Here is a 115,343-nt window from a genome sequence, read left to right as displayed (position 1 = left end):
CTCCACCCGCTGACGATACCAGGAAGGCCAGATATTCTCCTGAGTATGGTCTACGGCGCCAACGCAACCGCGGCTATCCTGCCGATGCCAGGCTAACAGCCCTTCGACAATCTGATCTTTTAGCTGTTCCCAGCGTTCCGGAGTGCGCGCCGGCGCCTCGACCGGCACACCGCGCAGTCGTTCCAGCAGCAGCACATCCGGACCAGGATGCTCTTCATGCGTCAATACGCCATAGATTACCGGCATCCTCACCGTACCGCTACGCGCCAGCATTGAGGTTTTCCATGCCAGTTGCTGCGCAACGCCGGGAGTGGTAAAACTTCGCGCCATCAGCGGCATCGGATTTCCCTGGCTGTCATATAATGACCACAATGCGGAATCCGCTTTCTCATTCACGCACTCTATACGGCTAAGTTTTTCACCCAACAAATGACTGAGTTCGGCCCGCAACTGTTCCATTCCAGATTACCCCCATTAGTGCTACTGCTTTAATAATGAGCGTCGTATGGACAGATGTCACCCGTATCAGATCAAGGGAAGAAAAGAAAAATGAGGAAAATCGTAACGGTACGAGAAAGCCGCCACTGATGAGCAGACGTGAGTATTCATCTTTGCGCTATCATACCGCGCTGTTCATGACCGTCTAAGACGATCATGAACAGGATCATGTTAACGCATTTCAGCGCGCACGCGCTCCAGGTCGTCGGCGGTGTCTACGCCCGTGCCGGGCACCGCTTTGGCGACAGCGACATGAATTTTTTCGCCGTACCACAGCACACGGAGTTGCTCCAGCATTTCAATATGTTCCAGCGGGCTGGGTTGCCAGCTCACGTAACGGCGGATAAATCCCGCGCGATAGCCATAAATGCCCAGGTGACGAAGGCAAGTATCCCCTACCGTTTCCAGACTTTTTGCAAAGCGATCGCGATCCCAGGGAATCGTCGCCCGGGAAAAGTAAAGCGCATAGCCTTCAGCATCCAGCACGACTTTTACCGCATTCGGGTTAAACGCTTCTTCGGCGCTGTGAATCGGCACCGCCAGCGTCGCCATGCCAACCTGGCGCTGCGCCAGATTTTCCGCGACCTGGCGAATAATAACCGCCGGGATCATCGGCTCATCGCCCTGAACGTTCACAATAACGGTATCGTCGCTGAATCCGCACTTCTCTACCACTTCCGCCAACCGTTCGGTGCCGGACTGGTGATCGGCGCGCGTCATGCACACTTCGCCGCCAGCCGCTTCTACCGCACGAGCCACGTCTTCATGATCGGTCGCGACAATAATGCGTTCCGCGCCAGATTCGCGCGCCCGCTCCAGGACATGAACAATCATGGGCTTACCATTAATATCCACTAATGGTTTGCCTGGCAGTCGGGTAGATGAAAAACGGGCCGGAATGATGACGACGAAACTCATGATTTACTCTCATCAGATGTCAGGGCGCGAGCTTCATTTTCCAGCAATACAGGAATGCCGTCGCGTAACGGGAAAGCGAGATTGTCCAGTTTGCAAATTAATTCTTGCTGTTCCTGGTTATACCAGAGTTTGCCGTTACATACCGGGCAGGCGATGATTTCAAGCAGACGATGATCCATAGTTCCTCCAGATGGACCGGATTGTGAATCCTTCAATATTAACATAATCGGTTAGGGTGGAGGGTCTATTTCCCAGCCATGACGCATGGCGCTAAACAGGCCTGGCGGACATTGTCCCAGCGTCACGCGCGATGCCCGTTGCCAGGCAGCAAACGCGCTAATAGCCTGCCAGATTCCTTTTTGCAGATTAACGCCAGGACGAATATCGTCCTCCAGATACAGCGAGATAACCTCAAGCACCCCCGTTTTACGATGCATTTTGGCATCCATTCGCCCGACTAAACGGCCCTGGTATAATAGCGGCAGCACAAAATAACCGTACTGGCGCTTCGCCGCAGGCGTATAACATTCCAGCCGATAGTTAAATCCGAAAAGCTGCGCTGCCCGCTTGCGATCCCATACCACAGGATCGAAAGGCGACAGTACTGCGCTATGGGTCGCCTTTAAGGCGTTATTCAGCGCCGGTTCCAGCTGCGAAAGAAGATCGGCATGAAGCCACATCCGCCCCAACGTTTCCACCTCGACCGGAATAATCTGCTGCTGTTCCGCCCGGCTCTCCCGCCATCCCTTCAGGTCAGGACGTTTCAGGCGGTAGTAATCCGCCAGCCACTGTTCACGGAAAATCCCCAGACTGCGCGCGCTATTATCCAGCATCAGGCTTTCCGCCTGCGGCTGTGACAGTCCATCGCGTTCATCATCCCAGTGCGGCATCACACGGGGCGTTAAATCATATACACGTTGAAAATTACGCCGCTCAACAACCATGACTTTTCCGGCGGTAAATAAACCCTCAAGGTGGCGTTTATGTGGTTTCCATTCCCACCAGCCGCTGACGCCTTTCTGCGCATGTTCAAAATCGGCAGAACGCACTGGACCCTGCTCCTGAATATGCCGCACTAGCTGTTCTATTTCTTCCGCGTGCTCATGCATCCATGCCGCGCGATATTTCCAGCCCATCTTTTCCGGCGACAGCATACGATGGCGGATAAGTTTAAAGTCGCGGCGTGGTAAGAAACAGGCCTCATGCGCCCAGTATTCCATTAACTCGCCGCGTCGCAGCGCCTCATCCAGCCAGGCCTGCGGGTACGAACCGAGACGGCTAAACAGCACCAGATAGGGGCTACGTGCGACAACATTGATGGTATCAATTTGCAGCAACGCCATGCGTGAGATGGCGGCAAGAACATCGCCAGGCATCGCGTTACGGCGCGGCTTTTTCAATAGCCCCTGCGCAGCAAGGTGAAGACACCGGGCCTGGGAAAGAGAAAGGTACGGCAATGACATTCATGACTCCATAAATTCATCACTGCCGCTGCATTGGGGGACGCTAGCGAACCAGCGAGGTGATATGTTCAAGCAACTTATCAGGCTGCTCACCGGACAAACGCGCATCAACCGGTAAGAACCACCAGTTATCTTCGGCAAAAGCACGGCATTTCACCGCGTCTTTTTCCGTCATTACCAGGGTCTGCCCTTCACCGACCAACGCCTGAACGTCAGCAGGGGCGAGCGTTTGATGATCGGCCAGCGGGACGCACTTTTGCGGATGCGCGCCACAGGCTTCCAGCGTGGCGAAAAAGCGCGGCGGATGACCGATGCCCGCCATCGCCACAATATTGCTCAGTTGCGCCACATCGCAACGCGCTCCCGTACGTAAGTTCACCGCCAGTCCAGGCGCTAGCTGCATGGGTATTTCACCCGCCCGGGCGACGCCGCCATTGACGATAGCGGCGTCTACGGTTTTCAGGCGACTGGCGCGTTCGCGCATAGGACCGGCAGGAAGCCACCAGCCGTTGCCAAAACGGCGCACCCCGTCAATCACCACAATTTCAATATCTCGCGCGAGCCGGTAATGCTGCAACCCATCGTCGGTGATAATAATCTGCACATTATGCGCCGCCAGAATCGCTTTCACCGCCGCGGCGCGTTCAGGCGCTACCGCGACAGGCGCGCCGGTCCGTTGATAAATCAATACCGGTTCATCTCCCGCTTCTGCGGTTGTCGTCTCCGGCGTCAGAAGTAGCGGATAAGCGGCAGCTTTCCCGCCGTAGCCGCGGGAAACGACCCCCACGCGCACGCCACGCTGTTGCAGCTTTTCCACCAGCCAAATGACTACGGGGGTTTTACCGTTACCGCCAGCCGTAAGATTCCCTACCACAACCACCGGTACTGGCGCTCGCCAGGCGCGTTTCAAACCAAGCTTATAGCTCAGACGAATCGCCCCGCTCACCAGGCCATACAGCCAGGAGAGCGGCAGCAGTAACCGCCATAGCGGGGATTCACCCGACCAGATACGCGCAATCATTGGCCAAATTGCATCTTATGTAGCTGGGCGTAAACGCCGTGTTGCGCCAGCAGCTCGCTATGAGTGCCGCGCTCAACGATAATACCGTCTTCGACTACAACGATCTCATCCGCCTGTTCGATGGTGGAGAGACGGTGCGCAATCACCAGAGAGGTACGGTTTTTCTGCAGCTCATCCAACGCTGCCTGAATCGCACGTTCAGATTCGGTATCCAGCGCGGACGTAGCTTCATCAAGGATCAGAATCGGGCTGTCGCGCAGTAAGGCGCGGGCAATCGCGATACGCTGGCGTTGACCGCCGGAAAGCAGTACGCCGTTTTCGCCGATAATGGTATCCAGGCCATTATCCATCTTGTTGATAAAGTCCATGGCATAGGCCATGCGCGCCGCCTCTTCAATCTGCTCGCGGCTATATTCTTCCGTCCGGGCATAAGCAATGTTATTGGCGACCGTGTCGTTAAACAGATGCACGTTTTGCGAAACGAGCGCCACCTGATTACGTAGAGAGGCCAGAGTGTATTCGCGTAGATCGTGACCATCCATCAGGATGTGTCCTTCATCAATATCGTAGAAACGGGTGATCAGACTGGCGATAGTTGATTTACCCGATCCGGAACGCCCCACCAGCGCCACGGTTTTCCCGGCAGGAATTTTCAAATTGATGTTACGCAATGCCGGCACTTCACGGCCCGGGTAAGTAAACGTCACATTGCGGAATTCGAGATCGCCGGTCGCGCGGTCAATGACACGTTTACCTTCATCTTTCTCCTGTTCGCTGTCCAGAATCGCAAACAACGTCTGACAAGCCGCCATCCCACGCTGGAACTGCGCGTTAACGTTTGTCAGCGATTTTAATGGACGCATCAGCGCGATCATGGAGGAGAACACCACGGTGATGGTCCCTGCCGTCAGGCTATCCATTACGCTTGGGAAGCTCGCAGCATAGAGGACAAACGCCAGCGCCAGCGAGGCAATGAGCTGAATGATAGGATCGGAAATTGACGAGGCAGAGACCATTTTCATGCCTTGCAGTCTCATCTTATTGCTGACTTTATCAAAGCGTTTAGTTTCGACTTCCTGACCGCCAAAAATCAGTACCTCTTTGTGTCCTTTCAGCATTTGTTCAGCGCTGGTAGTCACTTGTCCCATCGTGTTCTGCATATTTTTACTGATGCTGCGGAACCGCTTTGAGACAACGCGAATCGCAATCGACACAATCGGCGCTAAAACAACCAGGATGATCGACAGCTGCCAGCTGTAATAGAACATCATGATAAACAATCCGATGATCGATGCCCCTTCACGCACCACGGTAATCAGCGCGCCAGATGAAGAAGAGGCAACCTGTTCTGAATCGTATGTAATACGCGACAGCAGCGTACCGGTAGACTGTTTATCAAAGAAAGCAACGGGCATTCCCATCATATGGCCAAACAGGCGACGGCGCATGGTCATTACCACCTTGCCTGACACCCATGAAATACAGTAGCTGGAGATATAGCTAGTGATGCCTCGTAATATCATCAGCCCAATAACCACCAGCGGCATCCACAGCAACACTGAGCGATCCGTTTTACCGAAACCATCATCCAGTAATGGCTTGAGGAGCGATAGCATGAAGGTATCGCTGGCTGCGTTGAGAATTAACGCTATGCCCGCCACGATCAGACCTGCTTTAAAAGGCGCTATGGTTGGCCACAGTCGGCGGAAGGTCTGCCACGTAGAGAGATCTTTATCGTTATGCATTCAAAAAACCAGCATTTGTTGAAATAGCCGCATATTCTACCCGTTATCCTCGGACACGCCAAACCACTGATGATACCAGCGAGGTAAAATTTGATCCCGTAAGCCTTGTATGCGCCAGCCCTGCGGAGAAAACCGCAGCGAAATTTGCCCCTGGTGGGGTGTATCAAACCACTGATACGCCTGTTGCTGGTAGCGCTGTTTTACCTTGCGGGACGGCAGCCGCCATGCGTTATAGCGCGATGCGGACGCCAGCGCCGCTTCACCATGTACGCGCTGAATAAATGGTAGCGACGACGACGTATTACTACCATGATGCGGCACCTGGATAAACGTCGCCGCAAGATGTCGCCAGTAACGACTTAGCATTTTTTGTTCAGCGCCCGCTTCAATATCGCCCGTGAGCAGGATGCTATGTACGCCGTCATCCACTTTGACCACACAGGAACGGTTATTTCCTCGATCAGCACTTTCGCGTAACGGCCAGTGCGCCTGAAACGTTAACCCCTGCCATTGCCACTGCTCGCCGCGAAAACAGGGCAAATGTCCCTGCCAGCCTAACGGGCTGCGAATCCACATTGACGGCCAGACCCGCTGTAGCGAACGCAGCCCGCCCCGATGATCCAGATGCTCATGACTCAAAATAACGCCCTCCGGCGTCAGATTATGCCAGCGCAACCAGGGAATAATAACCTGTTGCCCGCTGTCGCCCTCCGGCCATGCCCGACCGGTATCGTAGAGTATTACTTTATCGCCCCTGACGATCGCTATCGCCAGCCCCTGACCGACATCCAGCATATGCACCTGCCATCCGCTGGCGTTTATCGGTCGCCAGAGTGGCCAGCTCATCAACAATAACCCGCATAAACAGACCGCCGGCCAGGTACGCCAGACGTTTAATCGCCACGCGATAAGCATTAGCCAGGGCAAAAACGTCAGCCACTGCCAACGGTTATCAATATTCACCCAGCCCTGCGGTAAAGCATTCAACAGGTAAAATAGCGCGGCTAACGCGCGATCGGTCAGGTACCATACCCACTCTTCAAGAAAAAACGGCCCGGTTAAATGCAGAATCATTCCCGCCAGGATGAGCGGAACCGTCACAAATGTGACCCAGGGTACGGCAAAAAGATTCGCCAGCATTGCGGTAACGCTTATGCCATGAAAAAGCGCCACCTGGAGAGGCAAAAGCAGAAGTGTAATGCCTGCCTGTAGGTGAAGCAGGTTAAGCAACCAACGTAAGCCCCGTGGAAAATTTCCGTTTGGCGCAGGAAACCACTGATACCAGAATAACAGGCCGGCAACCGCAAATGCTGACAGCCAAAGACTTTGTGATATAACCGCCACAGGATCGGCGAAAATAATCGCGGCCAGACAGCAGCACCAGACTTGCCAGCCGCTCCACTGTCGTCCGCTTAATTTTAATCCTCCCCAGACGCTCAGTGCCGCCACCGTGCGCAGCGCAGGCGGTTGTAAGCCGGTAAGCCAGGCATAACATATCGCGCAAAAAATGCCGCCCAGCAATGGCGTCTGCCAACGAATCCATCTGACCGGCAAAAAGAATTGTCCGCCACGGATTAATCCGGCAGCCAATAACGCGGCAAAAGCGATATGCAGGCCGGAAATCGCCATCAAATGGGCAGTCCCCGTATCGCGCATAACGGCCTTCACCTCCTGCGACACCGCTCCCCGCTCCCCCATTCCCAACGCCAGAATAACCTGCTGCCACGGATAAGGCGCAAGCGTAGCGCGAAGCGAAGCAAGATAGCGCCCACGCAAGCTACACTCAGGGTTAATCGCTTTAGCCTGTAGAAAACGCCCGGTCAACGGTTGGTGCTGCGCCAGCGCGTAACGTTGGCTATCAAAACCGCCTTCGTTAAGCTGCCCGTGTACCGCTCTGACCTTCAGCGTCATCGCCCACTGTTGCCCGGCACACACTTCCGTGGGTAAGTACTGGCCATGCAGGACAATCCCTACAGCAGGAAAGAGCGGCTTTCCACGCAAATGGGTGATTCGCCCATAATGAGTGGTCATATGATCGGTGGCAGTAATGACGACTGTCGCCTCCTGCGTCGCGGCGGGCAGGACGTTTCCCGCCCAAATGGCCTGCCTGGCGGCAAATATCCCCCACATGAAAAAGAGCAATGTTAATGCCGCGTAGCGCGCATAGTGATGGGGTATGAGGCAAAGCAAACATGCCAGACAAAACAGCACCGCGAGAATCCACGTATCAGGTAATACTGGCAATATCATGAGCGGAAGTATGCCGCATACTACGCATACGCTGACCGTCGTTATCTTCATAGACACCTCCCTGTGCGGGAAAGTGTGCAGGTTCAGGACGCCATTGTCTGGAGGGGATTTTGTGCTATACGGCGCGGATTCCAGGTTTTTTACCTGATAAATGTAAGACGCAGCAAAAAATGCGAAACGTTTTCCAGTTTTCGGTCGAATAGCGTTTGCGCCTGACGGCGTATAAATGAAAAAAGCACCCTGACGGTGCTTTTTTCGGGTTCAAGTTTTGCGTTAAAACTTAACCGTAAATATTGGCGCGATCGCGCAGTTCTTTACCCGGTTTAAAGTGAGGAACGTATTTTCCTTCCAGTTCCACTTTATCGCCGGTCTTGGGGTTACGTCCGGTACGAGGCGCGCGGTAATGCAAAGAAAAACTGCCGAAACCGCGGATTTCAATACGCTCGCCCTGCGCAAGAGTCGAGGCCATATGCTCCAGCATCTCTTTTACCGCGTCTTCAACCGCCTTAGCGGGAATGTGAGATTGCTGGGTTGCAAGTCTTTCAATCAATTCTGACTTGGTCATGATTCCTCCGGTTCCTTAAAGGCAAATTGGCTGCAGCCGTGAGATTGATTAAGGGCGGCCGTAGCCGCCCTTAGTGCTTGATTACAGGCCGAAACCTGCAATCTGTCAAGTAATCTCGTTATACTTCGGACTAAAAGACCCGAAGTTTCAGAGGATTACTCGCCTTTAGCTGCTTTGAATGCTTCAGCCATTGCGTTGTTAGAGAAGTTTGCATCTTCCTGTTTGTTAACAGTTGCGATGGCATCTTTCTCGTCAGCTTCGTCTTTCGCACGAACAGACAGGCTGATTGCGCGGTTTTTACGATCAACGCCGGTGAATTTAGCTTCAACGTCGTCGCCAACGCTCAGAACCAGAGTCGCATCTTCAACGCGGTCACGGGATGCTTCAGAAGCACGCAGGTAACCTTCAACGCCGTCAGCCAGTTCTACGGTTGCGCCTTTCGCGTCAACTGCAGTGACTTTACCGGTTACGATAGCGCCTTTCTTGTTCAGAGCAACCCAGTTGTTGAACGGATCTTCTGCGAGCTGTTTAACGCCCAGGGAGATACGTTCACGTTCTGCGTCAACCTGCAGAACAACTGCAGCGATTTCGTCGCCTTTTTTGTATTCACGAACTGCTTCTTCGCCTGCAACGTTCCAGGAGATGTCAGACAGGTGAACCAGGCCGTCGATGCCGCCGTCCAGGCCGATGAAGATACCGAAGTCAGTGATAGACTTGATTTTACCTTCAACGCGGTCGCCCTTGTTGTGGGTTTCTGCGAACTGCTGCCACGGGTTAGATTTGCACTGCTTCAACCCTAAGGAGATACGACGACGTTCTTCGTCGATATCCAGAACCATCACTTCCACTACGTCGCCAACGTTAACCACTTTGGACGGGTGGATGTTTTTGTTGGTCCAGTCCATTTCGGAAACGTGAACCAGGCCTTCAACGCCTTCTTCGATTTCAACGAAGCAGCCGTAGTCGGTCAGGTTGGTCACGCGACCGGTCAGTTTGGTACCTTCCGGATAACGTTTAGCGATAGCAACCCACGGATCTTCGCCCAGCTGTTTCAGGCCCAGAGATACACGGGTACGCTCGCGGTCGAATTTCAGCACTTTCACGTTGATTTCGTCGCCAACGTTCACGATTTCGCTCGGATGCTTAACGCGTTTCCAGGCCATATCAGTGATGTGCAGCAGGCCGTCAACGCCGCCCAGATCAACGAATGCACCGTAGTCAGTGAGGTTCTTAACGATACCTTTAACTTCCATGCCTTCCTGCAGGTTTTCCAGCAGCTGATCGCGTTCTGCGCTGTTTTCGGATTCGATAACGGCACGACGAGAAACCACAACGTTGTTACGTTTCTGGTCCAGCTTGATTACTTTGAATTCAAGCTCTTTGCCTTCCAGGTGCAGAGTGTCACGCACCGGACGAACGTCTACCAGAGAACCCGGCAGGAACGCGCGAATACCGTTCAGCTCAACAGTGAAGCCACCCTTAACTTTGCCGTTGATAACACCGGTAACAGTTTCAGCATCTTCGTAAGCTTTTTCCAGCGTGATCCATGCTTCGTGACGTTTAGCTTTCTCACGAGAGAGCAGAGTTTCACCGAAGCCGTCTTCTACTGCATCCAGAGCAACGTCAACTTCGTCACCAACCTGGATTTCCAGTTCGCCCTGGGCGTTTTTGAACTGCTCAGCCGGAATGGCAGACTCAGATTTCAGACCGGCGTCAACCAGTACTACGTCTTTGTCGATAGCAACAACAACACCACGAACGATGGAACCCGGGCGGGTTTCGATTTCTTTTAAGGATTCTTCAAAGAGTTGAGCAAAAGATTCAGTCATGTTTAATCTTCAGGTTTCATATTTAACGTCCACCTGGCTCCGTGCCGGATGGGGTTGTTTAACATACCCGCTGTCAATCCTTTGCAACGGGGGTACTACAAATTCGGTCGCATTTAAGCGAGAGCCAATTTTTGGCGCGCATATTGTAACGCTTTTTCAATCACTTGCTCAATGCTTAATCGGGTAGAATCCAAAACTAATGCATCAGCAGCAGGAACTAACGGCGCTACAGCGCGATTACGATCGCGATCGTCGCGTTCCTTGATCTCGGCCAAAAGGCGTTCAAAGTTAACACTAAAGCCATTCTCCTGCAACTGTAGCATACGTCGATGCGCACGTTCCTCCGAGGAGGCGTCAAGGAAAATTTTTACCGGCGCATCCGGGAAGACCACGGTCCCCATATCGCGTCCATCGGCGATTAAACCAGGCGCTTCGCGGAATGCACGTTGGCGGCGAAGAAGCGCTTCACGCACGCGTGGGAATGCCGCCACCTGGGATGCCGCGTTCGCGACTTCCTGCGTACGGATTTCGCCGCTAACGTCCTCGCCTTCCAGGATAACTTCCAGGTTGCCGTCCGTTGAGACGAAACGCACGTCCAGATGGGACGCCAGCGGTACCAGCGCATCTTCAGAGGCGAGATCGACATGGTGATGCAATGCCGCCAGCGCCAGTACGCGGTATATCGCGCCGGAATCCAGCAGATGCCATTGCAATGCTTCCGCCATTGCTTTGCACAAGGTGCCTTTACCTGCACCGCTTGGGCCATCAATGGTTATTACCGGGGCAATTGCCGTCATCTTTATCTCCTTAAACAGGCGTACCGTTAACGTAAACGCCGCGCATTATACGCGCCAACGCTCGCGACCGTTAACGTTGCGTGCAAAAACCAGTTTTGTCTGTAATCAGATGCGGAATAATTGCGCAATTATAGCGGGCTGGCGAGAAACCAGCCCGAAAGATGACAATGATTTACTTTTTATCTTCGGCAATTCTGTCGCGCATATGCTGCGCGCGATCGGCTGAGGCCGGGTGGGAGTCCATCAATGATTTTGCATGACCTGCGTCCATTGTGGCGAATTTATCGAATGCCGTGACTAAGCCCTGGGTGTTAATCCCACGTTTTTTCAGCAGATCGTAAGAGAAGTCATCCGCATCCGACTCCTGACTGCGAGAAAACGCCGAATTGATGACGCCTTCCGCCAGATCGCCCAATTGAGACTGGGAAAGCTGCGCTGCGACGCCGCTGGTGGCGGAAATCGCATCGCGAGCCGCCAGCGTGGCATAGGCGGTCTGCATTGCCTTGCGGGAGTGCCCTAAAGAGACATGCCCCAGTTCATGGCCCAGTACGCCTTCAATTTCATTATCGGTCATCAGATCCATCAGGCCGGAGTATACGCGAACGCAACCGTTCGCCATCGCCCATGCGTTGATATCGCTGGTCATATAGACTTTATAGCTAACCGGCGTACCGTCAATGTTGTTACCCAGCGCTTTAGCGATTTTGCTCAGACGTTTGGTGTATTTGCTTTTCGAACCTGCCAGTTGATTCTCGCTGTCCATTTGTTTACAGGCATTATTAGATAATGCTTTAACATCCGCATCGGACAGTGTGGCGGCTTTGTAGGCTGACATGCCGGAGCTGGCGATTAAATTGCCATTCACGCCATTTTTACATCCTGCCAGTAGCGTAGCGGAAATCGCCACCGCCAGTAATAATGATTTATTTTTCATACTAATCTTCCGTTGATAACTATTATAAAAAACACATAAATCAATGTGTTAAATCATCAACAAATTAGCATTAGTCATAATTATAAAAATAGTGCGAATACGGACTCGGCGCGCCAGCCCGTCGACTGGCGCAACAGAAGACTTAGGCAGGCGTACTCATTCGCGCCAGTTGTTCGAAATAATCAGGGAACGTTTTTGCGGTACATTTAGGGTCCAGGATCGTGACTGGCGTATCGGACAGTGCGACCAGTGAGAAACACATCGCCATACGGTGGTCGTTGTACGTGCCAATATCCGCGTGTTGGAGCTTCGCCGGCGGCGTGATACGAATATAGTCGTGCCCTTCTTCGACTTCAGCGCCCACTTTACGTAGCTCGGTCGCCATCGCGAACAGGCGATCGGTTTCTTTCACTCGCCAGTTATAAATATTGCGCAACGTCGTGGTTCCTTTCGCAAACAGCGCCGTGGTGGCAATCGTCATCGCCGCATCCGGAATATGGTTCATATCCATATCTATGGCGTGCAATTCGCCGCGCGTGCAGGCAATAAAATCATCGCCCCAGGTAATGGTCGCGCCCATTTTCTCCAGCACATCGGCAAAACGAATATCGCCCTGCATACTTTTGCGGCCAATCCCGGTCACTTTTACCGTGCCGCCTTTTATCGCCCCGGCGGCGAGAAAATAGGACGCTGACGAGGCATCGCCCTCGACCAGATAGCGACCTGGAGAGTGATACTTTTGACCGCCCTTCACGACAAATTGTTGGTAGTGATGGTTCGCTATCTCCACGCCAAAGGTTTTCATTAAATTTAGCGTGATATCGATGTAAGGTTTTGATACCAGTTCGCCTTTAACGCGAATAATTGTGTCTTCAGGCGCCAGCGGCGCCGTCATCAGCAGAGCGGTCAGGAACTGGCTGGAAACGCTACCATCAACCTCAATGTCGCCGCCGGTAAAACCGCCGCGCAGACGCAGGGGCGGATAGTTTTCCTGCTCCAGGTAATCAATATTCGCCCCGCCCTGACGCAGCGAATCGACCAGATGGCCTATCGGACGCTCTTTCATACGCGGTTCGCCGGTTAACACTATCTCATTTTGCCCCAGACATAGCGCTGCCGCTAACGGACGCATCGCGGTTCCGGCATTACCGAGAAACAGTTCCAGAGCGCCTGGCGCATGTAATGCGCCGCCATTACCCGTGATATCACAGCGGGTGCGATCGGCAGAAAGGGTGTAATTGATCCCCAACGCGCTCAGGGCATTGAGCATATGGCGGACGTCATCGCTATCCAGCAGATTCGTCAGAACGGTTTTACCACAAGCTAAAGCCGCCAGGAGCAAAGCACGGTTTGAAACACTTTTGGAGCCAGGTAAATTAATGGCGCCATCGACCCGCGCGATGGGTTGTAACGTCAGGGATTCCATGAAACTCAACTCTCAAAAAACAGAAATAAAAACCCCACAGACTGGCCGTGGGGATGAAAAAAGAAACGTATTAGCCGTGGCGACGCTCAAAATCGATCATGAAATCGGTTAGCGCTTTTACCCCTTCAATCGGCATGGCGTTATAGATAGAGGCGCGCATCCCGCCAACAACACGGTGCCCTTTTAAGGCGTGCAGACCGGCGGCGAAAGACTCTTCCAGAAAGACCTTGTCCAGCGCATTGTCCGCTAACTGGAACGGAACATTCATCCGCGAACGGTTGGCCTGTGCGACATCGTTACGGTAGAAATCGCTGTTATCAATCACACCGTACAGCAACTCCGCTTTTTGCTGATTGATTTTGTGCATCGCCGCCACGCCGCCCTGCGCTTTCAACCATTTGAACACCAGACCGGAAAGATACCAGGCGAAAGTCGGCGGCGTATTAAACATCGAGTCGTTATCATTCAGGACGGTGTAGTCGAGGATGGACGGGCAGCTCTCATGCGCCTTGCCTAACAGATCCTCCCGGACAATAACCAGCGTCAGTCCTGCCGGACCGATATTCTTCTGCGCGCCAGCATAAATTACGCCATAGCGAGAGACGTCCAGCGGCGCAGACAGGATGGTAGAAGAAAAATCCGCCGTGACGACCACTTCCGGGCCAAAATCCGGCGTTTCATCGATGGCGATGCCGTCAATGGTCTCATTCGGGCAATAGTGTAAATAAGCGGCGTTATCGGAAAGCTGCCACTCGCGCATCGGTTTTACGGCACGTTTGCCGTCAACGGTGATTTTGGCGTCGATAATCTGCGGCGCACAGTATTTTTTGGCTTCTTTGATGGCGCTCGCCGCCCAGTAACCGGCATCGACATAATCCGCCGTGGTTTTATCGCCCAGCAGATTGAGCGGCACGCCAGCAAACTGCCCGCGACCGCCGCCGTGACAAAATAAAACTTTATAGTTGGAGGGGATATTAAGGAGATCGCGAAAATCCTGCTCCGCCTCTTCAGCGACCTGGATAAACTCTTTGCCTCGATGGCTAATTTCCATTACCGACGTACCAAGACCGTGCCAGTCACGCAGTTCCTGTTGCGCCAGTTTAAGTACTTCCGCCGGTAGCATCGCCGGACCTGAACTAAAATTAAAGACCTGAGCCATTTCCCCTCACCACGCTGCATTGTTTCCTGCCTGACAGACATCAGGCAAACGTTATTCATGTGAATATCGGTTTTATCATTCAGTGACACGCGCCGCAATGGGTAAAACAATGCGAGGAGAAAATGCGGCATGCGTCACACAACAGAATCTTCCGGATTAACCGTATAAATCCGATATTTTCGCTGTTAAACAACGCGTTTAGCCCGGCTTGCCTTCGTCCATTCTGGATTTGCGCAGCGCGGACATAATTGCTTTTCCCCGGCGTTCATGCGTATCACTTCACTGCAACGTACGCAGGCATAGTCGCCAGCCTCCGGCGCCACGATAAAGCGTGGCGTACAGTGCTCAGGAAGAATGCTTAACCCCGGCTTAACGTCTTTATTTTCAAAGAAATAGACGCTGATTTGTCCGTTTGTCTCCAGGATGGCCAGTCTGACCTGCCCCAGTTGCTCAACGCCATTCAAGCGAAGCTCCATAAAAAATTCAAACTCCGTCATGTTCGAGCGCTGCAGTTTTTCCCACGCCAGTTCGCCGTCTTCAACAATGACCACCGACTTGCCTTCCAGCAGATCTTCCAACTTTTCACTATGCGCCATCAGCCACATGACCAGGCGATAGAGCAGCGCCAGGGTGATGAATACCACCAGAACAGGGAGCATCGGAACGTCATCATAAAACGCGACGTCGCCTGCCGCCGACCCCAATGTCAAAATGATCAGCACTTCAAAAAGCGACATTTGCCGTACGCCGCGTCGTCCTGTCACCTTTAAGAAAAGAAACACCAGAACAAAGGTGTAAAAGCTACGTAGCGCCACTTCCCCCAAAAACGCTACCGGCACGTTATCCAGCGCCATTCGTTGCAAATCAAATGCTTTCATTTTTTATGCTCTTCCTGTGAATTCCAGTGTAAAAGCATAGCCAATACTTTTATTTCCGCCGATGTCCCGGCGAGATAGCGCCCGTCACATAAAACCCGTATCATTGCGCGCTTTCCGTACGACAAAAGTGATTTTCATGACGCAAACATTTATTCCCGGCAAAGACGCCGCGCTGGAAGACTCCATCGCCCGCTTCCAGCAAAAGTTACTCGACCTCGGCTTTCACATCGAAGAGGCCTCCTGGCTGAACCCGGTGCCAAACGTCTGGTCAGTGCATATTCGCGATAAAGAGTGCGCGTTATGCTTTACCAACGGAAAAGGCGCGACCAAAAAAGCGGCGCTGGCCTCGGCGCTGGGCGAATACTTCGAGCGTCTGTCAACCAACTACTTTTTTGCTGATTTCTGGCTTGGCGAAACGATCGCCAACGGGCCATTCGTGCATTATCCGAATGAAAAGTGGTTTCCGCTGACTGAAAATGACGACGTACCGGAAGGCTTGCTTGATGCCCGTCTGCGCGCGTTTTACGATCCGGAAAATGAACTCACCGGAAGCCAGTTAATTGATCTTCAGTCCGGCAATGAAGCACGCGGCGTCTGCGGCCTGCCATTTACCCGTCAGTCCGATAACCAGACCGTGTATATTCCGATGAATATCATCGGCAACCTGTACGTCTCTAACGGAATGTCCGCCGGCAATACGCGTAATGAAGCCCGCGTTCAGGGACTGTCGGAAGTCTTCGAGCGTTATGTGAAAAACCGCATCATTGCGGAAAGTATCAGTCTGCCGGAGATTCCCGCAGAGGTGATGGCGCGTTATCCGGCGGTAATGGAGTCAATCGCCACGCTGGAAGCCGAAGGTTTCCCGATTTTCGCCTATGACGGCTCGCTGGGCGGTAAGTATCCGGTTATCTGCGTCGTGCTGTTCAACCCGGCTAACGGTACCTGCTTTGCTTCTTTTGGCGCCCATCCTGACTTTGGCGTTGCGCTGGAACGTACAGTGACCGAGCTACTCCAGGGACGCGGACTGAAAGATCTTGATGTCTTCACGCCACCAACGTTCGATGATGAAGAAGTCGCGGAGCACACTAATCTGGAGACCCACTTCATCGACTCCAGCGGCCTGATTTCCTGGGATCTGTTCAAACAGGACGCCGATTATCCGTTCACGGACTGGACTTTTTCCGGCACTACCGAAGAAGAGTTCGCCACGCTGATGGCCATCTTTGCTGCTGAAGATAAAGAAGTTTACATTGCCGATTACGAGCATCTCGGCGTATACGCCTGTCGTATTATCGTACCGGGAATGTCTGATATTTATCCTGCCGAAGATCTGTGGCTGGCCAACAACAATATGGGTAGCCATCTTCGTGAGACTCTGCTTTCGCTGCCCGGTAGCGCCTGGAATAAAGAAGATTATCTCAATCTGATTGAACAATTGGATGAAGAAGGTTTTGACGATTTCACCCGCGTGCGTGAACTGCTGGGTCTGGCGACCGGAGCGGACAATGGTTGGTATACACTGCGCGTTGGTGAATTAAAAGCAATGCTAGCGTTAGCGGGCGGCGATTTGGAGCAGGCGCTAATCTGGACAGAATGGACGATGGAGTTCAATTCGTCGGTCTTTAGTCCGGCACGCGCAAACTATTACCGTTGCCTGCAAACGCTGCTGCTCCTGTCGCAAGAAGATACGCGTCAGCCACTGCAATATCTCAATGCTTTTATAAAAATGTATGGCGCGGAGGCTGTAGAAGCCGCCAGCGCCGCGCTTAGCGGTGAAGCGGCTTTTTATGGACTACCGGCTGTCGACCACGATCTACAAGCGTTCCCGGCGCATCAGTCCTTGTTAAAAGCGTATGATAAATTACAGCGCGCGAAAGCGGCATACTGGTCAAAATAAGGCCATATGAGTGACTTAGGGTAGGTTTACCCTCTCGGCTGCGTTATATTACGGGGCGCCTTTGCGGCCCCGTTTTATTTATTTTCACTAAACGGCGAAAAATGTAATAACAAGGTTAAATATTGGTTGTTGACATTAAATTAATTGACATAGTGATGTTACTTTATTTGTTGATTACTCCATATTAATTAACCGTGCAGCAGGAGGAGCCAGGAAAAAATTCAACTCTATTTATAATTTTTAAAATTTATTTTTATTAGGATAATCAAAAAGTTACACCGTAATTGCATAAAAGCCATGCGACTTACGGGCCTATAAGCCAGGCGAGATATGATCTATATCAAATTCTCATCTATAATGCTTTGTTAGTATCTCGTCGCCGACTTAATAAAGAGAGAGTTAGTGTGAAAGCTGACAACCCTTTTGACCTTTTACTCCCTGCAGCAATGGCCAAAGTGGCTGAAGAAGCAGGCGTCTATAAAGCAACGAAACATCCGCTTAAGACTTTCTATCTGGCGATTACCGCCGGCGTATTCATTTCAATTGCCTTTGTTTTTTATATTACTGCGACAACCGGTACTGGCGCGATGCCTTATGGCATGGCGAAACTTATCGGGGGTATCTGTTTCTCTTTGGGACTGATTCTCTGTGTTATTTGCGGCGCTGATCTTTTCACCTCTACTGTTCTGATCGTTGTAGCTAAAGCTAGCGGTCGCATCACCTGGGGGCAACTGGCTAAAAACTGGTTAAACGTCTATTTTGGTAACCTGATTGGCGCTCTGCTTTTCGTGTTACTGATGTGGCTTTCCGGCGAGTATATGACTGCCAACGGTCAATGGGGACTTAACGTCCTGCAAACCGCCGACCACAAAATGCACCACACTTTTATTGAAGCTGTCTGCCTCGGTATTCTGGCGAACCTGATGGTTTGTCTGGCCGTGTGGATGAGCTACTCAGGTCGTAGCCTGATGGACAAAGCGTTCATCATGGTACTGCCCGTCGCCATGTTTGTCGCCAGCGGTTTTGAGCACAGTATCGCAAACATGTTTATGATTCCTATGGGTATTGTAATACGCGATTTTGCTACACCGGAGTTTTGGACCGCGGTTGGTTCGTCTCCGGAAAGTTTTTCTCACCTGACCGTGATGAGCTTCATCACTGATAACCTGATTCCGGTCACGATCGGTAATATTATCGGCGGCGGTTTGTTGGTCGGGTTGACATACTGGGTCATTTACCTGCGTGGTAACGAGCATCATTAATCTGTTGATGCCCATTACACGCAGTAAATAAAAAATCCACTTAAGAAGGTAGGTGTTACATGTCCGAGCTTAATGAAAAGTTAGCCACAGCCTGGGAAGGTTTTACCAAAGGTGACTGGCAGAATGAAGTAAACGTCCGTGACTTCATTCAGAAAAACTACACTCCGTATGAGGGTGACGAGTCCTTCCTGGCTGGCGCTACTGACGCGACCACCAAGCTGTGGGACAGCGTAATGGAAGGCGTTAAACAGGAAAACCGCACTCACGCGCCTGTTGACTTTGACACCTCCGTTGCTTCCACCATCACTTCTCACGACGCTGGCTACATCAACAAAGCGCTTGAGAAAATTGTTGGTCTGCAGACTGAAGCTCCGCTGAAGCGTGCGATTATCCCGTTCGGCGGTATCAAAATGGTTGAAGGTTCCTGCAAAGCGTACAATCGCGAGCTGGACCCAATGATCAAAAAAATCTTCACCGAATACCGTAAGACTCACAACCAGGGCGTGTTCGACGTTTATACTCCGGACATCCTGCGTTGCCGTAAATCCGGCGTTCTGACCGGTCTGCCGGATGCGTATGGCCGTGGCCGTATCATCGGTGACTACCGTCGCGTAGCGCTGTACGGTATCGACTACCTGATGAAAGACAAATTCGCACAGTTTACGTCTCTGCAATCCGATCTGGAAAACGGCGTAAATCTGGAAGCGACTATCCGTCTGCGTGAAGAAATCGCTGAACAGCACCGCGCTCTGGGTCAGATCAAAGAAATGGCAGCTAAATACGGCTGCGATATCTCTGGTCCGGCGACTAACGCTCAGGAAGCAATCCAGTGGACTTACTTCGGTTACCTGGCTGCGGTTAAATCTCAGAACGGCGCAGCAATGTCCTTCGGTCGTGTATCCACCTTCCTGGATGCGTACATCGAACGTGACCTGAAAGCAGGCAAAATCACCGAGCAAGACGCACAGGAAATGATTGACCACCTGGTCATGAAACTGCGTATGGTTCGCTTCCTGCGTACTCCTGAATATGATGAACTGTTCTCCGGCGACCCGATTTGGGCAACCGAATCTATCGGCGGTATGGGCGTTGATGGCCGTACTCTGGTCACCAAAAACAGCTTCCGTTTCCTGAACACCCTGTACACCATGGGGCCGTCTCCGGAGCCGAACATCACCGTTCTGTGGTCTGAAAAACTGCCGCTGAACTTCAAGAAATTCGCCGCTAAAGTCTCCATCGACACTTCTTCTCTGCAGTACGAGAACGATGACCTGATGCGTCCGGACTTCAACAACGATGACTACGCTATCGCATGCTGCGTAAGCCCGATGATCGTTGGTAAACAAATGCAGTTCTTCGGCGCGCGTGCAAACCTGGCGAAAACCATGCTGTACGCTATCAACGGCGGCGTTGATGAAAAACTGAAAATGCAGGTTGGTCCGAAATCCGAACCGATCAAAGGCGATGTTCTGAACTTCGACGAAGTGATGGATCGCATGGATCACTTCATGGACTGGCTGGCTAAACAGTATGTCACCGCGCTGAACGTTATCCACTACATGCACGACAAGTACAGCTACGAAGCCTCTCTGATGGCGTTGCACGACCGTGACGTTATCCGCACCATGGCGTGTGGTATCGCAGGTCTGTCCGTTGCGGCTGACTCCCTGTCTGCCATCAAATATGCGAAAGTTAAACCGATTCGTGACGAAGATGGTCTGGCTATCGACTTCGAAATCGAAGGCGAATACCCGCAGTTTGGTAACAACGACGCTCGTGTAGATGACATGGCGGTTGACTTGGTAGAACGTTTCATGAAGAAAATTCAGAAACTGACCACCTACCGTGGCGCTATCCCGACGCAGTCTGTTCTGACCATCACTTCTAACGTTGTGTATGGTAAGAAAACTGGTAACACCCCGGATGGTCGTCGTGCTGGCGCGCCGTTCGGACCAGGTGCTAACCCGATGCACGGTCGTGACCAGAAAGGCGCTGTCGCTTCTCTGACCTCCGTTGCTAAACTGCCGTTTGCTTACGCGAAAGATGGTATTTCTTATACCTTCTCTATCGTTCCGAACGCACTGGGTAAAGACGACGAAGTTCGTAAGACTAACCTGGCAGGTCTGATGGATGGTTACTTCCACCACGAAGCGTCCATCGAAGGCGGTCAGCACCTGAACGTCAACGTCATGAACCGTGAAATGTTGCTGGACGCGATGGAACATCCGGAAAAATATCCGCAGCTGACCATCCGTGTATCTGGTTACGCAGTACGTTTTAACTCCCTGACGAAAGAACAGCAGCAGGACGTTATTACTCGTACCTTCACGCAGACCATGTAATGGGTTTGACTGAAATTACGCCATAAAAAGCGTACAAAAAAGGCTCCATATCAGTGGGGCCTTTTTAATTTTTATAAAAGCATATTTCGACAACCAGAATTTTTACTTATAAATAAAGTGTTATTATGTGATCTATATATTCTTCTCAGAATAGCATCAATTTCTCTTTTATTATTTTGATACTCCTCATAATCCTTATTTAATGCATCAGAAAACAGCATGGTGTTAGCTTCTGTAAAATCACATGACAATGACGGTATATATCCATGTAGCAGATAGATAAGTGTTGGATGAACCATATCAAACAGGACTTCTCCCTCTAATTCCCAGTAACCTATTTTACAAAATTGGGTAGAAATCTCAAAAGACCCCATTTGAAGACAACGTAGTTTATCCATCTCATCCTCAGTAAGCGTACCATTCCATTCAACACATGCCATTTTTCGATTTTCTCCAGATCGCATAAGCTTATAAACTTCATCCCTAATTTCATCATCCTCATTAACTTTCTGCCTAAGGTCAAAAGCAAAGTTTTCTAATAATTCTGGATAGCAAGCAATTTTTTCTCCATACTTAATACATGCTTTAAAAAACAACTCTTCCTCATCTTCTTCCATCACTTTAAAAATACAGTTTTCTGAAACGTTGAGGATACGATACAAATTACATTTATCAATAACCCTGCCATCAATCTCAAATAAAACTTGTGTCTGACTCACATCAAAACGCATAACAAAGCGGTCTTGTTGAGATGGATTAGCATATTGTTTTAATTGTGCAAAGGCATATATCTTCTCCATGCCGATTGTATCAACATTAAGTTCAGCTTGATTTTCACGTTCACATCCATGGATGAGTGTGTATAATACCTCCAGCACCTCTCTTTTTTTGTGTGTTCTGAAGTAGTCCTTAAATCTATCCCATAACCCCATGTATAGCGCTTCTTCTTTATCAGGACTCATCAAACGGGCTAGCCGTGAAGCATTAACTTCATAGTTATGACGATTACCAAAACTTAACGTAACTGGCATAATAACTCCCTTGATTATTTACCGCGAAAGCAAAATTTAATCCGTTGCTCTCATTTTTTGATTAAAACCACACTCTATTTAAGAGATTGAATCAGCCTGGGTTTAGAAATGACATCAGATTTACACCTGATAACACGTTGAATGCGACGCCAGGCGCTGTACAGCGCATAACGTTCTTTGGACACATCTGAATTATGTTGAGAATTATTTTCGTTCTGACCACAACAAAACGGCGCCAACCATTCGAAAAAAGAGGCGGATCATAAACAGCAAAACCAGGACGCTATGGATGATACACTTACAGTATGTATTGCGGTTGAGGCGTTACGGGCTGATGAATGAGCCACAATTTCTGGCGGTGCGAGTTATGCAGCATAGATTTGCCGTATATTTTATACTGAATAGAGGTAAAATAGCTCCATTGCAGCACATTCTGGAACAGCCACACATTCTGTAGTCCAAAATTTACGCTCGCAGTACCGCTTTTTTACAGGATGCAACCCCCTTACCAGGGTGCCCAACATGCCCGGAATGTGTCCATAAACCCCATGTTATTTAGAGCTAGCCGAAGCGATATGAGTAACTTAACCGATTGTATTACAAATGAAAGTGTTGCAGTAACTGCTGATAAAAAGCCGGTTATTGGTCGCATTCACTCCTTTGAGTCCTGTGGCACCGTTGATGGCCCAGGCATCCGCTTTATTACCTTTTTCCAGGGCTGCCTGATGCGCTGCCTGTATTGCCATAACCGCGACACATGGGATACGCATGGCGGTAAAGAAATCACCGTTGAAGACTTAATGAAAGAGGTGGTGACCTATCGGCATTTTATGAATGCTTCTGGCGGCGGCGTGACGGCATCCGGCGGCGAGGCCATTTTGCAGGCAGAATTTGTACGCGACTGGTTTCGCGCCTGTAAAAAAGAAGGTATCCACACCTGTCTCGACACCAACGGCTTTGTGCGCCGTTATGACCCGGTGATTGATGAACTGTTGGACGTTACCGATCTGGTGATGCTCGATCTCAAGCAGATGAATGATGAGATCCACCAGAATCTGGTCGGTGTCTCTAATCACCGGACGCTGGAATTCGCGCAGTATTTATCAAAGAAAAATGTGAAGGTCTGGATCCGTTACGTTGTCGTTCCCGGCTGGTCTGACGACGATGATTCCGCGCATCGCCTGGGCGAGTTTACCCGCGATATGGGTAATGTCGAAAAAATCGAACTGTTGCCCTATCATGAGCTGGGCAAACATAAATGGGTGGCAATGGGCGAAGAATATAAACTGGATGGCGTGAAGCCGCCTAAAAAAGAGACCATGGAGCGTGTAAAGGGTATTCTTGAGCAGTATGGTCATAAAGTGATGTATTAATCGCCTGCTATCTTACCCGCTTTTAAACGGCTACCCATGGCGGTAGCCGTTTTGCTGTCTGGATAACGCTCTTACCGCTAAAATACCCGACCCCGCCATCAGACAGGCCTGGTTAACAATATTGCGCTTACCAGGTATTAAATACAGAGTCGCTTATCTGCTGCTGGGTTGAAGGTCTGACAACTATTGCTGCCCCCGGCGCCTGTTAATACCGTGGTCTCCGCCTGGAACCCAGGCACCTGTAATCTTAAAAGGCGCTCGCCCGGCAGGAGCGCCGTGGAAAAGAACGTCGTTATGTGTTTCTACGCGCCAGCAGTGGGAAAATTAATCCCAACCCGACCAGGACAAAAGGCGTCACGATGTTCAACGTCAGCTGGAATGTCCACTCCGGTGTGAACGCCTCCATTTTGGGGAAAATACCGGTAAGGCAGGCAAACGCGGTGAAGGCAAAACACCATATCCCCACAGTTAACGCCAACGCCCGGTTGCGAATAAACACATATTCGGGTTTGTACTTTTGCGCCAGTCGAATGACGGCAATAAAGGCGACAAATACCCACAGATAGCGCAGCGGCATAACAACTGAGTTGAGATTAAGCAGCCATTTGTACAGGTTGTTCATATCGCCGATGCCAAGCGTTGGCAACATAATCAAGATAGCGACCAACACTAATGTCAGCAAATAACCGTTAACTGGCGTACCTGAAGCGTTAGTACGACATAAGCGCTGCGGGATATATTTACTGTCTGCATCACCCAGTAAGACTTTCAGTGGCGCATCAATAGAAAACACCAGCGCGGCGATTTGCCCCAGAGTATTGGCAATGGCATAAATCACCATTAATGAATTACCCATATGGTAATACTCACCCAATTTCTGGAATGCATAATATTGCCCATTGGTCATTAAATCGTCAGGTATATGCCGCGAATCAAACATCATTCCCATCGCCAACGAACCGAGGATAGCGCAGACCGCAACCATGACGGCTAAAAAGAGCATCCCCTTCGGAAATTCTTTTCCTGGATTCCGCGTCTGGTTAACGTAAGGCGAGATCTTCTCTGCCCCACCAACCGCAAAGACCAACATAGAGATGGTGGTGATATAGGTAAAATCGATATGAGGAATAAATGACTGCCAGGTGATGTTAGTGGTCGCAATTTCAACGTTTGTAATTGCTGGCGCGGTCACTGCCATCACAACATATAAAATTGACATGATAAACATGGCAATTCCGGCCACAGACCCAACAACCTTTAGCGATTTCATCCCTCTGGAAGCAACCCACATAAAGAAAACAAACAATGCCAGCGTCAGCCCCTGCAAGGCAACGACGGTATATTCTTTTATCAACGAGCCGTCGCCTTTTAAAGCCCATCCCAATGCAATGAGTATCGCCTGCGGCTTTTGCGCCAGGTAGGGAATATGCACGACCCAATAGGTCCATGCCGCAAGGTAAGCCAACCCCGGCCCCATCGTATGCTTAATCCAGGTACTGACGCCCCCTTTTCCCTCTTTGAAGGTTGAGCCCAGTTGCCCCACGATTAAGGCATAAGGAATAAAATAGAGCGCAAAAATAAACACCCAGGAGAAGACAACCACTAACCCCTGGTTAGCATAGTTATTGACAACATTGCCGAATCCCCAAACGGTAATAAACGACATCAAGGCGATGTTGTACCATCGCAACTGTTTTTCCTGCACATTCGGCATAACGCGATCCTTCGTGAACACAATGCTATTACTATAAATGAAGCGGGGGATTATGCGCGGTAAAGACGAAGAGAGAAAATAGAGGAGCGCAAAATTATAACCTTCGGCACATTTTATTTTTCAGCAAAGCAAGAAAATTATGCAGGTCAATTATTTTACGTAAAACATAAACAAAGAGTATGCAAGACTCACGTCCTGCATACGATTCAGAGAACAGTTAGATGTGGGCGACAGGATTAGGCGTCTGGCCGGCGTTACGTAACAGCATCAGCAGATAAATAAACGATACGCTGGCGATCATAATAAACAGCAGATTATCTGAATAATTCTGCATTAACATCGCAGCAAAAGACGGCCCCAACAGGCTCCCTACTGTATAACTTAACAACAGTGCCTGGTTCATTGCCACAAGCTGGTGGTGTTCGACTTTTTCACAGGCCCAGGCCATTGCAACAGGATAAAGCGTAAAACCCGCCGCCCCCAGAATAAACAGAGCTGGCGCCATCGCCGCCTGGGTTAACATGGCAATACTGCCGAGTATGACAACGAATACCTGTACACGTAATACCAGCAAGCGACCAAATTTGTCCGCCAGACGTCCCATTGGCCATTGCCCCAAAATACCGGCGCTCACCAGTACCGCCATCCAGAAACCGATGCTGGCGTTAGCCATCCCCTGATGCTTCAGATATAACGGCATCAGACCATATAATGAACCAAGAACAATGCCGGAAATAATACAACCATTCACGCCAAGACGCGCCTGGCGTAGCTTCAGCATGGCGCTAATAGAAGAGGAATGACGTACCTGCGTTTGCTGATTTACAATCCGGGTAAAGAGTAGCGGCAGAATTCCCGCCAGAATCATTCCGGTCACCCAGGGAAGGACGTGCAGCAATTCACCAGACACTTTACTGACCAATAATTGTCCAAGGAAGGTCCCCATGTAATAGACCATCATATAGGCAGCAAGCAGGCGCCCGCGATTATGCGAGGTTCCGCTGCACATCAACGCGCTTTCGACAACAACCCAAATCATGGCGCAGCCGATACCGGCAATAAAACGCCAGCTCATCCAGCTCCAGAACCCCACCATCACGCCCAACCCGACACAACCCGCGGCGAAGATCAGCGAGGCAAGATAATAGCTACGGTTAAACCCAATGCGTTTAATTAAATACCCGGTAAATAACGTCCCGACCAGATTGCCGGTAAAATAAGACGAGCTGACCATCCCCACCTGCCAGGTCGGAAGGTTTGCCTGAGCAAGCCACAGCGGCACAAGCGTATTCAGTACTGCAATGGCCAGGGTCAACAAAAGTAGCCCGCACAGCAAAAGCATGACGGGACGGGTATAGGTGGACATGAATAAAAACCGTGAGGAAGTTCAAATTTCATGCGCATCATGCCATCGCCAAAAACATTGTCAATCGGCTCCGCATGGGCGATCCGCAAGTTTTGAGACTATCGATTTGATTTACTTATTCTGTACGTGAATATATTGAAAGGCTAAAAATTCATCCCCTTGTTTTTATTGATCTAACCCGCAAAATCGGCGTTTTGTTCAGTCGAAAAATTTCATGGTTCCTTTAGCTTCGTTTTCTTCTCTATGGATTTATATGCGCCTTCTCCACCCCGGTTATATTCCTTAGATTGATGGTGGCTAAAGGCGCATTCGGCCTGCACGTTCTGCAGGCCGAATGCGCGTCAACGCGTTAGCTGGCTACCGCCATGCCCACGGTCATATGCAGCCCATAGAATACGCCGCGGCCAATCAATTCCCCCGCCAGCATCAGAATGAAGGCGACAGAGAGCAACGGTACCGCAGGTTGATACCCTTTTAACTGTGGCACAATCCAGCAGCACAACGCCGCCGCAAGCAGCACCATACGCCAGGCCATCAGCGAACCATAATCCGGCACCAGAGCAGACGCCTGCTGAATGGAACTGTGAATCGTCGCCAGTTCCGCGCCCTGCATGGCCACCATAATGGCAATAACCACCAGCGCCAGCACCGAAACCGCAGGCAACAGACGCATCGCCCAACCGTTCACGCCCGCGATGCGCAGCAGCAGATAACCCAGTAGCGGGCCACCCATAAAGAGCGTCAGGAAGAAGCCCAGCGGCGTCCAGACGCTATACCAGGTCGGTACTGTATCGATGCTGTTATAGACTCGTACCATCATCCAGACGAAGACGACGCCCAGTACCATCGTGATAATCAGCCAGAGTGTGCGCAGTACCGGCGGCAGCTTTTTCAGTACCGCCAACAGCCAGCCAATCCCGCCGACCGCAAAAAACACCGAGCCGCTGGCAATTTCATTGCTCAGTGCGGAAGCACCCACGCGGTTAAGCGAGTTAAACGCGCGCATCGGCGAGCCCAGATGCAGCATCGAGGCGATAAAGCCAATCCCCATCAGCACCCACAGACCAAACATACAGGCGATCACCCGCTGCTGCGTTTCCGCGCGCAGGTCGCCCTTCATCAGCGCCAGAGCCAGAACAATAAAACCACCGGCCACGCACTGACCAAAGACCGTGAAGATCATCAACGGCCATTCATGCCATCCACTTCCCATCTTATACCTCCTTCGGATTGGCCAGATAACCGGTGGTGTCCCCGGTCGGGCGGCTGTTGGCGTTGGGTTTAATCACAATATTCGGCTTCGTGAAATGCGCGCGCGGCAACGGCGCGACGGCAGCCAGCTCACCGTGTTTTTTACGCAGCTCGTCGATAGGACCAAAGTCCAGCGCCCGCAGCGGACAGGATTCGACGCAGATCGGTTTTTTGCCTTCCGCCACCCGGTCGTAACAGCCGTCGCACTTGGTCATATGACCTTTGGCCGCGTTGTACTGCGGCGCGCCGTACGGGCAGGCCATGTGGCAGTAGCGGCAGCCGATACAGACCTCTTCGTTCACCACCACAAAACCGTCATCGCGCTTGTGCATCGCGCCGCTCGGGCAGACTTTGGTGCAGGCCGGGTCTTCGCAGTGGTTACAGGAGATGGAGAGATAGTAGGCAAAGACGTTCTGGTGCCAGACGCCGTTATCCTCCTGCCAGTCGCCGCCTGCATACTCATAAATGCGGCGGAAGCTGACATCCGGGGTCAAATCTTTGTAGTCCTTGCAGGCCAGTTCGCAGGTTTTGCAACCGGTGCAACGGCTGGAATCAATAAAAAATCCATACTGGGTTGTCATCGGTTACTCCTTACGCCTTTTCAACCTGAACGAGGTTCGTATGTGACGGGTTCCCCTTCGCCAGCGGAGAAGGACGTTGGGTCGTCAGTACGTTAATACATCCGCCCTGATCCACGCGTTTTGCATCCGGGTCATACCATGCGCCTTCTCCCAGGGCGACCACACCCGGCATCATGCGCGGCGTCACTTTAGCCTCGATATGTACTTCGCCGCGATCGTTGAAGATGCGGACTTTATCGCCATTGTTGATACCGCGTTTCTGCGCATCCATTGGGTTAATCCACATTTCCTGGCGACAGGCGGCTTTCAGTACGTCTACGTTGCCATAAGTGGAATGCACACGCGCTTTATAGTGGAAACCCGTCAACTGCAGCGGGAATTTATCCGTTAGCGGATCGTTATAGTTTTCAAAACCTGGCGTGTAGATCGGTAATGGATCGATCACGTCGCCTTCCGGCAGCTCCCAGGTGGCGGCGATATCCGCCAACGCCTGTGAATAGATTTCAATCTTGCCCGATGGCGTTGTAAGTGGATTCGCTTGCGGATCTTCGCGGAAGTCTTTATAGGCGACATGGTGGCCTTCGGGGTCACGCTGTTTGAAGATGCCTTGCTTACGGAACTCCTCAAAGGTGGGCAGATTCGGAATGGATTTACGCGACTGTTCGTACAGATGACGCATCCACTCTTCTTGCGTCCGGCCTTCGGTAAACTGTTGTTCCACGCCAAGACGTTTCGCCAGTTCGCTGGTCATCTCATAAATCGTCTTACACTCGAAGCGCGGTTTAATCGCCTGGTCAGTGAAGATAACGTAAGACATGTTCCCGCAGGAGGCATCCAGCGCAAAGTCCATCTGCTCAGAAGCAGTGCAATCAGGCAACAGAATATCGGCGTATTTTGCCGACGAGGTCATATGACAGTCGATAACGACGATCATTTCGCATTTCTTGTCATCCTGCAGGATTTCGTGGGTGCGGTTAATCTCAGAGTGCTGGTTAATCAAACAGTTGCCAGCATAGTTCCAGATCATTTTGATCGGCACGTCCAGCTTATCTTTACCCCGCACGCCATCACGCAGCGCCGTCATTTCCGGGCCGCGTTCAATGGCATCGGTCCACATAAACATGGAGATGCTGGTTTCAACCGGGTTTTCTAACGTGGGCATACGTTCAAATGGCAGGGCATAAGACCCTTCGCGCGCGCCGCTGTTACCGCCGTTAATCCCAACATTACCCGTCAGGATCGCCAGCATCGAGATGGCGCGCGTGGCGATTTCTCCATTAGCATGACGTTGTGGCCCCCACCCCTGGCAAATATAGGCGGGTTTAGCGCTGCCGATTTCTCGCGCCAGTTTAATAATGCGATCTGCCGGAATACCGGTAATTTGCGCCGCCCACTCCGGCGTCTTCGCGATACCGTCTTTACCCTGGCCCAGAATATAGGCTTTGTAGTGACCGTTTTTCGGCGCGCTGGCAGGCAAGGTTTTTTCGTCATAACCGACGCAATATTTATCCAGGAACGGCTGATCGACCATGTTCTCGGTGATTAAGACATATGCCAGACCATTAACCAGCGCCGCATCGGTACCTGGACGAATCGGAATCCACTCATCTTCGCGACCGGCGCCAGTGTCGGTGTAACGAGGATCGATAATGATCATCCGCGCGTTTGATTTCTGCCGCGCCTGTTCAAGATAATAGGTTACACCGCCCCCGCTCATGCGGGTTTCGCCAGGGTTATTACCAAACAACACCACCAGCTTACTGTTTTCAATGTCGGATGGACTATTGCCATCCGCCCAGCCGCCATAGGTGTAATTCAGACCCGCTGCGATTTGCGCGGAAGAGTAATCACCGTAGTGATTAAGATAACCGCCGCAGCAGTTCATCAGACGAGCGACCAGCGTTTTTCCTGGCGGCCATGAACGTGTCAAAGTGCCGCCCAGCGTTCCCGTGCCATAGTTCAGATAAATGGACTCGTTGCCATACTCTTTGATAAGACGCTGCATATTGGTGGCAATGATATCGTAGGCTTCGTCCCAGCTAATACGCTCAAATTTACCTTCGCCGCGCGCGCCGACGCGCTTCATCGGATACTTGAGACGATCCGGGTTATAGACGCGACGACGCATAGAACGACCGCGCAAGCAGGCGCGAACCTGGTGCAGGCCATCGTAATCATCGTTTCCGGTATTATCCGTTTCTACATATTTGATTTCGCCATCCACAACATGCATACGTAGCGGACAACGGCTGCCACAGTTTACCGTACAGGCGCTCCAGACGACTTTCTCGTCGGTTTTCGTCGGGCTTATCGCCTCTGCGGCGTTAGCGATGCGGGTAAATGGCAGGGTAAATGCGCTACTGGCCATCGCCAGGCCGCCTATCGCGGTGGTTTTGACTAAACCACGACGGCTCACCTCGGCTGCCAGCACGGCATCAGGGATCTTAGTTTTCATAAGGGCTCACTCTGCTGCTCACAATAAAAAAAACAATAAAACGATGTATAGAATTTTATATAGCGATAACGTCGCTATAAAGTCTGATATATATCGAAAAAGTAGAAAAATAGTGTTAAAAACTGACCTTCATTCGAAATCAGTATTACCCCTAATAGGGTAGGGATTATTGTCCGGTATCAAACTGGCATAAAAAAAGCGCCCGAAGGCGCTTTTTAGAAGAGGAGAAAGCGAGGATTAGCCGATATATTCCAGTCCGTTCATGTACGGACGTAATACTTCCGGCACTTCAATGCGGCCATCAGCCTGCTGATAGTTTTCCATCACGGCCACCAGGGTACGACCTACCGCCAGACCAGAACCATTCAGGGTATGGACCAGACGGGTCTTTTTGTCGGACTTGCTGCGACAGCGTGCCTGCATACGACGCGCCTGGAAGTCCCAGACGTTAGAGCAGGAAGAGATCTCGCGGTAGGTATTCTGCGCCGGAACCCAGACTTCGAGGTCATAGGTTTTGCAGGCGCCGAAGCCCATATCGCCAGTGCACAGAATGATTTTACGGTACGGCAGTCCCAGTAGCTGGAGCACTTTTTCCGCGTGGCCGGTCATCTCTTCCAACGCAGCCATAGAATCTTCCGGGCGAACGATCTGCACCATTTCCACTTTGTCAAACTGATGCATACGAATCAGGCCACGGGTATCACGACCATAAGAACCTGCTTCAGAACGGAAACAAGGCGTATGCGCCGTCATTTTAATCGGCAGCTGATCTTCGTCGATGATTTCATCGCGTACCAGATTGGTCAGCGGAACCTCCGCCGTCGGGATCAAAGCATAGTTGCTGCTGTCTGCTTCTTCTTCCAGCGGACGGGTATGGAACAAGTCGCCTGCGAATTTCGGCAGTTGACCGGTGCCATACAGCGTGTCGTGGTTAACCAGATACGGCACGTAGTTTTCGCTATAGCCGTGCTGTTCCGTATGCAGATCCAACATGAACTGCGACAATGCGCGATGCATACGCGCAATCTGTCCTTTCATCACCACAAAACGGGAGCCGGTCAGCTTAACCGCGGCGGCAAAGTCGAGGCCGGAGTGCATTTCCCCTAAGGTGACGTGATCGCGGATTTCAAAATCAAACTCACGCGGGGTACCCCAGCGGCTGACTTCAACGTTGTCGTTTTCATCTTTACCTACCGGCACTTCATCCGCAGGCAGGTTTGGGATGGTCAGCGCGATATTGCGGATCTCCGCCAGCAAGGTATCCAGCTCGGCTTTCGCCGCATCCAGCTCTTCGCCCAGTTTATTCACTTCCAGGCGTAAAGGCTCGATATCTTCCCCGCGCGCTTTCGCCTGGCCGATGGATTTCGATCGAGAATTACGCTCCGCCTGCAGGTTTTCCGTGTTGACCTGCAAAACTTTACGACGCTCTTCAAGAGCGCGCAGCTTATCTACATCCAGCTTAAAGCCCCGGCGTGCCAGTTTTTCAGCGACTGCGTCTGGCTCATTACGCAGCAGATTGGGATCGAGCATGCTTATCCTGTGCTTATCGAATAATAAAAGGAAACGCGATCAATTGATGATCGCCTCTGATTGTATTGATGAACGTAAACCGCGTTTACGTAATAGCGACGTTTTCGCCTTACCTGACCGACGACAGCAACAACGCATCCATTGCGCTATACCCGCGGACCTCATAAGCAACGTGCTATCAGGCATAACGAGATTCATCATCAACGCCATGATACCTGGAGCATCATATTTAGAGATAACCTTACCGCAACGTTTACACTAGCGGTAGCGTTTTGTGGGGCTATTTTGATCCTGTTCAGCCAGCCAGGCGAGCTTTTCGCCAATCTTGCCTTCCAGACCACGATTTGTCGGATGATAATAGCGCGTTTGCGCGATTTCCGGCGGGAAGTACACTTCACCCGCAGCATAGGCATTGGGCTCATCGTGGGCATAGCGGTACTCCTGGCCATAGCCCATCTCTTTCATCAGTTTGGTTGGCGCATTACGCAGATGGACAGGAACGTCATAATCAGGACGTTCGCGCGCGTCGGCCAGCGCAGCCTTAAAGGCGGTATAGACGGCGTTACTCTTCGGCGCGCAGGCGAGATAAACGATAGCCTGCGCGATCGCCCTTTCGCCTTCAGCCGGGCCAACGCGGGTGAAACAATCCCACGCGGCAATGGCGACCTGCATCGCGCGCGGATCGGCATTACCCACATCTTCCGAGGCAATCGCCAGGCAGCGACGCGCCACGTACAGCGGATCGCCTCCCGCGGTAATGATACGGGCATACCAATAGAGGGCGGCATCCGGCGCGCTGCCGCGCACTGATTTATGTAAGGCGGAAATAAGATCGTAGAAGCGATCGCCTTTGTTATCAAAACGCGCGCTGCGCTCGCCGGCGATCTCGGTCAACAAGGCGGGCAATAAAACGCGTTTGCCGCTGTCATCCACCTCCGCCATGTCAGCCATCATTTCCAGCGTATTTAAGGCGCGCCGCGCGTCGCCATTGACCAGCTCAGCAATCGCTCGCCGTGTCTCATCCGGTAACACGATATCCTGATCGCCGTAACCACGCGTTTTGTCCTGCATCGCCTGGTCCAGTACTTGCTCAATATCGTCAGTGGTCAACGATTTCAGCAGATAGACCCGCGCTCGCGACAATAGCGCCGAGTTCAGCTCAAAAGAGGGATTTTCCGTGGTCGCGCCGATAAAGGTGATAGTGCCATCTTCGATATGCGGTAAAAAGGCGTCCTGTTGGCTTTTGTTAAAGCGATGCACTTCATCGACAAACAGGATGGTACGGCGTCCGGCATTACGATTCTGGCGGGCGCGCTCGATAGCTTCACGAATCTCTTTTACCCCAGAAGTGACGGCGGAAATACGCTCGACATCGGCGCTGGCGTAGCGGGCGATCACTTCAGCGAGCGTGGTTTTCCCCGTCCCTGGCGGCCCCCATAAAATCATGGAGTGCAGATGCCCGGCCTCAATAGCGCGAGGCAACGGCTTACCTGCGGCCAGCAAATGCTGCTGGCCGATATACTGCGCTAAATTTTCCGGCCGCATTCGCGCGGCCAGCGGTTGAAACGTATTATCAGAAAAATCGAGCGACAGATTGCTCACTCATCGCCTCTACTTACGTTGGTCGTCTATCGTTACCCCTTGCGGCGGAGTAAACGTAAATTTTGACGGATCAACAGCGCCGTTTTGCTGGGATTTTAGCTGATAGGCGCTACGCTGATCGTCTTGTTCTACGGCGCTAAACTGGTGGATAGTCCCGTCGCGCCCCACATTGATGGTGAACTGTTTCAGATTGCCGTTGCTGGCTTTCGGCGTCAGCACAAAATTATCGCCATCCTGCTTAATATTATACTGCTGCCAGTCGCTGGCCTGGTTGCGGGCAATCAGCATAAACGGTGTATTTCCGGTGGCATCTTTCAACCACGTGGCGGTAGCCTGTTCTACAAACGGGTTATAGAACCATAACGTTTTGCCGTCAGAAACCAGAATACTCTCGTCAGGTTGCGTCATATGCCAGTTGAATAGATTTGGCCGCTTAACCCATAAATCACCCTGTCCCTCCTGCACCGCAGCACCGCTGCCATCGGTGACTTTTTGAGTAAAGGTGGCATGAAAGCTGCTCACTTTATCCAGACGGCTTTTCAGAGAGCTGGCGGCGTCAGCCCATACGCTGCTGGCTACAACGCTTGAAAGTAATGCACAGGCGATTGCCATTTTTTTCATCATTATTCCTCAGGTTTCGACACTCCCGACCAGGAGCTCCTTTTGCTTTCTATTCCAGGCCAAAAATCAGCATGAGGAAAGAAGAAAATACTGAATTTTGTTGCCGGATGGCAGCCTGCACAGCGCCATCCGGCTTACAAGTTTACTCAAAAGGCGGCGGAGCCAGCACTTCACGATTACCATTATGCCCCTGAGCGCTGACAATACCCTGCGCTTCCATCTGTTCGATAATACGCGCCGCACGGTTATAGCCGATGCGGAACTGACGCTGAACGCCGGAAATGGACGCTTTACGCTTCTGGGTGACGAAATTAACGGCCTGATCGAATAGCGCATCTAATTCTTCGCCGCCGTCAAAACCGCCACCGCCACCTTCGCTTTCGCTGTCGGAGGTAATGCCATCCACATATTGCGGACGACCGCGCGCTTTCCAGTCCTGCACCACCGCATGGACCTCCTGGTCACGCACAAACGCCCCATGGACACGTACCGGCATGGTGGAGTTTGGTCCGGAATAGAGCATGTCCCCCATTCCTAATAGCGACTCAGCGCCACCCTGATCAAGAATGGTGCGGGAGTCGATCTTGCTGGATACGGTAAAAGCGATACGGGTTGGAATGTTGGCTTTAATTAAACCAGTAATCACATCGACCGACGGACGCTGCGTCGCCAGTACCAGGTGAATCCCCGCGGCGCGCGCTTTCTGCGCCAGACGCGCGATCAGCTCTTCAACTTTTTTACCGACGGTCATCATCAGGTCGGCAAATTCATCAACCAGTACCACGATATACGGGAGTTTTTCCAGAACCGGATGCTGAACATCCATACTGTCCCCCGGCTTCCAGTACGGGTCCGGAATCGGGCGTCCCATGCGGGCCGCTTCGGCGATTTTCTCGTTATACCCAGCCAGATTACGCACGCCGAGCGCGGACATCAGCTTATAGCGACGCTCCATCTCATTGACGCTCCAGCGTAACGCGTTAGCCGCGTCTTTCATGTCGGTAACAACTTCCGTCAGCAGATGCGGTATACCTTCATAGACCGAGAGTTCTAACATTTTCGGGTCGATCATGATAAAGCGAACGTCTTCCGGCTGCGCTTTATACAGCATACTGAGGATCATGGCGTTAACCCCGACCGACTTACCGGAACCGGTCGTACCGGCCACCAGCAGGTGAGGCATTTTCGCCAGATCCGCCACTACCGGATCGCCCGCGATATCCTTACCTAACACCACGGTAAGCGGCGACGGATTCTCGCGGAATTTGGCGTTATCCAACACTTCGCGCAGATAAACGGTTTGCCGTTTCTTGTTCGGCAATTCCAACCCTACGTAAGGTTTGCCTGGAATGACTTCCACAACGCGTACGGCTACCGTTGACAATGAGCGCGCCAGATCCCGGGAAAGGTTGGAGATACGCGCTGCTTTAACGCCCGGGGCCAGATTCAGTTCAAAACGAGTAATGACCGGGCCTGGCGAATAGTTCACCACATCAGCTTTAATGCGGAAATCCGCCAGGCGCGCTTCAACCAGACGCGCCATTTGTTCCAGCGCAAAGGTATCTACCGGTTCAACTTCGCTCGGCGGCGGCGTCAGAAGATCTAACGAAGGCAGCGGCGTCGTCGGACGCTGTAATGGACGACTGTCGCCGTTACGCATCAACAGCGGGTGGATCAGGCTGTCTTGCGGCGCTGTCGGCTGTTGCGGCTGCTGATACTGCGGCTGCGGCGCTACCGGCTGTTGCGGCTGCTGATACTGCGGCTGCGGCGCTACCGGCTGCTGCGGCTGCTGATACTGCGGCTGAGGCGCTACCGGCTGCTGCGGCTGCTGATACTGCGGTTGCGGCGCTACCGGCTGTTGCGGCTGCTGGTACTGTGGCTGAGGCGCTACCGGCTGTTGCGGCTGCTGATACTGTGGCTGCGACGCTACCGGCTGCTGCGGCTGCTGATACTGTGGCTGCGGCGCTACAGGTTGCTGAACAGGCGTTGACTCGGGCATGACACCCGGCGTGAACAGCGGTTCGTGCGGACCTTCATCAACCAATACTTTCATTGGCGAGAAATCCAGATCGTCCAGTGAGAACGGCTGCGCGCCAGCGGGTTGCTCGCCGGAATAGCGCTGCTGTTGCGAAGCGGCAAACTGGCGGGCTAATTCAGCTTCCGCAGCGGTATCGTCATCTTCTGCCTGTTGCGTATCATGCTGATACGTCTCACCATAACGATGCTGCTGCGACTGCGCAAACTGACGGGCTAACTCGTCCTGATGCATTGCATCTATTTCTTCATCGGTTAGCTGCGCGCCCGTCTCGTACTGATTGCGCTCCGCCTCGCGGGCTTTTTCTTCTGCAATCCTCTGTGACGGCAGCTTAATACCGTACGATGCCAGTTCCCGTCGGGTCGGCACGCGAACGCGGTTCGGACGCGGCAGTTGCGGACCAATCCCCTCTTTCACCTGCGGACGCGGCGCGCCGCCGGTAGCCAGACTAAATGCAGGCGCAGCGGCCGCGGCGCCTGCTGCCAGGGCGCCACTCTTAATACCTGCGTCAAGCGACGCGGCGGCGGCTACCGCTTCCACTGGCGGTATGGACGGCGCGACAGATACCGTAGGTTTGACCGGCACGTTCTCTTTTACCGGCTCCGGAATCGGTTGATACCATGCCGCCAGTTGTTCGCGCTCACGGGCGCGTTTCTCTTCCACCTCTTCAAAATAGTAAAGCGGAGGACGGGCAGGTCTGGTCTCTTCTGTGTCAGGTTCAGGCTCGGTGGCAACCGGCTGTTCGATAACCGGCGGCGGCATGTGAGAAGGTTCAGCCGCTATCGGCTCCGGCTGATAAACCGGCGTCGGCTGATGGGTCGGCTCCGGCTGCCATTGCGGCTGTGTTTCCTGCGGCGCAAGAGAGTCATATTCTGCTGCGGTCGCTGGCGTCGCGGCGTATTGCGGCGCGGAAGCGACAGGCACAGGTTGCTGCCACGGCGCACTTTGCGCCTCCTGCGGTTGAGCATATTGCGGATGCGGCTGATACCCCTCCGGCGCAGGCGCGATAACCGGTTCGCCGGTTTGCGGCCCCGGTACGGGCTGCCACTCCACGGTCGGTTGCGCGACAACCGTCTCAGCCCCCGGCATGGGCGGCGTTTGCATTATGGGATCGGCGGACGCTGCCCACGTCTGGGTGACGGCAGTTGCAGCCGCAGCGGCGGCGACCGGTTCGGTGACAGAATGGCCGTTTAACAGCGGATCATATTCATCATATTCCGGCTGCGTCGCACGGTTGCCCGAAAACAGAACGTCGTCGGGATCGGCAGCGACGCCGCGCGCGCTATACTGAATGTCCTCGTCATCATCCATCCGTTTGCCGGAAAAGAGCGCGGCATCGGTCTGACGGCCCCGTGGATTGCTGAATTTTTCAGCCAGTCGCTTACGACGCGCCAACGCGCCGCGCAAAATACGCGCCCGGCGAGATTCACGCTGCACGCCGTCGGTTTCTTCATCGTATTCGTCATCATACTCTTCGTCGTCAACCCACGTATCATCACGCCGGGTACGGTTGCTGGCGAAGGTCAGTATATTAAGCAGCCAGCCGCCTAATTTTTCGGCGATACTGACCCAGGACCAGCCGGTAAAGAGCGTCAGCCCGGCAGCCCAAATACAGAGAAGCATTATCGTTCCGCCGCTACTATGCAACAACGGCTGCAGCGTGGTGCTTAACAGGCTGCCAATTACGCCGCCGGAGGCGAAATACCAGATATCGTCGGCATTAATGGCCGCCAGACCGCAGGAAGTGAGAATCAGCGCCAGCACGCCGATAAGGCGTAGCGACACAGCAAAATAGTCGATGTAATCATCCGTAGACTGATGACGCCACGCAAACCAACACCCGCCGACAATAATGACAGGGATGGTGTAGGCCATTACGCCAAAAATAAAGAACAGTGTATCGGCCAGCCACGCGCCCGGCGCGCCGCCTAAATTATGGATGGGTTCATGCCAGGCGGTTTGCGACCAACTGGGGTCCGAAGGGTTAAAGCTCAACAAGGCCGCCATCAACCAGACGGCAAAAAGGGCAATAAGTATCAACAACGCTTCCAGAAGTCGGCGCCCGCTGCTTAACTTCGTCAATGTGACGTCTTTGTCTTCAGTATATTCCTGGCTCAAAAAAGGCTCTCCAGGTTCCAGGCTTTTCCCGCCCGATGCTAAAACGGACAACAGCACCGGGTTGCCCCGGCACTGTTGCTGTATGGATTAACAGGAGTGTAATCAAACTACGGCGATTTTGCACCTGTTCCGTGTTAGCGTGTCTTAATAACCAGACGATTACTCTGTTTTACCTCTTCCATCACTACGTAAGTTCGGGTGTCGTTCACACCTGGCAAGCGCAGCAACGTCTCTCCCAATAGTTTTCGATACGCTGACATATCCGGTACACGGGTTTTCAACAGGTAGTCGAAATCGCCGGAAACCAAATGACACTCCTGAATCTCTTCAAGCTTTTGCACGGCGGCATTAAACTGTTCAAACACATCCGGCGCGCCGCGATTTAAGGTAATCTCAACGAATACCAGAAGTGACGCATCCAGATAATGCGGGTTCAACAGCGCCGTATAGCCCTGGATAAACCCCTGTCGCTCCAGCCGACGCACACGCTCAAGGCAAGGTGTCGGCGAAAGTCCTACTCGTTTAGAAAGCTCGACGTTGGAAATACGCCCATCCTTTTGCAGTTCATTAAGAATGTTACGATCGATACGGTCGAGATCTTTGCCAGGGCGCTTCTTGCTATCTACCATTATTATTGTCTCTCTGTATTCCTTCCCTACTCCTGCCTGACTCTACTCACATCACTGTTCAGAGTCGCTGCCCATCACAATAGACCGAAACCCAGAGGGATTAACGGCGCGCAATGCCTGGTCTATGGTGAGAAGACCGTTGCCTCGCGGCAGCTATCGACATCACGAGTGGCGTCTGTCCACGCCATGCGTAGATTTCACTAGCCCGGTAAACATGGTATTTACATGCATGATTATGAAGCACATACATAACACAGTTTTTTTCTTCCTCGAATGTTTTCGCAAAACAGCAGGTGATTGTCAAAGCAAAACATCGATTTTTAGTACAACATGCCAGTTATTCATTAGAGAGGGCGGTAAACTGTCATTTCGTCACCTTATAAGTTACCGATTTTAATTAAAATTTGTGATGATAACGTCGCTGTCGCGGTCGTTCATCGGTTCATGCTATTACACATATTGTTAACAAAATCGTTATGCTCTTTTTTTACGTCTGTAAATTCCCTACAATTCTGCTCATTGTCTGCCAACAACTATGGGGATCTCATGGGCACGACCAAACACAGTAAGCTGCTTATTCTGGGCTCAGGACCGGCGGGATATACCGCGGCGGTGTATGCCGCGCGCGCAAATTTACAGCCGGTACTTATTACCGGTATGGAAAAAGGCGGTCAACTGACTACCACGACGGAAGTGGAAAACTGGCCCGGCGATCCAAACGATTTGACCGGCCCGCTGCTGATGGAACGCATGCATGAACATGCGGCAAAATTTGAAACCGAGATAATCTTTGATCACATCAACAAAGTGGATCTGCAAAATCGTCCGTTCCGTCTGACAGGTGACAGCGCAGAGTACACTTGTGATGCGTTGATCATTGCGACCGGCGCTTCCGCGCGCTATCTGGGGCTGCCATCGGAAGAAGCCTTTAAAGGGCGCGGCGTTTCCGCCTGCGCAACCTGCGACGGTTTCTTCTACCGCAATCAGAAAGTGGCGGTGATCGGCGGCGGCAACACCGCGGTTGAAGAAGCGCTTTATCTGTCCAACATCGCTTCGGAAGTGCACCTTATCCATCGCCGTGACGGTTTCCGCGCTGAAAAAATCCTCATTAAGCGCCTGATGGATAAAGTCGAAAATGGCAATATCATCCTGCACACCAACCGGACGCTGGAAGAAGTGACCGGCGATCAGATGGGCGTCACCGGTCTGCGTCTTCGCGACACGCAGCAGAGCGATAATATCGAGACGCTGGACATCGCCGGACTTTTCGTAGCCATCGGTCATAGCCCAAACACGGCGCTCTTCGAAGGCCAGCTTGAGCTGGAAAATGGTTATATCAAAGTTCAGTCCGGCACCCATGGCAACGCCACACAAACCAACATCCCTGGCGTATTCGCGGCGGGTGACGTCATGGATCATATTTACCGTCAGGCGATCACCTCTGCAGGTACGGGCTGTATGGCGGCGCTGGATGCTGAACGCTATCTCGATGGTCTGGCCGACGCGAGCAAATAGTTTTTACAAATCAGTAACAAAAGTAAAAAAGGCGACTATAAGTCGCCTTTATTTTTGCGTCGTTGTAACATTGCCCCTGCCTGAAATTCTAATAACTCACCTGCTAAGCGTGCAATGAATAAAACCCGTCAAAAAGAGCTGACCCGCTGGTTAAAACAGCAAAGCGCAATCTCCCAACGGTGGTTGAATATTTCCCGCCTGTTGGGGTTCATGAGTGGCGTATTAATTGTCGCTCAGGCCTGGATCATGGCGCGTATCCTGCAACATATGATCATGGAGAACATTCCACGGGAAGCGCTGTTGCTCCCTTTTATCCTGCTGATACTGGTCTTTGTCCTCCGCGCCTGGGTGGTGTGGTTGCGCGAGCGCGTCGGTTTTCATGCCGGACAGCATATTCGCTTTGAGATCCGCCGTCAGGTGTTGGATCGTCTGCAGCAAGCTGGCCCAGCCTGGATTCAGGGCAAGCCCGCCGGTAGCTGGGCGACGCTGGTGTTGGAGCAGATTGACGATATGCATGACTATTATGCGCGCTATCTGCCGCAAATGGCGCTTGCCGTTTGCGTACCGCTCTTAATCGTGGCGGCGATTTTCCCGTCAAATTGGGCGGCGGCGCTGATTCTGCTGGGCACTGCCCCGCTCATTCCCCTATTTATGGCGATGGTGGGAATGGGCGCGGCTGACGCCAACCGCCGCAATTTCCTGGCGCTTGCCCGGCTAAGCGGCCATTTTCTTGACCGTCTGCGCGGGATGGAAACGCTGCGAATTTTCGGTCGTGGAGAAGCGGAAACCGAGAACATTCGCGCAGCATCGCAGGATTTTCGTCAGCGCACGATGGAAGTTCTGCGCCTCGCCTTTTTATCTTCCGGCGTGCTGGAGTTTTTCACCTCGCTTTCTATTGCGCTGGTCGCCGTTTATTTTGGCTTCTCTTACCTGGGCGAGCTGAACTTTGGTCATTACGGTACCGGTGTGACGCTCGCCGCCGGGTTCCTCGCCTTGATCCTCGCGCCGGAGTTTTTCCAGCCGTTACGCGACCTCGGCACGTTTTATCATGCTAAGGCGCAGGCGGTTGGCGCGGCGGATAGTCTGAAGACGTTTCTGGAAACACCCCTCGCCCACCCGGCGCGCGGCGAAGTTGAGCTGGGGGAAAACGAACCTGTAACCATTGACGCAGTCAATCTTATTATCACCTCGCCAGAAGGCAAAACGCTTGCCGGGCCGCTGAATTTCTCATTAGCGGCAGGAGAACGCGCCGTCCTGGTAGGACGCAGCGGTTCCGGTAAAAGCTCTCTGTTGAATGTATTATCCGGTTTTCTCTCCTATCAGGGATCTTTGCGTATTAACGGTGTCGAGCTTCGCGATCTCTCGCCGGAATCCTGGCGCCAGCATCTCTCCTGGGTTGGGCAAAACCCGCAATTACCTGCGGCGACGCTACGCGAAAATGTATTACTGGCGCGCCCGGACGCCAGCGAGCAGGAACTTTATGCCGCGCTTGACGCCGCATGGGTAAGCGAGTTTTTACCGCTGCTGCCGCAGGGAGTAGACACCCCGCTCGGCAATCATGCCAGCAGACTTTCCGTCGGCCAGGCACAGCGTGTAGCGGTCGCCCGCGCGCTACTTAATCCCTGTCAACTGCTACTGCTGGATGAACCGGCGGCAAGCCTGGACGCTCACAGCGAGCAACGCGTCATGCAGGCGTTAAAAGCGGCGTCAAAACGCCAGACCACATTAATGGTGACGCATCAGTTGGAAGATCTCGCCGACTGGGACGCTATCTGGGTTATGCAAGATGGCGCGATTGTCGAACAAGGCAGTTATGCCGAACTCAGCGCCGCCAACGGCGCTTTTGCGACGTTATTGGCTCACCGTCAGGAGGATATTTAAATGCGCGCGCTACTCCCTTATCTGACGCTTTATAAACGCCATAAATGGATGCTAACGCTGGGAATTGCGCTGGCAATCCTGACACTGCTTGCCAGTATCGGGCTGCTGACGCTTTCCGGCTGGTTCCTGTCCGCGTCCGCTATCGCAGGCTTCGCGGGAATTTACAGTTTTAACTATATGCTCCCGGCAGCCGGCGTGCGCGGCGCGGCCATTACCCGTACCGCCGGTCGTTATTTTGAACGTCTGGTAAGTCATGACGCCACGTTCCGCGTGCTGCAACATCTGCGTATTTATACCTTCAGCAAACTTTTACCGCTCTCCCCCGCGGGTCTGGCGCGTTATCAGCAAGGTGAACTGCTGAACCGCATCGTTGCCGACGTCGACACGCTGGACCATCTCTATTTGCGCGTCATCTCCCCGCTGGTCGGCGCTTTTGTAGTGATTATGATTGTCACCCTGGGGCTTAGCGTTCTCGACGTGACGCTGGCGATCACGCTGGGCGGCATTATGCTGTTGACGCTGTTTATTATGCCGCCGGTGTTTTATCGCGCCGGCAAAAATACCGGCCAAAATCTGACGCATCTACGAGGTCAGTATCGCCAACAGCTCACGTCATGGTTACAGGGCCAGGCGGAACTCACCATTTTTGGCGCCAGCAAACGCTATCGGGCGCAAATGGAAGCCACCGAATTACAATGGCATGAGGCCCAACGCCGACAGTCTGAACTGACCGCCTTATCGCAGGCGTTAATGCTGCTGATTGGCGCGCTGGCGGTGATGTTAATGTTGTGGATGGCCTCCGGCGGCGTTGGCGGCAATACGCAGCCCGGCGCGCTCATCGCGCTGTTTGTCTTCTGCGCGCTGGCGGCTTTCGAGGCGCTTGCGCCCGTTACCGGCGCATTCCAGCATCTGGGGCAGGTTATCGCCTCTGCGCTTCGTATCACTGAATTAACGGAGCAAAAACCGGAGGTGACCTTTCCACAGGCAGAAACTCCCGCGCCGGAAAAGGTCACACTCACCCTGCGGGACGTTTCGTTTCGTTATCCCGACCAGCCGATTAATGCGCTCAATGCCCTCTCATTACAGGCTAATCCTGGCGAGCATGTCGCTATTCTGGGGCGTACCGGCTGCGGAAAATCAACGCTGTTGCAGCTACTCACCCGCGCCTGGGACCCGCAACAAGGCGAAATTCTGCTCAACGATCTTCCGCTATCCTCGCTGAGCGAATCCGCCTTACGCCGGACTATCAGCGTGGTGCCGCAGCGTGTCCACCTGTTCAACGCCACGCTGCGTGATAATTTATTACTGGCGGCGCCCAATGCCAGCGACGAAGCCCTTTCCGACATGCTGCGTCGCGTCGGCCTCGAAAATCTGCTCGAAGATAGTGGGCTTAATAGCTGGCTCGGCGAAGGCGGTCGCCTGCTATCCGGCGGCGAACTTCGTCGTCTGGCCATCGCCCGCGCGCTGTTGCATGATGCTCCGTTAATGCTGTTGGATGAGCCCACTGAGGGGCTGGATGCGACCACCGAGAGCGAAATGCTGGAATTACTTGCCGATGTGATGCGCGAGAAAACCGTCCTGATGGTGACTCACCGTTTGCGCGGCCTGGCCCGTTTTGATCAAATCATCGTAATGGACGACGGGCGCATCATTGAGCGAGGCACTCATGCAGAATTGTTAGCCGGACAAGGGCGCTATTATCAGTTTAAACAACGTCTGTAAGCTATTATTGAACGATCCGACTTGCGTACTGGAGTTTCGCCGTCATGCGTCTGGTTCAGCTTTCCCGACATTCTATCGCCTTCCCTTCGCCGGAAGGCGCTTTACGCGAGCCTAACGGTTTACTGGCACTGGGCGGCGATCTCAGCCCTGCCCGGTTGTTAATGGCCTACCAGCACGGGATTTTCCCGTGGTTTTCGCCGGGCGACCCGATTCTGTGGTGGTCGCCCGATCCGCGCGCCGTGCTGTGGCCTGAAAAGTTTCACCTCAGTCGCAGCATGAAGCGCTTTCACAACGCATCCCCTTACCGCGTGACGCTCAATTACGCTTTCGACCGGGTCATTGATGGATGCGCCAATCACCGTGACGAAGGCACCTGGATAACGCGTGGTATTGAGGAAGCCTATCGCCGATTACATGAATTGGGCCACGCGCACTCCATTGAAGTGTGGCGCGATCGGGAACTGGTCGGCGGGATGTATGGCGTCTCGCAGGGGGCGCTATTTTGCGGCGAATCGATGTTTAGCCGCCAGGAGAATGCCTCTAAAACCGCACTGCTGGTTTTTTGCGCTGAATTTACCCGCCACGGCGGTAAACTTATTGATTGTCAGGTACTTAATAGTCATACCGCCTCGCTCGGTGCCATTGAAATTCCACGTCGTGACTACCTCGATCACCTCGCGGCCTTACGCCAACAGCCGCTGGCCTCCCGTTTTTGGGTGCCGCGGACATTATTTTTGCCCCGGAAGTGAATGTTTTCGGCACATTTTTTATTGGGGTGTTATAATTGCTGCCGCAGAATTGGTTTAGCTCATTATCCCGCAGCCCGTTGTCAGGTAACGCCCATCGTTTATTTCACCGTTCCCTTATATGTTGCGCTTATGTCGATACATCAGGCGGTAGTATCAGGGAAAAGGTGTATAACGCGGCGTTGTCGTGTGTCGCGGAATCATGTGCTAAACCTGGTTTGCTGTGTTTTAAACGCACAAATCTTTACTTATCAAAAGAAGTTCGGCATTATCTTGCCGGTTCAAATTATGGTAGTGATACCCCAGAGGATTAGATGGCCAAAGAAGACAATATTGAAATGCAAGGTACCGTTCTCGAAACGTTACCTAATACCATGTTCCGCGTAGAGTTAGAAAACGGTCACGTGGTTACTGCACACATCTCCGGTAAAATGCGTAAGAACTACATCCGCATCCTGACGGGCGACAAAGTGACCGTTGAGCTGACCCCGTACGACCTGAGCAAAGGCCGCATTGTCTTCCGTAGTCGCTAATTGTCTCCTCACGCCCTGAAGGGCGGCTGGATAAAAGGTCGGTTTAACCGGCCTTTTTTGCGTCCATTAAGTCGATGAATGACGAGCAGGTTACTCTTCCACCATCCGCGCATACTCTTCTGTCAAAAAATCGACCAACGCGCGTACGGAAGGTAATAATCCTCGCCGGGATGGGAACACAGCATGAATAACCTCCCGCCGGGGCTCCCACTCTTCCAGCACCGCGACCAGTTCACCGGCGGCCAGTTGTTCTTTCACCATTAAGACAGGTAACTGCACAAGCCCCACGCCCGCCATAGCCGCCTCGCGTAGCGCCAACATGTCTGTAGTAATCATACGCGGGGTAAAATGAACTTCCGCACGCGCGCCCTGCGGGCCGTAAAGTTCCCAGCGGTGGATATGCTTGCCGGATGCAAGACTTAGCCCTGGCCAATGGCTCAACTCCGCCGGCGCGGAAGGGATTCCCATCCGTGCGATAAGATCCGGGCTGGCAAACAGGCGATGCCCTCTGTCAGCCAGGACGCGCATCACCAGGTCGCTATCTTCAAACGGGCGCGGCCTGACGCGAATCGCCACATCCACCCCCTCCCCTACGACGTCCACCCGACGATTGGTCGCTTCAAGCTGTAGCGAAACATCAGGATAACGCGCCATAAATTTCGCCAGCATTGGGCCGATGTGTACATGCAGCAGCGTCACCGGGCAGGTCAGCTTCACGATACCGCGAGGCTCTACCTGCAATGCGGCAATGGCATCCTGCGCCGCCTGAGCTTCCACCAGCATCGCTTTACAGTGCTCATAGAATGTTTGTCCCACTTCGGTAACGTTAAACTGCCGGGTAGTTCGCTGAATCAATCGCACGCCCAGCCGTTCCTCCAGTTGCGCAATACGCCGGCTCAGTTTTGATTTTGGTTCATCAAGCGCACGCCCCGCCGCGGCAAACCCACCCTCTTCGACCACATGCACAAACCACGCAAAATCATTGAGATCCGTTTTTATCATTACATTGTCCTATTAATGGAACGGTATGAGCCATTTTAGCCACTACCGAACCTTTTGTCATGAATATAAGCTTATTCACATCAAGACAACGCCACTGAGGAGAACACCATGAAACAGATTACAGGCGTCTATACCGCACCTCGCCCGCACTGGGTTGGCGATGGATTTCCGGTTCGTTCACTCTTTTCTTATCAGTCACATGCGCAGCAGTTGAGTCCATTCCTGCTGCTGGATTATGCCGGGCCACACACATTTACGCCGGGTAATGAAAAACGCGGCGTTGGGGAGCATCCACACCGCGGTTTCGAGACCGTGACGATTGTTTATAGTGGCGAAGTCGAGCATCGGGACTCTACCGGTCGCGGCGGCGTTATCGGCCCGGGCGACGTTCAGTGGATGACCGCAGGCGCAGGCATTTTGCATGAAGAGTTCCATTCCGACGCGTTTACCCGTCGGGGCGGCGAACTGGAAATGGTGCAGTTGTGGGTTAACCTTCCCATGAAGGACAAAATGACCACCCCGGGTTATCAAAGCATTACCCACGATGTTATCCCGACCGTTACGTTGCCGGATGACGCCGGAGTCGTGCGGGTCATCGCAGGGCGTTATGAAGAGACAAAAGGCCCGGCGCACACTTTCTCGCCGCTCAATGTCTGGGATATGCGCCTGCAACGCAATCGCCAGCTTACATTGGCACAGCCGGAAGGATGGAGCACCGCGCTGGTGGTACTGAAAGGCAATATCACGGTGAACGGCACGACGCCGGTCAACGAAGCGCAACTGGTGGTATTGAGCCAGCAAGGGAAAACACTGCACCTTGAGGCCAGCAGCGACGCCAGCGTATTGCTGTTATCAGGCGAGCCGCTGAATGAACCGATTGTGGGTTACGGCCCATTTGTTATGAACACGAAACAAGAGATCGCAGAAGCAGTCCGCGATTTCAACTCCGGCCGTTTTGGCCAAATCTGAAAACATGAAGGAGAACACGATGTCAAGTCCTGCTAATTTTAATGGTTTGCGCCCGGTAATTGATGTTAACGATTCCGTGATGCTTTTAATCGATCATCAAAGCGGTCTTTTCCAGACCGTAGGCGATATGCCAATGCCGGAATTACGCGCTCGCGCCGCGGCGTTGGCGAAGATGGCGACGTTAGCGAAAATGCCGGTCATTACCACGGCATCCGTACCGCAAGGTCCGAACGGCCCGCTGATCCCGGAGATCCACGCTAATGCGCCACATGCGCAGTACATTGCGCGCAAAGGTGAAATTAACGCCTGGGATAACGAAGATTTCGTTAAGGCGGTAAAAGCGACGGGTCGTAAGACGCTGATCATTGCCGGGACGATTACCAGCGTGTGTATGGCATTCCCGGCCATTAGCGCGGTAGCGGAAGGTTATAAGGTATTTGCCGTGATCGACGCATCCGGCACCTACAGTAAGATGGCGCAGGAGATCACCCTGGCGCGTATCGTACAGGCTGGCGTCGTACCGATGGATACTGCCGCAGTCGCCTCTGAGCTGCAAGGCACCTGGAACCGTGAAGACGCCGCCGCGTGGGCCGACGTTTATACTCAGGTATTCCCGGCCTATCAACTGCTGATCGAAAGCTACAGCAAAGCGCAGGATGTGGTGAAAAACAACGAAATGTTGGATTCACAGCGTTAATTTGCCCCCCGCGCCAGTTTGGGCGGGGATTATGTCTATTGCATGAGCAAACGACAGTGAATATGTAAATTCTGCTTGACCGTTTTAGCGCAACTCCCTATAGTAGCGCCCCGTTGCCCCCCAAGCGGTCAGGCAGCAATACAATATGGTGAGGTGTCCGAGTGGCTGAAGGAGCACGCCTGGAAAGTGTGTATACGGCAACGTATCGGGGGTTCGAATCCCCCCTCACCGCCATATTTAAGTTGAGAGCCTGTACAGAAGTACGGGCTTTTTGCTTATATGTATCCCCCAAACCAAGGGGGGATGAGAACCACCGACCGGGGTTCGACAACTGGCGCAGCCAGTTGGACAGACGACGAGCTTGCGAGGAGACTGCCCGAAGGGCGAGCGCAGCGAGTCAATCCCCCCCTCACCGCCATATTTAAGTTGAGAGCCTGTACAGAAGTACGGGCTTTTTGCTTATATGTATCCCCCAAACCAAGGGGGGATGAGAACCACCGACCGGGGTTCGACAACTGGCGCAGCCAGTTGGACAGACGACGAGCTTGCGAGGAGACTGCCCGAAGGGCGAGCGCAGCGAGTCAATCCCCCCTCACCGCCATATTTAAGTTGAGAGCCTGTACAGAAGTACGGGCTTTTTGCTTATATGTATCCCCCAAACCAAGGGGGGATGAGAACCACCGACCGGGGTTCGACAACTGGCGCAGCCAGTTGGACAGACCGGGCGCACAGCGAACGGGCTGCCCCGAAGGGGCGAGCAAAGCGAGTCAATCCCCCCCTCACCGCCATATTTAAGTTGAGAGCCTGTACAGAAGTACGGGCTTTTTGCTTATATGTGACCCGTCGATTACCGGATGATGACGCAATTTACAAGCGCCTTATCCGCCTACCGCGAGCACAACACCATCAGGCTAACTATTAGCTGGCATAAAAAAACCGGGCGCTAAGGCCCGGTTTGTACGGCAGTGAAACGAAGATTAATGCGCGGCTTCCGGCTTGTGCTTTTGCGCACTCTGGAAGCCATACGTCAACGCATTTTTCTCTTTATCCAGTGCGACGGTGACCTGTCCGCCATCAACCAGCGATCCAAACAGCAACTCATTGGCCAGCGGTTTTTTCAGGTTATCCTGAATCACACGCGCCATCGGTCGTGCGCCCATCGCCCGGTCATAGCCCTTTTCCGCCAGCCAGTCGCGCGCTTCCTGACTGACTTCCAGAGAGACGCCTTTCTGATCCAACTGAGCCTGCAACTCGACGATAAACTTATCGACAACCTGATGAATCACCTCGCCAGACAGATGATCGAACCAAATAATGTTGTCGAGACGGTTACGGAACTCCGGCGTAAACACTTTCTTGATCTCGCCCATCGCATCGGTACTGTTGTCCTGATGAATAAGACCAATAGATTTACGTTCGGTTTCTCGCACGCCGGCGTTGGTGGTCATCACCAGCACCACGTTGCGGAAATCCGCCTTACGGCCATTGTTATCGGTCAGCGTACCGTTATCCATCACCTGCAGCAGCAGGTTAAAGACATCCGGGTGCGCTTTTTCGATCTCATCCAGCAGCAGCACCGCATGAGGATGCTTAATCACCGCATCCGTCAGCAGCCCGCCCTGGTCGAAACCGACGTATCCCGGAGGCGCGCCGATCAAACGGCTCACCGTATGACGCTCCATATATTCAGACATATCGAAGCGCAACAGCTCAATACCCAGCGCTTTTGAAAGCTGTACCGTAACTTCAGTTTTCCCTACGCCAGTTGGCCCGGCGAACAAGAATGAGCCGACAGGTTTATGCTCATGGCCCAGACCCGCACGACTCATCTTAATAGCTTCGGTCAGCGCCTCAATCGCGTTATCCTGGCCGAAGACCAGCATTTTCAGACGATCGCCCAGGTTCTTCAGCGTATCGCGATCGCTCTGCGAGACGCTCTTTTCAGGAATTCGCGCAATTCGCGCCACTACGGACTCAATATCCGCCACGTTGACCGTTTTCTTACGTTTGCTCACCGGCATCAGACGCGCCCGAGCGCCCGCTTCGTCAATCACGTCAATGGCTTTATCCGGCAGATGGCGGTCATTGATATATTTTACCGCCAGCTCGACCGCCGCACGCACCGCTTTCGCGGTATAACGCACGTCGTGGTGCGCTTCGTACTTAGGTTTCAAGCCGTTGATAATTTGCACCGTCTCTTCCACCGAAGGCTCGGTAATATCAATTTTCTGGAAACGGCGTGCTAATGCGCGGTCTTTCTCAAAAATATTGCTGAATTCCTGATAGGTCGTTGAGCCGATCACCCGGATCTTGCCACTGGAAAGCAGCGGTTTAATCAGATTTGCCGCATCCACCTGTCCGCCCGACGCCGCGCCAGCGCCGATAATGGTATGGATTTCATCGATAAACAGGATGCTGTTGGTATCCTGCTCAAGCTGTTTCAGCAACGCCTTAAACCGTTTTTCAAAATCGCCGCGGTATTTGGTGCCCGCCAGCAGCGAACCGATATCCAGAGAGTAAATGGTGCAATCGGCCATCACTTCCGGCACATCGCCCTGCACGATACGCCAGGCCAGCCCTTCGGCAATCGCCGTTTTGCCGACGCCGGATTCCCCTACCAGCAACGGGTTATTTTTACGGCGACGACACAAGACCTGGATCGCGCGTTCAAGTTCTTTTTCACGACCAATCAGCGGATCGATGCCGCCCACGCGAGCAAGTTGGTTAAGATTCGTCGTGAAGTTTTCCATACGTTCCTCCCCGCCAGCTTGTTCGTCGCCAGTTGGCTGATTGCCGAGATCGGAAGATTGGCTCGGTTCGTCTTTTCGCGTCCCGTGAGAAATAAAGTTCACGATATCCAGACGGCTCACTTCATGCTTACGCAGCAGATAAGCCGCCTGTGATTCCTGTTCGCTAAAGATAGCCACCAGCACATTCGCGCCAGTCACTTCACTACGCCCGGAAGACTGAACGTGGAAGACGGCACGTTGCAGGACACGCTGGAAACTTAACGTCGGCTGCGTATCACGCTCTTCTTCACTGGCAGGCAGTACGGGTGTGGTTTGTTCAATGAAGGCTTCGAGTTCCTGACGGAGCGCCACCAGATCCACGGAGCATGCTTCCAGCGCTTCGCGAGCCGATGGGTTGCTGAGCAGCGCCAGCAACAGATGCTCGACGGTCATAAACTCATGACGGTGCTCGCGCGCCCTGGCGAAAGCCATGTTTAAACTGAGTTCCAGTTCTTGATTGAGCATAGGCACCTCCCCCAATTTTTATACCTGCATTCAGGCTTTTTCCAGCGTACACAGCAACGGATGCTCGTTCTCCCTTGCATACTTGTTCACCATCGCCACTTTGGTTTCCGCCACCTCGGCGGTGAACACGCCGCAGATGGCTTTGCCTTGATAGTGAACTGCAAGCATCAATTGCGTTGCACGTTCTACATCATAAGAAAAGAATTTTTGTAACACGTCAATAACAAACTCCATCGGAGTGTAGTCATCATTGACTAATATCACTTTATACATAGATGGCGGTTTTAGCGCGTCGCGCACGCTATCTTCCACCAACTGGTCAAAATCCAGCCAATCGTTCGTCTTACCCATTGTCAGTCGTCATTATCGGTTACGGTTGTCGGCAGAAAAATCTGCCGCTGACCAGAGTCTATGCACACAATCAATCTACCTCAATTGATAGATAACTAACATCTATCAGTACCATCCGCGACATCTGTCACATTCCCGGCAATAGCGTTAACTGCTTCAAATTTTTGATTCATTTTTACCCGATCCCCCCTGCCTGATGCTTGACGCCTCGCCTGATTTCTCTAAATTGTAATGTCGAGAGTTGGTGAGGTTTTGAACAGCCCCCACTCCGTCACCGGTTCATTCCATCTTACTTATATAAGATTTACGAAGGATGTCGAAGCATGGAAACGGGTACTGTAAAGTGGTTCAACAATGCCAAAGGGTTTGGTTTCATCTGCCCTGAAGGCGGCGGCGAGGATATTTTCGCCCATTATTCCACCATTCAAATGGATGGTTACAGAACGCTTAAAGCCGGACAGTCTGTCCGGTTTGATGTACACCAGGGGCCAAAAGGCAATCACGCCAGCGTCATCGTGCCCATCGAAGCAGAGGCCGTTGCATAGCTCCTCTGTCTCATTGTGTACATCCAGGAGGCAAAATGCCAGCCCGATCGGCTGGCATTTTTATTTAACGCCAGTTCCTGATAGCAACACCGTTGCATCTTATCAGGCCGACAAATGACGTCAGCAAGATTACTCCCTTGCCAGCGCCTCCACCGGGTCCAGTCGCGCCGCGTTTCTCGCCGGTAGCCAGCCAAACAGTATCCCGGTAAACGTCGAACATAAAAACGCGCTCGCCAGCGCAGTCAGTGAAAAACCGATCTCCCAGCCGGGCAGGAAAAGCTGTAGCATAAATGCGATGAACATCGACAAGCTAATCCCCAGCGCTCCACCAACCAGGCAAACCAGCACCGCTTCAATAAGAAACTGCTGTAGCACATCGCTGGCGCGCGCGCCTACCGCCATACGGATGCCGATTTCACGCGTTCGCTCGGTGACGGAAACCAGCATAATATTCATAACGCCGATGCCGCCGACAACCAGCGAAATGACGGCCACCAGCGTCAGAAATAACTGAAGAGTATAGGTGGTTTTTTCAGCCGTTTTCAGGACGCTGTCCATATTCCAGGTGAAGAAGTCTTTTTTACCGTGGCGTAAGGTGAGCAGGCGGGTAAGCTGCTGTTCAGCCTGATCGCTATCAACGCCATCTTTCACACGAACGGTGATCGAGTTAAGCCATGACTGACCCATTATGCGATCTGACATCGTGCTATAGGGCAACCAAACTTGCAACAGATTGCTATTGCCGTACATGGACGGTTTCTCTTCCGCCACGCCAATAACAATAACCGGCATATTACCCACCAGCACCACTTCCCCTACGACATTCGCTTTATTTGGAAATAGCTGGCGTCGCGTGTTGGCATCCAGCACCACCACCTGCGCGCGATCCTGTTGTTGTACAGCATTGAAGGTGTTCCCCTCCCTAAAGGACATGCCGTAAACGTTAAAATAATCGCCACTGACGCCATTAGCATTTACGGCAATATCAATATTGCCATAGCGAAGACGTAGGCTCTTTGAAACGCTGGGCGTCGCAGAGTTAACCCACGGCTGTTTCTGAATAGCCACCAGATCGTCATATTTCAGCGCCTGTCGATACTGCGGGTTGTCGTCGCCAAAATCTTTGCCTGGATGAATATCAATCGTGTTAGTGCCCATAGCGCGGATATCCGCCAGTACCATCTGTTTTGCGGCGTCGCCGACCACCACAATCGACACCACCGACGCAATACCGATAATAATTCCCAGCATGGTCAGTAAAGTACGCATTTTGTTAGCGGCCATCGCTAACCACGCCATTGACAGCGCTTCGCGAAAGCTGCTGGCAAATTGCCGCCAGCCGGGAGCCGTATTAACTACGGCAGCGTCAACGCCCTGTTCGCGTTTCTTTTCCTGCGCGGGCGGATTATGGACAATCTTGCCATCGTGAATTTCAATAATCCGCTCCGCCTGGGCGGCAATCAGCGGATCGTGCGTCACAATGATCACCGTATGTCCGCGATCGCGCAGTTGGCGCAAAATCGCCATCACCTCTTCGCCGGAATGACTATCCAGCGCGCCGGTCGGCTCATCCGCCAGAATCACCTGTCCGCCGTTCATCAGCGCGCGGGCAATACTGACACGCTGCTGCTGTCCGCCAGAAAGCTGTGAAGGTGGGTAATCGACGCGATCGCTTAATCCCAGCCGCAAAAGCAACTCTCTGGCGCGCGCCTGGCGTTTTTTGCGTTCAATGCCGGCGTAGACGGCGGGGATTTCAACATTTTGCGCTGCCGTTAAATGCGACAACAGATGGTAGCGCTGAAAGATAAAGCCAAAATGCTCACGCCGCAGCTGCGCCAGCGCGTCCGGGTCCAGCGTCGAGACGTCCCGCCCCGCCACCCGATAAGTGCCGCTGGTCGGTTTATCCAGGCACCCGAGGATATTCATCAGCGTTGATTTTCCAGAACCGGAAACGCCGACGATCGCCACCATCTCCCCGGCGTGGATTTGCAGGGAGATATCTTTCAACACCGCCACCTGCTCTTCTCCGGAGGGGTAGCTGCGACTCACATTGCGCAGTTCAAGCAATGCCGTCATGGCGTCGCTCCTGGCCTGCTCTCACCGATGATCACCTCATCGCCCGCTTCCAGACCTTTAACCACTTCCACGTCTGTATCGTTACGCTCGCCAATGATCACTTCGCGCTCACGTTTTTCGCCGTTACGCAACAGCGCCACTTTATAACGATTGCCGCCCACCGGTTCGCCAAGCGCGGCGAGAGGAATAATCAACACATTTTTGACATCCATGAGTTGAATATAAACCTGTGCGGTCATATCAAGACGCAAGATTCTTTTGGGATTCGGCACTTCAAACCGGGCGTAATAAAAAATAGCATCGTTGATCTTTTCCGGCGTCGGCAGAATATCTTTTAAAACGCCTTCATAGCGCGTTTGCGGATCGCCTGCAATGGTGAACCATGCTTTCTGCCCCGCCCGAAGATGGATCACGTCCGCTTCCGAGACCTGCGCTTTTACCAGCATAGTGCTCATATCCGCCAGCGTCAGAATATTGGGCGCCTGCTGAGCTGCAATCACCGTTTGTCCTTGCAGGGTAGTGATTTGCGTCACTTCCCCCGCCATGGGAGCAACAATACGGGTATATTCCAGGTTGGTTTTCGCGGTGTCCAACGAGGCCCGATTACGTTTGATCTGGGCATCTATGGTGCCAATACGCGCCTGTTTAACCGCCATCTCCGTCGCCGCGGTATCCAGATCCTGTTGCGATACCGCCTGAGTCTTAGCTAACTGCTGCTGGCGCGCCAGCGTAACCCGCGCCAGCTTTAACTCAGCGGCTGCCTGCTGACGCTCTGCGTTCAGCTCCATCAGGGTGGCCTCGACCTCTTTTATCTGGTTCTCCGCCTGATCTGGGTCAATCACGCCGAGTAGCTGATCTTTTTTAACGTTATCGCCAATGGAGACCAGCAACGTTTTCAACTGGCCGCTCACCTGCGCGCCGACATCCACTTTACGCAACGCGTCCAGTTTTCCAGTCGCCAGTACACTCTGTTCAAGATCGCCTGGCCGCACGATTAATGTCTGATAAGTTGGCAGCGGCGCATTTAGCATTCGCCAGCCAGCCATCCCCCCCACTAAAAGAATTAAAATAATGACCAGATAACGCTTTTTAAATTTCTTTCCCTTAGCACGCATAGAAACCCTGACGGCAAAATTTCAACCAGAAAGTAAACCGTATCTAAACAAACCTGACACAATAAAGATAGCGTCGGCTGTATTGACGATTGGTTAATGTTTCCTGTGGTTCAATCTCGACAATCTTATGTCGCGGATTACGATCATGACACAGCTTACAGATAATACCTGGTACACTTCAGATTACATCTCTCCTTTACAATTATTTATTCGTCTGACGCGCGGGCAATTACAGCCAGGAAAATTCTGGCGTAAAGCCAGCTTTCGTCGCAAGTTTTTAATCCGCTCATTAGTCATGCCGCGTGCGACCAGCCAATTACTGACCAATCTCACCCAATGGCCGGAGTTAAATACGTTACTTGCTCGTCAGCCGCGTTTGCCTATTCGGCTACATCGTCCTTATATGGCTGTAAATATTAAACGCGATTTCGCCTTAGACGCTCTGTGTTTTCATTATCAACAGATGCGCCAACTTTTATCGCGGGAACAACAAGTTAGCTATTTAAGTCAGTATGGCCTGAATCTTGCTAAATTTGAAACTAAAACCGGCGAGTTGTTTCAACTTGATTTAGTCAGTCTGGTCTCACTGGATAAAGAAGGTGAAAGCACTATTGTTGTTCGCGACGCACAGTTACGTATTCTGGCAGAGATCACATTTACCCTGTGTCGCTTTAACCAACAACGCACACTATTTATCGGCGGATTACAGGGCGCGGCAAACGACGTCCCTCACGAAATTATCCAGCAGGCGACCAAAGCCTGCCATGGTCTTTTTCCCAAACGCATCGTGATGGAGGCTCTCTGTCAGTTTGCGCAAGTCTTTCAGGCAGAAAAGATTATAGCTGTGAGTAACGATGCGCACGTTTACCGTAGCTGGCGATACATGGATAAAAAGACGCAAATGCATGCCGACTATGACGCGTTTTGGGAATCGTTAGGCGGTGAAAGAATTAAAGGGAATTACTATACGCTACCGCTGGCGATCGCCCGAAAAAGCGAAGCGGAGATCGCCAGTAAAAAACGGGCCGAGTATCGCCGCCGCTATGCGTTACTCGATAGCGTCGTCGAACAGGTTCCGGCCACATTCAAACGTTAATCCGCCCGGCCCCGCGCCAGCCAAACCACGCGCGAGAACATCTTTCTGAACAGCGGCGGCACGGCGTCAATTCCCCGCCGCCCGGCTTCCATCGCGACTTCAATCGCCAAATCCGGCTTTGACGAGCGGTGGATAGCTTTAGTGATAATTTTCCGGGTATTCATCGGCACATTAGGCGGAAGCTGCGCAACCCGGTGAAAAACATCGGCAAAGCCCTGACGATACATAAAATGTTCCATATCCAGCGCAGGCAGCGCCGTGAGATGTTCGCGTTCTTCTTCCCGATCGTTATTAAGCAGACTGCGGACCGTCGCGGCATATTTTTTCCCCGCTTCGTCGCCATCCACCAGGACATGCCACTCGATTCCCATACGGCGGGCGAACTTCACCAGCGGTTTCAGGCCAGACTGAGCAAACTCAATGACTTTAATGCCCTCCGCATCAAAATGATGTCCACACTGACGCGCCAGCTCATTAATAACCCAGGTTTCCGTCTCGCCTTCCACCAGTAGCCAGCAACGCGCAAACAGCGACGACGCGCGATTAAAGCGGATATGAAAGGCGATGCGCCGTCCATCTTCCGCGCTTAACCCGCCCGGGCCCAGACGCCAGGCAGCGACGCGGGAAGATTCGCGCACCAGCCGTACGACATGCTCCACCGGCGTTAGCGAGAGCAATTCGCCTGAGTTGGTTGTCGCTATCCGCTGTAGCGGTAACAGATTGAGCAATTGCCAGGCGACTGAAAGCATAATGGGATGTAAACGGGTTTCCGGATCTTCCACCAGCAGTAATGGTCGCGCGTCTTTATGTAACCGCAGCGTCCCTTTCGCCTGTAACAGCGTGGAGAAAAGCCCCAGCAGGATCACCCGATGCGACCGGCTGCCCGGTTTGTCGATCATCCGATTAATAATATCCAGATAGCGCCAGCTACGTTGCTCATTTTGCGAACGCCGGCGCATGAGTCGGTGACGCGCCTGTCCTGCGCCCTGCTCTGAGAAATAGTGCTCAAGCAGTTGCACCATCGCGGACAGTCCCTGACGAATCTGCCCGTCGGTTAAATTTTGCGGCCGGGTCGCCAGCTCACGCGCCAGAAAATCCAGCTGTCGGGCCGTGACTTCAACATCCGGCACATTGGGCACCGTACCGTTGCGAATACGCCGCATAAAGCGCGCATCGCGCAAACGTAGCACTGGCATCAGACGAACCAGGTGGCGCACCTGATCGTTAATATTTTCCACCGGCAATGGCTGCCCATCGCTATTGAGAAAACTGCGCAACGTCATCACGCTGCCATCGGCGCCGCATTCGCCCTCTAGCCGATAAAAAATACGGTGAAAATCATCCTCGCAAGGCGACCAGCATGCTTCCAGCGCTCGATAACGACGTACCCGATGCCGCCCTGGCTGCGTTTCGCGAAAAGTCAGAATAATATGCAGGTGATGCTCGCGTCCTTTTATGTCGCCAGGCGGAAACCAGAAATCCTCACGGACAAAATGGTAAAGATCGAGTTCCGGCGACAATAACAGAGTCAGCGCATCCAGCAGGCTGGATTTCCCCCAGGCGTTTTCCCCAATCAGCACGTTGTTTTGCTCCAGCATCAACGACAGTCGGTTGATACCGCGAAATCCTACTATTTCAACGCGTTCGAGAATCATGCTTCCTCCAGAAAAACGTCATCACTCCATTAAATTCACCGCAGTATAACGGCAAATGCTTCCGCCTGGCGTGATATTCCCCCCCTTTGCCTGGGGCAAATGTCTGATAAATGTACGGCTGACGGTGTCGCTTTACTGATAGTCTGGAATTCGGTAGTGTCATGTACGCTATTCAAACAATAAAAAAGGGCCCGGCTGTTCATGTTTTCAGGACTTTTAATCATTCTGGTTCCACTGATTGTGGGCTATCTCATTCCACTGCGACATAAAGCCGCATTACAACTCATTAACCGGCTACTGAGCTGGATCGTGTATCTTATTCTCTTTTTTATGGGAATAAGCCTGGCGTTTTTGGATAACCTCGCCAGTAATCTGGTGGCGATTTTTCATTATTCCGCCGTCAGTATTACGATTATTTTATTGTGTAATATCGCCGCCTTATTGTGGCTGGAACGTATCCTCCCGTGGCGTCACCATCATCAGCAGGAAAAACTGCCTTCGCGTATTGCCATGGCGCTGGAGTCGCTGCAACTGTGCGGCGTAGTGGTATTGGGGTTTGTTATCGGCCTGAGCGGACTCTCTGTTTTACAGCACGCCACCGAAGCCAGTGAATATACGCTGATCTTTTTATTGTTCCTGGTGGGGATTCAGCTACGAAATAGCGGCATGACCTTAAAGCAAATTGTGCTTAACCGCCGGGGAATGATGGTCGCGGTCGTTGTCGTGGCAAGCTCATTACTGGGCGGCGTGATTAATGCGTTTATCCTGGACTTACCGCTAAAAACCGCCCTGGCGATGGCGTCAGGTTTCGGCTGGTACTCTCTTTCCGGTATTTTGCTGACGGAGTCGTTTGGACCGGTTATCGGCAGCGCGGCATTTTTTAACGATCTGGCCCGCGAGCTCTTAGCCATTATGCTTATTCCCGGTCTGGTTCGCCGCAGCCGTTCAACGGCGTTGGGCCTGTGCGGAGCGACTTCAATGGACTTTACGTTGCCGGTATTACAGCGCTCCGGCGGCGTAGAGATTGTTCCGGCGGCTATCGTACATGGCTTTATCCTCAGCCTGCTGGTCCCCCTCTTAATGGCGTTCTTCTCGGCCTGATACCTCTTTGGCGGTAGGCATCTGCCGCCAAAATTGCGCTAAATCAATCTCCTTGCACATTATGGCAGAAATCCCTTTTATCCCTTTGTTCACAGGCATAACCTTAAACATGTATATTAAATATAACTTTAAAAGGTGTGACCATGTTTTGTGTGCAATGTGAACAAACCATCCGTACACCAGCCGGAAACGGCTGCTCTTACGCGCAGGGAATGTGCGGTAAAACAGCTGAAACGTCCGATCTGCAGGATCTGCTGATTGCGGCTTTGCAAGGTTTGTCTGCCTGGGCGGTGAAGGCCCGTGAATATGGCATCATTAATCACGACGTTGATAACTTTGCGCCGCGCGCGTTTTTCTCCACGCTGACCAATGTTAACTTCGACTCTCCGCGTATCGTCGGCTACGCCCGTGAAGCGATTGCCTTGCGTGAAGCGTTGAAAGCGCAGTGCCTGAGCGTGGATGCCAATGCGCATTGCGACAATCCGATGGCCAATCTGCAACTGGTTAGCGACGATCTGGGCGAACTGCAACGTCAGGCGGCGGAATTTACCCCGAATAAAGACAAAGCCGCCATTGGCGAGAACATCCTCGGCCTGCGTCTGCTGTGCCTGTACGGTCTGAAAGGCGCGGCGGCGTATATGGAGCACGCGCACGTTCTCGGTCAATACGACAACGACATTTACGCGCAGTACCACAAAATCATGGCCTGGCTGGGCACCTGGCCTGCTGACATGAACGCGCTGCTGGAGTGCGCAATGGAAATCGGCCAGATGAACTTCAAAGTGATGAGCATTCTGGATGCCGGTGAAACCACCAAATACGGTCACCCAACGCCGACTCAGGTCAACGTCAAAGCGACTGAAGGCAAGTGCATTCTGATCTCCGGTCACGATCTGAAAGATCTCTACAACCTGCTGGAGCAGACCGAAGGCACCGGCGTTAACGTCTACACTCACGGTGAAATGCTGCCCGCACATGGCTATCCGGAACTGCGTAAATTCAAGCATCTGGTCGGTAACTACGGCAGCGGCTGGCAGAATCAGCAGGTCGAGTTCGCCCGCTTCCCTGGCCCAATCGTGATGACTTCTAACTGCATTATCGACCCGACCGTGGGCAGCTATGACGACCGTATCTGGACCCGTAGCATCGTCGGCTGGCCGGGCGTTAGCCATCTTGAAGGCGATGACTTCGGGCCGGTCATTGCCCAGGCGCAGCAAATGGCGGGCTTCCCGTATAGCGAAATTCCGCATCTCATCACCGTCGGTTTTGGCCGTCAGACCCTGCTCGGCGCTGCCGATACGCTCATCGATCTGGTCAGCCGTGAAAAACTGCGCCACATCTTCCTGGTCGGCGGCTGTGACGGCGCGCGCGGCGAGCGTAACTACTTTACCGATTTCGCCACCAGCGTACCGGATGACTGCCTGATCCTGACCCTGGCCTGCGGTAAATACCGTTTCAACAAACTGGAGTTCGGCGACATCGAAGGGCTGCCGCGTCTGGTCGATGCCGGTCAGTGTAACGATGCTTACTCCGCGATTATCCTGGCGGTGACGCTGGCGGAAAAACTGGGCTGCGGCGTCAACGATCTGCCGCTATCGCTGGTGCTCTCCTGGTTTGAGCAGAAAGCGATCGTGATTCTGCTGACGCTGCTGTCATTAGGCGTGAAAAATATTATCACCGGGCCGACCGCGCCGGGCTTCTTCACGCCGGATCTGCTGGCTATCCTCAACGAGAAGTTCGGTCTGCGTTCCGTGACCACCGTTGAAGAAGACATGAAGCAATTGCTGAGCGCGTAAGGAGGTCAATGATGACGATGCCAACCTCACAGTGTCCCTGGCGAATGCAGGTGCATCACATCCGTCAGGAGACGCCGGATGTATGGACAATTGCGCTATTATGCCATGACTACTACCCTTATCGCGCCGGGCAGTATGCGCTGGTGAGCGTGCGTAATTCAGCGGAAACGCTGCGCGCCTACACCCTTTCGTCTACGCCGGGCGTCAGTGAATATATCACGCTGACCGTTCGTCGGATTGAAGATGGCACGGGTTCACAGTGGTTGACCCATGACATCAAGCGCGGCGATTACATCTGGCTGTCTGATGCAATGGGCGATTTTACCTGTGACGATAAAACAGAAGATAAGTTTCTGCTGCTCGCCGCCGGTTGTGGCGTAACGCCAATCATGTCGATGCGTCGCTGGCTGGCGAAATACCGCCCGCAGGCCGATGTGCAGGTCATCTTTAACGTCCGTTCGCCGGATGATGTGATTTTTGCCGACGAGTGGCGACAGTATCCGGTCACGCTAGTGGCGGAAAATCATGCCACGGAAGGTTTTGTCGCGGGCCGTCTGACCACGGAATTGTTACAGCGCGTACCGGATTTGGCATCGCGCACCATCATGACCTGCGGCCCGGCGCCCTATATGGATTTCGTCGAACAGGGAGTGAAAGCGCTTGGCGTAACGCGCTTCTTTAAAGAGAAGTTCTTCACGCCGGTGGCGGAAACGGCAACCAGCGGCCTGAAATTCACCAAACTACAGCCAGCGCAGGAATTTTATGCCCCGATCGGTACAACGCTGTTGGAGGCGCTGGAGAGTAATAAAGTACCGGTTGCCGCTGCCTGTCGGGCAGGTGTTTGCGGCTGCTGTAAAACCAAAGTCGTTTCCGGCGACTATACGGTGAGCAGCACCATGACGCTGAGCGAGGCGGAGATTGCCGAAGGTTACGTACTGGCCTGCTCCTGCCATCCGCAGGGCGATCTTGTTCTCGCATAATCGGTAAACGTTCCATCGTAGGCCCGGTAAGCGTTAGCGCCACCGGGCGATTTACCACTCGCTTCATCCTTTCGCCCCTCTCTCCGCCAAAGAAAAACGTCATCGTCATCTTCAACTAAACTTGTAACCGTTATCACATTTAAGGAGATGGAGAACCATGAAACAAACCGTTGCTGCTTTCATCGCCAAAACGCTGGAACAGGCTGGCGTAAAACGAATCTGGGGCGTCACTGGCGACTCCCTGAACGGCCTGAGCGATAGTCTTAATCGTATGGGAACCATTGAATGGATGCCAACCCGCCACGAAGAGGTCGCCGCTTTCGCCGCTGGCGCACAAGCGCAGCTTACCGGCGAGCTGGCAGTGTGCGCCGGTTCATGTGGACCGGGCAACCTGCACCTGATCAATGGCCTGTTTGATTGCCACCGTAACCACGTCCCTGTTCTGGCGATCGCCGCCCATATTCCGTCCAGTGAAATCGGTAGCGGTTATTTCCAGGAGACCCACCCGCAGGAGTTGTTCCGTGAATGCAGCCACTATTGCGAGTTGGTTTCCAGCCCGGAGCAGATCCCGCAGGTACTCGCCATCGCCATGCGCAAAGCGGTGCTAAACCGCGGCGTCTCCGTGGTCGTACTTCCTGGTGACGTAGCGCTGAAACCTGCGCCTGAAAACGCCGTCACTCATTGGTACCATGCCCCGCACCCCGTCGTCACGCCGGCGGAGGAAGAGCTGAAAAAACTGGCGCAACTGCTGCGCTACTCCAGCAATATCGCATTGATGTGCGGTAGCGGCTGCGCGGGCGCGCATGAGGAGTTGGTCGCGTTGGCGGCAAAACTAAAAGCGCCAATCGTTCATGCCCTGCGCGGCAAAGAGCACGTTGAGTACGATAACCCTTATGATGTGGGAATGACCGGCCTGATTGGCTTCTCTTCTGGCTTCCACACCATGATGAACGCCGATACGCTGATCCTGCTCGGCACCCAGTTCCCCTACCGCGCCTTTTATCCGAGCGATGCCAAAATCATTCAGATTGACATCAACCCGGGCAGTATTGGCGCGCACAGCAAAGTCGACATGGCGCTGGTGGGCGATATTAAAGCCACGCTTCGCGCCCTGCTGCCGCTGGTGGAAGAAAAAAGCAATCGTAAATTCCTCGATAAAGCTCTGGAGCACTATCGGGACGCCCGTAAAGGGCTTGATGACTTAGCCAAACTCAGCGATAAAGCCATCCACCCACAATATCTGGCGCAACAAATTAGCCATTTCGCCGCTGACGACGCTATTTTTACCTGCGATGTCGGCACGCCGACCGTCTGGGCGGCCCGCTATCTAAAAATGAACGGCAAGCGCCGCCTGCTGGGCTCGTTTAACCACGGGTCAATGGCCAACGCCATGCCGCAGGCGCTCGGCGCTCAGGCCACCGCGCCGGGTCGGCAGGTTATCGCGATGTGCGGTGATGGCGGCTTCAGTATGCTGATGGGCGATTTTCTCTCGGTGGTACAGATGAAGCTGCCGATAAAAATCGTCGTCTTTAATAACAGCGTGCTGGGCTTTGTGGCGATGGAAATGAAAGCCGGCGGCTACCTTACCGACGGTACCGAACTGCACGACACCAATTTCGCGCGTATCGCCGAAGCCTGCGGCATTACCGGTATTCGCGTGGAAAAAGCCGCAGACGTGGACGGAGCGCTACAGCGCGCGTTTTCCATCGATGGCCCGGTACTGGTTGACGTGGTCGTGGCAAAAGAAGAGCTGGCGATCCCGCCGCAGATCAAACTGGAACAAGCGAAAGGCTTTAGCCTGTACATGCTGCGCGCCATTATTAGCGGCCGCGGCGATGAAGTGATCGAACTGGCGAAAACGAACTGGCTAAGGTAAAACAGTGCACATCACCTTTTAAAATCCAGGGATGTGCCATGATTGATTTACGCAGTGATACCGTTACCCGACCGGGCCGCGCCATGCTCGAGGCGATGATGACCGCCCCGGTCGGGGACGACGTATACGGCGATGACCCTACTGTTAACGCCCTTCAGCGCTACGCCGCCGACCTTTCCGGTAAAGAAGCGGCGCTTTTTTTACCCACCGGCACCCAGGCCAATCTGGTCGCGCTGCTTAGCCATTGTGAACGCGGCGAAGAGTATATCGTCGGTCAGGGCGCGCATAATTATCTCTATGAAGCTGGCGGCGCGGCGGTGCTCGGCAGCATTCAGCCGCAGCCCATCGACGCCGCCGCGGACGGTACGCTGCCGCTGGAGAACGTGGCGGCGAAGATTAAAGCGGATGACATCCACTTCGCGCGCACGCGCTTGCTCAGTCTGGAAAATACGCATAACGGGAAAGTGCTGCCGCGCGCGTATCTGAAAGACGCCTGGACATTTACCCGCGAACGTGGGCTGGCGCTGCACGTTGACGGCGCCAGAATTTTTAACGCGGTGGTTGCCTACGGCTGTGAGTTAAAAGAAATTACGCAGTATTGCGACTCTTTTACCATCTGCCTGTCAAAAGGTCTCGGAACGCCGGTCGGTTCGCTGCTGGTCGGCAACCGCGATTACATTAAACGCGCGACGCGCTGGCGTAAAATGGTCGGCGGCGGAATGCGTCAGGCCGGGATTCTGGCAGCGGCCGGACTGTATGCGCTGAAGCATAACGTGGCGCGTCTGCAAGAGGACCATGATAACGCCGCCTGGCTGGCGCAGCAGCTTCGCGAAGCGGGCGCGGATGTCATGCGCCACGAAACGAATATGCTGTTTGTTCGCGTTGGCGAAGCACAGGCCGCCGCGCTTGGCGACTATTTGCGGGAACGGAATATCCTGATTAACGCCGCGCCGATTGTGCGTCTGGTGACGCATCTGGATGTCTCTCGCGAACAGCTTGCCGATGTCGTCGCCCACTGGCGCGCCTTTTTAGCCCGCTAAGGAGAGCAACGTGGCGCAACGCATTCTGGTTCTCGGCGCCAGCGGCTATATCGGCCAGCACCTGGTCTTTGCGCTAAGTCAGCAAGGGCATCAGGTGCGGGCGGCGGCGCGGCGCGTGGAACGTCTGGAAAAACAGCGCCTCGCCAACGTCAGTTGTCATAAGGTCGATCTGCACTGGCCGGAAAATTTACCCGCGCTGCTTCGCGACATTGATACCGTTTACTATCTGGTACACGGTATGGGCGAAGGCGGCGATTTTATCGCCCATGAGCGTCAGGCGGCGCTCAACGTGCGAGACGCGCTGCGCCAGACGCCGGTTAAACAACTTATTTTCCTCAGTTCATTGCAGGCGCCGACGCATGAGCAATCCGATCACCTGCGCGCCCGCCAGCTTACGGCTGACACGCTGCGCGACGCAGGCGTGCCGGTGACGGAATTACGCGCCGGGATCATCGTCGGCGCAGGCTCCGCCGCCTTCGAAGTCATGCGTGACATGGTTTACAACCTGCCAATACTCACGCCGCCGCGCTGGGTGCGTTCGCGCACCACGCCCATCGCTCTGGAAAATTTACTCTACTACCTGGTCGGCTTGCTGGACCACCCTGCGCACGAGCATCGTATTCTGGAAGCCGCCGGGCCGCAGGTATTAAGCTATCAGCAGCAGTTTGAACGTTTTATGGCCGTCAGCGGTAAACGGCGTCCGCTGATCCCGGTGCCTTTTCCGACCCGCTGGATTTCGGTCTGGTTTTTAAACGTTATTACCTCCGTGCCGCCGACTACCGCAAAAGCCTTAATCCAGGGGTTAAGGCACGATTTGCTGGCCGATGACGCCGCGTTAAAAAAGTTGATCCCCCAAACGCTTATCACCTTTGACGACGCCGTTCGCCGCACGCTGAAAGAAGAAGAAAAACTGGTGAACTCCAGCGACTGGGGCTACGACGCGCTGGCCTTCGCCCGCTGGCGTCCCGAATACGGCTATTTTCCAAAGCAGGCGGGCTTTACCGCGCAGACCCCGGCCAGCCTATCGGCGCTATGGCAGGTCGTAAATCGGCTGGGTGGCAAAGAGGGCTATTTTTTCGGCAATATTTTGTGGCAGACGCGCGCCGCGATGGACCGTCTGGTGGGGCATAAACTGGCGAAAGGCCGCCCGTCGCATACTTTGCTCAAGCCTGGCGATACGGTAGATAGCTGGAAAGTGATCATTGTCGAACCAGAAAAACAGCTCACACTCTTGTTTGGCATGAAAGCGCCGGGCCTGGGGCGGCTTAGCTTCACGCTGCACGATAAAGGCCGCTACCGCGAAATTGACGTGCGCGCCTGGTGGCATCCACACGGAATGCCGGGCCTGATTTACTGGCTACTGATGATCCCGGCGCACCTGTTTATTTTCCGGGGAATGGCAAGGCGTATTGCCCGACTTGCAGAACAAATCACAGAAAAATGAGAAAAAGTTGCTGTATTCTTTCGTGTTTCCCATTGCATACCGACGTAATTCACGGAAGAATGCGCACGACGGTTTATTAAACACAGTGGATTGATATGAAGGTACTGGTTACCGGCGCCACCAGCGGCTTAGGTCGAAACGCGGTTGAATTTTTGCGCAATAAAGGCATCAGCGTCAGAGCGACGGGTCGCAATGAAGCGATGGGCAAGCTGCTTGAAAAAATGGGCGCGGAATTCGTCCATGCGGATTTAACCGAACTGGTCTCCTCGCAGGCCAAAGTGATGCTCGCCGGGATCGACACGTTGTGGCACTGCTCCAGCTTTACCTCGCCCTGGGGAACCCAACAAGCTTTCGATCTGGCGAATGTTCGCGCCACCCGCCGTCTGGGAGAATGGGCGGTAGCCTGGGGTGTGCGCAATTTTATTCATATATCCTCTCCCTCACTCTATTTTGATTACCACCATCACCGTGATATCAAAGAAGATTTTCGTCCGCATCGGTTTGCCAATGAGTTCGCCCGCAGTAAAGCCGCCGGTGAAGAGGTGATTAATCTGCTGGCGCAGGCTAATCCGCAAACACGTTTTACGGTGTTGCGTCCGCAAAGCCTGTTTGGCCCGCACGATAAAGTATTTATCCCACGTCTGGCGCATATGATGCACCATTACGGTAGCGTCTTATTACCGCACGGGGGCAGCGCGCTGGTCGATATGACCTACTATGAAAATGCGATCCACGCCATGTGGCTGGCCAGCCAGCCGGGCTGCGATCATCTGCCTTCTGGCCGCGCTTATAACATCACTAACGGCGAAAACCGCACCTTACGCAGCATCGTACAAAAGTTAATTGATGAACTGTCTATCGACTGCCGCATTCGCTCTGTGCCTTACCCGATGCTGGATATGATCGCCCGCAGTATGGAGCGCTTCGGCAAAAAATCCGCCAAAGAGCCCCCGCTAACGCATTACGGCGTGTCAAAACTGAATTTTGATTTTACGCTCGATACGACTCGCGCGCAGGACGAGTTGGGCTACCAGCCCATCGTCACGCTGGACGAAGGCATTGAGCGCACCGCCGCCTGGCTGCGCGATCACGGAAATTTACCGCGTTAATCCTGGCCGTACTTCTCCAGTAATGCTTCGGCAATCGCCTGCGTTTCGGCATCTGCGATACCGCTCCATTGCGCCGGACGGAAGTGCATCTGGAACGCCATAATCACCCGCTGCTGCTCGCGCGCCGTCATATCGGCTTTGACTTCATAGCCATAGCGCGAGAGTAACGCAAGCACCGTTGCGGTATCGACTGGCGTATACGGCGCGCGTCCAGCCAGATAAAACGCCACACGCTGGGCGTCAGGCCAGGCGCCAATCCCCTGCGCCGCCAGCTCGCGCCACGGGAAGCGCGGGCCGGGATCGTCTTTACGCTGCGGCGCGATATCCGCATGGGCCACCACATTCTGCGGTTTGATGTCATAGCGCGCGATAATGTCCTTCGCTAACGGAATCAATGCCTGAATTTGCGCGGATTCAAACGGCGCGAAAGATTTCACTCCGCCGGACATTCGCCAGCCGCGATTTTCCAGCTCAATGCCAATAGACGTATCATTGAGACGCGTGGCGCCTCGCCAGAAACTGACGCCCGCATGCCAGGCCTGATCCTGTTCCGGCACCAGTTGCCAGATGCGCGGTTTACCGCCATATAATGGCGGGGTTGCGGGAATCAGGTAATGCGAACTGACGTTGCGGCCCGTTAACGTCGCCAGCGAAACGTCAAAGTTTTCCGCCGTATAGTGAATCACCAGGACTTTAATGCGCGGATAGGCCGCCAGCGCCCGATGTCGGGTATCAAGCTGATATCCCTCTTTATCGATAATTCCTTTTTCGCTCGCGCAGCCTGTTAACAGCAACGCGAGACCCACCAGCCACAGTAGCGCTCTCATCGGCGCGTTTTCACCGCCGTTCCGCTGACGCTGACCATCAGCATACTGCCATCCTTACCGACAGTTTCGTAATCAATATCGATGCCTACCACCGCATCGGCGCCCAACGCTTTAGCCTGCTCGCCAAGTTCCTGAAAAGCGATTTCACGCGCTTTACGCAGCTCTTTCTCATACGCGCCGGAACGTCCGCCGACGATATCCCGAATGCCAGCGAAAAAATCGCGGAAAATATTGGCGCCTAAAATGGCTTCGCCCGTCACCACACCGCAATACTCCACGATGCTTTGTCCTTCCAGCGTTGGGGTTGTTGAAAACTGCATAGTGAATCTCCCGGGTTAGCTAAGCACACGATCTCAAACGCATTATCAAGCTGATACGCTATCATTGAAAGGATATAATTGATTATCGTAGATCGGTTTTTGCTCGATCGCCTATAAGGAAATCATCATGCGCTATTCTAAACTCTCTTTGCTCATCCCGTGCGCGCTTCTGCTTAGCGCCTGTACGACCGTCACTCCCGCCTACAAAGATAATGGCCCGCGTATCGGCGCGTGTGTGGAAGGCGGCCCGGACAGCGTGGCTCAACAATTTTACGACTACCGTATTCAACACCACAGCAATGATATCGCCGCGCTTCGCCCCTACTTGAGTGATAACCTGGCGAAATTGTTGACCGACGCCAGCCGCGATACGGAGCACCGCCAGTTGATGAGCGGCGATCTGTTCTCCAGCCGCGCTACGCTGCCGGATAGCGCCAGCGTCGCCAGCGCATCAACCATTCCGAACCGAGATGCGCGCAACATTCCTCTGCGGGTGGCGTTAAAACAGGGCGATCAAAGCTGGCAGGATGAAGTGCTTATGATTCACGAAGGCTCATGCTGGGTGATTGACGACGTTCGCTATCTGGGCGGAGATGTCCATGCCCCTGCCGGTACGCTGCGCCAGTCGATAGAAAACCGTTAACAGACAGTATTCCCCGCTTTTGCACCCATAACCCCGTAAATTGTCTGGCATTCTGCCCGGGATGCCGACAATTCTTCTTACCTACTATTCCTCCTGCTATTTTGTGCTATGTTTAGGGAAGAATGTGGGATATATTTAACTTTTAACGCATAAATATTGCATAACTATTCTGCCAAAGGTACTATCTGCGGCTTCAATAGCTATCAGACTGCCTGTATACGAGTGTCAATGAGTATTCAATTAAACGGCATTAATTGCTTTTACGGCGCGCATCAGGCGCTGTTCGATATCACGCTGGATTGCCCCGAAGGCGAAACGCTGGTGTTGCTTGGCCCAAGCGGGGCGGGTAAAAGTTCGCTGCTGCGTGTACTCAATCTGCTTGAGATGCCGCGCTCCGGCACTCTGACTATCGCCGGGAACCATTTTGACTTTACGAAAACGCCGTCCGATAAGGCGATTCGTGAGCTACGTCAAAATGTCGGAATGGTCTTTCAGCAATATAATCTTTGGCCGCATCTCACCGTTGTGCAGAATCTGATTGAAGCGCCCTGCCGCGTACTGGGTCTGACAAAAGATCAGGCGCTGGCGCGCGCAGAAAAGCTGCTGGAGCGTTTACGTCTGAAGCCATATAGCGATCGTTATCCGTTGCACCTTTCCGGCGGTCAGCAGCAGCGCGTCGCGATTGCCCGCGCGCTGATGATGGAGCCGCAGGTGCTGCTGTTTGATGAACCGACCGCCGCGCTGGACCCGGAAATTACCGCTCAAATCGTCAGCATTATTCATGAGCTGGCGGAAACGAACATTACTCAGGTGATCGTTACGCATGAAGTCGAAGTGGCGCGTAAGACCGCCAGTCGTGTGATTTATATGGAAAATGGTCACATCGTCGAGCACGGTGATGCGGGTTGCTTTGCCCACCCTCAGACCGAAGCGTTCAAAAACTATCTCTCTCACTAAGATTCGGGACAATGACAATGAAAAAAGTTCTGATTGCCGCGCTAATTGCAGGCTTTAGCCTTTCCGCTACAGCAGCCCAGACCATTCGTTTTGCGACCGAAGCGTCCTATCCGCCGTTCGAATCGATGGATGCTAATAACAAGATTGTCGGCTTTGACGTCGACCTGGCCAACGCGCTATGTAAAGAGATCGACGCCTCCTGTACCTTTACCAATCAGGCGTTCGACAGCCTGATCCCCAGCCTGAAATTCCGCCGCTTCGACGCTGTAATGGCGGGAATGGATATCACGCCGGAACGTGAAAAGCAGGTGCTGTTTACCACGCCATATTACGACAATTCCGCGCTGTTCGTGGGTCAGCAGGGCAAATACACCAGCGTCGATCAACTGAAAGGCAAGAAAGTCGGCGTACAGAACGGTACGACGCACCAGAAATTCATCATGGATAAGCATCCGGAAATCACCACCGTACCGTATGACAGCTATCAGAACGCGAAGCTGGATCTACAAAATGGCCGTATCGACGCTGTTTTCGGCGACACGGCGGTCGTGACCGAATGGCTGAAAGCCAATCCTAAGCTGGCGCCGGTCGGCGATAAAGTCACCGATAAAGATTATTTCGGCACCGGCCTGGGTATCGCGGTACGTCAGGGCAACACCGAGCTGCAGCAGAAATTCAATACTGCGCTGGAAAAAGTGAAGAAAGATGGGACTTACGAGACCATCTATAACAAATGGTTCCAGAAGTAATCTTTGATGAACGAATTTTTTCCTTTAGCAAGCGCCGCCGGGATGACCGTCGGCCTTGCCGTCTGCGCGCTGATCATTGGCCTCGCGTTAGCCATGTTCTTTGCCGTCTGGGAGTCCGTAAAATGGCGCCCGATTGCCTGGATAGGCTCCGCGCTGGTCACTATTTTGCGCGGCCTGCCGGAAATTCTGGTGGTGCTGTTTATCTATTTCGGCTCCTCGCAACTCCTGCTTACGCTGTCTGACGGGTTTACCCTCCATCTCGGCTTTACGCAGATCCCGGTGCAAATGGAGATTGAGAACTTTGACGTCAGTCCGTTCCTGTGCGGCGTGATTGCGTTGTCCCTGCTGTATGCGGCCTATGCGTCGCAGACGCTACGCGGCGCGCTGAAAGCCGTTCCGTCGGGTCAGTGGGAGTCGGGTCAGGCACTGGGATTATCAAAGACGGCGATTTTTTTCCGTCTGGTGATGCCGCAGATGTGGCGTCACGCCCTGCCAGGGCTGGGTAATCAGTGGCTGGTGTTGCTAAAAGATACGGCTCTGGTCAGCCTTATCAGCGTTAACGATCTGATGTTGCAGACCAAAAGTATTGCCACACGCACCCAGGAACCGTTTAACTGGTACATTATTGCGGCGGCTATTTACCTGGTCATTACGCTGATCAGTCAGTACATTCTCAAACGCATAGACCTGCGCGCGACACGTTTTGAGCGGAGGCCGGACTAATGCTTGAGTACTTACCTGAACTGCTAAAAGGGCTACACACCAGCCTGACGCTGACCGTGGCTTCTATTGCCGTCGCTTTGGTGCTGGCGTTAGTTTTTACCATTATCCTGACGCTAAAAACGCCGTTCGTGGTGTGGCTGGTGCGCGGCTATATCACGTTGTTTACCGGTACGCCGTTGTTGGTGCAAATTTTCCTGATCTACTACGGACCCGGTCAATTCCCGACACTGCAAGAGTATCCGCTACTCTGGCATCTACTGTCTGAACCGTGGCTGTGCGCACTGATCGCGTTGTCGCTAAACAGCGCCGCTTATACCACGCAGCTATTTTATGGCGCGATTCGCGCGATTCCGGAAGGTCAGTGGCAGTCCTGCGGCGCGCTGGGGATGAGTAAGAAAGATACGCTGGCGATTTTGTTGCCCTATGCGTTTAAACGCGCCCTCTCCTCCTATTCTAATGAGGTGGTACTGGTCTTCAAAAGTACCTCGCTGGCCTATACCATCACCTTGATGGAAGTCATGGGGTACAGTCAGTTGCTCTATGGTCGTACCTACGATGTGGTGGTATTTGGCGCGGCAGGCGTAATTTACCTGGTCGTCAACGGTCTATTGACGCTGATGATGCGTTTGATTGAGCGTAAAGCCCTGGCGTTTGAGCGGCGCAATTAACCAGGCAGGATAAGGCATTCTCGCCGCCGTTCGACAATGGTCAGATGGCGCTGCGCTTATCAGGTCTACGATGCATAATATTGAATAAATCCGACGGACAAGTGGTTAACCTGTCCGTCTTTTTTTATCCATCATAAAATATTTACTCATTTTTATTGCATACAAATTCAATTAATGGCATTGTAAATCTATGCCGCAGACACGGCGCATAATCATAAGATTACGGGAGTGACATCATGAAAAAGTTAGTTCTGGCTGCATTACTCGCCTCTTTCGCCACTGGCAGCATCGCCGCTGAAAAAATCAATTTCGGGGTTTCCGCCACCTATCCCCCGTTTGAATCCCTGGATGCGAGTAATAAAATTGTGGGCTTCGATATCGATCTGGCAACCGCATTATGCAAGCAAATGCAGGCAGAATGTACTTTTACCAATCATGCTTTCGATAGTCTTATCCCGGCGCTGAAATTCAGAAAATATGATGCCGTCATTTCCGGAATGGACATTACCCCGGAGCGCAGTAAACAGGTCGCCTTTAGCAATCCCTATTATGCGAACTCCGCGCTGGTGATTGCCAAAAAAGACACCTATAAAACCTTTACCGATCTAAAAGGTAAGCGTATCGGTATGGAAAATGGCACCACGCATCAAAAATATCTCCAGGATAAACATCCGGAGGTCAAAACCGTGGCCTACGACAGCTACCAGAATGCGATTATCGACCTGAAAAATGGCCGTATTGACGGCGTCTTTGGCGATACCGCAGTGGTCAATGAGTGGCTGAAAACGAATCCGCAACTGGGTCCGGCAACAGAGAAAGTGACCGATCCGCAATACTTCGGTACCGGACTTGGCATCGCGGTGCGCCCGGACAATAAGGCGTTGCTGGAAAAACTGAATAATGCGCTGGCCGCCATTAAAGCGGACGGCACTTATCAGAAAATCAGCGATCAGTGGTTCCCGCAGTAAAACGTATGTGATTAACCCACCGTGTTGCGAAATGGCAGTATAAATACCTTATTCAGCCCACGGGCCGCCATCGGAAACTATCCTGGCCTGATAAACGCAGCGCCATTGAGCATTCTACAGTTTGTCATCAGTCTCAAACGCCTGCATCAACAGGCGATTCGGACTAATACTTGCCGGGTGACGCTGACGCGTACCCGGCTTACAACATTGTTACGTTTTTAGATAACATCCAGACCCAGACGGCGATACTGCTCCGCCGGAGCATCATTTTCTTTCATCAAACGGATAAGTAAGTTGATCATCCTTGCTTCGATGGCCTCATCATGAATAGGATGTTGCTGCTGCGGATCGTCTCTGAGATCAAACAAGAGATGACCAAAGCTATTCACACCTTTATATTTTTCCCTGGCCGGAATACGTAATACCTGAAGCCCTTTAGTAAAGTTAAACGGAGGTGCCAGAGATAATTTTCCCAGTTCATCCACATCATAACGCGCATTCATCTTGATCGGCATTAACGTGTAGTTCGCAATGTCATGCTCACGCCCCGGCTGCGCGGCCCGCATATAAACATAGCGTCCGTCGGTAACATTAACATGTCCGCTAAACACGCCAAACAGCGCGCCTTCCCTGACGGGTTCATCACTGGCAATGACTTTCGCCAGCGGTTGGCCCTGCATATCTGCGGGAATAGGCTGCTGAAAATAATCCAGTAGCGTTGGTGCCCAGTCAATCATCTGCACCAGCGACTGCCGTCGCGCTCCGCATACCGCGCTGCGCGGGTCCCAGATAAACAGCGGGTTATTCGCCACCTCGTTATAATAGGGCATTTGATTTTTAGCCCACCAACCGTGCTCCCCCAGCAAGAAGCCGTGATCGGTACCGACAATCAGCATCGTATCGCGCCAGAGATCGTGTTCATCCATCAGATCAAGGATACGTCCCAGATTGCGGTCGCACATGGAAACCAGGGCCCGATAACGACAGCGAATATGCGCTATCGCCTCCTCACTTTCACTGACTTTGCCGCGCGGCCAGTCATAATGCGGGCCTTGCCACTCATCGTCATAGAGCGATAAATATTCCTCGGTGGTATAAAACGGCTCATGCGGATCAAACGTCTCAACCTGCAATAACCAGTTATCTTCGGCATGATTTTTATGGATAAAATCGCACCCGGCGTCAAAAACTTTCGTCTGGGGAAAATCGGCTTCCTGCTGGATGTATTCGCGGTTCGCCCAGTCATGACGCCATAGCCCGGAAACGCCGCCTCCGGTTTGTTTTTGTGGAACGCGCAGTACTTCCGGAATGGGCGGCTCGCCAACACTTGCCTTCCAGTGATCGCCCTCCTGACCGCGTACTACGTCCCAGGAGCTATAGCGGTTATGGTAGTTACCGCCGCCGTCTTCCCAGTAATGCAGATGATCGCTGATAAGATGGGTGTAGATCCCCGCTTTTTTCAATAATTCCGGCATGGAATCATCAAAGGGTTCCAGCGGCCCCCACTCACGATGCAGAAAGTTATAGCGCCCGGTGTGCAGTTCCCGACGGGCTGGCATACAGGGCATACTGCCGACATAACTATTGTCAAAGGTGGCGGCATGTGCCGCCAGGCGTTGAAAGTTAGGCGCTTTCGTTAGCAAATCACCATAGGGCGGCAAATAGTTTTTATTCAGACTGTCAAACAGCAGAATAATCGCTTTCATGACTCACCCTCATTTGTTGAGCAGGTGCGGAAAATTTTTCTCTACCACATCGTAAATCTGTTTACCTATTGATTCGCCATCCATGATATTTTCAATGGGAATGAGATATTGTCCGTGTTTAGGATCGAGGCTAACAACATCAAGCAATTTTTTCGAAATCGCATAAATATCTGCCCAGTCGGTAAATCCACCGACCTCTCCCGCTGCCGTATGCTCCATATCAAAAGAGAAGTCATATTTTGCTAACGCTTTTTTAACAACAGTCTGTAACATTACGCTACTGCCTACACCATAACCGCATACGAATAAAATATTTACAGAATCTTTCATAATAAAATCCTTTATATAAACCGAATCAATTAAATGGAATAAGGACCAAGATGGAACGTTGAAGCAATAAATTTCAGTAATTCACAAATTGCAGGCCACAGAGTCGCCCAGTCAAATATTCCCGTCCAGCCCACACCTTCTTTTGCCAGCCCGGTTAAAGGAATGGCCCATACCGTACCGAAAGTCTGAATAATCCCTAACAGGAAAGTACAAATAATAACGGAACGATATCCCCCCATTCGGTTGGCTAATACGCCGATGGGACCGCCGGAAAAGAAGAGCGGAACAAAACCAGGCAATACCATAATAGGGCTATGGATGAGCAGCAGAATGCCCATGGAAAAAATCGTGCCGAAGGTACAAAAGACAAATCCCAGCGTGGCCGCGTTCGGCGAAAAAGGTAATAAAGCAGCAACATCCACAGCCGGTATGGCGTTAGGAATAAAGCGATCCTGCCATCCTTTAAACGAACCGTTAATTTCACCTACCATCATCCGCACGCCCTGCAGCAAGATGACCATATACATAGAGAATTGCAGGCCCAGATTGATGATATAGATATACCAGGGTTTGCCTTTCGCCATTAACTGTACGTTATCGATCCCTGTCGCCAATAGAAAACCGCCAACGAAGAGCGTCATCACAATGGCGATTGCCGTCACGTTGTGGTTAAAAATGGCTAACCAACCGGGAAGTTTCAGGTTTTCGGCGTCATGCTTTTCCGGATCGCCGAATTTATGCGCGAATTTCGAGAAAAACCACAGTCCCAGCATCTGGTTATGCGCAATGGTAAAACCGGCGTTATTGGTCACTTTGGCGATGGGTTTAACAATAAGCGTAGTTGAAAACGCCCAAAAGACCCCGGTCAATACCCCGGCAATTACAATGGATTGTACCCAACCGAACCCCAGCCAGAAGACGATTAACCACAGTACTGCCTGTGAATGAGAGACCCCGGTATTACCGGTAAGAAATATACCTTTTGCGCCGGTATAACGGCCAAATAAAACTAATAACAGGTTAGTAAAAAACGCCAGTACAAAAACGTATCCTACATAGCCGAAATTATCGCCCAGCGCTATTTGCGTGGCGGCTTTCATGGCGTATGAATCCATTAAGTATCCATGCACGCCATAAGCCTTGCTGACTGCCTCTGCAACCGGTTTAAAAGTGGCTGAAAATTGAAAGCCGCCAAATAACACCATCATCAAACCGACCATCGCGCTGATCATACCGGTGATAATTTTTATAGGCGTCTTTTTATCCAGCGCATAGCCAACACCGACTAATATCCCAATTAATATTGCCGGTTCAGTTAAAAACGTTTGAATAACATCTATAAATTTGGCAAACATCGTCTGAACGCCCTCCATAAGCGTGCCTATTCGTTGTCATGATTGACCCCTTTACTGACGTTACGTATTGCTTCGCTGATGCTATTGAAAGTTACCCGATAAACCACCTTGTCTAATTTTGCCTTACACGCACTGTAATAATCAAAATTAGTCATTAAAAGATTTAAGGTGATTATTTGTGATTTGATTTGCAAAAATAGGGTAATATATAAATACAACCAATTGAATTAAATAATCAATTGATTGTATTTATTATTTTTATGAAATAGTTAATGGATAACAATAAATATTGTGAATATATTATATTGACCTGCGCAGTAACGCTAAAACCTCATAATGCGCGGTATGCGGGAACATATCGAAAAGCTGAACACGTTGAATACGGTAGTTCGGCAGATGACGAATATCCTGCGCCATCGTCTGCGCGTTACAGCTTGAATAAATAATAAAACGCGGCGCCATTTGTGCAAGGTAATCGCACAACGGCTTGCCAATGCCGCGGCGGGGAGGATTCACCAATACCAGGTCGGGCGTTTCACCTTGTGCGGTGGCGAATTGGGTGGAATCCAACGCCTGGAAATGAAGGCGGGTCAATCCCAGCTCGGCAGCGGATTGCTTCGCGCAGGCAATCGCCTCCGGCGCGATCTCAATACCGGTTAATTGCATCTGCGGCGTCGCGCAGTGCAGGCCGAATCCGCCCACTCCGCAAAAAAGATCCCACATATGGCGTACCGGCAGTTGCCCTACCCAGTCGCGCGCCGTCGCATATAATCGGCTGGCGACCGTAGGGTTGGTCTGAAAGAAACTTTGCGGACGAATCCACAGCGGCACATCGTTAAAACGTTCCGCCAGCGCCTGCTGATCCGTCAGGTAGATTTCCGTCTCCCCTTCCATAATCGCCATATGTACCGGCTGGATATTTGCGGTGATCACTCTGAGCTGCGGCAGTTGCGCGCGCAGCCACGGTAACGCCGCGCGCAGTTGCGTAAGTTTGGTTTCTGAACGCAACACGAAGCGTAGCATCATGCCGCCATCGAACTGACTTTCCGTCAGCAACAGGTATTTCAGTTCGCCGCGTTTTCGCGCCACGTTATAAGGCGTGAGTCCGGCCCGGGCAATAAAAGGTTTTAGCGCGCTGAATACGGGGGCAAAGGAGGCGGGATACAGCGGGCAGCCGCAAAGATCGACCGGCGTACCGTCGCGATGCAGCATCCCGAAGAGCGGTTTTTCTACACTACCGCTCACGACCATTTTCGCTTTGTTGCGGAAATGCTGTTCCGGGCCGCCAATCGGCGCGCACCACTGTTCAACAGGCAGCCCGGCGAGCAAACGATGTAAATCGGCTGTTTTTGCGGAAAGTTGTTCGTTAACCGACTGCGTAATCCATTGACAGGAACGGCAGCGACCCGCGTCATAGAGTGCGCACTGCATACCAAAAAACCTTCATATTATCCGGGGCGACGATTATACACATTATTGCAGCCGGAAGAACCGACGGCTGGGAGCGGGAATAAACAGCAGAAACAGAATTAAAAGATCGGGGAGTTTTTGCATGACCAGGGAATGCAGGATATCACGCTTCGATTCTCCCGCGATGCTAAACAACTCCGGATACCCGTAGCCTAACGACGCCGCCCACAGATATCCGCTCACAATAATTTGTGTCGCCAGGTACACCCAGCGCGCCCAGCTACGGCCTTTCACCAGCGAAAACGCACAATAAATTTCAACAAAGACCAGCACTAAGCTGGCCAGAAAGACCAGGGTTAAGCTCCACGTCTGCACGCTACGATGAATAAACTCGCCCATCCCGCGTATGCCGAGGGTATTCATAATCATCAGCACATCGAGACCGCGAATCAAAATAATCGCCATAGCCGCAACCTGCACCAGCGTAGGCACATTTAAACGGGCATGTGATGAGGTTGATTGCTTTATAAATCCCAATGAATGTCTTCCCTGAAAATGATGCCGCGACCCGCGCGGCAACGCATTGCCATAGTGGAAGATTTTAGTGGCTTCAGCCGCGTCTTGCACGCTGGATATCGCGAATCCGCTGTTTTTCCGCTCGCGCCATCAGGTACCAGGCAATAAATCCGACGATTCCTACCACACCGAGGATTAACGTCGCCAGCGCGTTGATTTCCGGGTTCACGCCCATGCGCACGCTGGAGAAAACCAGCATCGGTAGCGTGGTGGCGCCGGGACCGGAAACGAAGCTGGCAATCACCAGATCGTCAAGGGAAAGCGTAAAGGCCAACAGCCAGCCCGAGATCACCGCTGGCATGATCATCGGTAACGTAATGACGAAAAAGACCTTCAACGGCGCCGCGCCAAGATCCATCGCCGCCTCTTCAATCGAACGATCCAGTTCGCGTAATCGCGAAGCGATCACCACTGCCACATAGGCGGTACAGAACGTGACGTGCGCCAACCAGATGGTCAGCATCCCGCGATCGGAGGGCCAGCCGATAGCATGGCCGAGCGCGACAAACAGCAGCAGCAGCGACAGCCCGGTAATCACATCCGGCATCACCAGCGGCGCGGTGATCATAAACGCAAAGCCGTTTGCGCCGCGAAACCGTCCAAATCGCACCATCACCACCGCAGCAATGGTACCGAGCACCACCGCCATCGTCGCCGCGCAGGCGGCAATTGTCAGGCTTAGTCCCACTGCGCTCATCATGGCGGTATCCCGAAAGAGCTCGCCATACCAGCGCGTCGACCATCCCGCCCACACCGTCACCAGCTTCGAACTGTTAAACGAGTAAATCACCAACATTAACATCGGCGCATAGAGAAAAGTAAACCCCAGCACCAGAATCAGAATGCGCCAGGGCGAGCGAACGACCGGTAAGTTATTCATCCGTGCTCCCCCACACTTTTTTGCTGATGTTTATGGAACCACATGATCGGGACTATCAGCAGCAGCAACATAATAATGGCGACCGCAGAAGCCACCGGCCAGTCGCGGTTATTGAAAAACTCCTGCCACAGGACGCGACCAATCATGATACTGTCCGGCCCGCCAAGCAGTTCCGGGATCACGAACTCGCCCACCGCCGGGATAAAAACCAGCATCGAGCCGGCGATGATTCCGCCTTTGGTGAGCGGGACAATGATGCTAAAAAATGTTTTCAGCGGTCGGGCGCCGAGATCCAGCGACGCTTCCACCAGCGAATAATCAATGCGCGTCAATGCGGTATAAATGGGCAGTACCATAAACGGCAGATAAGCATAAACAATGCCGATATAGACGGCCAGGTTAGTGTGCAGGATCGTCAGCGGCTGATCGATAACCCCGAGCCACAGCAACACATTGTTCAGCACGCCGTTGTTTTTCAAAATGCCCATCCAGGCATAGACGCGTATTAAAAAAGACGTCCACGAGGGCAGGATCACCAACAGCAGCAGGATATTGCGCGTGGAGGGCTTGCTATGCGCCACCGCCCACGCCAGCGGGTAGCCCAGCAGCAGGCAGCAGATCGTGGAAATACCGGCAATTTGTAACGATTGCAGATAGGCTTCGAAATAGAGCGGATCGTCGGTCAGTTGCAAAAAATTGCCGAGGTTGAGCGTAATCGACAACTGACCGTCAGCCCATTCCAGCAGATCGGTATACGGCGGGATCGCCCGCGCCATTTCCGCCAGACTTATCTTAAAGACGATAAGAAACGGCAGTAAAAACAGAAGAATGAGCCAGATATAAGGCAAAGCAATAACCAGCTTACGCCCATGTTTCATTTGCATTCGCGCCAACCATAGCGCCGCGCCGCCAGGTTTACTGATGCGTGCCGGAGGTTCAAGTGTGCTCATGTTTACCCCTTATACCGTCAGGACCACGCAGCTATCCGCTTCCCAGCACAAACGCACTTCATCGCCCCAGGTCGGTAACCCTTTCCGGTAACGGTGCGCATTCTGCAGTTGAGCGCTGATCATCTGCCCGCTTTTTAGCCGCACATGATAAATAGACAGATCGCCGAGATACGCAATATGCGCCACTTCGCCGACGGCGAAATTATAGCCATCGGCAGGCGGCGACTCACACAGCATGATTTTTTCCGGACGTAGCGCCACATATACCGGCACATTATCAACGACAGAGGCATCTGCATCGACTTTTAACGGATGAACCAAACCGGGCGCGTCAATGACCAGACCGTCCTCTTCACGCGCTTTCAGTAAGCCCTCAAAAACATTTACCGATCCGATAAATTCGGCGCTGTAGCGGGTCGTCGGATGCTCGTAAATCTCCTCCGGTTCGCCAATTTGCACAAATTTTCCACGGTTCATGATGGCAATGCGCCCCGCCATCGTCATCGCTTCTTCCTGATCGTGCGTCACCATGACGCAGGTCACGCCGACGCGCTCAAGGATATCCACCACTTCAAGCTGCATCCGGTCGCGTAATTTTTTATCCAGCGCGCCCATCGGTTCATCCAACAAGAGCAGCTTAGGACGTTTCGCCAGGCTGCGCGCCAGGGCCACGCGCTGACGCTGACCGCCGGAAAGCTGATGCGGCTTACGTTTTGCAAACTCCTGCATGTGCACCAGACCCAGCATCTCATTGACGCGGCTGGTAATCTCCGCCTTCGGCAGTTTGTCCTGCTTCAGACCAAAAGCGATGTTCTGCTCTACCGTCATATGCGGAAATAACGCATAGGACTGAAACATCATATTAATCGGACGCTGATACGGCGGAACATGCGCCAGATCGACGCCGTCGAGCATAATTTGCCCGCTGCTCGGCGGTTCAAAACCTGCCAGCATCCGTAGCAGAGTCGATTTTCCACAACCTGACGCGCCCAGCAGGGCAAAAATCTCGCCTTTATAGATAGTCAGACTGACATCATCGACAGCATGTTGCCCGTCGAATGACTTCGTCAGGTTGCGAATTTCCAGAAGCGGCGTCAGCGCTTTACGGGTTTTCACCTGCGGGCGGTGGGGGACATCATTCACAAGGCGCTCTCCGGCATAACACAATCAAACGATACAAACGGTGGAATGCCCGATAGCGCACGCTTATCAGACCATACCGTTAATAAATTACTTACCGCTTTTCACCTTCGTCCATGCGCGGGTGCGGACGCGATCAATCTTCGGCTCCTGCACTTTCAGGGTAAACAACTTGGCCCGCACATCCGCCGGCGGATAAATTCCCGGGTTATCGCGCACCTGCTGGCTGACCAGCGCCGTCGCCTCTTTATTCGCATTGGCGTAGAAAACGTGATCGGAAATATGGGCAATCACATCAGGGCGCAGCAGATAATTAAGGAACTGGTAGGCCTCGTCTTTATTTTTGGCGTCAGCCGGCATGGCAAACACATCAAAAAACGCCATTGCCCCCTCTTTGGGGATCGAGAAAGAGATATTGACGCCATTTTTCGCCTCTTTCGCCCGGTTAGCGGCCTGCCAGACATCGCCCGCCCAGCCAATGGCTACACAGGTATCGCCATTAGCCAGATCGTTAATGTATTGCGAGGAGTGGAAATAGCGAATGTTTGGCCGTAGCTTCAACAACAGATCGGTTGCCGGGCCGGTGTAGTCATCCGCTTTGCTGCTATTCGGATCTTTACCCAGATAGTTCAGCACGGTGGCAAAAATTTCTTCAGGCGCATCAAGGAAAGAGACGCCGCAGCTTTTTAGCTTCTCCAGATTTTCCGGCTTGAGGACTAAATCCCAGCTATTCACTGGCGCATCATCTCCCAGCACCGCTTTCACTTTATCAACGTTATAGCCAATGCCCGTCGTGGCCCACATGTAGGGCATGGCGTATTTGTTGTCAGGATCGTGCTTCGCTACCAGTTTCAGCAGTTCAGGATCGAGGTTTTTCCAGCCGGGAAGTTTGCTTTTATCCAGCGGCTGAAAAACGCCCGCGGTGAGCTGGCGCTCAAGAAAACTGGCCGATGGCACCACCAGATCGAACCCGGTGCTGCCTGCCATTAACTTGCCTTCCAGCACTTCGTTAGAGTCAAAGACATCATAGATAACGTTAATCCCGGTCTCTTTTTCAAAGTTCGCCACCGTGTCCGGCGCGATATAATCTGACCAGTTATAAATGTGCAGCGTTTTTTGTTCGGCAGCGAGCGTGCCGACAGAGACGACCATCAGAGCACCCGCAACCAGACCCGATAGCCATTTTTTCTTTAAGGCGGTCATCATCGCTTTCCTTCTAAAATCCGTTAACAAATGAACCCATTAGGCGTGGTTTAAAACATGCCTGAAATGTGCATACCTTTTCATTTGATACAAATGAAGAAGAGAGGTCGCCCTCCCTGCCATCAAGCTCGCTATAGAAGCTTCGCAAGAATAACTTTAGCTAAGGTTTGAGGCTATAGCCCAGATTAAAAAACGCCTTTTATCAATTTTTTATGCAGGTTTTGTCTATGTGATAAAGCGAAATGGTCAGAAAGGAGGTGAATAATTCTTTAAATAAAGGTTAACAGCAGCATAAAAAAACGTAAACAGCAGCCGCGCTGGCAGCGACTGCCTGATTATCGGGAGGGATCAGTGAAGAAAATGGTCAACCGCGCTGGTTTTTTGCGCGTCTTCTTCCGCGTTAAACAGAAGCTGATGCGCCCCGGCCTCAAGGATCACCATAGAAATCTGCTCTTCACTTTGGCGAACAAACCATTCGAACTGTTCGTAGGTGACGCCTTGCATAACGGATAAAGACTGGCACACAACCAGTTTTGGCAGATTATCATCCTGCATATCGAGAAAGGCTTTTACCGTCAACGAACTGGCGTTGATAGCAGAGAGATCGGCCGCCAGCGGCAGCAACGCGGAAGGCCTGACCTCCGCCATCGCGGAAAAAAGAATGGTGTTGTCCACCAAATCGATTTTAGCATCGTAGACGCCGTCAAAATTCTGCATATGCGGCAAATGCAGCGCCTGGCAGGTATCACATTCGAAGAAATTCATGCCCAGGTCGTCGAGCCATTGACGCAACGTATCCAGAGTGGGAACGACCAGTGATATCATAATAATGTGCTACCTCTTACGATGACGATGAAAAAATTACCGGCACAGCTTACGCAAAAAGCGTGCTTCGTACTACGGCGGAATCCACGATTGCGATTAGCCGCCGATTTTAAGGCAAAATTCAGGCGTAGCGTGACGTTCTATCCACTGAATCATTCGCCCCGCGATATCCACGCCCGTAGTCTTTTCGATACCTTCCAGTCCCGGCGAGGCATTCACCTCCATCACCAGCGGCCCGCGCGCGGCGCGTAAAATATCGACACCCGCCACATCCAGCCCCAGCGTTTGTGCGGCTTTGATGGCGATATCCCGTTCACGGGGCGTGATCGTCGCGATGCTGGCCACCCCGCCACGATGAAGATTGGAGCGAAAATCACCGGCTTTCGCGCACCGCTCAATCGCCGCCACAACCTCATTGCCGACGACCAGACAACGAATATCGCATCCTTTAGCTTCGGCAATGTATTCCTGAACCAGGATATGGGCATTGAGCCCCCGAAACGCATCAATAACGCTTTCAGCAGCCTGACGCGTCTCCGCCAATACCACGCCGATCCCTTGCGTGCCTTCTACCAGCTTCACGACCAGCGGCGCCCCGCCAACCATCTTAATAAGATCGCTGGTATCATCCGGCGAATGGGCGATCCCGGTAATGGGAAGATCGATCCCCTGGCGCGCCAGAAGTTGTAGCGATCGCAGCTTATCGCGCGCGCGGGTAATGGCGACGGATTCATTCAGCGGATAGCTACCCAGTAGCTCAAACTGACGTAGCGCAGCGGTACCATAAAAGGTAATGGCCGAACCAATACGGGGAATAACGGCGTCAAAATGGGGCAGACGACGCCCCTTGTAATGGATCGACGACGCTGCCGGATTAATATTCATATAGCAGGAAAGAGGATCGAGTATCTCGACCAGATGGCCGCGCCGCATCGCCGCTTCGCGCAGACGTTTGCAAGAATAGAGCGTTCCATCCCTGGACAATATGGCAATTTTCACCCTGCACCTCGCTGAAAACCCTGAAAAGCCCGCGTATCATACACTGGCCCGCAGGTTTTAGCGCGTCGCCCAGCCCTGTTTATGCAAATATTCAAGGATAAATGGGCGATTTTCTTTAATCAGGGTGCGACGGATATGATCGCTCCAGGTATCGCGTCGCGTATTACTGCCGCGGGTCAGATAATACTCAGCCAACTGCTCGTCATAGCGCGCCAGCAGCTTTTCATCAAGCGGTTGATACTGGTTCTCATGAACCACAAGCTCGGCAGGCAGGCGCGGTTTCAGATCCGGATTATCCGCAGGCCATCCCAAACACAGGCCAAAGAGCGGCAATACATGCTTCGGCAATTTTAACAGTTCGGTAACAGACTCAATATTGTTACGGATGCCGCCGATATACACGCCGCCTAATCCCAGTGATTCCGCCGCCGTCAGCGCATTTTGCCCCATCATCGCCGTATCGACGACACCGAGCAGCAGTTGTTCGGCAAGCCCCAACTGCGCGTCAGGACAGATCTGCAAATGACGATTAAAATCGGCGCAAAATACCCAGAACTCAGCGGCCTGCGCCACATGCTTTTGCCCGCCCGTCAGGGGCACTAACGCCTCACGCAGCGCCCGATCGGTAATACGGATAATAGAGCTGCACTGTAAAAAACTGGAACTGGACGTACTGCGCGCGGCGGCAATAATGGCCTCTCGCTGCGCGTCAGTCACGGGTTCATCGGTGAAATGGCGAATAGAACGATGGCCACAAAGAAGTTCAATGGTCGGACTAATTATGCTTTTCTCTATCTGAACGGGAAGAAATGTCGGGTGGACGTTTCATCAACTGCGGCGCCAGTAACTGCGCAATACGCCACATCATCGCCACCGCGGCGGGGAGGATCAACACGACGCCCAGGAAAACCATCAATACGCCAGCCAGCGGCGTATTGAACGGCGCGGGCAGCGTAAGGTAATGATTAAGCGATAGCAGAGCAAGCGCCAGCAAAATCATACCGAGGCATTCCAGTATCAGTATGCTTTTGGGTAACACGCCAATCGTTCGCATATCAAGCCTCCCGGTTAACTGACGCACAGTGTAGAACGTTCTGGTCCGGCGTGCTTAACAGATATAGCCCTGGGTTATCAAAGGAACAGGCGTAACCTGCTTTTCATCTGCCGTAAATAGCGGCATGATAACACCTGTTCGCCGTCTGGCTTTATGTTCGAGGAGAGATATGTTTACTGTTATTTTTGGCCGCCCAGGGTGCCCTTATTGCGTGCGTGCAAAAGAGTTGGCGGAAAAACTGAGCAAAGAACGCGACGATTTCAACTACCGCTATATTGATATCCATGCTGAAGGCATTACTAAAGCGGATTTGGAAAAAACCGTAGGTAAACCTGTAGAAACCGTACCGCAGATTTTTGTCGATCAAAAACATATCGGCGGCTGTACGGATTTTGAAGCATGGGCAAAAGAAAATCTGAATCTTTTCGCCTGATTGCTCTGGCAACGCCCTCTGCCGGAGGGCGCTATCGGCGTTTTTTTCGCCGGTGGCTAAACAGGCTGCTAATAAACAAATAGCAGAGCGCGCCTAACGCACACCAGAATACGGCGCTAAATAACCACGCCAGTTCTTGCCAAAACGATCGGGTAGGCATAAATACCACGCGCATTAACACCAGGCAAAACGGCGCCGCCAGCATCGCCCCGATCAGCGGTCGGATCACCTCGCGTCGGTGAGAACAAAAACTGGCCACCGCGCCAGGTAACGTAAAAAATAACAGTCCAATCTCAGGATGCCCTGCCGCGCGAAAAGCGCCTTGTACATGCATAGTTAATGAAAGACACACCACAATAAAGAGTACAAAGCAGCAGACAACGCTTGCCCACCCGTGTTTATGTTTCAATCGTTCCTCCTGACACTCTCTATCGAACACGCTTTCCGCCGTGAGGCATCCAGTCAGATAAAGTCATGTGGCATTCCATGCCAAAAACACACCTGCACGATTCTTATAGCCGTTAGTACGCAATAAGATTAAACTAGCAGGATATATTGTTGTGTTGTTTTTATTTGGATGCTGTATGCAATACGATTGCACCCTTAATTCATGATAAAAACAGTAGCGTAAATTACCATTTCTTTCAACAGCTTACTCGTAAACAAGAAGTTAGTCTCCGTGAATATAAACGTCGCAGATTTGTTAAATGGGAATTACATCCTGTTATTATTTGTGGTCCTGGCTCTTGGCCTGTGTCTTGGCAAGTTACGTCTGGGTTCAGTCCAACTTGGTAATTCCATTGGCGTTTTAGTGGTCTCTCTATTATTAGGGCAGCAACACTTTAGTATTAACACCGACGCGCTAAATCTGGGATTTATGCTGTTTATTTTTTGTGTCGGCGTCGAGGCTGGCCCCAACTTTTTTTCGATTTTTTTTCGCGACGGTAAAAATTATCTGATGCTTGCCCTGGTCATGGTCGGTAGCGCTCTGCTAATCGCCTTAGGCCTTGGTAAGCTATTCGGCTGGGATATCGGCCTGACGGCCGGTATGCTGGCCGGCTCAATGACTTCCACGCCCGTGCTGGTTGGCGCAGGCGATACCCTGCGACATTCCGGCATCGCCAGCACCCAACTCTCCTCCGCTCTTGATAATCTGAGCCTGGGCTATGCCCTGACCTATCTGATTGGGCTGGTCAGTCTGATCGTGGGCGCGCGTTACTTGCCTAAACTACAGCATCAGGATTTGCAAACCAGCGCCCAGCAAATTGCTCGCGAGCGCGGTCTGGATACCGATGCTAATCGCAAAGTTTATTTGCCGGTTATCCGCGCCTATCGGGTTGGTCCGGAACTGGTGGCCTGGACTGACGGTAAAAACCTGCGCGAGCTGGGTATTTACCGCCAGACAGGCTGCTATATCGAACGTATTCGCCGTAACGGTATTCTGGCGAACCCGGATGGCGATGCGGTGCTGCAAATGGGCGATGAGATTGCGCTGGTCGGCTATCCGGACGCGCACGCCAGGCTCGATCCCAGCTTCCGTAATGGTAAGGAAGTGTTTGATCGCGATCTGCTTGATATGCGCATCGTGACGGAGGAAATTGTGGTGAAAAACCACAATGCGGTCGGTCGCCGCCTCGCTCAGCTCAAGCTGACCGATCATGGCTGCTTCCTTAACCGCGTCATCCGCAGCCAGATCGAAATGCCTATCGACGATAACGTCGTGCTGAATAAAGGCGACGTGTTACAGGTGAGCGGCGACGCCAGACGCGTAAAAACCATCGCCGATCGCATTGGTTTTATTTCAATCCATAGTCAGGTGACGGACCTGCTCGCCTTCTGCGCTTTTTTTATCATCGGGTTAATGATCGGGATGATTACCTTCCAGTTCAGCAATTTTAGTTTCGGCATCGGCAACGCGGCCGGATTGCTGTTCGCCGGGATCATGCTCGGTTTCCTGCGCGCTAACCATCCTACCTTTGGTTATATTCCGCAGGGCGCGCTTAACATGGTGAAAGAATTCGGCTTGATGGTATTTATGGCAGGCGTTGGTTTAAGCGCCGGCAGCGGTATCAGTAACGGTCTGGGCGCGGTCGGCGGACAAATGCTGATCGCCGGGCTTGTCGTCAGCCTGGTACCGGTGGTGATCTGCTTCTTGTTTGGCGCTTATGTGCTGCGCATGAACCGGGCGCTGCTGTTCGGCGCCATGATGGGCGCGCGTACCTGCGCCCCGGCGATGGAAATCATTAGCGATACGGCGCGCAGTAATATTCCAGCGCTGGGTTATGCGGGGACTTACGCTATCGCCAACGTTCTGCTAACGCTGGCGGGGACGCTTATTGTCATCATCTGGCCGGGGTTAGGATAAAACTGAAGTTTGCCTTTAAGTGAAAAAATTTTGCCAATAGGTCGAACTTTTCGTTAAAGCATCAGTCATACCTATTGCCACTGCTTTTCTTTGATGTCCCCATTTTGTGGAGCCCATCAACCCCGCCATTTCGGTTCAAGGTTGGTGGGTTTTTTGTTGCCTGACGCAGAGTGACACGACATTGACGCTCCGGCGATTCGCTTTACCATCTGTAAAATCGCTTCACGCGCCAGCGGCGTTCGATCCGTTACAAAATGCAGCGTCATCCCCTCGATAAACGCATCCAGCGCTCGGGCGGTCTGCGCGTCAAACCACTGCGCCAGCGTATTCTGGCTACGCTGCATCCAGTTTTGCATGACTATTTTTAACGCTGGCTTATCGCTGGCATAGGCATATAACTGATACATTAACGCCATATTATCCGGCGTCGTAACCTGCGAGCCGTAAATCATTTCCGTTATCGCCTGGCACGCCCCCTCCGCATCCGTCACCTGCGCAAAAAAATCCTGGTATTGACGCGACATGTTCTCGGTGAAAAGTGTAAAAGCTTCACTCAATAACGCATCCATACCGGCAAAATAGTAGGTCATCGAGCCAAGCGGCACCTGAGCGATAGCGGCGATTTTCCGGTGCGTCACGGCATGAACGCCATAGGTCTTTACCGCTTCCAGTGTGGCCTGAATTATTTTTTCCCGTCGCTTAGGATCATTGGCGCGTCTTACGGCATTTTCTTTCATGATGAGTTCCACATCTCATTCAGGATGCAGGCGATAGTAGCCTGCCGCTTACGCTGAAAAAACAGACAGTAAAAACTGTCTGCACAACGAAGTATGACGGCGATATGTACAAATGTACACAAGCTTGCTAATGTTTACCTCTCGCTTCTATTTTCTGGCCTGACGCTATGACCGTCCTCTCCTCACGTAATGCCTTAAAACGCCGTACCTGGGCGCTGTTTATGTTCTTCTTTTTACCCGGACTGCTGATGGCCTCCTGGGCAACCCGAACGCCTGCTATTCGGGATATTCTTTCCGTCTCTACCGCGGAAATGGGGGCGGTCTTATTCGGGCTTTCTATCGGTTCAATGAGCGGTATTCTTTGTTCCGCCTGGCTGGTGAAACGATTTGGCACCCGGAAGGTTATTCGCACGACGATGACCTGCGCAGTAACCGGGATGGTTATTCTTAGCGTCGCGCTGTGGTGTGCCTCGCCGCTGATTTTTGCCCTTGGATTAGCCGTTTTCGGCGCCAGTTTTGGCGCAGCCGAAGTGGCGATTAATGTCGAAGGCGCGGCGGTCGAACGCGAGCTGAATAAAACCGTTCTGCCGATGATGCATGGTTTCTACAGTTTCGGCACGCTGGCGGGCGCTGGTGTCGGCATGGCGTTAACCGCATTAAGCGTCCCGGCTAACATCCATATCATCCTCGCGGCTGCCGTGGCGATCGCGCCCATTTTTATCGCCATTCGGGCGATCCCTGACGGTACGGGTAAAAACGCATCGGAAGATGCTCACCTTCAGGAAAAAGGATTACCTTTTTATCGGGACATCCAGCTTTTGCTTATTGGCGTGGTGGTGCTGGCAATGGCATTCGCCGAAGGCTCTGCGAATGACTGGCTGCCGCTACTGATGGTAGACGGACACGGTTTTAGCCCAACCTCCGGCTCTCTGATCTACGCCGGTTTCACGCTTGGTATGACCGTTGGCCGCTTTACCGGCGGCTGGTTTATTGACCGCTATAGCCGGGTGACGGTTGTTCGCGCCAGCGCGTTGATGGGAGCGCTGGGCATTGGCCTGATTATTTTTGTCGATAGCGACTGGGTTGCCGGCGTCTCGGTCATTCTTTGGGGCTTAGGCGCTTCGCTCGGCTTCCCGCTGACTATTTCCGCCGCCAGCGATACCGGTCCCGACGCGCCGACGCGCGTGAGCGTTGTCGCCACGACCGGCTATCTGGCGTTTTTGGTCGGGCCGCCGCTGTTGGGCTATCTGGGAGAGCATTATGGATTACGCAGCGCCATGATGGTTGTGCTGGCGCTGGTTATTCTGGCGGCGCTGGTGGCGAAGGCCGTCGCCAAACCTGTATCGACTCCGCAACCGGTGATGGAGCATAACGCATGAGTATTAAATTAATCGCCGTCGACATGGACGGCACGTTTCTGAGCGATCAAAAAACCTATAACCGTGACCGGTTTATGGCGCAGTACCAACAAATGAAGCGGCAAGGCATTCGCTTTGTCGTGGCCAGCGGCAACCAGTATTACCAGTTAATCTCGTTCTTTCCGGAAATTGCGCACGAAATCGCTTTTGTCGCGGAAAACGGCGGTTGGGTGGTCAGCGAAGGCGAGGATATTTTTAACGGCGAGCTGACAAAAGCCGACTTCCAGACGGTTGTCGAACACCTGCTCACACGCGCCGATGTGGAGATTATCGCCTGTGGAAAAAACAGCGCCTACACGCTGAAACGGTACAACGATGCGTTAAAAGCCGTTGCGGCAATGTATTATCATCGTCTGGAGTTTGTGGATAATTTTAATAATATCAACGATGTTTTTTTCAAATTCGGCCTTAATATTACCGATGAACGGATACCGGAAGTACAGGCGGCGCTGCACGACGCCATTGGCGATATCATGGTCCCCGTTCATACCGGCTATGGCAGTATTGATTTAATAATTCCCGGCGTGCATAAAGCCAACGGCCTGCGTCTGTTACAGCAGCTCTGGGGCATTCATGATAGTGAAGTGGTGGTATTCGGCGACGGCGGCAACGATATTGAGATGCTGCGTCAGGCCGGGTTTAGTTTTGCCATGTCGCACGCCAGCGAGGCGGTCGCGGCGGCGGCGAAATACCGCGCCGGATCGAACAACCAGGAAGGCGTGCTGGATATCATCGACAGCGTATTAAACAACGAGCCGCCGTTCAACGTCTAGCGGATGCCTCTCTATGCCTGATAACAGAAAGCTTATCAGGCGTAGCCGCTCTCTCAGACTGTTTGCAAATTCCCCGTCCGCTTATCTTTTAAGAAGACCAGCATCAGCAGTAGCCAAAGAATACCGTTTGCCAGATTAAACAGGCTAAATAACCCATTGCCGCCGCTTAACCAGGCGTGTTTACTGACTTCAATGCCAACGGTAAAAATCAGCATTTGTAGCATTCCCATCGCCGCCGAGACCGTTCCTTTACTCATATCGCTGGAAAAGAGCGTCAGACGCACCAGTCCGGCATTCGCCAGCCCAATGCCAAAAGCGTATACGCTTAATCCCGCCGTCATCCATAAATAAGCATGGGATGAAACCACCGTCGCCGCCGCGGCGATGATCAGCCCCGCGACGATAGGCCAGCCGCCCATCACGATCAGCGAGCGAACCGTACGTCGGGAGGTTAAACGCGCCAACACCAGATTACCGGCAATGAGCGCGCCAAAAACGGGCACCTGCAGCAGACCATATTCATAGCTGCTGAGCTGTTCGCCGCTAATGATGATAATCGGCGACTGCGCAATCCAGGCCAACAGCGGCAGGCTGACAAATCCCAGCGCTAACGCCCCTGCGACGAACCGCCGGTTTTTTATCACCAGTCGATAATCCCGGCCCAGCGCCTTAAATGACAGCGTTTCGCCCCGCCGCGTGGCGGTCTCCGGCATTGCGCGCTGTAGCCCGAAAAAGGCGATAGCGGCCAGTGCGGCAAATAAAATAAACATCCCCTCCCACGGCAGAACATGCACCCATGCCGCCCCAACCAGTGGTCCCAGTAGCGGCGCGATTAACGCCACGTTCGCCATCAGCGCGGTAATTTTTATACACACCGCTTCCTCAAAGGATTCCTGAATCGCGGCATACCCTACAGCGCCGATAAAACACAGGCTAATCCCTTGCAAAAAACGCAGGAATGTAAATTGTTCGATGTTTTTCGCCAGTAACGTCGCCAGGCAGGTGACAATAAACCACACGACGCCCGCCAGCATCACGGGACGACGGCCAATCCGGTCAGACAACGGGCCAAGCAGCCATTGTAAGAACATACCGCCCGCCAGATAAGCGGTCATGGATGTCGGAACCCAGTCCAGGCCCGCCTGATACTGCTCAACCACCGCCAGCATACCCGGCTGGATCATGTCGTTGCCAATATAAGTAGAAAATTCGTACAGCACCAGACAGAGAGGAAAAAGTAGCGCCTGACGTCCCAGCCTGCCGCCTGATTGTAAACGATTCTGCATACCATCTCTTCGCCAATAAAAACCGCGCAGAGTGTAATGAAAGTCGGGGAACTGAGATAGCGAATTATGAGGCTGCAAGGGAAATAGCGCACATTTTTACAGAAAGCCGCTTAGCGCTTGCGTGCTTTAAGGTTAATTTAAGTTTGCGCCGTTATCATCGACATTATTTTATGCCATTGTCTTAAATCTCTTCATGTTGCCGCCAAATAAGACAATACTGCTTTTCCTCTCTGTTACGCTGCATTTATGCTCAGTTTGCACGGGGATGAGCTGGCTATCCCTTTTGATTTCATTGCTCCGAGCCTGGATGTTATGCTGGAAAACCTTAACAACTCGCTGTTTTATTTTATTAACGCCACGCCTGATTCCGCGCAGTGGACGATTTCGCTCGCTATCTTTATCGCCAAAGATGTCATCAACATCGTCCCGCTCTTAGCCGTGGTACTCTGGCTGTGGGGTCCCCGCGATCGGGTCTGCGCCCAGCGCCAGCTGATCGTTAAAATCGGCATCGCGCTGATTATCAGTCTGGCGGTCTCCTGGACAATGGGACACCTTTTCCCGCACGACCGTCCGTTTGTCGATCATATCGGCTATAACTTCCTGCATCATGCCGCCGATGACTCTTTCCCCAGCGATCACGGTACGGTGATTTTTACCTTTGCGCTGGCGTTTTTGTTCTGGCACCGCCTCTGGTCAGGCATCGTGATGATGGCGATAGCCATGACCATCGCCTGGTCGCGCGTCTATCTCGGCGTACACTGGCCGTTAGATATGATTGGCGCGCTGCTGGTAGCGATGCTTGGCTGCCTGAGCGCACAGCTGATCTGGCAGTGGTACGGCGCGCCGCTCTACCAGGCGCTGCAACGTTGTTACCGTTTCTGTTTCGCATTGCCCATTCGAAAAGGCTGGGTACGTGACTAAATAGCGAAAAAAAGAGTAATATTAAGCGCTCTGTATGGTGCGGAGCGCTTATTTAACTCTCCAGGGGAACTATGGAAACGCGACGCGACGAGCGTATTGGTCAATTGCTGCAGGCCTTAAAACGCAGCGATAAACTTCATCTTAAAGAAGCCGCGACCCTGTTGGGCGTCTCTGAAATGACCATTCGTCGCGACCTGAACCATAAAAGCGCGCCTGTCGTGTTGCTGGGCGGCTATATCGTACTGGAGCCCCGCAGCGCCAGTCATTATCTGTTAAGCGATCAAAAATCTCGTCTGGTGGAAGAAAAACGCCGAGCCGCTCAGCTGGCTGCGGGCCTGGTACAAGCGCATCAGACGGTATTTATTGACTGCGGCACCACCACGCCGTGGATCATCGAAGCCATTGATAATGACCTTCCCTTTACGGCGGTGTGCTATTCACTTAATACCTTTCTGGCGCTGCAGGACAAACCCCATTGCCGCGCCATCCTCAGCGGCGGGGAGTTTCACGCCAGCAACGCCATTTTCAAACCGCTTGATTTCCATGAAACGTTAAACAATATTTGTCCGGATATCGCGTTTTATTCCGCCGCCGGGGTTCATACCAGTAAAGGCGCTACCTGCTTTAATCTGGAAGAGCTGCCGGTAAAACATTGGGCCATGACAATGGCACAGAGCCATGTACTGGTGGTGGATCACAGTAAATTCGGCAAGGTACGTCCGGCGCGGATGGGGGAATTATCACGCTTTGATACGATTATCAGCGACCGCCGTCCCGATGAGGCCTTTGTGGCCTACGCTAAAGCGCAACAAATTACTCTGATGTATTAACTGCCCGTTGCCGGATGCGACGCGCACCCGGCAACGGAGTTATTTTACGAGAACCAACTGCCAAACCACTGATGGAGTTTCATCAGCACAAAATCCCACATCCGGCTGAAAAATCCCCCCTCCTCGACGTTTTCCATCACCATTAACGGGCGTTGCTCAATGGATTTTCCGTTAAGCTGGAAATCGATGGTGCCGACAACCTGCCCTTTCTTCAACGGCGCCGTGAGCTGTGGTTCGTTCAACGTAAAGCTGGCCTTCAGGTTTTTAAGCTGCCCACGCGGAATCGTCACAGACCCCGCATCGCCCGCCCCCAAATTGACCTCACGCTTATCGCCAAACCAGACCCGTTGCGTCACGAATGTCGCGTCAGGTTTAATCGGCGTGACCGTTTCAAAGAAGCGGAAACCCCAGGTCAACAGTTTTTCTGACTCATTAAAACGAATACGGTCCGTTTTCGCCCCCAGCACGACAGAGATCAGGCGCATATCGCCCTGGGTGGCGGAGGCGACAAGGTTATACCCAGCGCCTGCCGTTGTCCCCGTTTTCATGCCGTCGACATGCAGATTGGTGCTCCACAACAGGCGGTTGCGGTTTGGTTGACGAATATTATTAAAAGTAAATTCTTTCTCTTTATGAATGGCGTATTCGTCAGGCACATCGTGAATCAAGGCCTTGCCGAGCAACGCCATATCGCGAGCGGTACTGAACTGCCCTGGCGCATCAAGACCGTGTACCGTCTGGAAGGTTGTATTGGTTAACCCCAGTCGTTTCGCATAGGCGTTCATCAGGCCGATAAAGGACTCCTGGCTTCCGGCGACGTAGTCGGCAAGCGCGATACAGGCATCATTACCTGACTGAATGATGATGCCTTTATTAAGATCCGCCACCGACACCTGATCGCCTGGCTTCAGAAACATCACCGACGACCCACGTAGCGCCGGGTTCCCCGTCGCCCAGGCATCTTTGCCCACCGTTACCATATCGGTTAGCTTGATTTTCCCTGCCTTCAGCGCCTGGCCCACCACGTAGCTGGTCATAATTTTTGTCAAACTGGCAGGGTCGAGTTTCTCATCGGCGTTGCCTTCCGCCAGTACTTTACCGCTGGCGTAATCCATTAAGATCCAGGCTCGCGCATCAACGCCCGGCGGCGCGATCGTTTGTTCCTCTGCCTTTACAGGCGAAGCGAAAAGGAATAAGAGAACCGAACCTGCCGCGAGGCTACGAAGGGAAGAAGCGTATTGCGTCATAGTACCACCCGAGTATCCATTCCAAAAACACACGTCACACCACCGTGTAATAAGTGCGGTGAGTAATAACGCACTCACGACGTTAAAGAAACCGTAACTTGGTAAAGTTTTTAAAGTTTATGCAATAACATCCCGTTACGCTTCCTTCATAACGATTTTTTTACAGACCATTGTGTAAATGTTAGGTTTATCTCACGGTAGGCCGATTACTGTCATCATCCTGATAAAACAGAAGGGGTTAATATGATTACGCTGTGGGGCCGGAACAACTCGACTAATGTTAAAAAAGTGTTGTGGACGCTTGAAGAGCTGGAACTGCCATACGATCAAATTCTGGCAGGCGGAAAATTCGGCGTTAACCAGGATGCCGACTATCTGGCGATGAATCCTAATGGGCTGGTGCCGCTGCTTAAAGATGATGAAACCGACCTGTTATTGTGGGAATCCAATGCCATTGTCCGCTATCTGGCGGCGCAATACGGCCAGAACCGGCTATGGGTTGATAATCCGGCGCGGCGTGCGGAGGGCGAAAAATGGATGGACTGGGCGAATCAAACGTTAAGCCCGGCGCACCGCGTGATCCTGATGGGACTGGTCAGAACCCCGCCGGAAAAACGCGACCAGGCGGCAATTGAAGCCGGTATCGAAAAGTGTGATAGCCTGTTTGCGCTTCTTGATGATGCTCTGGCCCACCAGCCGTGGTTCTCCGGGGATAACTTTGGCACCGGCGATATCGCTATTGCGCCTTTCGTCTATAACCTACTGAACGTGGGTCTGAAATGGACGCCGCGCCCGAATCTGGAACGCTGGTATCAACAGCTTACCGAGCGCCCTGCTTTTCGCAAAGTGGTGATGATCCCGGTGACCTAACGCGTGGCTGCAGGACTTACCTTGAGTAACTGCCCGTCGGACTCATCGGTTAACACATATAAGTAGCCGTCAGGTCCGACACGCACATCCCGAATACGCTGCTTTCTGTCACCCAGAATACGGCCTTCTTCCGTCACCGTATTGCCATCGACGCGCATCACAATGACCTCTTTATCTTTTAGCGCGCCGATAAACAGTTTGTGCCGCCACGGCGCAAAAACGTCGCTGGCATAAAAAGCCATCCCGCTGATCGCCGGAGAATCCTTCCAGTAGTAAACCGGTTGCTCCGTTCCCTCGACAATTTCACCTTTGGCTTCCGGCACTTTCAGACCACTATAGTTGACGCCCCATGTGGCCAGCGGCCAGCCATAATTTTTGCCTTTTTCCGGGATGTTAATTTCATCGCCGCCGCGCGGACCGTGTTCATGCAGCCATAGCGCGCCGCTCCAGGGATTGATGGCCAGCCCCTGCGGATTACGAATACCGTAAGACCAGATTTCCGGACGCGCGCCCGCCTGATGCACAAACGGATTATCCGGCGGAATTTCGCCCTGCCCGGTCAGGCGCACCAGCTTACCCTGTAATTTATCCAAATCCTGCGCGGTAGCGCGCTGGTTATTTTCACCCAGGGCAATAAAAAGAAACCCTTGCGCATCGAATACCATACGTCCGCCGAAATGGTTGCCGGTAGACAGCTTAGGCATCTGGCGAAACACGGTACGAAAATGCTCCAGACGCTGAAGATCGTCGCTCAGCCGTCCAAAACCGACTGCCGTACCGGCGTTTCCTTCGCGGTCAGCTTCAGCATAGCTCAGCCAGACGCGGCGCGACTGGGCAAAGTCAGGCGCCAGCACGACGTCCAGCAAACCTCCCTGCCCGTTTGCCCACACTTTCGGTACGCCAGCCAGCGGATCGGAAAGTCCCCGCCCCGCTTGCCAGTGACGCAGTTGTCCCCCTTTCAGGGTAATGAGCATCCCACGGTTATCCGGCAAAAAAGCCAGCGACCACGGGTGATCGAGTCGGGTTTGCAGCACCTCAACGTTCACCGGCGCAAGATTGGCGTTCGCCCATGAAGAGAAAAGAGAGAATGAAACTATCGCGAGAAGTATTCGACGCATACCGCCTCCTTCAGGGCTCTGCGTTAAAGCGTAGTCAGCATCGCAAGAGGTCGGTTTATTTTTACAAAACATTAAGCGGCGCGGTCCGGTAATAAGGGGGAGTCGCCTCCCCCTTATTCAGACCTGTGTAAGCGGTGAATGTGCTTTCAGACTCTGAATACTCAGCGTCAAAGTTGTCAGACAGTTTTCAAGTTTATCTGCGTTGACGGCAATAAAGGTCGGACAATCATGGTGTCCGCTCATTAAACAAACGGCGGCTGCTGCAAGCGCGCCTTCGGCACGGCGCAGCGCGTTCCACTCTTCCTGATCGAGATGCAGTCCCTGCCGTAAAGCGTGATCGTGGAGCTCGCGATTCAGTTCAAAAAAATTGTCACGCAGAGTGTCACTTTCGCTGACTGACATATACCCCTTCGCTTTTCGCAATTGCAGATAAGCGGCAAGATCGATACGCGCGTTTATCAGCTTGTTGAGAAGATCGGTTCTCAGTCTGTCAACGACCATACCTTTTTTCCTCCTCTTTTCTACCAGGGTTCAACTTAATAGTATGGTCGTTTTTTAGACAAAGGGGTGTCAGAGATCAAGAATTTTCTTAGAATTGCCCTTTTTCACCTTTTGCTGATAACCACAACGGTTGATGCCGCCGCTCCTGATGAGATTGCGATACAATTTTTGTTCGGATATCTGTAGAATCCCTGCCCTGACCATTCCAATAAATGAACACTTTTTAAGCTATGAGTAATGTAACCCACCAGCCAAAGATCGGCTTCGTTTCCCTGGGCTGTCCGAAAAACCTCGTTGATTCGGAACGCATCCTGACTGAGCTGCGTACCGAAGGCTATGACGTTGTGCCACGCTATGACGATGCGGATATGGTTATCGTTAATACCTGTGGCTTTATTGACAGCGCGGTACAAGAGTCTCTGGAAGCCATTGGCGAAGCGCTGAACGAGAACGGTAAGGTAATCGTCACCGGCTGCCTGGGCGCAAAAGAAGATCAGATCCGCGAAGTGCATCCGAAAGTACTGGAAATCACCGGGCCGCATAGCTATGAGCAAGTTCTGCAGCACGTACATCATTACGTACCGAAGCCGAAGCACAATCCATTTTTAAGCCTCGTACCGGAACAGGGTGTAAAACTGACGCCGCGCCATTATGCGTATCTGAAAATTTCTGAAGGCTGTAATCACCGCTGCACGTTCTGCATCATCCCGTCGATGCGCGGGGATCTGGTCAGCCGCCCGATTGGCGACGTATTAAGCGAAGCGAAACGTCTGGTTGATGCCGGGGTCAAAGAGATTCTGGTGATTTCGCAAGATACCTCCGCCTACGGCGTAGATGTGAAGCACCGCACCGGATTCCATAATGGCGAACCGGTGAAAACCAGTATGGTGAGCCTGTGCGAACAGTTATCAAAACTGGGCGTCTGGACACGTCTGCACTACGTCTACCCCTACCCACACGTTGATGATGTGATTCCGCTAATGGCGGAAGGCAAAATCCTGCCTTATCTGGACATTCCGCTGCAACATGCCAGCCCGCGGATTCTTAAACTGATGAAACGTCCCGGTTCCGTTGACCGCCAGCTGGCGCGCATTAAGCAGTGGCGCGAAATCTGCCCGGAACTGACCCTACGCTCCACCTTTATTGTCGGCTTCCCCGGCGAAACGGAAGAAGACTTCCAGATGCTGCTCGACTTCCTGAAAGAGGCGCGCCTCGATCGTGTAGGCTGCTTCAAGTACAGCCCGGTGGAAGGCGCAGGCGCGAATGAGCTGCCGGATCAGGTGCCGGAAGAGGTGAAAGAAGAGCGCTGGAACCGCTTTATGCAACTGCAACAGCAAATCTCCGCTGAGCGCTTGCAGGAAAAAGTGGGCCGCGAAATTCTGGTGATCGTCGATGAGGTTGACGAAGAAGGCGCTATCGGGCGTAGCATGGCGGATGCGCCGGAAATTGACGGCGCGGTCTATTTGAACGGCGAAACCAACGTCAAGCCGGGCGATATCGTGCGCGTGAAAGTGGAAAACGCCGACGAATATGATTTGTGGGGCAGTCGGGTTTAACGCCACCTCCCCCGGCGCGGGTGCCGGATGTGTTATCCCGCCTGACGAGCCCGTTCCAGGCCCGCCAGGCGTCAACGCCACCGGGCTAGCTTACCCCTTAATCTTCGGGTCCAGCGCATCGCGCAACCCGTCGCCTAACAGGTTAAACGCCAGCACAGTCAGGAAAATCGCCACCGCCGGGAAGAGCGCTACGTGCGGCGCGATGACCATATCCGCCCGCGCTTCATTGAGCATCGCTCCCCACTCCGGCGTTGGCGGCTGCGCGCCTAATCCGAGAAATGACAGGCTTGCCGCGGAAATAATTGACGTACCGATACGCATCGTAAAGAAAACCACAATTGACGAGACCGTTCCCGGCAAGATATGGCTAAACAAAATCGTCGTGTCGCTGGCGCCGATACTGCGGGCAGACTCAATAAACGTCTGCTGTTTTAAGACCAGAGTATTTCCGCGCACCAGACGAGCAAACGCTGGAATAGAGAAAATCGCCACCGCAACGATCACATTAGCAATACCGCTGCCTAACACCGCCACAACGGCAATCGCCAGCAAAATGCCGGGGAAGGCGAACAGCACATCGCAAATGCGCATAATGAAACGATCCCACCAGCCTTCATAATATCCCGCCAGCAATCCCAACACCGTGCCGATTATCGCGCCGATAAATACCGCGAACACGCCCGCCGCCAGTGAGATCTGCGCCCCAACGAGAACCCGGCTAAAGATGTCTCTTCCCAGCGAGTCAACGCCAAACCAGTGCTGCAAAGAGGGGCCATTGTTCAGGCTATCGTAGTCAAAATAGTTTTCCGCATTGTAGGGCGTCAGCCAGCGGGCAAAAATCGCCACCAGAATTAACGCCAGTACGAATCCCCCGGCGACCAACGCGACATGCTGGCGGCGAAAACGACGCCAGAACTCCCGCCACGGCGTGCGTATCTGGTCGGGTTTTACCACCGGCATAGCATGTAAAATCGCCTGACGGCGCCAGTTAAATAATCGCATCCTTACTTATACCTGATAGCCGGATTAATGGCGGCATAGAGGACATCCACCACTAAGTTGATAAGAATAAATTCCAGAGAAAACAGCAGCACTTCCGCCTGAATCACGGGGTAGTCGCGCATGTCGACGGAGTCGACCAGTAATCGCCCAAGCCCCGGCCAGTTAAACACTTTTTCGACGACGATCGAGCCGCCAAGCAAAAAGCCAAATTGCAGTCCCATCATGGTGACGACCGGGATCATCGCATTGCGCAGGCCATGTTTTAACACCACCCACGTTTCACTGACGCCTTTCGCCCGCGCGGTCCTCATGTAATCCTCGCTCAGGACATCGACAAACGAGGAGCGCGTAAAACGCGCCATGACGGATGCCACCGCCGCGCCAAGCGTCAGGGAGGGTAAAATATAATGTTGCCAGCTATCCGCCCCCACGGTCGGTAGCCAGCCCAGATCCACGGAAAAAATCTGCATTAACAACATTCCCAGCGCAAAAGCCGGGAAAGAAATGCCGGTCACGGCAAGCGTCATTCCTAACCGGTCAGGCCAGCGATTACGCCACACGGCGGCGGCGATGCCGATCGCCATGCCAAACAGAACCGCCCATATCATACTGGTTATCGTCAGCCACAGCGTCGGCAAAAAGCGGCTGGCGATCTCCTCAGAAACCGGGCGGCGGGAAACCATTGACGTCCCGAAATCGCCTTGTAAAACATGGGTGATGTAATGCCAAAACTGGACATGAAGCGGCTGATCAAGCCCCAGCTGCTGACGAACCAGCGCGATCACCTGCGCGTCGGCTTCCGGTCCGGCTATCAGCCGCGCCGGGTCGCCGGGCAACAAATGAACAAATAAAAACACCAGCACTGCCACAATCAACAGCGTAGGAATTAATCCCAGCAGGCGCTTGAGAACATAGTTAAGCATCACACGAACCTTTTACCGGATGGCGGACAACGCGCGCGCCATCCAGCCCCATCGCATTACTTACTTCAAATCCGCATCGTCAAAGCTGAAACCGGTATCCGGCATAATCCAGAAACCGGTCAAATTTTTACTGTGCGCAGAAACCAATTTCTCCACCACCAACGGTATCCAGGGCGACTCTTTCCAGATAATATCCTGCGCCTCTTTGTACAATCGTGTTTTCTCCTGCGGATCGTTGGTCTTTAAGGCCGCCGCCAAATCGCTGTCGACCTGCTTGTTGCTGTAAAAAGCGGTATTAAACTGCGTCGGCGGCCAGTTTTGTGATGCGAAGAGCGGCGATAACGCCCAGTCAGCTTCGCCCGTCGACGCCGACCAGCCGGTATAGAACATTCGCACGCCGCTCTCTTTTTGCCCTTTGCCCTCAACTTCCGCGGCGCGCTGGCCAGCGTCCATCGCGGTTATCCGGGCTTTAACGCCAATCTGCGCCAGTTGCTGTTGGGTAAACTGCAACACTTTTTGCGCGGTGCTATGGTTGTGCGATGACCACAGCGTGGTACTGAAACCGTCTGGATACCCCGCCTCTTTCAACAGTTCGCGCGCTTTAGCCGGATCATAGGGCCACGGCTGATAGCTTTGCGCATAGGCTATCGACGGCGGCACCACGCCCGTCGCCGGCGTGGCGTATCCGGCAAACGCCACTTTAACCAACGCCTGACGATTGATAGCGTAATTCAACGCCTCACGCACCTTAGGATTATCAAACGGCTTCTGCGTCACATTCATACTGATATAACGCTGCATAATGGACGGGCTGGCGACCAGTTCGAGGTTTTTATTTTTCGCCAGTAACGCGGCCTGCTCATAAGGGATAGGAAAAGCAAATTGCGCTTCGCCAGTTTGCAGCATCGCCGCGCGGGTATTGTTGTCAGTAACCGGACGCCAGGTAATAGAATCCAGCTTGGGTAAGCCCTGCTGCCAGTAACCGGCGAACTTTTTCACTTTGACAAAGTCGGTCTGATTCCAGGTTTCAAGCTGGTATGGACCGGTACCGACCGGATGAAAACCAATATCCTTGCCATATTTTTCCAGCGCTTGCGGCGAGATCATCGCCGTCGCCGGGTGCGCCAGAATATTAATGAAAGCGGAGAACGGCTGTTTCAGGGTAATTTTTACCGTTGCCGGATCGACAACCTCCGTTTTTGCGATATTTTTATACAGGTTATAACGCTTGAGGTGGTTATCCGGATTGCTGGCGCGATCGAGATTCGCTTTCACCGCCGCCGCATCAAAATCCGCGCCGTCCTGAAATTTCACCCCCTGTCGTAGGGTAATGATGTAGGTCAGACCGTCATCAGAAACGGTATAGCCTTCCGCCAGGACGTTTTTTACCTTCATGTCTTTATCCAGGCCAAACAGACCTTGATAAAATGACTTCGCCACCGCCTGCGAGAGCGTATCGTTGGCGTCATACGGATCGAGCGTGGTGAAATTAGACCCTACCGCCACCACCACATCTTTGGCCGCCAGGGCCGGAAAAGCCGCAATGGATGAGGCCAGTCCCAGCGCCGCCAGCCATTTATGCGTAATAAATTGCGTCATGTTATTCTCCTGAAACCCTGCCTGTCTGAATGTTATAAGCGCGAGAGCGCATTATCCTGCAGCGGCCGCGCAACATAATGTCCCGGCCCGACCAACTGTAATGAAACGGCGGGCGTCTCTTCGCCACGTTTATGAATATTGCTGGGTATATCATCTGATAGCAGAACGCGCCGCGGCCGGTGTCTGGAGGGATCGGCAACCGGCACCGCCGCCATCAATTTACGCGTATAAGGATGCTGCGGATTTTCAAAAACGGCGCGCCGCGGCCCCATCTCAACAATTTGACCAAGATACATCACCGCTACGCGATGGCTAATTCGCTCCACGACCGCCATATCATGCGAAATAAACAGGTAGGCGATCCCCATTTCCCGTTGTAAATCAAGCAGTAAATTAATGATCTGTCCGCGAACGGAAACATCCAGCGCGGAGACCGCCTCATCAGCAATAATCACTTTAGGATTCAATGCCAGCGCGCGAGCTATGCAGATGCGCTGACGTTGACCGCCGGAAAACTCATGCGGATAACGCCAGGCATGTTCAGGACGTAATCCGACACGCTCAAGCAACCAGGCCACGCGCTTTGCCGCAGCGTCCCCCTGCCCCAGGCCATGAATCCGTAAAGGTTCCATAATGGAATACCCCACGGTCTGGCGCGGGTCGAGCGAGGCGTAAGGGTCCTGGAAAATACATTGAATATCGCGGCGCAACGGCTGGAGTTTACCCGCAGACAACGTGTCAATGCGCTGGCCGTTAAAGATAATCTCCCCCTGCCGGGATTCAACCAACCGCAACAGCGCGCGTCCGGTCGTCGATTTTCCGCTACCGGACTCGCCCACCAGCGATAGCGTTTCGCCGGGCCAGAGATCGAAACTGATATTCTCAACGGCATGAACTTCACGCGTAACGCGGTTAAAGAGACCGCTACGCAACGGGAATCGCGTCACCAGCCCCCGAACCTGGAGAATAGGTTCGCCTTCCACCACCGTGTCTTGCTCAATCTGCGATTCATAAAGGGCCGGTTCGTCAGCGGAAATCAACGGGAAACGGCGTGGCAGCGAGTGGCCGCGCATCGCGCCAAGCTGAGGGACGGCGGCCAGTAACGTTTGGGTATAAGGATGCGTCGGCGCATGGAAAATCTGCTCTACGCTGCCGGTTTCCACGGCCTCGCCCTGATACATCACCAGCACGCGATCGGCGATATCCGCCACGACGCCCATGTCGTGGGTGATAAAAATCACACCCATCGACATCTCTTGCTGCAACACTTTGATAAGTTGCAGAATTTGCGCCTGGATAGTGACATCCAGCGCCGTGGTGGGTTCATCGGCAATCAATACCGCCGGACGGCAGGATAGCGCCATCGCGATCATGACTCGCTGGCGCATCCCGCCGGAAAGCTGATGCGGATAACGCGATAAAATCGCCTGCGACTCCGGGATCCGTACCTGATCGAGCATACGTTTCGCTTCCGCCAGCGCCTCTTCGTGGCTGGCGCCCTGATGCAAACGAATAGATTCGGCAATTTGCTCGCCAACGGTAAATACCGGGTTGAGCGAGGTCATTGGCTCCTGGAAAATCATGGCGATATCCGCGCCGCGCACACGCCGCATCTGCGCGTCACTCTGCTCAGACAGCTCAATCACCTGGCGATTACGCCGACGCAACAGCATTTCGCCGCAGCGCACGTTCGCGCCCGACTGCTCAATCAGCCGCATTAACGCCAGCGCCGTCACCGATTTTCCCGATCCCGACTCGCCGACAATCGCCAGAGTCTCTCCACGCTTCAGGCGTAATGACACATTACGCACGGCGTCTACCTGTTGCCCTTCGTGGTGAAACGCGATATTCAGGCCACTGACGGACAGAACATCGCGGCTATCCAGTTCATCGCTGTGCGGCACCTGCGGCTCCTTATTCCCGGTAAATTCCTGTGGTAGGCGTATCCCCGGCATATCCCCAGGCGCGATACATCCCTTCGCTGTTAAACGGCAACGCGACATTACCTTCGTGATCAACGGCGATTAATCCACCGCTGCCGCCCAGCGCCGGTAATTTTTCCATCACCACGCGCTCACAGGCGTCGGCAAGGCTGAGTCCGCCATATTCCATCAATGCGGCGATATCGTAAGCCGCGAGCGTGCGAATAAAGACCTCTCCCGTTCCGGTACAGGAAACGGCGACGCTGGCGTTGTTGGCATAACACCCGGCGCCGACCAGCGGGCTGTCGCCGACGCGCCCGGGCAATTTATTGGTCATCCCGCCGGTAGACGTTGCCGCCGCCAGATTGCCGAATTTATCCCGCGCCACCGCGCCGACTGTACCCATTTTTTTCGTTTCGTCCAGCGGCGCGCCGCTGTGATCGAGCGCCATTTCGCCCGCCGCACGCGCCGCCAGCAATTGCTCGTAACGCGCCGGGGTGGAAAAGATATCCGGCGAAACGCGCGCCATCCCCTGTGAAAAGGCAAAGTTTTCCGCCCCTTCCCCCACCATGAGTACATGCGGGCTGCGCTCCATCACCAGTCTGGCGGCGAGCACAGGATGGCGAACATGACTCACGCCCGCGACGGCTCCGGCTTTCAGGGTATTGCCGTCCATCACGCAGGCATCCAGTTCATGAGTCCCGTCTCGGGTATAGACCGCGCCGATACCCGCATTGAAGAGCGGACACGCCTCCAGCAGGCGCACCGCTTCCGTCACTACATCAAGCGCGCTGTCACCCGCTTCCAGCATCTTTTGCCCGCTTTCGACAATCTCTGACAGCGCCTGGATATAGCGTAGCTCCTGCTCATGGCTCATTTGCGCGCGAGCAATCGCGCCTGCGCCGCCGTGAATCGCAATCACTGCTTTATTCATTTTTAGGGTCCATTAACGGTGGCACACAACTTTTACTATAACTATCAGAATTGTTGTGAGTTATTCATTCGATTTTTGAATATAGAAAGATGCGTAAGGTATGTAAAGGCGCAAGGCCGTCTCTAAGACCGAGGTAGCATACTGCCCGCCACTGTTTTCTGACATAATAGCCGGATTCGATTTTGCCTCGCAGGAGTATGTTCATGGAATTTTCCGCCGGATTGATGCCGCTTGAAACGGCGCTGACCCAGATGCTTTCACGTATTACCCCGCTCACCGCCGTAGAAACGTTGCCGCTGGTGAACTGCTTTGGCCGCATCCTGGCGACCGATATCGTATCTCCCCTTGATGTCCCCGGCTTTGATAATTCAGCTATGGATGGTTATGCGGTACGCGTGGCGGATTTGTCCGCCGATAAGCCGCTGCCCGTCGCCGGCAAAGCATTTGCCGGTCAGCCCTACCAGGGAGAGTGGCCTGCGGGAACCTGCATTCGCATTATGACCGGCGCCCCGGTACCGGCAGGTTGCGAGGCGGTAGTCATGCAAGAGCAGACGGAACAAACCGATGACGGCGTGCGTTTTACCGCCGATGTTCGTTGCGGACAAAACATCCGCCGCCGCGGCGAGGATATTCGCCAGGATGCGGTGGTCTTTCCGGCCGGTACGCGCCTGACTACTGCCGAACTGCCAGTGCTGGCGTCGCTGGGAATTGCCGATGCGCAGGTTGTACGTAAAGTGCGCGTAGCGCTGTTCTCGACCGGCGACGAGCTCCAGCTTCCGGGCCAGCCGCTGGAGGCGGGACAAATTTATGACACTAACCGTCTAACTATACATTTGATGCTGCAACAGCTTGGCTGCGAAGTGATCAATTTAGGCATTATTCCTGACGATCCCGGTAAGCTTCGCGCCGCATTTATCGACGCCGACAGCCAGGCCGATGTAGTGATAAGCTCCGGCGGCGTCTCGGTTGGTGAAGCGGACTATACCAAAACCATCCTTGAGGAGCTGGGCGAAATCGCCTTCTGGAAGCTGGCTATCAAGCCAGGCAAACCGTTTGCCTTCGGCAAACTCAGTAATAGCTGGTTCTGTGGCCTGCCGGGGAATCCAGTCTCTGCGGCGCTCACGTTTTATCAACTGGTTCAGCCCTTACTGGCGAAGCTTGGCGGCAACACGGCAAGCGCTGTACCGCCGCGCCAGCGTGTACGCACAACATCTCGCCTGAAGAAAACGCCGGGGCGTCTCGATTTCCAGCGCGGCATCCTGCAACGTAGCGCCAACGGCGAACTGGAGGTCACGACCACCGGACACCAGGGTTCACATATTTTTAGCTCGTTTAGTCTGGGCAACTGCTTTATTGTGCTGGAGCGTGAACGCGGCAATGTTGAGCCGGGAGAATGGGTGGAAGTCGAGCCGTTTAATGCTCTGTTCGGAGGCCTGTAATGGCGGAACTTAGCGACCAGGAGATGCTGCGCTATAACCGACAAATTATTCTGCGCGGCTTCGATTTTGAAGGGCAGGAAGCGTTAAAAGATGCGCGGGTATTAGTGGTCGGGCTGGGCGGGCTCGGCTGCGCGGCAACGCAGTATCTGGCCGGCGCTGGCGTCGGGCAACTGACGCTACTCGATTTTGATACCGTTTCCGTTTCCAATCTCCAGCGTCAAACCTTGCACAGCGACGCCACGGTCGGGCAGCCAAAGGTTGAGTCCGCCCGCGACGCGCTGGCGCGAATCAACCCGCATATTACCATTACGCCCGTTAACGCGCGGCTGGACGACGACGCTATGACCAGCCTGATTGCCGGGCATTCGCTGGTACTGGACTGTACCGATAACGTTAGCGTACGTAATCAACTTAACGCCGGATGCTATACCGCGAAAGTGCCGCTAATCTCCGGCGCGGCAATTCGTATGGAAGGACAAGTTACCGTCTTTACGTATCGGGAAAACGAACCCTGTTACCGCTGCCTGAGCCGTCTGTTTGGCGAAAACGCTCTGACCTGCGTAGAGGCAGGGGTGATGGCGCCACTGATTGGCGTGATCGGTTCGCTACAGGCAATGGAGGCCATTAAGCTGCTGGCGCATTACGGTCAGCCTGCCAGCGGAAAAATCGTCATGTACGATGCGATGACCTGTCAGTTCCGCGAAATGAAGTTAATGCGCAACCCCGGCTGTGAAGTCTGCGGACAGTAGCCACTTTACGGATAAACATACCAAAGCACGGTTTATGGCCGTGCTGTATCAACAGATAATTACTGTCATCAGACGCAAAGCCAGCTTACCCAAGCTCCGACTGACGATCGGCTCAAGCAGCGCGGCATCATCTTAAACGCCATACCACAACCTCAAACCGTGATGTTGTACCTCATTTAACGCCTCTTTGTCAGAACCTCTCCATTCGTTGACGCACATCAAGATAACTTTCATTCGAAAGTAATTTAATCTTTATATGAAATAAGAGAGGCCGTTTATGATCTTCAATATTCAGCGCTATTCTACCCACGATGGCCCCGGTATCCGTACCGTAGTATTTCTCAAAGGCTGTTCGTTGGGCTGTCGCTGGTGCCAGAACCCGGAAAGCCGCGCCCGCGCTCAGGATCTGTTATACGACGCGCGGCTGTGTCTCGAAGGATGCGACCTGTGCGCGCAAGCCGCGCCGGACGTCATTGAGCGCGCGCTAAACGGCCTGCTCATCCATCGCGAGAAACTGACCGACGCCCATTTTTCCATCCTGGCGCATTGCTGCCCCACACAAGCGTTAACCGTGTGCGGCGAAATAAAAAGCGTGGATGAGATCATGGCGACGGTACTGCGCGATAAACCTTTTTACGATCGCAGCGGCGGCGGTCTTACGCTTTCCGGCGGCGAACCGTTTATGCAGCCGGAACTGGCAGCAGAGCTGTTTAAAGCCAGCCATGACGCCGGTATTCATACAGCGGTTGAGACCTGTCTGCATGTTCCATGGAAATACATTGCGCCCTCACTGCCTTATATCGATCTGTTTCTGGCTGATTTGAAACATGTCGCCGACGGGCCGTTTAAGCAGTGGACCGATGGCAGCGCCTCGCGGGTGCTGGGAAATCTCAGGAAACTCGCCGCTGCGGGCAAAAAAATGGTGATTCGCGTCCCGCTGATTCAGGGATTTAATGCCGATGAGGAGACCATTAAAGCCATTACCGACTTTGCCGCCGACGAACTGCACGTCGGGGAAATTCATTTTCTGCCCTACCACACGCTGGGCATCAATAAATACCACTTACTCAGTCAACCCTATCATGCCCCGGATAAACCACTGGATGCGCCGGCGTTACTTGATTTTGCCCAGAAGTACGCCTGCCAAAAAGGTTTAACCGCGACCCTACGAGGATAATTATCATGACCCAACTGAAACTGGACACGCTCAGTGACCGCATTAAGGCGCACAAAACCGCGCTGGTACATATCGTGAAACCGCCGGTCTGTACCGAACGCGCGCAGCATTATACCGAAATGTACCAGCAGCATCTGGATAAACCGATTCCGGTACGCCGCGCGCTGGCGCTGGCCCATCACCTGGCGGAACGCACTATCTGGATAAAACACGATGAACTGATCGTCGGCAACCAGGCAAGTGAAGTCCGCGCCGCGCCGATTTTCCCGGAATATACCGTCTCGTGGATCGAAAAAGAGATCGACGACCTGGCGGACCGGCCCGGCGCAGGTTTTTCCGTAAGTGAAGAAAACAAACGTATTCTACACGACGTCTGTCCGTGGTGGCGCGGTCAAACCGTCCAGGATCGCTGCTACGGCATGTTTACCGATGAACAAAAAGGGCTTCTGGCGACTGGCATTATCAAAGCCGAAGGCAATATGACTTCCGGTGACGCGCACCTGGCGGTGAACTTCCCGCTACTGCTGGAAAAAGGGCTTGATGGCCTGCGCGATAAAGTCGCCGAGCGCCGCTCACGCATCAACCTGACCGTGCTGGAAGATCTGCATGGCGAGCAGTTCCTGAAGGCGATTGATATTGTGCTCGACGCGGTAAGCCAGCATATCACGCGCTTTGCCGCGCTGGCGCGCCAGATGGCGGGCGAAGAGTCCCGTGAAAGCCGTCGTAAAGAGCTACTTACCATCGCCGAAAACTGCGAGGTGATCGCCCACCAACCGCCGCAGACCTTCTGGCAAGCACTGCAATTGTGCTACTTCATCCAGCTGATTCTACAAATTGAGTCTAACGGGCACTCGGTGTCATTTGGTCGTATGGACCAGTATCTTTACCCCTATTATCGTCGCGATGTCGGACTAAACCAGACGCTGGATCGTGAGCACGCCATTGAACTGCTGCACAGCTGCTGGCTGAAACTGCTGGAAGTAAACAAGATCCGCTCCGGTTCGCACTCTAAAGCTTCCGCAGGCAGCCCGCTGTATCAAAACGTCACCATTGGCGGTCAGAATCTCATCAACGGTCAGCCAATGGACGCAGTGAATCCGCTGTCTTACGCCATTCTGGAGTCCTGTGGACGTCTGCGTTCTACCCAGCCCAACCTCAGTGTGCGTTATCACGCCGGAATGAGTAACGATTTCCTTGACGCCTGCGTCCAGGTCATCCGCTGCGGCTTTGGGATGCCGGCGTTTAACAATGATGAAATCGTCATCCCGGAATTTATCAAGTTGGGGATCGAACCGCAGGACGCTTACGATTATGCGGCGATCGGCTGTATCGAAACCGCCGTCGGCGGGAAATGGGGTTATCGCTGCACCGGCATGAGCTTTATTAACTTCGCCCGCGTCATGCTGGCGGCGCTGGAAGGCGGTCGCGACGCCACCAGCGGCAAGGTATTTCTGCCGCAGGAAAAGGCGCTCTCCGCAGGCAACTTTAACAATTTTGACGAAGTGATGGCCGCCTGGGATACCCAAATTCGCTACTACACGCGCAAATCGATCGAAATTGAGTATGTGGTCGACACCATGCTGGAAGAGAACGTCCACGATATTCTCTGCTCAGCGCTGGTAGATGACTGTATTGAGCGAGCGAAGAGTATCAAGCAAGGCGGCGCGAAATATGACTGGGTATCCGGTCTCCAGGTCGGTATCGCCAACCTGGGCAACAGCCTCGCCGCCGTGAAAAAACTGGTCTTCGAACAGGGCGTTATCGGTCAACAGCAGCTTGCCGCCGCGCTGGCCGATGACTTTGACGGGCTGACCCATGAGCAGCTGCGCCAGCGTCTGATTAACGGCGCGCCGAAGTACGGTAACGACGATGATACCGTCGATACGCTGCTGGCGCGCGCTTATCAGACCTATATTGATGAGCTGAAGCAGTACCATAACCCGCGCTACGGTCGTGGCCCTGTCGGCGGCAACTATTACGCCGGTACGTCCTCTATCTCAGCAAACGTGCCGTTTGGCGCCGCGACTATGGCAACCCCGGATGGCCGCAAAGCGCATACGCCGCTGGCGGAAGGCGCAAGCCCTGCATCGGGTACGGATCATCTCGGCCCAACGGCGGTGATTGGTTCCGTAGGCAAATTACCTACCGGTTCCATTCTCGGCGGCGTGCTGCTCAATCAGAAACTGAACCCAACGACGCTGGAAAACGAATCCGACAAACAGAAACTGATGGTTCTGCTACGGACGTTCTTTGAGGTGCATAAAGGCTGGCATATTCAGTACAACATCGTGTCACGCGAAACGCTGTTGGATGCGAAAAAACATCCGGACCAGTACCGCGATCTGGTCGTGCGTGTGGCAGGCTACTCCGCCTTCTTCACCGCGCTGTCGCCGGATGCGCAGGACGATATCATCGCCCGTACCGAACATATGCTGTAATTTGCCCAAGCGCCATCGGCAATATGCCCGAACTGCCTGATGGCGCTACGCTTAACAGGCCTGCGCAGGCCTGTTAATCAGAAGGGATCGGTGCCGTCAAGCACGGCCTGAATGACGTTGAGCGCGCCTTGATGGTTATTATCATCAGTGTGATAGCGTGAAAGCGCTTTGATATTGTCTGCGGCATTGCCCATAGCAAAAGAGTAATGCGCCATTTTCAACATTTCCGCATCATTACCGCTGTCGCCAATGGCGACGACATTCTGTGGCGACCTGTTCCAGCGCTTTAACAGGCGACTGATGCCATTCGCTTTATGCAGTCCCGGGATAATCAGGTCGATAAAACCGAAGCCGCTGGTGACGGGCTTCATGATGCCATCCAGAGATACGTGCAGTTTGTCGATAACCAGCGGAATTTGTTCATCGGGCAAATTCAGGGAGAACTTAAACAGGATATCGTCAATGTCGTGATAATCGTTTACCGGCTGCAGGCGGTGATAATGTTTGGCCATCAGCGCCACGAAAGTCTCGGGAGCGTTTTTGCTGACATAAGCGCTTTTCAGACCGCAGGCGACGAAGTTAAGCTGCTTATCCTTCAGCAGTTCGCCAATCACAATCCGCGATTCATGCCGGGTTAGCTCCCCGTGAAACAACTGCTTGCCATGTTCATACACCAGCGCGCCATTTTCTGCGACAAAGGAAATTTCGTCTTTCAGCTCGGGGAAGAAGGAGATCAACTGGTAGTACTGATTACCGCTGGCGACCACAAATTCGATATTACGTTTTTTCAGTTCCTGGTATTGCGCCATGAAGCGTACACGATCGTACTGCTTGGCATCGTCGAGAAAAGTGCCGTCCATATCTGTAACGACAACGTTAACGGTCATACTTAAGCTCCTGGCTGTAACTGCGACCAGAAACATTTTAATAACAATGTGAGCAGAACCACAAATTTATTTCGAATGAAAAGTGGCTGAACGAAAGGAATAGCCGCATAAGACATTAAGGCGTCCTGGCCACCTTACGTTTTCCTCTCGCTTCCCTCCTTGCTCGCCACTGCAATATTTTAAACTTGCATTAACCTTATTTTAACTTAAAGTATCACATGTAACTAATTTTACTTTCGAACGAAAGACGATGAGGTTGATATGACGACTCCTTTTACCCACGAAACGCTGCCCGCCGACCCAAAAGCGGCCATTCGTCAGATGAAGCAGGCGCTACGCGCGCAAATCGGCGACGTACAGGCGGTGTTCGACCGTTTGAGCGCCACCATAGCAGCCCGGGTGGCGGAAATTAACGATCTGAAGGCGCAGGGGCAGCCGGTATGGCCAATTATCCCTTTTAGCGAACTGGCGATGGGCAACATTAGCGATGCCACCCGCGCCGAGGTTAAGCGCCGCGGGTGCGCGGTGATTAAAGGTCATTTTCCACGCGAACAGGCGCTGGCATGGGACCAGTCGATGCTCGACTATCTGGACAAGAACCATTTTGACGAGGTGTATAAAGGACCGGGGGATAATTTTTTCGGTACGCTGAGCGCCTCCCGGCCTGAAATCTATCCTGTCTACTGGTCGCAGGCGCAAATGCAGGCCCGCCAAAGTGAAGAGATGGCGCTGGCGCAGTCGTTTCTCAACCGTCTATGGCAGGTAGAGCGCGACGGCAAGCGATGGTTTAATCCGGATATCAGCATCATTTACCCGGATCGCATCCGCCGCCGCCCGCCGGGCACCACATCCAAAGGACTGGGGGCGCATACCGACTCCGGCGCGCTGGAGCGCTGGCTGCTGCCAGCCTATCAGCGGGTATTCGCCAGCGTGTTTAACGGCAACGTCGAGCAGTACGATCCGTGGAATGCGGCACACCGTACCGAAGTTGAAGAGTATACGGTGGATAACACCACCAAATGCTCGGTATTTCGCACCTTCCAGGGCTGGACCGCGCTCTCCGATATGCTGCCCGGTCAGGGGTTGCTTCATGTCGTCCCTATCCCGGAGGCGATGGCGTATATTCTGCTGCGCCCGCTGCTGGATGATGTCCCGGAAGATGAATTATGCGGCGTCGCGCCGGGCCGGGTGCTGCCGATTTCTGAACAGTGGCATCCTTTACTGATGGCGGCGTTAACCAGCATTCCGCCGCTGGAAGCCGGGGATTCCGTGTGGTGGCATTGCGATGTCATCCACTCCGTCGCCCCCGTCGAAAACCAGCAGGGCTGGGGCAATGTGATGTACATTCCTGCCGCGCCAATGTGTGAGAAAAATCTGGCCTATGCGCGTAAGGTGAAAGCGGCGCTGGAGACAGGCGCATCACCGGGCGATTTCCCGCGCGAGGACTATGAAACCACCTGGGAAGGGCGCTTCACGCTGCGCGATCTGAATATTCACGGTAAACGGGCATTAGGTATGGACGTTTGACGGTCGTACCGCCCTGCCCGCTCACCTGCGGTGTGCCCTTTGCCTGGGCGCACCCGTCTTACCGAACCTACGCGCCAGGATACGTAGGCCCGGTAAGCACAGCGCCACCGGGCGTCAGTGTTTAGCTTTCAATCCCTTTACTACGCAAATAATCGTCGTAGTTGCCGCTGAAGTCCACCACGCGCTCCGGCGTAATTTCAGGAGCTGAAAAAGCGCGGCATTGAGTTCGTTGTCGCCAGCGGTAATCAGTATTACCAGCTTATTTTGTTCTTTCCTGAGCTAAAGGATGAAATCTCTTTTGTCGCGGAAAACGGCGCACTGGTTTACGAACATGGCAAGCAACTGTTCCACGGCGAACTGACCCCGCATGAATCGCGGATTGTTATTGGCGAGTTGCTGAAATATAATCAACTTAATTTTGTCGCCTGCGGTCTGCAAAGTGCATATGTCAGCGAAAATGCGCCAGAAGCACTCGTTACCCTGATGGCAAAACACTACCATCGCCTGAAACCCGTAAAAGATTATCAGGAGATTGATGACGTACTGTTCAAGTTTTCGCTCAACCTACCGGATGAACAAATCCCGTTAGTGATCGACAAACTACACGTTACGCTC

Annotated in this window: 100 protein-coding genes, 1 tRNA gene, 2 other RNA genes and 1 pseudogene (2 of these 104 only partly in view); 45 read left to right on the top strand and 59 right to left on the bottom strand. The window is 53.1% G+C overall.

Annotated elements, in window-relative coordinates:
- The 14 genes from EOS97_RS18390 to EOS97_RS18325 all read right to left on the bottom strand — a co-directional run.
- On the bottom strand, positions 1–459 hold the 5' portion of the coding sequence (locus tag EOS97_RS18390) for a YcbJ family phosphotransferase (protein WP_000436894.1). Its footprint begins 435 nt before the window's first position; the window shows 459 of its 894 coding nt (coding positions 1–459); its start codon is at positions 457–459; the stop codon falls past the left edge of the window.
- A gap of 210 nt (positions 460–669) precedes the next feature.
- The gene (gene kdsB / locus EOS97_RS18385) at positions 670–1,416 is read right to left on the bottom strand and encodes a 3-deoxy-manno-octulosonate cytidylyltransferase (protein WP_000011576.1); all 747 of its coding nucleotides are present in this window, start codon (positions 1,414–1,416) and stop codon (positions 670–672) included.
- Positions 1,413–1,595, bottom strand: coding sequence for a protein YcaR (gene ycaR, locus EOS97_RS18380; RefSeq protein ID WP_000350061.1), 183 nt, complete (start codon positions 1,593–1,595; stop codon positions 1,413–1,415). Before ycaR ends, kdsB begins: the two co-directional genes overlap by 4 nt.
- Positions 1,596–1,646: 51 nt before the next feature.
- Positions 1,647–2,879, bottom strand: coding sequence for a winged helix-turn-helix domain-containing protein (locus EOS97_RS18375; protein WP_000056929.1), 1,233 nt, complete (start codon positions 2,877–2,879; stop codon positions 1,647–1,649).
- Positions 2,880–2,922: 43 nt separating this feature from the next.
- Complete coding sequence (lpxK, locus tag EOS97_RS18370; RefSeq protein ID WP_000561698.1) at positions 2,923–3,900, bottom strand: tetraacyldisaccharide 4'-kinase; 978 nt, start codon at positions 3,898–3,900, stop codon at positions 2,923–2,925.
- Complete coding sequence (gene msbA / locus EOS97_RS18365; RefSeq protein ID WP_000551246.1) at positions 3,897–5,645, bottom strand: lipid A ABC transporter ATP-binding protein/permease MsbA; 1,749 nt, start codon at positions 5,643–5,645, stop codon at positions 3,897–3,899. The genes lpxK and msbA overlap by 4 nt, the downstream gene beginning before the upstream one ends.
- Positions 5,646–5,681: 36 nt before the next feature.
- On the bottom strand, positions 5,682–7,946 hold the full coding sequence (locus tag EOS97_RS18360; RefSeq protein WP_000705779.1) for a ComEC family protein: 2,265 nt from the start codon (positions 7,944–7,946) through the stop codon (positions 5,682–5,684).
- A gap of 229 nt (positions 7,947–8,175) precedes the next feature.
- Positions 8,176–8,460: an integration host factor subunit beta gene (gene ihfB / locus EOS97_RS18355; RefSeq protein ID WP_000167332.1), complete on the bottom strand. Its 285-nt coding sequence runs from the start codon at positions 8,458–8,460 to the stop codon at positions 8,176–8,178.
- 155 nt (positions 8,461–8,615) lie between these two features.
- On the bottom strand, positions 8,616–10,289 hold the full coding sequence (gene rpsA / locus EOS97_RS18350) for a 30S ribosomal protein S1 (RefSeq protein ID WP_000140324.1): 1,674 nt from the start codon (positions 10,287–10,289) through the stop codon (positions 8,616–8,618).
- Between the two features lie 113 nt (positions 10,290–10,402).
- Complete coding sequence (gene cmk / locus EOS97_RS18345) at positions 10,403–11,086, bottom strand: (d)CMP kinase (protein ID WP_000125007.1); 684 nt, start codon at positions 11,084–11,086, stop codon at positions 10,403–10,405.
- Positions 11,087–11,258: 172 nt separating this feature from the next.
- Positions 11,259–12,020 carry a M48 family metallopeptidase gene (locus EOS97_RS18340; RefSeq protein ID WP_000792301.1) on the bottom strand — a complete coding sequence of 254 codons (762 nt, stop codon included), beginning with the start codon at positions 12,018–12,020 and terminating at the stop codon, positions 11,259–11,261.
- Between the two features lie 142 nt (positions 12,021–12,162).
- Positions 12,163–13,446 (bottom strand): 3-phosphoshikimate 1-carboxyvinyltransferase, encoded by a 1,284-nt coding sequence (gene aroA / locus EOS97_RS18335; protein WP_000445182.1) that lies wholly within the window; start codon positions 13,444–13,446, stop codon positions 12,163–12,165.
- Positions 13,447–13,516: 70 nt separating this feature from the next.
- Positions 13,517–14,605 (bottom strand): 3-phosphoserine/phosphohydroxythreonine transaminase, encoded by a 1,089-nt coding sequence (serC, locus tag EOS97_RS18330; RefSeq protein WP_000079590.1) that lies wholly within the window; start codon positions 14,603–14,605, stop codon positions 13,517–13,519.
- 185 nt (positions 14,606–14,790) lie between these two features.
- Positions 14,791–15,483, bottom strand: a complete 693-nt coding sequence (locus tag EOS97_RS18325; protein ID WP_000642866.1) for a DUF421 domain-containing protein — start codon at positions 15,481–15,483, stop codon at positions 14,791–14,793.
- A 136-nt stretch (positions 15,484–15,619) separates the two neighbouring features.
- Here EOS97_RS18325 and ycaO point away from each other — a divergent pair, with 136 nt between their 5' ends.
- From ycaO to pflB, 3 genes are all read left to right on the top strand, one after another.
- A complete protein-coding gene (gene ycaO, locus EOS97_RS18320) occupies positions 15,620–17,380 on the top strand; it encodes a 30S ribosomal protein S12 methylthiotransferase accessory factor YcaO (RefSeq protein ID WP_001804686.1) in 1,761 nt (586 codons plus the stop codon).
- A gap of 404 nt (positions 17,381–17,784) precedes the next feature.
- The gene (focA, locus tag EOS97_RS18315) at positions 17,785–18,642 is read left to right on the top strand and encodes a formate transporter FocA (protein ID WP_000642539.1); all 858 of its coding nucleotides are present in this window, start codon (positions 17,785–17,787) and stop codon (positions 18,640–18,642) included.
- Between the two features lie 59 nt (positions 18,643–18,701).
- Complete coding sequence (gene pflB, locus EOS97_RS18310) at positions 18,702–20,984, top strand: formate C-acetyltransferase (RefSeq protein WP_001292799.1); 2,283 nt, start codon at positions 18,702–18,704, stop codon at positions 20,982–20,984.
- Between the two features lie 71 nt (positions 20,985–21,055).
- On the opposite strand, the gene sopD2 is transcribed toward pflB, so the two are convergent.
- Positions 21,056–22,015, bottom strand: a complete 960-nt coding sequence (gene sopD2, locus EOS97_RS18305; RefSeq protein WP_023165769.1) for a type III secretion system effector SopD2 — start codon at positions 22,013–22,015, stop codon at positions 21,056–21,058.
- A 187-nt stretch (positions 22,016–22,202) separates the two neighbouring features.
- On the opposite strand from sopD2, the gene EOS97_RS18300 reads away from it, so the two are divergent.
- Complete coding sequence (locus EOS97_RS18300) at positions 22,203–22,472, top strand: cytoplasmic protein (protein ID WP_077906518.1); 270 nt, start codon at positions 22,203–22,205, stop codon at positions 22,470–22,472.
- 118 nt (positions 22,473–22,590) lie between these two features.
- Entirely contained in the window at positions 22,591–23,388 is a 798-nt protein-coding gene (pflA, locus tag EOS97_RS18295; protein WP_000067928.1) for a pyruvate formate lyase 1-activating protein, read from the top strand.
- A 292-nt stretch (positions 23,389–23,680) separates the two neighbouring features.
- On the opposite strand, the gene EOS97_RS18290 is transcribed toward pflA, so the two are convergent.
- From EOS97_RS18290 to lrp, 10 genes are all read right to left on the bottom strand, one after another.
- A complete protein-coding gene (locus tag EOS97_RS18290; protein WP_001134264.1) occupies positions 23,681–25,102 on the bottom strand; it encodes an APC family permease in 1,422 nt (473 codons plus the stop codon).
- A 217-nt stretch (positions 25,103–25,319) separates the two neighbouring features.
- Positions 25,320–26,468 (bottom strand): MFS transporter, encoded by a 1,149-nt coding sequence (locus EOS97_RS18285; protein WP_000109275.1) that lies wholly within the window; start codon positions 26,466–26,468, stop codon positions 25,320–25,322.
- A gap of 349 nt (positions 26,469–26,817) precedes the next feature.
- The gene (locus EOS97_RS18280; protein WP_000534686.1) at positions 26,818–27,681 is read right to left on the bottom strand and encodes a dimethyl sulfoxide reductase anchor subunit family protein; all 864 of its coding nucleotides are present in this window, start codon (positions 27,679–27,681) and stop codon (positions 26,818–26,820) included.
- 1 nt (position 27,682) lies between these two features.
- The gene (dmsB, locus tag EOS97_RS18275) at positions 27,683–28,300 is read right to left on the bottom strand and encodes a dimethylsulfoxide reductase iron-sulfur subunit DmsB (protein WP_000213069.1); all 618 of its coding nucleotides are present in this window, start codon (positions 28,298–28,300) and stop codon (positions 27,683–27,685) included.
- Between the two features lie 10 nt (positions 28,301–28,310).
- Positions 28,311–30,755: a dimethylsulfoxide reductase subunit A gene (gene dmsA, locus EOS97_RS18270; protein ID WP_000850262.1), complete on the bottom strand. Its 2,445-nt coding sequence runs from the start codon at positions 30,753–30,755 to the stop codon at positions 28,311–28,313.
- 237 nt (positions 30,756–30,992) lie between these two features.
- Positions 30,993–32,285 carry a serine--tRNA ligase gene (serS, locus tag EOS97_RS18265; protein WP_000886699.1) on the bottom strand — a complete coding sequence of 431 codons (1,293 nt, stop codon included), beginning with the start codon at positions 32,283–32,285 and terminating at the stop codon, positions 30,993–30,995.
- A gap of 258 nt (positions 32,286–32,543) precedes the next feature.
- Positions 32,544–33,887, bottom strand: a complete 1,344-nt coding sequence (gene rarA / locus EOS97_RS18260) for a replication-associated recombination protein RarA (RefSeq protein ID WP_000067789.1) — start codon at positions 33,885–33,887, stop codon at positions 32,544–32,546.
- Between the two features lie 9 nt (positions 33,888–33,896).
- Positions 33,897–34,508, bottom strand: a complete 612-nt coding sequence (lolA, locus tag EOS97_RS18255; RefSeq protein WP_001519746.1) for an outer membrane lipoprotein chaperone LolA — start codon at positions 34,506–34,508, stop codon at positions 33,897–33,899.
- 142 nt (positions 34,509–34,650) lie between these two features.
- Positions 34,651–38,661, bottom strand: a complete 4,011-nt coding sequence (gene ftsK / locus EOS97_RS18250) for a DNA translocase FtsK (RefSeq protein ID WP_023221663.1) — start codon at positions 38,659–38,661, stop codon at positions 34,651–34,653.
- Positions 38,662–38,795: 134 nt separating this feature from the next.
- Positions 38,796–39,290: a leucine-responsive transcriptional regulator Lrp gene (gene lrp, locus EOS97_RS18245; protein WP_000228469.1), complete on the bottom strand. Its 495-nt coding sequence runs from the start codon at positions 39,288–39,290 to the stop codon at positions 38,796–38,798.
- 546 nt (positions 39,291–39,836) lie between these two features.
- Between lrp and trxB the strand changes: the two genes are divergently transcribed.
- From trxB to infA, 6 genes are all read left to right on the top strand, one after another.
- Positions 39,837–40,805, top strand: coding sequence for a thioredoxin-disulfide reductase (gene trxB, locus EOS97_RS18240; RefSeq protein WP_127836185.1), 969 nt, complete (start codon positions 39,837–39,839; stop codon positions 40,803–40,805).
- Between the two features lie 114 nt (positions 40,806–40,919).
- Positions 40,920–42,686: a cysteine/glutathione ABC transporter permease/ATP-binding protein CydD gene (cydD, locus tag EOS97_RS18235; protein ID WP_001044524.1), complete on the top strand. Its 1,767-nt coding sequence runs from the start codon at positions 40,920–40,922 to the stop codon at positions 42,684–42,686.
- Positions 42,687–44,408: a cysteine/glutathione ABC transporter ATP-binding protein/permease CydC gene (cydC, locus tag EOS97_RS18230; RefSeq protein ID WP_001202250.1), complete on the top strand. Its 1,722-nt coding sequence runs from the start codon at positions 42,687–42,689 to the stop codon at positions 44,406–44,408.
- Between the two features lie 44 nt (positions 44,409–44,452).
- Positions 44,453–45,157 carry a leucyl/phenylalanyl-tRNA--protein transferase gene (gene aat, locus EOS97_RS18225; protein ID WP_001241650.1) on the top strand — a complete coding sequence of 235 codons (705 nt, stop codon included), beginning with the start codon at positions 44,453–44,455 and terminating at the stop codon, positions 45,155–45,157.
- On the top strand, positions 45,158–45,541 hold the full coding sequence (locus tag EOS97_RS18220; protein WP_001539595.1) for a membrane protein: 384 nt from the start codon (positions 45,158–45,160) through the stop codon (positions 45,539–45,541).
- Positions 45,469–45,687, top strand: a complete 219-nt coding sequence (gene infA, locus EOS97_RS18215; RefSeq protein ID WP_001040187.1) for a translation initiation factor IF-1 — start codon at positions 45,469–45,471, stop codon at positions 45,685–45,687. Before EOS97_RS18220 ends, infA begins: the two co-directional genes overlap by 73 nt.
- Positions 45,688–45,777: 90 nt before the next feature.
- Here the strand turns inward: infA and EOS97_RS18210 are convergent, their stop codons facing one another.
- Positions 45,778–46,689, bottom strand: coding sequence for a LysR family transcriptional regulator (locus EOS97_RS18210; protein WP_000597928.1), 912 nt, complete (start codon positions 46,687–46,689; stop codon positions 45,778–45,780).
- A gap of 108 nt (positions 46,690–46,797) precedes the next feature.
- On the opposite strand from EOS97_RS18210, the gene EOS97_RS18205 reads away from it, so the two are divergent.
- The 5 genes from EOS97_RS18205 (at position 46,798) to EOS97_RS18185 (ending at position 48,956) form a co-directional block, all read left to right on the top strand.
- On the top strand, positions 46,798–47,658 hold the full coding sequence (locus tag EOS97_RS18205; protein ID WP_000809969.1) for a pirin family protein: 861 nt from the start codon (positions 46,798–46,800) through the stop codon (positions 47,656–47,658).
- A gap of 19 nt (positions 47,659–47,677) precedes the next feature.
- The gene (locus tag EOS97_RS18200) at positions 47,678–48,355 is read left to right on the top strand and encodes a hydrolase (RefSeq protein ID WP_000097893.1); all 678 of its coding nucleotides are present in this window, start codon (positions 47,678–47,680) and stop codon (positions 48,353–48,355) included.
- A gap of 147 nt (positions 48,356–48,502) precedes the next feature.
- A tRNA-Ser gene (locus EOS97_RS18195) sits at positions 48,503–48,589 on the top strand.
- 48 nt (positions 48,590–48,637) lie between these two features.
- Positions 48,638–48,773: non-coding RNA, RtT sRNA (locus EOS97_RS18190), on the top strand.
- 49 nt (positions 48,774–48,822) lie between these two features.
- Positions 48,823–48,956, top strand: a non-coding RNA gene (locus tag EOS97_RS18185) — RtT sRNA.
- Positions 48,957–49,332: 376 nt separating this feature from the next.
- Here EOS97_RS18185 and clpA read toward each other — a convergent pair.
- The 3 genes from clpA to EOS97_RS27240 all read right to left on the bottom strand — a co-directional run bounded on the left by clpA (position 49,333) and on the right by EOS97_RS27240 (position 52,133).
- A complete protein-coding gene (clpA, locus tag EOS97_RS18180) occupies positions 49,333–51,609 on the bottom strand; it encodes an ATP-dependent Clp protease ATP-binding subunit ClpA (protein ID WP_000934064.1) in 2,277 nt (758 codons plus the stop codon).
- Between the two features lie 30 nt (positions 51,610–51,639).
- The gene (gene clpS, locus EOS97_RS18175) at positions 51,640–51,960 is read right to left on the bottom strand and encodes an ATP-dependent Clp protease adapter ClpS (protein ID WP_000520789.1); all 321 of its coding nucleotides are present in this window, start codon (positions 51,958–51,960) and stop codon (positions 51,640–51,642) included.
- A 95-nt stretch (positions 51,961–52,055) separates the two neighbouring features.
- The gene (locus EOS97_RS27240) at positions 52,056–52,133 is read right to left on the bottom strand and encodes a hypothetical protein (RefSeq protein ID WP_212742690.1); all 78 of its coding nucleotides are present in this window, start codon (positions 52,131–52,133) and stop codon (positions 52,056–52,058) included.
- Positions 52,134–52,283: 150 nt separating this feature from the next.
- On the opposite strand from EOS97_RS27240, the gene cspD reads away from it, so the two are divergent.
- Complete coding sequence (gene cspD, locus EOS97_RS18170) at positions 52,284–52,505, top strand: cold shock-like protein CspD (RefSeq protein ID WP_000447499.1); 222 nt, start codon at positions 52,284–52,286, stop codon at positions 52,503–52,505.
- A gap of 129 nt (positions 52,506–52,634) precedes the next feature.
- On the opposite strand, the gene macB is transcribed toward cspD, so the two are convergent.
- Entirely contained in the window at positions 52,635–54,581 is a 1,947-nt protein-coding gene (gene macB / locus EOS97_RS18165; protein WP_000125895.1) for a macrolide ABC transporter ATP-binding protein/permease MacB, read from the bottom strand.
- The gene (gene macA, locus EOS97_RS18160; protein ID WP_001201754.1) at positions 54,578–55,696 is read right to left on the bottom strand and encodes a macrolide transporter subunit MacA; all 1,119 of its coding nucleotides are present in this window, start codon (positions 55,694–55,696) and stop codon (positions 54,578–54,580) included. The genes macB and macA overlap by 4 nt, the downstream gene beginning before the upstream one ends.
- A 145-nt stretch (positions 55,697–55,841) precedes the next feature.
- Here macA and EOS97_RS18155 point away from each other — a divergent pair, with 145 nt between their 5' ends.
- Entirely contained in the window at positions 55,842–56,792 is a 951-nt protein-coding gene (locus EOS97_RS18155) for a VirK/YbjX family protein (RefSeq protein WP_001519667.1), read from the top strand.
- Here the strand turns inward: EOS97_RS18155 and EOS97_RS18150 are convergent.
- Positions 56,789–58,447, bottom strand: coding sequence for an ATP-dependent endonuclease (locus EOS97_RS18150; protein WP_000599770.1), 1,659 nt, complete (start codon positions 58,445–58,447; stop codon positions 56,789–56,791). The genes EOS97_RS18155 and EOS97_RS18150 overlap by 4 nt on opposite strands.
- A gap of 201 nt (positions 58,448–58,648) precedes the next feature.
- On the opposite strand from EOS97_RS18150, the gene EOS97_RS18145 reads away from it, so the two are divergent.
- From EOS97_RS18145 to EOS97_RS18115, 7 genes are all read left to right on the top strand, one after another.
- Positions 58,649–59,548 carry a lysine exporter LysO family protein gene (locus EOS97_RS18145; RefSeq protein WP_000491118.1) on the top strand — a complete coding sequence of 300 codons (900 nt, stop codon included), beginning with the start codon at positions 58,649–58,651 and terminating at the stop codon, positions 59,546–59,548.
- Positions 59,549–59,691: 143 nt separating this feature from the next.
- Complete coding sequence (hcp, locus tag EOS97_RS18140; RefSeq protein ID WP_000458791.1) at positions 59,692–61,344, top strand: hydroxylamine reductase; 1,653 nt, start codon at positions 59,692–59,694, stop codon at positions 61,342–61,344.
- Positions 61,345–61,355: 11 nt separating this feature from the next.
- Positions 61,356–62,324 (top strand): NADH oxidoreductase, encoded by a 969-nt coding sequence (gene hcr, locus EOS97_RS18135; protein WP_000178698.1) that lies wholly within the window; start codon positions 61,356–61,358, stop codon positions 62,322–62,324.
- 157 nt (positions 62,325–62,481) lie between these two features.
- On the top strand, positions 62,482–64,200 hold the full coding sequence (poxB, locus tag EOS97_RS18130) for a ubiquinone-dependent pyruvate dehydrogenase (protein ID WP_000815324.1): 1,719 nt from the start codon (positions 62,482–62,484) through the stop codon (positions 64,198–64,200).
- Between the two features lie 38 nt (positions 64,201–64,238).
- Positions 64,239–65,240: a low-specificity L-threonine aldolase gene (ltaE, locus tag EOS97_RS18125; RefSeq protein ID WP_000566342.1), complete on the top strand. Its 1,002-nt coding sequence runs from the start codon at positions 64,239–64,241 to the stop codon at positions 65,238–65,240.
- A gap of 10 nt (positions 65,241–65,250) precedes the next feature.
- Entirely contained in the window at positions 65,251–66,684 is a 1,434-nt protein-coding gene (locus EOS97_RS18120) for an SDR family oxidoreductase (RefSeq protein WP_000079013.1), read from the top strand.
- A gap of 95 nt (positions 66,685–66,779) precedes the next feature.
- On the top strand, positions 66,780–67,793 hold the full coding sequence (locus EOS97_RS18115) for an NAD(P)-dependent oxidoreductase (RefSeq protein WP_000866903.1): 1,014 nt from the start codon (positions 66,780–66,782) through the stop codon (positions 67,791–67,793).
- Here the strand turns inward: EOS97_RS18115 and EOS97_RS18110 are convergent.
- Both EOS97_RS18110 and EOS97_RS18105 read right to left on the bottom strand, forming a co-directional pair.
- A complete protein-coding gene (locus EOS97_RS18110; RefSeq protein ID WP_001202286.1) occupies positions 67,790–68,620 on the bottom strand; it encodes an N-acetylmuramoyl-L-alanine amidase in 831 nt (276 codons plus the stop codon). The two genes, EOS97_RS18115 and EOS97_RS18110, sit on opposite strands and share 4 nt — an antisense overlap.
- Positions 68,617–68,940 (bottom strand): heavy metal-binding domain-containing protein, encoded by a 324-nt coding sequence (locus tag EOS97_RS18105; protein ID WP_001160725.1) that lies wholly within the window; start codon positions 68,938–68,940, stop codon positions 68,617–68,619. Before EOS97_RS18105 ends, EOS97_RS18110 begins: the two co-directional genes overlap by 4 nt.
- Positions 68,941–69,067: 127 nt before the next feature.
- Here EOS97_RS18105 and EOS97_RS18100 point away from each other — a divergent pair, with 127 nt between their 5' ends.
- The 6 genes from EOS97_RS18100 to artJ all read left to right on the top strand — a co-directional run bounded on the left by EOS97_RS18100 (position 69,068) and on the right by artJ (position 73,648).
- Complete coding sequence (locus tag EOS97_RS18100) at positions 69,068–69,583, top strand: lipoprotein (RefSeq protein WP_001270726.1); 516 nt, start codon at positions 69,068–69,070, stop codon at positions 69,581–69,583.
- Positions 69,584–69,811: 228 nt separating this feature from the next.
- Entirely contained in the window at positions 69,812–70,540 is a 729-nt protein-coding gene (artP, locus tag EOS97_RS18095) for an arginine ABC transporter ATP-binding protein ArtP (protein WP_000027186.1), read from the top strand.
- Positions 70,541–70,557: 17 nt separating this feature from the next.
- Positions 70,558–71,289, top strand: a complete 732-nt coding sequence (gene artI, locus EOS97_RS18090) for an arginine ABC transporter substrate-binding protein ArtI (RefSeq protein ID WP_000756586.1) — start codon at positions 70,558–70,560, stop codon at positions 71,287–71,289.
- Between the two features lie 6 nt (positions 71,290–71,295).
- Positions 71,296–72,012, top strand: a complete 717-nt coding sequence (artQ, locus tag EOS97_RS18085) for an arginine ABC transporter permease ArtQ (protein ID WP_001001677.1) — start codon at positions 71,296–71,298, stop codon at positions 72,010–72,012.
- The gene (gene artM, locus EOS97_RS18080) at positions 72,012–72,680 is read left to right on the top strand and encodes an arginine ABC transporter permease ArtM (protein WP_000895396.1); all 669 of its coding nucleotides are present in this window, start codon (positions 72,012–72,014) and stop codon (positions 72,678–72,680) included. Before artQ ends, artM begins: the two co-directional genes overlap by 1 nt.
- Before the next feature lie 236 nt (positions 72,681–72,916).
- Positions 72,917–73,648: an arginine ABC transporter substrate-binding protein ArtJ gene (artJ, locus tag EOS97_RS18075; RefSeq protein WP_000737538.1), complete on the top strand. Its 732-nt coding sequence runs from the start codon at positions 72,917–72,919 to the stop codon at positions 73,646–73,648.
- Between the two features lie 218 nt (positions 73,649–73,866).
- Here the strand turns inward: artJ and EOS97_RS18070 are convergent, their stop codons facing one another.
- The 13 genes from EOS97_RS18070 to EOS97_RS18010 form a co-directional block, all read right to left on the bottom strand.
- Positions 73,867–75,354, bottom strand: coding sequence for a sulfatase (locus tag EOS97_RS18070; RefSeq protein WP_000644019.1), 1,488 nt, complete (start codon positions 75,352–75,354; stop codon positions 73,867–73,869).
- A 9-nt stretch (positions 75,355–75,363) separates the two neighbouring features.
- Positions 75,364–75,684, bottom strand: coding sequence for a PTS sugar transporter subunit IIB (locus EOS97_RS18065; protein ID WP_000655399.1), 321 nt, complete (start codon positions 75,682–75,684; stop codon positions 75,364–75,366).
- A 29-nt stretch (positions 75,685–75,713) separates the two neighbouring features.
- Positions 75,714–77,057, bottom strand: coding sequence for a PTS sugar transporter subunit IIC (locus EOS97_RS18060; RefSeq protein ID WP_000399323.1), 1,344 nt, complete (start codon positions 77,055–77,057; stop codon positions 75,714–75,716).
- 282 nt (positions 77,058–77,339) lie between these two features.
- Complete coding sequence (rlmC, locus tag EOS97_RS18055; protein WP_001149776.1) at positions 77,340–78,470, bottom strand: 23S rRNA (uracil(747)-C(5))-methyltransferase RlmC; 1,131 nt, start codon at positions 78,468–78,470, stop codon at positions 77,340–77,342.
- A gap of 42 nt (positions 78,471–78,512) precedes the next feature.
- Positions 78,513–78,986 carry a YbjO family protein gene (locus EOS97_RS18050; protein ID WP_000505788.1) on the bottom strand — a complete coding sequence of 158 codons (474 nt, stop codon included), beginning with the start codon at positions 78,984–78,986 and terminating at the stop codon, positions 78,513–78,515.
- A gap of 73 nt (positions 78,987–79,059) precedes the next feature.
- Complete coding sequence (gene potI, locus EOS97_RS18045) at positions 79,060–79,905, bottom strand: putrescine ABC transporter permease PotI (RefSeq protein WP_001061629.1); 846 nt, start codon at positions 79,903–79,905, stop codon at positions 79,060–79,062.
- Positions 79,902–80,855 (bottom strand): putrescine ABC transporter permease PotH, encoded by a 954-nt coding sequence (gene potH, locus EOS97_RS18040; RefSeq protein ID WP_000105453.1) that lies wholly within the window; start codon positions 80,853–80,855, stop codon positions 79,902–79,904. The genes potI and potH overlap by 4 nt, the downstream gene beginning before the upstream one ends.
- 9 nt (positions 80,856–80,864) lie before the next feature.
- Positions 80,865–81,998 carry a putrescine ABC transporter ATP-binding subunit PotG gene (gene potG / locus EOS97_RS18035; RefSeq protein WP_001000698.1) on the bottom strand — a complete coding sequence of 378 codons (1,134 nt, stop codon included), beginning with the start codon at positions 81,996–81,998 and terminating at the stop codon, positions 80,865–80,867.
- A gap of 87 nt (positions 81,999–82,085) precedes the next feature.
- Positions 82,086–83,198: a spermidine/putrescine ABC transporter substrate-binding protein PotF gene (gene potF, locus EOS97_RS18030; RefSeq protein WP_000125769.1), complete on the bottom strand. Its 1,113-nt coding sequence runs from the start codon at positions 83,196–83,198 to the stop codon at positions 82,086–82,088.
- A gap of 348 nt (positions 83,199–83,546) precedes the next feature.
- Positions 83,547–84,023, bottom strand: a complete 477-nt coding sequence (locus EOS97_RS18025) for a YbjN domain-containing protein (RefSeq protein WP_000624810.1) — start codon at positions 84,021–84,023, stop codon at positions 83,547–83,549.
- Between the two features lie 96 nt (positions 84,024–84,119).
- Complete coding sequence (gene rimK / locus EOS97_RS18020) at positions 84,120–85,022, bottom strand: 30S ribosomal protein S6--L-glutamate ligase (RefSeq protein ID WP_000684361.1); 903 nt, start codon at positions 85,020–85,022, stop codon at positions 84,120–84,122.
- Between the two features lie 57 nt (positions 85,023–85,079).
- Entirely contained in the window at positions 85,080–85,802 is a 723-nt protein-coding gene (nfsA, locus tag EOS97_RS18015; protein WP_000075300.1) for a nitroreductase NfsA, read from the bottom strand.
- Complete coding sequence (locus EOS97_RS18010) at positions 85,798–86,076, bottom strand: YbjC family protein (RefSeq protein WP_127836184.1); 279 nt, start codon at positions 86,074–86,076, stop codon at positions 85,798–85,800. Before EOS97_RS18010 ends, nfsA begins: the two co-directional genes overlap by 5 nt.
- A 169-nt stretch (positions 86,077–86,245) precedes the next feature.
- Between EOS97_RS18010 and EOS97_RS18005 the strand changes: the two genes are divergently transcribed.
- Positions 86,246–86,509 carry a GrxA family glutaredoxin gene (locus EOS97_RS18005; RefSeq protein WP_000495513.1) on the top strand — a complete coding sequence of 88 codons (264 nt, stop codon included), beginning with the start codon at positions 86,246–86,248 and terminating at the stop codon, positions 86,507–86,509.
- Positions 86,510–86,540: 31 nt separating this feature from the next.
- Here the strand turns inward: EOS97_RS18005 and EOS97_RS18000 are convergent, their stop codons facing one another.
- On the bottom strand, positions 86,541–86,918 hold the full coding sequence (locus tag EOS97_RS18000; RefSeq protein WP_000680850.1) for an inner membrane protein YbjM: 378 nt from the start codon (positions 86,916–86,918) through the stop codon (positions 86,541–86,543).
- A 270-nt stretch (positions 86,919–87,188) separates the two neighbouring features.
- Between EOS97_RS18000 and EOS97_RS17995 the strand changes: the two genes are divergently transcribed.
- Entirely contained in the window at positions 87,189–88,874 is a 1,686-nt protein-coding gene (locus tag EOS97_RS17995) for an aspartate:alanine antiporter (protein ID WP_001024853.1), read from the top strand.
- 116 nt (positions 88,875–88,990) lie between these two features.
- Here the strand turns inward: EOS97_RS17995 and EOS97_RS17985 are convergent, their stop codons facing one another.
- A complete protein-coding gene (locus EOS97_RS17985) occupies positions 88,991–89,611 on the bottom strand; it encodes a TetR/AcrR family transcriptional regulator (RefSeq protein ID WP_000661870.1) in 621 nt (206 codons plus the stop codon).
- 167 nt (positions 89,612–89,778) lie between these two features.
- On the opposite strand from EOS97_RS17985, the gene EOS97_RS17980 reads away from it, so the two are divergent.
- Positions 89,779–90,990 carry an MFS transporter gene (locus tag EOS97_RS17980; protein WP_000217430.1) on the top strand — a complete coding sequence of 404 codons (1,212 nt, stop codon included), beginning with the start codon at positions 89,779–89,781 and terminating at the stop codon, positions 90,988–90,990.
- The gene (locus EOS97_RS17975) at positions 90,987–91,802 is read left to right on the top strand and encodes a Cof-type HAD-IIB family hydrolase (RefSeq protein WP_000023551.1); all 816 of its coding nucleotides are present in this window, start codon (positions 90,987–90,989) and stop codon (positions 91,800–91,802) included. Before EOS97_RS17980 ends, EOS97_RS17975 begins: the two co-directional genes overlap by 4 nt.
- Before the next feature lie 53 nt (positions 91,803–91,855).
- Here EOS97_RS17975 and EOS97_RS17970 read toward each other — a convergent pair whose 3' ends face one another.
- The gene (locus EOS97_RS17970; RefSeq protein ID WP_001181284.1) at positions 91,856–93,088 is read right to left on the bottom strand and encodes an MFS transporter; all 1,233 of its coding nucleotides are present in this window, start codon (positions 93,086–93,088) and stop codon (positions 91,856–91,858) included.
- Between the two features lie 312 nt (positions 93,089–93,400).
- Between EOS97_RS17970 and ybjG the strand changes: the two genes are divergently transcribed.
- Together ybjG and deoR are read left to right on the top strand one after the other, a co-directional pair.
- The gene (ybjG, locus tag EOS97_RS17965; RefSeq protein WP_023181381.1) at positions 93,401–94,009 is read left to right on the top strand and encodes an undecaprenyl-diphosphate phosphatase; all 609 of its coding nucleotides are present in this window, start codon (positions 93,401–93,403) and stop codon (positions 94,007–94,009) included.
- Between the two features lie 71 nt (positions 94,010–94,080).
- Positions 94,081–94,839 (top strand): DNA-binding transcriptional repressor DeoR, encoded by a 759-nt coding sequence (gene deoR / locus EOS97_RS17960; RefSeq protein ID WP_000450106.1) that lies wholly within the window; start codon positions 94,081–94,083, stop codon positions 94,837–94,839.
- 44 nt (positions 94,840–94,883) lie between these two features.
- Here the strand turns inward: deoR and dacC are convergent, their stop codons facing one another.
- A complete protein-coding gene (gene dacC / locus EOS97_RS17955) occupies positions 94,884–96,086 on the bottom strand; it encodes a serine-type D-Ala-D-Ala carboxypeptidase (RefSeq protein WP_000195712.1) in 1,203 nt (400 codons plus the stop codon).
- Positions 96,087–96,329: 243 nt separating this feature from the next.
- Between dacC and EOS97_RS17950 the strand changes: the two genes are divergently transcribed.
- Positions 96,330–96,956, top strand: a complete 627-nt coding sequence (locus EOS97_RS17950; RefSeq protein WP_000631907.1) for a glutathione S-transferase family protein — start codon at positions 96,330–96,332, stop codon at positions 96,954–96,956.
- Here the strand turns inward: EOS97_RS17950 and EOS97_RS17945 are convergent.
- Entirely contained in the window at positions 96,953–98,074 is a 1,122-nt protein-coding gene (locus tag EOS97_RS17945; protein WP_001252730.1) for a PQQ-dependent sugar dehydrogenase, read from the bottom strand. The two genes, EOS97_RS17950 and EOS97_RS17945, sit on opposite strands and share 4 nt — an antisense overlap.
- A 117-nt stretch (positions 98,075–98,191) precedes the next feature.
- Positions 98,192–98,575: a biofilm formation regulator BssR gene (gene bssR / locus EOS97_RS17940; RefSeq protein ID WP_000259651.1), complete on the bottom strand. Its 384-nt coding sequence runs from the start codon at positions 98,573–98,575 to the stop codon at positions 98,192–98,194.
- 230 nt (positions 98,576–98,805) lie between these two features.
- Here bssR and rimO point away from each other — a divergent pair, with 230 nt between their 5' ends.
- Positions 98,806–100,131 (top strand): 30S ribosomal protein S12 methylthiotransferase RimO, encoded by a 1,326-nt coding sequence (gene rimO, locus EOS97_RS17935; RefSeq protein ID WP_000073317.1) that lies wholly within the window; start codon positions 98,806–98,808, stop codon positions 100,129–100,131.
- A gap of 90 nt (positions 100,132–100,221) precedes the next feature.
- Here the strand turns inward: rimO and gsiD are convergent, their stop codons facing one another.
- Genes gsiD through iaaA form a run of 5 tightly spaced genes read right to left on the bottom strand, consistent with a single transcriptional unit; the run spans position 100,222 to position 106,511 of the window.
- Positions 100,222–101,133, bottom strand: a complete 912-nt coding sequence (gene gsiD, locus EOS97_RS17930) for a glutathione ABC transporter permease GsiD (protein ID WP_001236027.1) — start codon at positions 101,131–101,133, stop codon at positions 100,222–100,224.
- A gap of 2 nt (positions 101,134–101,135) precedes the next feature.
- Complete coding sequence (gene gsiC / locus EOS97_RS17925) at positions 101,136–102,056, bottom strand: glutathione ABC transporter permease GsiC (RefSeq protein WP_000936064.1); 921 nt, start codon at positions 102,054–102,056, stop codon at positions 101,136–101,138.
- Between the two features lie 60 nt (positions 102,057–102,116).
- Positions 102,117–103,655, bottom strand: coding sequence for a glutathione ABC transporter substrate-binding protein GsiB (gsiB, locus tag EOS97_RS17920; protein ID WP_000191426.1), 1,539 nt, complete (start codon positions 103,653–103,655; stop codon positions 102,117–102,119).
- Positions 103,656–103,687: 32 nt separating this feature from the next.
- A complete protein-coding gene (gsiA, locus tag EOS97_RS17915; protein WP_001120598.1) occupies positions 103,688–105,559 on the bottom strand; it encodes a glutathione ABC transporter ATP-binding protein GsiA in 1,872 nt (623 codons plus the stop codon).
- 10 nt (positions 105,560–105,569) lie between these two features.
- Entirely contained in the window at positions 105,570–106,511 is a 942-nt protein-coding gene (gene iaaA, locus EOS97_RS17910; protein ID WP_001030503.1) for a beta-aspartyl-peptidase, read from the bottom strand.
- Positions 106,512–106,714: 203 nt separating this feature from the next.
- Here iaaA and moeA point away from each other — a divergent pair, with 203 nt between their 5' ends.
- The 4 genes from moeA to EOS97_RS17890 all read left to right on the top strand — a co-directional run bounded on the left by moeA (position 106,715) and on the right by EOS97_RS17890 (position 112,314).
- Positions 106,715–107,950 carry a molybdopterin molybdotransferase MoeA gene (gene moeA / locus EOS97_RS17905; RefSeq protein WP_000395792.1) on the top strand — a complete coding sequence of 412 codons (1,236 nt, stop codon included), beginning with the start codon at positions 106,715–106,717 and terminating at the stop codon, positions 107,948–107,950.
- Complete coding sequence (gene moeB, locus EOS97_RS17900; RefSeq protein WP_000829280.1) at positions 107,950–108,699, top strand: molybdopterin-synthase adenylyltransferase MoeB; 750 nt, start codon at positions 107,950–107,952, stop codon at positions 108,697–108,699. Before moeA ends, moeB begins: the two co-directional genes overlap by 1 nt.
- 277 nt (positions 108,700–108,976) lie before the next feature.
- Complete coding sequence (locus EOS97_RS17895; protein ID WP_000576949.1) at positions 108,977–109,876, top strand: glycyl-radical enzyme activating protein; 900 nt, start codon at positions 108,977–108,979, stop codon at positions 109,874–109,876.
- A gap of 5 nt (positions 109,877–109,881) precedes the next feature.
- On the top strand, positions 109,882–112,314 hold the full coding sequence (locus tag EOS97_RS17890; protein ID WP_000192668.1) for a glycyl radical protein: 2,433 nt from the start codon (positions 109,882–109,884) through the stop codon (positions 112,312–112,314).
- Between the two features lie 77 nt (positions 112,315–112,391).
- Here the strand turns inward: EOS97_RS17890 and EOS97_RS17885 are convergent, their stop codons facing one another.
- Positions 112,392–113,201 (bottom strand): Cof-type HAD-IIB family hydrolase, encoded by an 810-nt coding sequence (locus EOS97_RS17885; protein ID WP_000217910.1) that lies wholly within the window; start codon positions 113,199–113,201, stop codon positions 112,392–112,394.
- 261 nt (positions 113,202–113,462) lie between these two features.
- Here EOS97_RS17885 and EOS97_RS17880 point away from each other — a divergent pair, with 261 nt between their 5' ends.
- Together EOS97_RS17880 and EOS97_RS17870 are read left to right on the top strand one after the other, a co-directional pair.
- The gene (locus tag EOS97_RS17880) at positions 113,463–114,728 is read left to right on the top strand and encodes a DUF1479 domain-containing protein (protein ID WP_000210962.1); all 1,266 of its coding nucleotides are present in this window, start codon (positions 113,463–113,465) and stop codon (positions 114,726–114,728) included.
- A gap of 195 nt (positions 114,729–114,923) precedes the next feature.
- Positions 114,924–115,343: pseudogene (locus tag EOS97_RS17870) on the top strand (Cof-type HAD-IIB family hydrolase); its annotated part runs 309 nt beyond the window's last position; the annotation flags it as partial.

It is taken from the genome of Salmonella sp. SSDFZ54, assembly GCF_004010735.1.
GTDB lineage: Bacteria > Pseudomonadota > Gammaproteobacteria > Enterobacterales > Enterobacteriaceae > Salmonella > Salmonella enterica.
The sequence above is the reverse complement of the archived record's forward strand: the minus strand, read 5'-3'. Positions and strand labels throughout refer to the sequence as shown.

What these genes read in the sequence shown, in the direction of transcription:
- potF (WP_000125769.1), bottom strand. Translation starts at nt 83,198, where the DNA reads ATGACCGCCTTAAAGAAAAAATGGCTATCGGGTCTGGTTGCGGGTGCT.
- EOS97_RS18210 (WP_000597928.1), bottom strand. Translation starts at nt 46,689, where the DNA reads ATGATAAAAACGGATCTCAATGATTTTGCGTGGTTTGTGCATGTGGTC.
- dacC (WP_000195712.1), bottom strand. Translation starts at nt 96,086, where the DNA reads ATGACGCAATACGCTTCTTCCCTTCGTAGCCTCGCGGCAGGTTCGGTT.
- clpS (WP_000520789.1), bottom strand. Translation starts at nt 51,960, where the DNA reads ATGGGTAAGACGAACGATTGGCTGGATTTTGACCAGTTGGTGGAAGAT.
- pflA (WP_000067928.1), top strand. Translation starts at nt 22,591, where the DNA reads ATGAGTAACTTAACCGATTGTATTACAAATGAAAGTGTTGCAGTAACT.
- gsiB (WP_000191426.1), bottom strand. Translation starts at nt 103,655, where the DNA reads ATGACGCAATTTATTACGCATAAATGGCTGGCGGCGCTGGGACTGGCC.
- rpsA (WP_000140324.1), bottom strand. Translation starts at nt 10,289, where the DNA reads ATGACTGAATCTTTTGCTCAACTCTTTGAAGAATCCTTAAAAGAAATC.
- macB (WP_000125895.1), bottom strand. Translation starts at nt 54,581, where the DNA reads ATGACGGCATTGCTTGAACTGCGCAATGTGAGTCGCAGCTACCCCTCC.
- msbA (WP_000551246.1), bottom strand. Translation starts at nt 5,645, where the DNA reads ATGCATAACGATAAAGATCTCTCTACGTGGCAGACCTTCCGCCGACTG.
- potH (WP_000105453.1), bottom strand. Translation starts at nt 80,855, where the DNA reads ATGAGCACACTTGAACCTCCGGCACGCATCAGTAAACCTGGCGGCGCG.
- EOS97_RS18200 (WP_000097893.1), top strand. Translation starts at nt 47,678, where the DNA reads ATGTCAAGTCCTGCTAATTTTAATGGTTTGCGCCCGGTAATTGATGTT.
- EOS97_RS18360 (WP_000705779.1), bottom strand. Translation starts at nt 7,946, where the DNA reads ATGAAGATAACGACGGTCAGCGTATGCGTAGTATGCGGCATACTTCCG.
- moeB (WP_000829280.1), top strand. Translation starts at nt 107,950, where the DNA reads ATGGCGGAACTTAGCGACCAGGAGATGCTGCGCTATAACCGACAAATT.
- gsiC (WP_000936064.1), bottom strand. Translation starts at nt 102,056, where the DNA reads ATGCTTAACTATGTTCTCAAGCGCCTGCTGGGATTAATTCCTACGCTG.
- artP (WP_000027186.1), top strand. Translation starts at nt 69,812, where the DNA reads ATGAGTATTCAATTAAACGGCATTAATTGCTTTTACGGCGCGCATCAG.
- EOS97_RS18025 (WP_000624810.1), bottom strand. Translation starts at nt 84,023, where the DNA reads ATGATATCACTGGTCGTTCCCACTCTGGATACGTTGCGTCAATGGCTC.
- clpA (WP_000934064.1), bottom strand. Translation starts at nt 51,609, where the DNA reads ATGCTCAATCAAGAACTGGAACTCAGTTTAAACATGGCTTTCGCCAGG.
- trxB (WP_127836185.1), top strand. Translation starts at nt 39,837, where the DNA reads ATGGGCACGACCAAACACAGTAAGCTGCTTATTCTGGGCTCAGGACCG.
- EOS97_RS18375 (WP_000056929.1), bottom strand. Translation starts at nt 2,879, where the DNA reads ATGTCATTGCCGTACCTTTCTCTTTCCCAGGCCCGGTGTCTTCACCTT.
- EOS97_RS17950 (WP_000631907.1), top strand. Translation starts at nt 96,330, where the DNA reads ATGATTACGCTGTGGGGCCGGAACAACTCGACTAATGTTAAAAAAGTG.
- EOS97_RS18100 (WP_001270726.1), top strand. Translation starts at nt 69,068, where the DNA reads ATGCGCTATTCTAAACTCTCTTTGCTCATCCCGTGCGCGCTTCTGCTT.
- cmk (WP_000125007.1), bottom strand. Translation starts at nt 11,086, where the DNA reads ATGACGGCAATTGCCCCGGTAATAACCATTGATGGCCCAAGCGGTGCA.
- rimO (WP_000073317.1), top strand. Translation starts at nt 98,806, where the DNA reads ATGAGTAATGTAACCCACCAGCCAAAGATCGGCTTCGTTTCCCTGGGC.
- cspD (WP_000447499.1), top strand. Translation starts at nt 52,284, where the DNA reads ATGGAAACGGGTACTGTAAAGTGGTTCAACAATGCCAAAGGGTTTGGT.
- EOS97_RS18105 (WP_001160725.1), bottom strand. Translation starts at nt 68,940, where the DNA reads ATGCAGTTTTCAACAACCCCAACGCTGGAAGGACAAAGCATCGTGGAG.
- artQ (WP_001001677.1), top strand. Translation starts at nt 71,296, where the DNA reads ATGAACGAATTTTTTCCTTTAGCAAGCGCCGCCGGGATGACCGTCGGC.
- EOS97_RS18005 (WP_000495513.1), top strand. Translation starts at nt 86,246, where the DNA reads ATGTTTACTGTTATTTTTGGCCGCCCAGGGTGCCCTTATTGCGTGCGT.
- ihfB (WP_000167332.1), bottom strand. Translation starts at nt 8,460, where the DNA reads ATGACCAAGTCAGAATTGATTGAAAGACTTGCAACCCAGCAATCTCAC.
- lrp (WP_000228469.1), bottom strand. Translation starts at nt 39,290, where the DNA reads ATGGTAGATAGCAAGAAGCGCCCTGGCAAAGATCTCGACCGTATCGAT.
- EOS97_RS18070 (WP_000644019.1), bottom strand. Translation starts at nt 75,354, where the DNA reads ATGAAAGCGATTATTCTGCTGTTTGACAGTCTGAATAAAAACTATTTG.
- poxB (WP_000815324.1), top strand. Translation starts at nt 62,482, where the DNA reads ATGAAACAAACCGTTGCTGCTTTCATCGCCAAAACGCTGGAACAGGCT.
- dmsB (WP_000213069.1), bottom strand. Translation starts at nt 28,300, where the DNA reads ATGACAACCCAGTATGGATTTTTTATTGATTCCAGCCGTTGCACCGGT.
- EOS97_RS17970 (WP_001181284.1), bottom strand. Translation starts at nt 93,088, where the DNA reads ATGCAGAATCGTTTACAATCAGGCGGCAGGCTGGGACGTCAGGCGCTA.
- ycaR (WP_000350061.1), bottom strand. Translation starts at nt 1,595, where the DNA reads ATGGATCATCGTCTGCTTGAAATCATCGCCTGCCCGGTATGTAACGGC.
- EOS97_RS18150 (WP_000599770.1), bottom strand. Translation starts at nt 58,447, where the DNA reads ATGATTCTCGAACGCGTTGAAATAGTAGGATTTCGCGGTATCAACCGA.
- rlmC (WP_001149776.1), bottom strand. Translation starts at nt 78,470, where the DNA reads ATGCAGTGCGCACTCTATGACGCGGGTCGCTGCCGTTCCTGTCAATGG.
- EOS97_RS17885 (WP_000217910.1), bottom strand. Translation starts at nt 113,201, where the DNA reads ATGACCGTTAACGTTGTCGTTACAGATATGGACGGCACTTTTCTCGAC.
- EOS97_RS18145 (WP_000491118.1), top strand. Translation starts at nt 58,649, where the DNA reads ATGTTTTCAGGACTTTTAATCATTCTGGTTCCACTGATTGTGGGCTAT.
- lolA (WP_001519746.1), bottom strand. Translation starts at nt 34,508, where the DNA reads ATGAAAAAAATGGCAATCGCCTGTGCATTACTTTCAAGCGTTGTAGCC.
- EOS97_RS18205 (WP_000809969.1), top strand. Translation starts at nt 46,798, where the DNA reads ATGAAACAGATTACAGGCGTCTATACCGCACCTCGCCCGCACTGGGTT.
- cydC (WP_001202250.1), top strand. Translation starts at nt 42,687, where the DNA reads ATGCGCGCGCTACTCCCTTATCTGACGCTTTATAAACGCCATAAATGG.
- EOS97_RS18110 (WP_001202286.1), bottom strand. Translation starts at nt 68,620, where the DNA reads ATGAGAGCGCTACTGTGGCTGGTGGGTCTCGCGTTGCTGTTAACAGGC.
- deoR (WP_000450106.1), top strand. Translation starts at nt 94,081, where the DNA reads ATGGAAACGCGACGCGACGAGCGTATTGGTCAATTGCTGCAGGCCTTA.
- dmsA (WP_000850262.1), bottom strand. Translation starts at nt 30,755, where the DNA reads ATGAAAACTAAGATCCCTGATGCCGTGCTGGCAGCCGAGGTGAGCCGT.
- aat (WP_001241650.1), top strand. Translation starts at nt 44,453, where the DNA reads ATGCGTCTGGTTCAGCTTTCCCGACATTCTATCGCCTTCCCTTCGCCG.
- EOS97_RS18065 (WP_000655399.1), bottom strand. Translation starts at nt 75,684, where the DNA reads ATGAAAGATTCTGTAAATATTTTATTCGTATGCGGTTATGGTGTAGGC.
- EOS97_RS18060 (WP_000399323.1), bottom strand. Translation starts at nt 77,057, where the DNA reads ATGGAGGGCGTTCAGACGATGTTTGCCAAATTTATAGATGTTATTCAA.
- potI (WP_001061629.1), bottom strand. Translation starts at nt 79,905, where the DNA reads ATGAATAACTTACCGGTCGTTCGCTCGCCCTGGCGCATTCTGATTCTG.
- ycaO (WP_001804686.1), top strand. Translation starts at nt 15,620, where the DNA reads ATGACGCAAACATTTATTCCCGGCAAAGACGCCGCGCTGGAAGACTCC.
- EOS97_RS27240 (WP_212742690.1), bottom strand. Translation starts at nt 52,133, where the DNA reads ATGAATCAAAAATTTGAAGCAGTTAACGCTATTGCCGGGAATGTGACA.
- aroA (WP_000445182.1), bottom strand. Translation starts at nt 13,446, where the DNA reads ATGGAATCCCTGACGTTACAACCCATCGCGCGGGTCGATGGCGCCATT.
- hcp (WP_000458791.1), top strand. Translation starts at nt 59,692, where the DNA reads ATGTTTTGTGTGCAATGTGAACAAACCATCCGTACACCAGCCGGAAAC.
- kdsB (WP_000011576.1), bottom strand. Translation starts at nt 1,416, where the DNA reads ATGAGTTTCGTCGTCATCATTCCGGCCCGTTTTTCATCTACCCGACTG.
- EOS97_RS18220 (WP_001539595.1), top strand. Translation starts at nt 45,158, where the DNA reads ATGTTTTCGGCACATTTTTTATTGGGGTGTTATAATTGCTGCCGCAGA.
- EOS97_RS18115 (WP_000866903.1), top strand. Translation starts at nt 66,780, where the DNA reads ATGAAGGTACTGGTTACCGGCGCCACCAGCGGCTTAGGTCGAAACGCG.
- ltaE (WP_000566342.1), top strand. Translation starts at nt 64,239, where the DNA reads ATGATTGATTTACGCAGTGATACCGTTACCCGACCGGGCCGCGCCATG.
- EOS97_RS17895 (WP_000576949.1), top strand. Translation starts at nt 108,977, where the DNA reads ATGATCTTCAATATTCAGCGCTATTCTACCCACGATGGCCCCGGTATC.
- cydD (WP_001044524.1), top strand. Translation starts at nt 40,920, where the DNA reads ATGAATAAAACCCGTCAAAAAGAGCTGACCCGCTGGTTAAAACAGCAA.
- EOS97_RS17880 (WP_000210962.1), top strand. Translation starts at nt 113,463, where the DNA reads ATGACGACTCCTTTTACCCACGAAACGCTGCCCGCCGACCCAAAAGCG.
- moeA (WP_000395792.1), top strand. Translation starts at nt 106,715, where the DNA reads ATGGAATTTTCCGCCGGATTGATGCCGCTTGAAACGGCGCTGACCCAG.
- EOS97_RS17980 (WP_000217430.1), top strand. Translation starts at nt 89,779, where the DNA reads ATGACCGTCCTCTCCTCACGTAATGCCTTAAAACGCCGTACCTGGGCG.
- EOS97_RS18285 (WP_000109275.1), bottom strand. Translation starts at nt 26,468, where the DNA reads ATGTCCACCTATACCCGTCCCGTCATGCTTTTGCTGTGCGGGCTACTT.
- sopD2 (WP_023165769.1), bottom strand. Translation starts at nt 22,015, where the DNA reads ATGCCAGTTACGTTAAGTTTTGGTAATCGTCATAACTATGAAGTTAAT.
- artM (WP_000895396.1), top strand. Translation starts at nt 72,012, where the DNA reads ATGCTTGAGTACTTACCTGAACTGCTAAAAGGGCTACACACCAGCCTG.
- EOS97_RS18155 (WP_001519667.1), top strand. Translation starts at nt 55,842, where the DNA reads ATGACACAGCTTACAGATAATACCTGGTACACTTCAGATTACATCTCT.
- EOS97_RS17890 (WP_000192668.1), top strand. Translation starts at nt 109,882, where the DNA reads ATGACCCAACTGAAACTGGACACGCTCAGTGACCGCATTAAGGCGCAC.
- gsiD (WP_001236027.1), bottom strand. Translation starts at nt 101,133, where the DNA reads ATGCGATTATTTAACTGGCGCCGTCAGGCGATTTTACATGCTATGCCG.
- artJ (WP_000737538.1), top strand. Translation starts at nt 72,917, where the DNA reads ATGAAAAAGTTAGTTCTGGCTGCATTACTCGCCTCTTTCGCCACTGGC.
- EOS97_RS18340 (WP_000792301.1), bottom strand. Translation starts at nt 12,020, where the DNA reads ATGAAAAATAAATCATTATTACTGGCGGTGGCGATTTCCGCTACGCTA.
- pflB (WP_001292799.1), top strand. Translation starts at nt 18,702, where the DNA reads ATGTCCGAGCTTAATGAAAAGTTAGCCACAGCCTGGGAAGGTTTTACC.
- macA (WP_001201754.1), bottom strand. Translation starts at nt 55,696, where the DNA reads ATGCGTGCTAAGGGAAAGAAATTTAAAAAGCGTTATCTGGTCATTATT.
- EOS97_RS18010 (WP_127836184.1), bottom strand. Translation starts at nt 86,076, where the DNA reads ATGCGAACGATTGGCGTGTTACCCAAAAGCATACTGATACTGGAATGC.
- EOS97_RS17975 (WP_000023551.1), top strand. Translation starts at nt 90,987, where the DNA reads ATGAGTATTAAATTAATCGCCGTCGACATGGACGGCACGTTTCTGAGC.
- ybjG (WP_023181381.1), top strand. Translation starts at nt 93,401, where the DNA reads ATGCTGGAAAACCTTAACAACTCGCTGTTTTATTTTATTAACGCCACG.
- EOS97_RS18280 (WP_000534686.1), bottom strand. Translation starts at nt 27,681, where the DNA reads ATGGGAAGTGGATGGCATGAATGGCCGTTGATGATCTTCACGGTCTTT.
- bssR (WP_000259651.1), bottom strand. Translation starts at nt 98,575, where the DNA reads ATGGTCGTTGACAGACTGAGAACCGATCTTCTCAACAAGCTGATAAAC.
- iaaA (WP_001030503.1), bottom strand. Translation starts at nt 106,511, where the DNA reads ATGAATAAAGCAGTGATTGCGATTCACGGCGGCGCAGGCGCGATTGCT.
- EOS97_RS17945 (WP_001252730.1), bottom strand. Translation starts at nt 98,074, where the DNA reads ATGCGTCGAATACTTCTCGCGATAGTTTCATTCTCTCTTTTCTCTTCA.
- lpxK (WP_000561698.1), bottom strand. Translation starts at nt 3,900, where the DNA reads ATGATTGCGCGTATCTGGTCGGGTGAATCCCCGCTATGGCGGTTACTG.
- hcr (WP_000178698.1), top strand. Translation starts at nt 61,356, where the DNA reads ATGACGATGCCAACCTCACAGTGTCCCTGGCGAATGCAGGTGCATCAC.
- EOS97_RS18325 (WP_000642866.1), bottom strand. Translation starts at nt 15,483, where the DNA reads ATGAAAGCATTTGATTTGCAACGAATGGCGCTGGATAACGTGCCGGTA.
- EOS97_RS18290 (WP_001134264.1), bottom strand. Translation starts at nt 25,102, where the DNA reads ATGCCGAATGTGCAGGAAAAACAGTTGCGATGGTACAACATCGCCTTG.
- serC (WP_000079590.1), bottom strand. Translation starts at nt 14,605, where the DNA reads ATGGCTCAGGTCTTTAATTTTAGTTCAGGTCCGGCGATGCTACCGGCG.
- artI (WP_000756586.1), top strand. Translation starts at nt 70,558, where the DNA reads ATGAAAAAAGTTCTGATTGCCGCGCTAATTGCAGGCTTTAGCCTTTCC.
- serS (WP_000886699.1), bottom strand. Translation starts at nt 32,285, where the DNA reads ATGCTCGATCCCAATCTGCTGCGTAATGAGCCAGACGCAGTCGCTGAA.
- EOS97_RS17985 (WP_000661870.1), bottom strand. Translation starts at nt 89,611, where the DNA reads ATGAAAGAAAATGCCGTAAGACGCGCCAATGATCCTAAGCGACGGGAA.
- infA (WP_001040187.1), top strand. Translation starts at nt 45,469, where the DNA reads ATGGCCAAAGAAGACAATATTGAAATGCAAGGTACCGTTCTCGAAACG.